This window comes from Bombiscardovia coagulans (assembly GCF_002259585.1).
In the GTDB taxonomy this organism is placed as follows: Bacteria; Actinomycetota; Actinomycetes; order Actinomycetales; family Bifidobacteriaceae; genus Bombiscardovia; species Bombiscardovia coagulans.
The window spans coordinates 460,232-575,574 of record NZ_MWWS01000004.1; the positions used below are offsets into that span (position 1 = coordinate 460,232).

General features: G+C 48.4%; 116 protein-coding genes and 6 tRNA genes (2 of these 122 running past the window's edge). 37 read left to right on the forward strand and 85 right to left on the reverse strand.

All coding sequences use genetic code 11. The features are described from left to right. The 6 genes from ftsH to BOCO_RS03685 form a co-directional block, all read right to left on the reverse strand. Nucleotides 1-1,802, reverse strand: partial view of an ATP-dependent zinc metalloprotease FtsH gene (ftsH, locus tag BOCO_RS03660; RefSeq protein WP_094722719.1) — the 5' portion only. 319 nt of this gene lie to the left of the window's left edge; only the first 1,802 of its 2,121 coding nucleotides appear in the window; it begins with the start codon at nt 1,800-1,802; the stop codon falls past the left edge of the window. After that, nucleotides 1,799-2,374, reverse strand: a complete 576-nt coding sequence (hpt, locus tag BOCO_RS03665; RefSeq protein WP_094722720.1) for a hypoxanthine phosphoribosyltransferase — start codon at nt 2,372-2,374, stop codon at nt 1,799-1,801. Before hpt ends, ftsH begins: the two co-directional genes overlap by 4 nt. Then, nucleotides 2,361-3,470 (reverse strand): tRNA lysidine(34) synthetase TilS, encoded by a 1,110-nt coding sequence (tilS, locus tag BOCO_RS03670; RefSeq protein WP_094722721.1) that lies wholly within the window; start codon nt 3,468-3,470, stop codon nt 2,361-2,363. Before tilS ends, hpt begins: the two co-directional genes overlap by 14 nt. 25 nt (nt 3,471-3,495) lie before the next feature. Beyond that, nucleotides 3,496-4,938: a D-alanyl-D-alanine carboxypeptidase/D-alanyl-D-alanine-endopeptidase gene (locus BOCO_RS03675; RefSeq protein ID WP_094722722.1), complete on the reverse strand. Its 1,443-nt coding sequence runs from the start codon at nt 4,936-4,938 to the stop codon at nt 3,496-3,498. Nucleotides 4,939-5,101: 163 nt separating this feature from the next. Then, complete coding sequence (locus BOCO_RS03680; protein ID WP_094722723.1) at nt 5,102-6,328, reverse strand: glycosyltransferase family 2 protein; 1,227 nt, start codon at nt 6,326-6,328, stop codon at nt 5,102-5,104. Then, on the reverse strand, nt 6,329-7,753 hold the full coding sequence (locus tag BOCO_RS03685; protein ID WP_094722724.1) for an AI-2E family transporter: 1,425 nt from the start codon (nt 7,751-7,753) through the stop codon (nt 6,329-6,331). Between the two features lie 82 nt (nt 7,754-7,835). Between BOCO_RS03685 and BOCO_RS03690 the strand changes: the two genes are divergently transcribed. The 3 genes from BOCO_RS03690 (at nt 7,836) to BOCO_RS03705 (ending at nt 11,080) form a co-directional block, all read left to right on the forward strand. Further along, nucleotides 7,836-8,720, forward strand: coding sequence for a glycosyltransferase family 2 protein (locus BOCO_RS03690; protein ID WP_094722952.1), 885 nt, complete (start codon nt 7,836-7,838; stop codon nt 8,718-8,720). Nucleotides 8,721-9,075: 355 nt separating this feature from the next. Further along, nucleotides 9,076-9,150: transfer RNA gene (locus tag BOCO_RS03700), tRNA-Glu, on the forward strand. Between the two features lie 346 nt (nt 9,151-9,496). Next, nucleotides 9,497-11,080 carry a S10 family peptidase gene (locus tag BOCO_RS03705; protein ID WP_094722726.1) on the forward strand — a complete coding sequence of 528 codons (1,584 nt, stop codon included), beginning with the start codon at nt 9,497-9,499 and terminating at the stop codon, nt 11,078-11,080. Between the two features lie 328 nt (nt 11,081-11,408). Here the strand turns inward: BOCO_RS03705 and lepB are convergent, their stop codons facing one another. After that, on the reverse strand, nt 11,409-12,140 hold the full coding sequence (gene lepB, locus BOCO_RS03710) for a signal peptidase I (RefSeq protein WP_244568724.1): 732 nt from the start codon (nt 12,138-12,140) through the stop codon (nt 11,409-11,411). A 110-nt stretch (nt 12,141-12,250) separates the two neighbouring features. Further along, complete coding sequence (locus tag BOCO_RS03715) at nt 12,251-13,168, reverse strand: prenyltransferase (protein WP_094722727.1); 918 nt, start codon at nt 13,166-13,168, stop codon at nt 12,251-12,253. 105 nt (nt 13,169-13,273) lie between these two features. On the opposite strand from BOCO_RS03715, the gene BOCO_RS03720 reads away from it, so the two are divergent. After that, nucleotides 13,274-13,672 (forward strand): hypothetical protein, encoded by a 399-nt coding sequence (locus tag BOCO_RS03720; RefSeq protein WP_094722728.1) that lies wholly within the window; start codon nt 13,274-13,276, stop codon nt 13,670-13,672. Between the two features lie 42 nt (nt 13,673-13,714). On the opposite strand, the gene trmB is transcribed toward BOCO_RS03720, so the two are convergent. Beyond that, nucleotides 13,715-14,584, reverse strand: a complete 870-nt coding sequence (gene trmB, locus BOCO_RS03725) for a tRNA (guanosine(46)-N7)-methyltransferase TrmB (RefSeq protein ID WP_094722729.1) — start codon at nt 14,582-14,584, stop codon at nt 13,715-13,717. 687 nt (nt 14,585-15,271) lie between these two features. On the opposite strand from trmB, the gene galE reads away from it, so the two are divergent. The 3 genes from galE (at nt 15,272) to BOCO_RS03745 (ending at nt 16,583) form a co-directional block, all read left to right on the forward strand. Then, entirely contained in the window at nt 15,272-16,282 is a 1,011-nt protein-coding gene (gene galE, locus BOCO_RS03735) for a UDP-glucose 4-epimerase GalE (RefSeq protein WP_094722731.1), read from the forward strand. A 106-nt stretch (nt 16,283-16,388) separates the two neighbouring features. Further along, nucleotides 16,389-16,462, forward strand: a tRNA-Asp gene (locus BOCO_RS03740). Between the two features lie 45 nt (nt 16,463-16,507). Continuing rightward, a tRNA-Phe gene (locus BOCO_RS03745) sits at nt 16,508-16,583 on the forward strand. Nucleotides 16,584-16,798: 215 nt separating this feature from the next. On the opposite strand, the gene BOCO_RS03750 is transcribed toward BOCO_RS03745, so the two are convergent. From BOCO_RS03750 to BOCO_RS03760, 3 genes are read right to left on the reverse strand one after another with little or no spacing between them, the layout of a single operon-like run. Further along, nucleotides 16,799-17,323, reverse strand: a complete 525-nt coding sequence (locus BOCO_RS03750) for a low molecular weight protein-tyrosine-phosphatase (protein WP_094722732.1) — start codon at nt 17,321-17,323, stop codon at nt 16,799-16,801. A gap of 10 nt (nt 17,324-17,333) precedes the next feature. Continuing rightward, nucleotides 17,334-18,005, reverse strand: coding sequence for a dihydrofolate reductase (locus tag BOCO_RS03755; RefSeq protein ID WP_094722733.1), 672 nt, complete (start codon nt 18,003-18,005; stop codon nt 17,334-17,336). Between the two features lie 53 nt (nt 18,006-18,058). Further along, complete coding sequence (locus BOCO_RS03760) at nt 18,059-18,934, reverse strand: thymidylate synthase (protein ID WP_094722734.1); 876 nt, start codon at nt 18,932-18,934, stop codon at nt 18,059-18,061. A gap of 182 nt (nt 18,935-19,116) precedes the next feature. Here BOCO_RS03760 and BOCO_RS03765 point away from each other — a divergent pair, with 182 nt between their 5' ends. Next, nucleotides 19,117-19,530 (forward strand): OsmC family protein, encoded by a 414-nt coding sequence (locus BOCO_RS03765; RefSeq protein WP_094722735.1) that lies wholly within the window; start codon nt 19,117-19,119, stop codon nt 19,528-19,530. Between the two features lie 124 nt (nt 19,531-19,654). Here the strand turns inward: BOCO_RS03765 and BOCO_RS03770 are convergent, their stop codons facing one another. The 4 genes from BOCO_RS03770 to manA form a co-directional block, all read right to left on the reverse strand. Further along, nucleotides 19,655-20,710 (reverse strand): universal stress protein, encoded by a 1,056-nt coding sequence (locus BOCO_RS03770; protein ID WP_094722736.1) that lies wholly within the window; start codon nt 20,708-20,710, stop codon nt 19,655-19,657. 174 nt (nt 20,711-20,884) lie between these two features. After that, nucleotides 20,885-21,643 carry a C40 family peptidase gene (locus BOCO_RS03775; RefSeq protein ID WP_244568725.1) on the reverse strand — a complete coding sequence of 253 codons (759 nt, stop codon included), beginning with the start codon at nt 21,641-21,643 and terminating at the stop codon, nt 20,885-20,887. 79 nt (nt 21,644-21,722) lie between these two features. Beyond that, entirely contained in the window at nt 21,723-22,691 is a 969-nt protein-coding gene (locus tag BOCO_RS03780) for a CHAP domain-containing protein (RefSeq protein WP_094722738.1), read from the reverse strand. A gap of 282 nt (nt 22,692-22,973) precedes the next feature. Beyond that, nucleotides 22,974-24,392, reverse strand: coding sequence for a mannose-6-phosphate isomerase, class I (gene manA / locus BOCO_RS03785; protein ID WP_094722739.1), 1,419 nt, complete (start codon nt 24,390-24,392; stop codon nt 22,974-22,976). Between the two features lie 95 nt (nt 24,393-24,487). Here manA and BOCO_RS03790 point away from each other — a divergent pair, with 95 nt between their 5' ends. Next, nucleotides 24,488-24,742 carry a DUF2530 domain-containing protein gene (locus BOCO_RS03790; protein ID WP_094722740.1) on the forward strand — a complete coding sequence of 85 codons (255 nt, stop codon included), beginning with the start codon at nt 24,488-24,490 and terminating at the stop codon, nt 24,740-24,742. 6 nt (nt 24,743-24,748) lie between these two features. On the opposite strand, the gene BOCO_RS03795 is transcribed toward BOCO_RS03790, so the two are convergent. Beyond that, nucleotides 24,749-25,948, reverse strand: a complete 1,200-nt coding sequence (locus BOCO_RS03795; RefSeq protein WP_094722741.1) for a sensor histidine kinase — start codon at nt 25,946-25,948, stop codon at nt 24,749-24,751. A 116-nt stretch (nt 25,949-26,064) separates the two neighbouring features. Between BOCO_RS03795 and phoU the strand changes: the two genes are divergently transcribed. Then, entirely contained in the window at nt 26,065-26,739 is a 675-nt protein-coding gene (gene phoU / locus BOCO_RS03800) for a phosphate signaling complex protein PhoU (RefSeq protein WP_094722742.1), read from the forward strand. Between the two features lie 67 nt (nt 26,740-26,806). Here phoU and BOCO_RS03805 read toward each other — a convergent pair whose 3' ends face one another. Both BOCO_RS03805 and lysS read right to left on the reverse strand, forming a co-directional pair. After that, complete coding sequence (locus BOCO_RS03805; protein ID WP_094722954.1) at nt 26,807-27,547, reverse strand: phosphoglyceromutase; 741 nt, start codon at nt 27,545-27,547, stop codon at nt 26,807-26,809. Nucleotides 27,548-28,020: 473 nt separating this feature from the next. Next, nucleotides 28,021-29,619, reverse strand: coding sequence for a lysine--tRNA ligase (lysS, locus tag BOCO_RS03810; protein ID WP_244568750.1), 1,599 nt, complete (start codon nt 29,617-29,619; stop codon nt 28,021-28,023). Nucleotides 29,620-29,804: 185 nt separating this feature from the next. Between lysS and BOCO_RS03815 the strand changes: the two genes are divergently transcribed. Continuing rightward, nucleotides 29,805-29,881 (forward strand) — tRNA-Pro (locus BOCO_RS03815). A 240-nt stretch (nt 29,882-30,121) separates the two neighbouring features. On the opposite strand, the gene BOCO_RS03820 is transcribed toward BOCO_RS03815, so the two are convergent. Next, entirely contained in the window at nt 30,122-30,703 is a 582-nt protein-coding gene (locus BOCO_RS03820; protein WP_094722744.1) for an LOG family protein, read from the reverse strand. Between the two features lie 358 nt (nt 30,704-31,061). Here BOCO_RS03820 and BOCO_RS03825 point away from each other — a divergent pair, with 358 nt between their 5' ends. The 4 genes from BOCO_RS03825 (at nt 31,062) to BOCO_RS03840 (ending at nt 34,504) form a co-directional block, all read left to right on the forward strand. After that, nucleotides 31,062-31,370 carry a hypothetical protein gene (locus BOCO_RS03825; protein ID WP_094722745.1) on the forward strand — a complete coding sequence of 103 codons (309 nt, stop codon included), beginning with the start codon at nt 31,062-31,064 and terminating at the stop codon, nt 31,368-31,370. After that, nucleotides 31,342-32,289, forward strand: a complete 948-nt coding sequence (locus tag BOCO_RS03830) for a carbohydrate ABC transporter permease (protein ID WP_244568726.1) — start codon at nt 31,342-31,344, stop codon at nt 32,287-32,289. The genes BOCO_RS03825 and BOCO_RS03830 overlap by 29 nt, the downstream gene beginning before the upstream one ends. Then, nucleotides 32,289-33,092, forward strand: coding sequence for a carbohydrate ABC transporter permease (locus BOCO_RS03835; RefSeq protein WP_094722746.1), 804 nt, complete (start codon nt 32,289-32,291; stop codon nt 33,090-33,092). The genes BOCO_RS03830 and BOCO_RS03835 overlap by 1 nt, the downstream gene beginning before the upstream one ends. Before the next feature lie 68 nt (nt 33,093-33,160). Then, nucleotides 33,161-34,504: an ABC transporter substrate-binding protein gene (locus BOCO_RS03840; RefSeq protein WP_094722747.1), complete on the forward strand. Its 1,344-nt coding sequence runs from the start codon at nt 33,161-33,163 to the stop codon at nt 34,502-34,504. A gap of 249 nt (nt 34,505-34,753) precedes the next feature. Here BOCO_RS03840 and BOCO_RS03845 read toward each other — a convergent pair whose 3' ends face one another. Continuing rightward, nucleotides 34,754-35,461, reverse strand: a complete 708-nt coding sequence (locus BOCO_RS03845; RefSeq protein WP_094722748.1) for a DUF4391 domain-containing protein — start codon at nt 35,459-35,461, stop codon at nt 34,754-34,756. Nucleotides 35,462-35,719: 258 nt separating this feature from the next. Here BOCO_RS03845 and BOCO_RS03850 point away from each other — a divergent pair, with 258 nt between their 5' ends. Both BOCO_RS03850 and BOCO_RS03855 read left to right on the forward strand, forming a co-directional pair. Further along, complete coding sequence (locus tag BOCO_RS03850; RefSeq protein WP_094722749.1) at nt 35,720-36,907, forward strand: MFS transporter; 1,188 nt, start codon at nt 35,720-35,722, stop codon at nt 36,905-36,907. 54 nt (nt 36,908-36,961) lie between these two features. Beyond that, on the forward strand, nt 36,962-38,980 hold the full coding sequence (locus BOCO_RS03855) for a DUF4037 domain-containing protein (RefSeq protein ID WP_094722750.1): 2,019 nt from the start codon (nt 36,962-36,964) through the stop codon (nt 38,978-38,980). A 49-nt stretch (nt 38,981-39,029) separates the two neighbouring features. On the opposite strand, the gene BOCO_RS03860 is transcribed toward BOCO_RS03855, so the two are convergent. The 4 genes from BOCO_RS03860 to BOCO_RS03875 all read right to left on the reverse strand — a co-directional run bounded on the left by BOCO_RS03860 (nt 39,030) and on the right by BOCO_RS03875 (nt 41,900). Next, nucleotides 39,030-39,659, reverse strand: coding sequence for an ABC transporter ATP-binding protein (locus BOCO_RS03860; RefSeq protein WP_094722751.1), 630 nt, complete (start codon nt 39,657-39,659; stop codon nt 39,030-39,032). A 33-nt stretch (nt 39,660-39,692) separates the two neighbouring features. Next, the gene (locus BOCO_RS07385; RefSeq protein ID WP_148140052.1) at nt 39,693-40,001 is read right to left on the reverse strand and encodes a hypothetical protein; all 309 of its coding nucleotides are present in this window, start codon (nt 39,999-40,001) and stop codon (nt 39,693-39,695) included. Between the two features lie 356 nt (nt 40,002-40,357). Next, nucleotides 40,358-41,059 (reverse strand): hypothetical protein, encoded by a 702-nt coding sequence (locus BOCO_RS03870; protein WP_094722753.1) that lies wholly within the window; start codon nt 41,057-41,059, stop codon nt 40,358-40,360. Continuing rightward, nucleotides 41,049-41,900, reverse strand: a complete 852-nt coding sequence (locus BOCO_RS03875) for a hypothetical protein (RefSeq protein WP_094722754.1) — start codon at nt 41,898-41,900, stop codon at nt 41,049-41,051. Before BOCO_RS03875 ends, BOCO_RS03870 begins: the two co-directional genes overlap by 11 nt. Before the next feature lie 342 nt (nt 41,901-42,242). On the opposite strand from BOCO_RS03875, the gene BOCO_RS03880 reads away from it, so the two are divergent. Beyond that, on the forward strand, nt 42,243-42,869 hold the full coding sequence (locus BOCO_RS03880) for a DUF4125 family protein (protein ID WP_094722956.1): 627 nt from the start codon (nt 42,243-42,245) through the stop codon (nt 42,867-42,869). Nucleotides 42,870-42,906: 37 nt separating this feature from the next. After that, a complete protein-coding gene (locus BOCO_RS03885; RefSeq protein ID WP_094722755.1) occupies nt 42,907-44,547 on the forward strand; it encodes an alpha/beta hydrolase family protein in 1,641 nt (546 codons plus the stop codon). A 2-nt stretch (nt 44,548-44,549) separates the two neighbouring features. Here the strand turns inward: BOCO_RS03885 and BOCO_RS03890 are convergent, their stop codons facing one another. Both BOCO_RS03890 and BOCO_RS03895 read right to left on the reverse strand, forming a co-directional pair. Next, on the reverse strand, nt 44,550-45,053 hold the full coding sequence (locus tag BOCO_RS03890; RefSeq protein ID WP_148140053.1) for a hypothetical protein: 504 nt from the start codon (nt 45,051-45,053) through the stop codon (nt 44,550-44,552). Next, on the reverse strand, nt 45,046-46,998 hold the full coding sequence (locus tag BOCO_RS03895; protein ID WP_158520408.1) for a PspC domain-containing protein: 1,953 nt from the start codon (nt 46,996-46,998) through the stop codon (nt 45,046-45,048). The genes BOCO_RS03890 and BOCO_RS03895 overlap by 8 nt, the downstream gene beginning before the upstream one ends. Before the next feature lie 299 nt (nt 46,999-47,297). Here BOCO_RS03895 and BOCO_RS03900 point away from each other — a divergent pair, with 299 nt between their 5' ends. Both BOCO_RS03900 and BOCO_RS03905 read left to right on the forward strand, forming a co-directional pair. Continuing rightward, entirely contained in the window at nt 47,298-48,584 is a 1,287-nt protein-coding gene (locus tag BOCO_RS03900) for a PspC domain-containing protein (protein ID WP_094722957.1), read from the forward strand. A 12-nt stretch (nt 48,585-48,596) separates the two neighbouring features. Next, nucleotides 48,597-49,331: a LuxR C-terminal-related transcriptional regulator gene (locus tag BOCO_RS03905; protein ID WP_094722758.1), complete on the forward strand. Its 735-nt coding sequence runs from the start codon at nt 48,597-48,599 to the stop codon at nt 49,329-49,331. Nucleotides 49,332-49,353: 22 nt separating this feature from the next. Here BOCO_RS03905 and BOCO_RS03910 read toward each other — a convergent pair whose 3' ends face one another. Continuing rightward, nucleotides 49,354-49,986, reverse strand: coding sequence for an HAD family hydrolase (locus BOCO_RS03910; protein WP_094722759.1), 633 nt, complete (start codon nt 49,984-49,986; stop codon nt 49,354-49,356). A 553-nt stretch (nt 49,987-50,539) separates the two neighbouring features. On the opposite strand from BOCO_RS03910, the gene BOCO_RS03915 reads away from it, so the two are divergent. Beyond that, on the forward strand, nt 50,540-51,625 hold the full coding sequence (locus BOCO_RS03915; protein ID WP_094722760.1) for a glycerol dehydrogenase: 1,086 nt from the start codon (nt 50,540-50,542) through the stop codon (nt 51,623-51,625). 99 nt (nt 51,626-51,724) lie between these two features. Here the strand turns inward: BOCO_RS03915 and BOCO_RS03920 are convergent, their stop codons facing one another. From BOCO_RS03920 to BOCO_RS03960, 9 genes are all read right to left on the reverse strand, one after another. Continuing rightward, entirely contained in the window at nt 51,725-52,207 is a 483-nt protein-coding gene (locus BOCO_RS03920) for a Fic family protein (RefSeq protein WP_094722761.1), read from the reverse strand. Further along, a complete protein-coding gene (locus BOCO_RS03925) occupies nt 52,200-52,715 on the reverse strand; it encodes a Panacea domain-containing protein (RefSeq protein ID WP_158520409.1) in 516 nt (171 codons plus the stop codon). Before BOCO_RS03925 ends, BOCO_RS03920 begins: the two co-directional genes overlap by 8 nt. Nucleotides 52,716-52,982: 267 nt before the next feature. After that, a tRNA-Ser gene (locus tag BOCO_RS03930) sits at nt 52,983-53,067 on the reverse strand. Between the two features lie 59 nt (nt 53,068-53,126). Further along, nucleotides 53,127-54,635 (reverse strand): ABC transporter ATP-binding protein, encoded by a 1,509-nt coding sequence (locus tag BOCO_RS03935; RefSeq protein ID WP_094722763.1) that lies wholly within the window; start codon nt 54,633-54,635, stop codon nt 53,127-53,129. Then, complete coding sequence (locus tag BOCO_RS03940) at nt 54,628-55,311, reverse strand: energy-coupling factor transporter transmembrane component T family protein (RefSeq protein WP_094722764.1); 684 nt, start codon at nt 55,309-55,311, stop codon at nt 54,628-54,630. Before BOCO_RS03940 ends, BOCO_RS03935 begins: the two co-directional genes overlap by 8 nt. After that, nucleotides 55,308-55,931 carry an MptD family putative ECF transporter S component gene (locus tag BOCO_RS03945; protein ID WP_094722765.1) on the reverse strand — a complete coding sequence of 208 codons (624 nt, stop codon included), beginning with the start codon at nt 55,929-55,931 and terminating at the stop codon, nt 55,308-55,310. Before BOCO_RS03945 ends, BOCO_RS03940 begins: the two co-directional genes overlap by 4 nt. 196 nt (nt 55,932-56,127) lie before the next feature. Then, a complete protein-coding gene (gene serS / locus BOCO_RS03950) occupies nt 56,128-57,414 on the reverse strand; it encodes a serine--tRNA ligase (RefSeq protein ID WP_094722766.1) in 1,287 nt (428 codons plus the stop codon). A gap of 85 nt (nt 57,415-57,499) precedes the next feature. Continuing rightward, nucleotides 57,500-58,375 carry an L-serine ammonia-lyase, iron-sulfur-dependent, subunit alpha gene (gene sdaAA, locus BOCO_RS03955; RefSeq protein WP_094722767.1) on the reverse strand — a complete coding sequence of 292 codons (876 nt, stop codon included), beginning with the start codon at nt 58,373-58,375 and terminating at the stop codon, nt 57,500-57,502. Between the two features lie 29 nt (nt 58,376-58,404). Then, nucleotides 58,405-59,145 carry a serine dehydratase beta chain gene (locus BOCO_RS03960; RefSeq protein ID WP_211278678.1) on the reverse strand — a complete coding sequence of 247 codons (741 nt, stop codon included), beginning with the start codon at nt 59,143-59,145 and terminating at the stop codon, nt 58,405-58,407. Nucleotides 59,146-59,327: 182 nt separating this feature from the next. Between BOCO_RS03960 and BOCO_RS03965 the strand changes: the two genes are divergently transcribed. The 4 genes from BOCO_RS03965 (at nt 59,328) to rpiA (ending at nt 64,171) form a co-directional block, all read left to right on the forward strand. Beyond that, a complete protein-coding gene (locus BOCO_RS03965) occupies nt 59,328-60,431 on the forward strand; it encodes a diacylglycerol/lipid kinase family protein (RefSeq protein ID WP_094722958.1) in 1,104 nt (367 codons plus the stop codon). An 86-nt stretch (nt 60,432-60,517) separates the two neighbouring features. Beyond that, nucleotides 60,518-62,194 (forward strand): phosphoglucomutase (alpha-D-glucose-1,6-bisphosphate-dependent), encoded by a 1,677-nt coding sequence (pgm, locus tag BOCO_RS03970; protein ID WP_094722769.1) that lies wholly within the window; start codon nt 60,518-60,520, stop codon nt 62,192-62,194. A 93-nt stretch (nt 62,195-62,287) separates the two neighbouring features. Beyond that, nucleotides 62,288-63,376 carry a ribonuclease H family protein gene (locus BOCO_RS03975; protein ID WP_094722770.1) on the forward strand — a complete coding sequence of 363 codons (1,089 nt, stop codon included), beginning with the start codon at nt 62,288-62,290 and terminating at the stop codon, nt 63,374-63,376. A 96-nt stretch (nt 63,377-63,472) separates the two neighbouring features. Then, nucleotides 63,473-64,171: a ribose-5-phosphate isomerase RpiA gene (gene rpiA, locus BOCO_RS03980; RefSeq protein ID WP_094722771.1), complete on the forward strand. Its 699-nt coding sequence runs from the start codon at nt 63,473-63,475 to the stop codon at nt 64,169-64,171. A gap of 628 nt (nt 64,172-64,799) precedes the next feature. Here rpiA and BOCO_RS03985 read toward each other — a convergent pair. Together BOCO_RS03985 and BOCO_RS03990 are read right to left on the reverse strand one after the other, a co-directional pair. Beyond that, complete coding sequence (locus BOCO_RS03985) at nt 64,800-64,889, reverse strand: 30S ribosomal protein bS22 (RefSeq protein ID WP_003817716.1); 90 nt, start codon at nt 64,887-64,889, stop codon at nt 64,800-64,802. A gap of 71 nt (nt 64,890-64,960) precedes the next feature. Beyond that, nucleotides 64,961-65,611 (reverse strand): hypothetical protein, encoded by a 651-nt coding sequence (locus tag BOCO_RS03990; RefSeq protein ID WP_211278679.1) that lies wholly within the window; start codon nt 65,609-65,611, stop codon nt 64,961-64,963. A gap of 151 nt (nt 65,612-65,762) precedes the next feature. Here BOCO_RS03990 and radA point away from each other — a divergent pair, with 151 nt between their 5' ends. The 7 genes from radA (at nt 65,763) to BOCO_RS04025 (ending at nt 73,579) form a co-directional block, all read left to right on the forward strand. Next, nucleotides 65,763-67,163, forward strand: coding sequence for a DNA repair protein RadA (radA, locus tag BOCO_RS03995; RefSeq protein ID WP_094722960.1), 1,401 nt, complete (start codon nt 65,763-65,765; stop codon nt 67,161-67,163). Nucleotides 67,164-67,256: 93 nt separating this feature from the next. Further along, nucleotides 67,257-68,768, forward strand: a complete 1,512-nt coding sequence (locus tag BOCO_RS04000) for an adenosylhomocysteinase (protein ID WP_094722772.1) — start codon at nt 67,257-67,259, stop codon at nt 68,766-68,768. A gap of 60 nt (nt 68,769-68,828) precedes the next feature. Further along, complete coding sequence (locus tag BOCO_RS04005; protein ID WP_420835392.1) at nt 68,829-70,241, forward strand: amidohydrolase family protein; 1,413 nt, start codon at nt 68,829-68,831, stop codon at nt 70,239-70,241. A 53-nt stretch (nt 70,242-70,294) separates the two neighbouring features. Further along, nucleotides 70,295-70,774, forward strand: a complete 480-nt coding sequence (locus tag BOCO_RS04010; RefSeq protein ID WP_094722773.1) for a cupin domain-containing protein — start codon at nt 70,295-70,297, stop codon at nt 70,772-70,774. 247 nt (nt 70,775-71,021) lie between these two features. Continuing rightward, a complete protein-coding gene (locus BOCO_RS04015) occupies nt 71,022-71,882 on the forward strand; it encodes an ABC transporter substrate-binding protein (protein WP_094722774.1) in 861 nt (286 codons plus the stop codon). Between the two features lie 39 nt (nt 71,883-71,921). After that, nucleotides 71,922-72,779 carry an amino acid ABC transporter permease gene (locus BOCO_RS04020; RefSeq protein ID WP_094722775.1) on the forward strand — a complete coding sequence of 286 codons (858 nt, stop codon included), beginning with the start codon at nt 71,922-71,924 and terminating at the stop codon, nt 72,777-72,779. A 29-nt stretch (nt 72,780-72,808) separates the two neighbouring features. Next, complete coding sequence (locus tag BOCO_RS04025; protein WP_094722962.1) at nt 72,809-73,579, forward strand: amino acid ABC transporter ATP-binding protein; 771 nt, start codon at nt 72,809-72,811, stop codon at nt 73,577-73,579. 76 nt (nt 73,580-73,655) lie between these two features. Here the strand turns inward: BOCO_RS04025 and ribF are convergent, their stop codons facing one another. From ribF to nusA, 5 genes are all read right to left on the reverse strand, one after another. Continuing rightward, complete coding sequence (gene ribF, locus BOCO_RS04030) at nt 73,656-74,909, reverse strand: bifunctional riboflavin kinase/FMN adenylyltransferase (RefSeq protein WP_094722776.1); 1,254 nt, start codon at nt 74,907-74,909, stop codon at nt 73,656-73,658. Then, entirely contained in the window at nt 74,906-75,964 is a 1,059-nt protein-coding gene (gene truB / locus BOCO_RS04035) for a tRNA pseudouridine(55) synthase TruB (RefSeq protein WP_094722777.1), read from the reverse strand. The genes ribF and truB overlap by 4 nt, the downstream gene beginning before the upstream one ends. 71 nt (nt 75,965-76,035) lie before the next feature. Further along, nucleotides 76,036-76,572: a 30S ribosome-binding factor RbfA gene (gene rbfA / locus BOCO_RS04040; RefSeq protein ID WP_094722778.1), complete on the reverse strand. Its 537-nt coding sequence runs from the start codon at nt 76,570-76,572 to the stop codon at nt 76,036-76,038. A 48-nt stretch (nt 76,573-76,620) separates the two neighbouring features. Then, entirely contained in the window at nt 76,621-79,512 is a 2,892-nt protein-coding gene (gene infB / locus BOCO_RS04045) for a translation initiation factor IF-2 (protein ID WP_094722779.1), read from the reverse strand. 223 nt (nt 79,513-79,735) lie between these two features. Beyond that, nucleotides 79,736-80,884 (reverse strand): transcription termination factor NusA, encoded by a 1,149-nt coding sequence (nusA, locus tag BOCO_RS04050; protein ID WP_094722780.1) that lies wholly within the window; start codon nt 80,882-80,884, stop codon nt 79,736-79,738. 101 nt (nt 80,885-80,985) lie between these two features. Here nusA and BOCO_RS04055 point away from each other — a divergent pair, with 101 nt between their 5' ends. The 3 genes from BOCO_RS04055 to BOCO_RS04065 all read left to right on the forward strand — a co-directional run bounded on the left by BOCO_RS04055 (nt 80,986) and on the right by BOCO_RS04065 (nt 83,532). Further along, nucleotides 80,986-81,867, forward strand: coding sequence for a hypothetical protein (locus tag BOCO_RS04055; protein WP_094722781.1), 882 nt, complete (start codon nt 80,986-80,988; stop codon nt 81,865-81,867). Between the two features lie 329 nt (nt 81,868-82,196). Then, on the forward strand, nt 82,197-83,246 hold the full coding sequence (locus BOCO_RS04060) for an SPFH domain-containing protein (protein WP_094722782.1): 1,050 nt from the start codon (nt 82,197-82,199) through the stop codon (nt 83,244-83,246). 82 nt (nt 83,247-83,328) lie between these two features. Then, a complete protein-coding gene (locus BOCO_RS04065; protein WP_094722783.1) occupies nt 83,329-83,532 on the forward strand; it encodes a type II toxin-antitoxin system antitoxin in 204 nt (67 codons plus the stop codon). Between the two features lie 127 nt (nt 83,533-83,659). On the opposite strand, the gene BOCO_RS04070 is transcribed toward BOCO_RS04065, so the two are convergent. The 6 genes from BOCO_RS04070 to BOCO_RS04095 all read right to left on the reverse strand — a co-directional run bounded on the left by BOCO_RS04070 (nt 83,660) and on the right by BOCO_RS04095 (nt 92,169). Further along, complete coding sequence (locus BOCO_RS04070) at nt 83,660-84,559, reverse strand: ribokinase (protein WP_094722784.1); 900 nt, start codon at nt 84,557-84,559, stop codon at nt 83,660-83,662. A 144-nt stretch (nt 84,560-84,703) separates the two neighbouring features. Then, nucleotides 84,704-85,381, reverse strand: a complete 678-nt coding sequence (gene rpe, locus BOCO_RS04075) for a ribulose-phosphate 3-epimerase (protein WP_094722785.1) — start codon at nt 85,379-85,381, stop codon at nt 84,704-84,706. Next, nucleotides 85,382-86,389 (reverse strand): LacI family DNA-binding transcriptional regulator, encoded by a 1,008-nt coding sequence (locus BOCO_RS04080; protein WP_094722786.1) that lies wholly within the window; start codon nt 86,387-86,389, stop codon nt 85,382-85,384. A gap of 133 nt (nt 86,390-86,522) precedes the next feature. Further along, the gene (locus BOCO_RS04085) at nt 86,523-87,923 is read right to left on the reverse strand and encodes a PTS transporter subunit IIC (protein ID WP_211278680.1); all 1,401 of its coding nucleotides are present in this window, start codon (nt 87,921-87,923) and stop codon (nt 86,523-86,525) included. A gap of 597 nt (nt 87,924-88,520) precedes the next feature. Continuing rightward, nucleotides 88,521-90,761 (reverse strand): exo-alpha-(1->6)-L-arabinopyranosidase, encoded by a 2,241-nt coding sequence (locus tag BOCO_RS04090; RefSeq protein WP_094722787.1) that lies wholly within the window; start codon nt 90,759-90,761, stop codon nt 88,521-88,523. A gap of 88 nt (nt 90,762-90,849) precedes the next feature. Next, a complete protein-coding gene (locus tag BOCO_RS04095) occupies nt 90,850-92,169 on the reverse strand; it encodes an MFS transporter (RefSeq protein ID WP_094722788.1) in 1,320 nt (439 codons plus the stop codon). A 716-nt stretch (nt 92,170-92,885) separates the two neighbouring features. Between BOCO_RS04095 and BOCO_RS04100 the strand changes: the two genes are divergently transcribed. Beyond that, nucleotides 92,886-94,070: an MrcB family domain-containing protein gene (locus BOCO_RS04100; RefSeq protein ID WP_158520410.1), complete on the forward strand. Its 1,185-nt coding sequence runs from the start codon at nt 92,886-92,888 to the stop codon at nt 94,068-94,070. 463 nt (nt 94,071-94,533) lie between these two features. Here BOCO_RS04100 and BOCO_RS04105 read toward each other — a convergent pair. The 35 genes from BOCO_RS04105 to adhE form a co-directional block, all read right to left on the reverse strand. Further along, nucleotides 94,534-94,619: transfer RNA gene (locus tag BOCO_RS04105), tRNA-Ser, on the reverse strand. A 100-nt stretch (nt 94,620-94,719) separates the two neighbouring features. Further along, on the reverse strand, nt 94,720-95,652 hold the full coding sequence (gene truA, locus BOCO_RS04110) for a tRNA pseudouridine(38-40) synthase TruA (protein WP_094722964.1): 933 nt from the start codon (nt 95,650-95,652) through the stop codon (nt 94,720-94,722). A 166-nt stretch (nt 95,653-95,818) separates the two neighbouring features. Then, nucleotides 95,819-96,484, reverse strand: a complete 666-nt coding sequence (rplQ, locus tag BOCO_RS04115) for a 50S ribosomal protein L17 (RefSeq protein ID WP_094722790.1) — start codon at nt 96,482-96,484, stop codon at nt 95,819-95,821. Between the two features lie 131 nt (nt 96,485-96,615). After that, nucleotides 96,616-97,608 carry a DNA-directed RNA polymerase subunit alpha gene (locus BOCO_RS04120; protein ID WP_094722791.1) on the reverse strand — a complete coding sequence of 331 codons (993 nt, stop codon included), beginning with the start codon at nt 97,606-97,608 and terminating at the stop codon, nt 96,616-96,618. Nucleotides 97,609-97,684: 76 nt separating this feature from the next. Then, a complete protein-coding gene (gene rpsK / locus BOCO_RS04125; protein WP_094722792.1) occupies nt 97,685-98,083 on the reverse strand; it encodes a 30S ribosomal protein S11 in 399 nt (132 codons plus the stop codon). Nucleotides 98,084-98,161: 78 nt separating this feature from the next. After that, nucleotides 98,162-98,539 (reverse strand): 30S ribosomal protein S13, encoded by a 378-nt coding sequence (rpsM, locus tag BOCO_RS04130; protein WP_094722793.1) that lies wholly within the window; start codon nt 98,537-98,539, stop codon nt 98,162-98,164. 129 nt (nt 98,540-98,668) lie between these two features. Next, nucleotides 98,669-98,782, reverse strand: coding sequence for a 50S ribosomal protein L36 (rpmJ, locus tag BOCO_RS04135; RefSeq protein ID WP_003814578.1), 114 nt, complete (start codon nt 98,780-98,782; stop codon nt 98,669-98,671). A gap of 23 nt (nt 98,783-98,805) precedes the next feature. Then, nucleotides 98,806-99,024: a translation initiation factor IF-1 gene (infA, locus tag BOCO_RS04140; RefSeq protein WP_004268611.1), complete on the reverse strand. Its 219-nt coding sequence runs from the start codon at nt 99,022-99,024 to the stop codon at nt 98,806-98,808. Nucleotides 99,025-99,230: 206 nt separating this feature from the next. Further along, nucleotides 99,231-99,686 carry an Hsp20/alpha crystallin family protein gene (locus tag BOCO_RS04145; protein WP_094722794.1) on the reverse strand — a complete coding sequence of 152 codons (456 nt, stop codon included), beginning with the start codon at nt 99,684-99,686 and terminating at the stop codon, nt 99,231-99,233. Nucleotides 99,687-99,954: 268 nt separating this feature from the next. Continuing rightward, nucleotides 99,955-100,530: an adenylate kinase gene (locus BOCO_RS04150; protein WP_094722795.1), complete on the reverse strand. Its 576-nt coding sequence runs from the start codon at nt 100,528-100,530 to the stop codon at nt 99,955-99,957. 112 nt (nt 100,531-100,642) lie between these two features. After that, complete coding sequence (locus BOCO_RS04155) at nt 100,643-101,314, reverse strand: ATP-binding cassette domain-containing protein (RefSeq protein WP_244568729.1); 672 nt, start codon at nt 101,312-101,314, stop codon at nt 100,643-100,645. A 15-nt stretch (nt 101,315-101,329) separates the two neighbouring features. Further along, nucleotides 101,330-103,396 (reverse strand): bacteriocin-associated integral membrane family protein, encoded by a 2,067-nt coding sequence (locus tag BOCO_RS04160; RefSeq protein ID WP_158520411.1) that lies wholly within the window; start codon nt 103,394-103,396, stop codon nt 101,330-101,332. Between the two features lie 202 nt (nt 103,397-103,598). After that, the gene (gene secY / locus BOCO_RS04165) at nt 103,599-104,927 is read right to left on the reverse strand and encodes a preprotein translocase subunit SecY (protein ID WP_094722797.1); all 1,329 of its coding nucleotides are present in this window, start codon (nt 104,925-104,927) and stop codon (nt 103,599-103,601) included. Between the two features lie 174 nt (nt 104,928-105,101). Beyond that, nucleotides 105,102-105,578, reverse strand: coding sequence for a 50S ribosomal protein L15 (gene rplO / locus BOCO_RS04170; protein ID WP_094722798.1), 477 nt, complete (start codon nt 105,576-105,578; stop codon nt 105,102-105,104). 2 nt (nt 105,579-105,580) lie between these two features. Beyond that, the gene (gene rpmD / locus BOCO_RS04175) at nt 105,581-105,766 is read right to left on the reverse strand and encodes a 50S ribosomal protein L30 (RefSeq protein WP_094722799.1); all 186 of its coding nucleotides are present in this window, start codon (nt 105,764-105,766) and stop codon (nt 105,581-105,583) included. Beyond that, a complete protein-coding gene (rpsE, locus tag BOCO_RS04180) occupies nt 105,766-106,518 on the reverse strand; it encodes a 30S ribosomal protein S5 (protein ID WP_094722800.1) in 753 nt (250 codons plus the stop codon). The genes rpmD and rpsE overlap by 1 nt, the downstream gene beginning before the upstream one ends. Beyond that, the gene (gene rplR, locus BOCO_RS04185) at nt 106,515-106,886 is read right to left on the reverse strand and encodes a 50S ribosomal protein L18 (RefSeq protein WP_094722801.1); all 372 of its coding nucleotides are present in this window, start codon (nt 106,884-106,886) and stop codon (nt 106,515-106,517) included. The genes rpsE and rplR overlap by 4 nt, the downstream gene beginning before the upstream one ends. A 1-nt stretch (nt 106,887) precedes the next feature. Further along, nucleotides 106,888-107,427 (reverse strand): 50S ribosomal protein L6, encoded by a 540-nt coding sequence (gene rplF / locus BOCO_RS04190; protein WP_094722802.1) that lies wholly within the window; start codon nt 107,425-107,427, stop codon nt 106,888-106,890. Between the two features lie 16 nt (nt 107,428-107,443). Next, on the reverse strand, nt 107,444-107,842 hold the full coding sequence (gene rpsH / locus BOCO_RS04195; protein ID WP_094722803.1) for a 30S ribosomal protein S8: 399 nt from the start codon (nt 107,840-107,842) through the stop codon (nt 107,444-107,446). An 80-nt stretch (nt 107,843-107,922) separates the two neighbouring features. Beyond that, entirely contained in the window at nt 107,923-108,108 is a 186-nt protein-coding gene (locus tag BOCO_RS04200) for a type Z 30S ribosomal protein S14 (protein WP_094722804.1), read from the reverse strand. Between the two features lies 1 nt (nt 108,109). Continuing rightward, nucleotides 108,110-108,682, reverse strand: coding sequence for a 50S ribosomal protein L5 (gene rplE / locus BOCO_RS04205; protein ID WP_094722805.1), 573 nt, complete (start codon nt 108,680-108,682; stop codon nt 108,110-108,112). After that, nucleotides 108,679-109,014, reverse strand: a complete 336-nt coding sequence (rplX, locus tag BOCO_RS04210) for a 50S ribosomal protein L24 (RefSeq protein WP_094722806.1) — start codon at nt 109,012-109,014, stop codon at nt 108,679-108,681. The genes rplE and rplX overlap by 4 nt, the downstream gene beginning before the upstream one ends. A 1-nt stretch (nt 109,015) precedes the next feature. After that, complete coding sequence (gene rplN, locus BOCO_RS04215) at nt 109,016-109,384, reverse strand: 50S ribosomal protein L14 (RefSeq protein WP_094722807.1); 369 nt, start codon at nt 109,382-109,384, stop codon at nt 109,016-109,018. An 83-nt stretch (nt 109,385-109,467) separates the two neighbouring features. Then, entirely contained in the window at nt 109,468-109,734 is a 267-nt protein-coding gene (gene rpsQ / locus BOCO_RS04220) for a 30S ribosomal protein S17 (protein ID WP_094722808.1), read from the reverse strand. A gap of 2 nt (nt 109,735-109,736) precedes the next feature. Then, entirely contained in the window at nt 109,737-110,003 is a 267-nt protein-coding gene (gene rpmC, locus BOCO_RS04225; RefSeq protein WP_094722809.1) for a 50S ribosomal protein L29, read from the reverse strand. Next, on the reverse strand, nt 110,003-110,422 hold the full coding sequence (gene rplP / locus BOCO_RS04230) for a 50S ribosomal protein L16 (RefSeq protein WP_094722810.1): 420 nt from the start codon (nt 110,420-110,422) through the stop codon (nt 110,003-110,005). The genes rpmC and rplP overlap by 1 nt, the downstream gene beginning before the upstream one ends. A gap of 3 nt (nt 110,423-110,425) precedes the next feature. Then, nucleotides 110,426-111,271 carry a 30S ribosomal protein S3 gene (gene rpsC / locus BOCO_RS04235; protein WP_094722811.1) on the reverse strand — a complete coding sequence of 282 codons (846 nt, stop codon included), beginning with the start codon at nt 111,269-111,271 and terminating at the stop codon, nt 110,426-110,428. Further along, nucleotides 111,271-111,630, reverse strand: a complete 360-nt coding sequence (gene rplV / locus BOCO_RS04240; protein ID WP_094722812.1) for a 50S ribosomal protein L22 — start codon at nt 111,628-111,630, stop codon at nt 111,271-111,273. The genes rpsC and rplV overlap by 1 nt, the downstream gene beginning before the upstream one ends. Before the next feature lie 20 nt (nt 111,631-111,650). After that, nucleotides 111,651-111,929 carry a 30S ribosomal protein S19 gene (rpsS, locus tag BOCO_RS04245; protein WP_094722813.1) on the reverse strand — a complete coding sequence of 93 codons (279 nt, stop codon included), beginning with the start codon at nt 111,927-111,929 and terminating at the stop codon, nt 111,651-111,653. Between the two features lie 15 nt (nt 111,930-111,944). Next, the gene (gene rplB / locus BOCO_RS04250; protein ID WP_094722814.1) at nt 111,945-112,775 is read right to left on the reverse strand and encodes a 50S ribosomal protein L2; all 831 of its coding nucleotides are present in this window, start codon (nt 112,773-112,775) and stop codon (nt 111,945-111,947) included. 36 nt (nt 112,776-112,811) lie between these two features. Continuing rightward, nucleotides 112,812-113,108: a 50S ribosomal protein L23 gene (gene rplW, locus BOCO_RS04255; RefSeq protein WP_094722815.1), complete on the reverse strand. Its 297-nt coding sequence runs from the start codon at nt 113,106-113,108 to the stop codon at nt 112,812-112,814. 5 nt (nt 113,109-113,113) lie between these two features. Further along, nucleotides 113,114-113,788 carry a 50S ribosomal protein L4 gene (gene rplD, locus BOCO_RS04260; RefSeq protein ID WP_094722816.1) on the reverse strand — a complete coding sequence of 225 codons (675 nt, stop codon included), beginning with the start codon at nt 113,786-113,788 and terminating at the stop codon, nt 113,114-113,116. Between the two features lie 5 nt (nt 113,789-113,793). Further along, on the reverse strand, nt 113,794-114,447 hold the full coding sequence (gene rplC / locus BOCO_RS04265) for a 50S ribosomal protein L3 (RefSeq protein WP_094722817.1): 654 nt from the start codon (nt 114,445-114,447) through the stop codon (nt 113,794-113,796). A gap of 16 nt (nt 114,448-114,463) precedes the next feature. After that, nucleotides 114,464-114,772 (reverse strand): 30S ribosomal protein S10, encoded by a 309-nt coding sequence (gene rpsJ, locus BOCO_RS04270; protein ID WP_094722818.1) that lies wholly within the window; start codon nt 114,770-114,772, stop codon nt 114,464-114,466. Nucleotides 114,773-115,143: 371 nt separating this feature from the next. Further along, nucleotides 115,144-115,343: the 3' end of a bifunctional acetaldehyde-CoA/alcohol dehydrogenase gene (gene adhE / locus BOCO_RS04275; protein ID WP_094722819.1), read on the reverse strand. It continues 2,542 nt past the right edge of the window; 200 of the gene's 2,742 nt are visible here — the last part of the coding sequence; its start codon lies beyond the right edge, outside the window; it ends in the stop codon at nt 115,144-115,146.

Consider the following 115,343-nt stretch of genomic DNA (forward strand, 5'->3'; position numbering starts at 1 on the left):
TCCATACCCTGATCTTGGTCATTTTCATCTCCCCATTTGATGGCACCTAGCTTCGAGGAGAAGCCAAATTCTAGGACCATCTGCCTGGCGATTTGAGTAGCCTTTTCAATATCATTAGAAGCACCAGTTGTAGGGTCATGGAATACAACTTCTTCTGCAACTCGACCTCCCATTGCATATGCCATTTGGTCTAGCAATTGATTTCGAGTCTGTGAATAACGATCCTCAGTGGGCATCACAGCAGTGTACCCCAGTGCACGACCTCGAGGCAGGATTGTCACCTTAGTGACTGGATCTGTATTGTGCATTGCTGCAGCTACCAAGGCATGTCCACCTTCATGGTATGCAGTATTGCGTAATTCATCTAAAGCCATGCCACGAGTTCGTCGACGAGGTCCTGAAAGAACACGGTCGATGGCCTCATCAATAGCCCGATTGTCAATCAGCTGAGCATTAGAGCGAGCTGTTAACAGTGCTGCTTCATTGAGAACATTAGCTAAGTCTGCACCTGTGAAACCAGGAGTTCGTACGGCAACTGTGTGCAAATCAACGTCCGGAACGAATGGCTTACCTTTCGCATGAACTTTGAGAATTGCTTCTCGGCCCTCAAGATCTGGTGCTTCGACAGCCACTTGCCGATCGAAACGGCCTGGCCTGAGCAAGGCAGGATCTAAAATGTCTGGACGGTTGGTGGCTGCAATAATAATGAGATTGGTGTCATTATCAAAGCCGTCCATCTCCACCAGAAGCTGATTCAGAGTCTGCTCGCGTTCATCGTGACCGCCCATACTTCCTGATCCGCGCTTACCACCCACAGCATCGATCTCGTCGATGAAAATGATAGCGGGCGCATTCTTCTTAGCTTCTTCGAAGAGTTCACGAACTCGGGAGGCGCCTAGACCTACGAACATTTCTACGAAGTCAGAACCAGCCATTGAGTAGAACGGCACGGAAGCTTCGCCTGCAATGGCACGGGCAAGTAAAGTCTTACCAGTTCCGGGAGGACCATACAGCAACACTCCACGGGGTATACGAGCACCCAGTGCCTTGTACTTTGATGGATCTTGGAGGAATTCTTTAATTTCCTCCACCTCTTGTACAGCAGCTTCTTCTCCAGCAACATCCGAGAACTTGGTCTTTGGAGTCTTTCCTTCCAAAAGCTTGCCATTGTTCTTTTTGCCCATACCCAGCATGCCGCCACCGGCCATGCGCGAGAAGAAATACCAGAACACAACCAAAAGCAGGATAATTGGCAAGAAGGAAGAGATGAGGTAGCTCAACATACTGGTTTGCGGAACGACTGAATTGAAGCCCTCATCCAGATGTCCTCGTTCAACGGCCTTAATGACCTGAGGACCTTGATCCTTAACGTAGAAGAACTGCACATTCTTGCCATAGTTCTTCTCACTACGCTTGCCGTTGACTCCGGGAGTCTTCTTGACGAAGTCCTTCTTAAGTTTGAGCTCAACAACCTGCTTACCTTCGGTTATTTCCGCAGACTTAACCATGGCATTAGCTGCATCGTTATCTTTTGGATCAAACTTAGCAAGCAGTTCTAAACCGTCACGGGTATCGATGGTTTGTACGCCCATCTGTGAATTGAAAAAGCCAAAGAGACTCAGCGCAATTAGTAATACCAGGACTCCCCAGAGCCAGGGCGATTGCCAAATCTTGCCGCTTCCGGGTCCTTTCCCATCACCATTCGCGTTAAAATTGAAAGGATTATTGCCCTTCTGTTTACCGCCCTTGCCGGGTCCCCCGTCTCCCATAGGGGGACGTCCAGGTCCTTGCGGATAGGTCATGACTGCTCTCCTTGATCCTCATGCTCATATTCCTGCGGCTTCAATACTGCGATAGAGTCCAGATTCCTGTATTGCTCATCATAGTCAAGTCCAAAGCCGACCACGAATTCATCCGGGATAACATAACCGGGATATTTCACATCTACCTGAACTTCGCGTCTAGACACCTTGTCGAGAAGAGAGAACACTTCTACTGAAGCTGCGCCTCGTCCCTTCAATTCATCAACAAGCCACCGCAGAGTTCGACCTGAGTCAATAATATCTTCCACGATAAGAATGTGCCTGCCGCGAACACTGCAGTCCAAATCTTTACGCACGCGTATTACTCCAGAAGACTGTGTGCCTGAACCGTAACTCGACAAGCTCATAAACTCCATCTGGGCAGGAATACTAATTTCCTGAGACAATGCGGCCAAGGTATTGACAGCACCCTTGAGAACCGCAAGCATCAGCAAATCCTTGCCGGCATAGTCATGGCTGATTTGTCTAGCAGTTTTCTCTATAAGGGTCTCAATTTGTTCCCGGGACACTAGTTCGTGGTCAATGTGAGATTGAATATCAGCGATTCGCATATTCCCTATTTTTGCATACGAGAATGACGTGATGCTGACGAGTAGCTGAATAAAAGCTAGGAAGAGCTACAGGCCCCTGTCCATGCCAAGCTGATACAAGCTCATCAACCTGGTGTATATGACGGCTCGAAACCCCCAATCCTAGGCTTTCTAAGAGTATAGACCACATATGTCTTCGAACTACTGGGTGAGCATCTTGCAGGGTCTTGAGCGTTAAACACACCGGCACAGTTCCACTGACTGCCCTCCCTGTGTGTGGCTGTTGACTCCTAGCGAGAAGATCTTGAGCCTGTTCATCGATATAATTTTGATCCTGCCTGGCAAGATTTGCAGTACGAGCCAGTTGAGTGATTATATCTTTACCGGCGAACTGGTTTAATGCAGGCAAAAGATCGTGCCTTACCCGCGAACGTAGTGGAAAATCAGCAGATAGAGCCTGACCTTGTTGTATGTGATCTCCATTCGTCGGGTCGTCCCACCAAGCTATGCCCAGAGTCTGGCAAACTTGAGTGGTTTCTACCCTACGTAAGCCTAGGAGTGGTCTGAGGAAAAGTACACCTTGTTGGTAAATTTCTTCCTCCATACCAGCTATAGCCCTGAGTCCAGATGAACGTATAAGACCAATTAAAACACCTTCGGCTTGATCGTCTGCCGTATGCGCCAAAAGCACTGCGGAAGCCCCATAGTCTTGTGCAGCTTGAACCAACGCTTGGTATCGAGCTTTTCGGGCATCAGCTTCCTCACCTAAACGAGTATGAGGCACCTGCACCCGATTGCTGATTACTGGGTTAAGACCTATCTGTTTGCAACTGTTCACCACCTGTGCGCTCACAGAAGCCGATGTCTCCTGTAGAGCATGATCGATTGTTATCATGCCGCATCGAATTCCCAAGGTTGGGCAGACAATATGTGCCAAGGCAGCAAGAGCCATCGAGTCGCGTCCACCAGAGCAGGCAACTAGCACTAATGGTGAGTCAGCAGCTGGTTCATGCTTACCATGCATACGCAAATTGGGTTCTAAACTGGCCAGCCCGGCCCCTTCTAGGGACTGCCGCACTATTCCTATGCTTTTTTTCAGCAGGGCCGAATACACCACAGCCTTCACCTTCCCAACTTCTGACTCATAATCGAGGTAGAGCAGACATAAACGTATTAACAGCTTGAATAGCAGTATCCATATTTGTCGGATTGTTAACGATAACAGCAAAAACGAGGACCCCACCGTTGAATCTTGACACGTTGCCTGCCAATGCGGTCACCTGTTCTAAAGTTCCCGTCTTAACTCTTACCAATCCGTCAGGGTCATTCCCCTGACCTCGTTTGGCTGCTGTTCCAACTAAACCAACAACAGATAAACCATCCACTAAGGGAATCAGCTGCTTATGCTTTCCATCGACAGCAGCTCGTTCAATGGCAACGAGCGTTGACACACTGACCAACGAACCAGGAGACAGCCCTGAACAATCTGCCATTCTCACAGCATTGACATCAATTCCTAATGTTTGCAAAGCTTTTAGGACAGCTTGAACAGCACCTCTCGGAGTGTCCTCCTCGCCAGTTGCGTGAGCAAGCAGACGACCGAAAAGCTCAGTCAAGGTATTGTCGGAAGTTCTCAAAGTCAAGGCCAAAATCTCATTCAGCGGAGCAGATTCCACCTGAGCTATGGGCGCTGCCTTGGGCACAAGCTGCTGTTCAGTTGGTGGACCAATCACAGTGATTCCACGCTTGCCTAGCTCTTCTGCAAAAACACGCGCCACTTGCCCTTCAGTATCGTCTGTGTGAGGTACATAAACACCTCCAGCATCAGGGTTTGCTGCCATATCGTGGTCAGAACGTTCTCGACCTTCATCCACCGCCATTGTCGCAGTCGGCGTAAAGTAAATACCAGAGGGATTGTTGGCTCCTATCGACTCTGGCGATCGTACAGGGCCAAAGAAACTCGAATCATAGTTCACATGTACGGAGTTGACAGAGCGTGACCGCAAGTCTTTGACTGTCTTATCAGCTAGAGTAGCCAGTCCTGCTCTTCCATTGACATGAATGGGGTCTCCTTCCCCCTTGCTAAGTAACATATCACCCTCGCCTTTCAAGGTGATATGTGGATTTTGTTCTGCCGCTTCATCAATATAGACAGCAGTACGTATGCGCGAACCCATGTCAAGTACAGAAGCAGCGGCTGCGGCAGTCAGTGTTTTCATGGTGGAAGCTGGTTGCCTCAAAGTGTTGAGTTCATGCTCGGCAGCTATAGTGCCGTCAGCGCCCATAATGACAGCAGAGAAATCGGGACCGACACCTGCCGTTTGAGACAAGTCGTTTATCAGTTTCTGGGCAGCGTCCTTGTCGATTGGCTTGTCATTTTTTACAAGCGGCACTACAGGTGCTGGTTCAACAATGTTACGCACAGGCTGAACAGCTGAATCATTGACAGAATGAAGAGACAAAGGTCCAGGTAAGACATCCACAACATCTGCCCACAGGTATGCTAGGAAAAGAACTAGGACCAACCCTGCAGACAGTCCTACACGCCAATAATTGTGCTGAACCTTATGCTTGTGTGCTCCCACTCTTCCTCCGACGTATTGCTTAAAGTGACCGTTATCAGCTTACACAGGAACTCTCGTGAGACTTTCTCAAGATCAAGCCTATCCTATCCCAGGGCTCAGTGAATCGTCTAACATGATGCCGGTAAACTACATATGAACCATTGGAGCTAGACAATTAACCGACTTACTTACCTCGATGCTCGATTGGCTTCCAGCCAGGATTGGAGAAAATTGCCTGGAAGGAAATCGGAACATACGACAGCATGAAAATCGGGAAAGCCAGACAGTATGCAAAGAGTTCCTTATTCGAGGCTCCAATTTTATTACGTTCAGTAACCACTGTTAGAGCAGCCAACCCCATCATGGCCAGTAAGCCAGCAATACCTAACACAATACCATTGACCAAGGCATTAATTTGACTGGACCAATTCACAAAACCAAAGGCTGCAAAAAGCACACCAAAGAGGAAGCGAACACCAGCAAGAACAGTAAGTGGGCAAACTAAAATAGTTAAATCAACAGCAGAGAAATCTCTTTCCTGTATAGCTCGACGAATCAAAAACGGTCCATAGTAACGGAAAACTTGCAAAAAGCCTTTGCTCCAACGCAAACGTTGCCGCCAAGATTGTTGGAAGGTAACCGGTTGTTCATCGTACAACATGGCAGTACCGCAATAGCCAATACGATCACCGTGAAGGATCGAGTCTATAGTGAATTCCATGTCTTCCGTCAGTAGGTGGAACTTCCAACCGTTGTTGCGCTCCATTACCTCTCGTGAAAACATAAAACCGGTTCCACCTACGTGGCAAGAAGAACCAAATGCCATACGAGAAGAATTCAAGAAACGCGACTCACGAATAAACCACAATGCAGAACCCGAAGAAACCCAATTGTCGGAAAAGTTCACAGAATTGCGGTAAGAGGTCAAAATCTTGAAACCACTTTGGAAAGCCTTGTTCATCTCCTCGATGTAGTGCTTGTCTAAGCGGTTATCAGCATCGAAGACAAAGAAAGCATCGTAGACCTTGCCGTCACCAGAAGAAATAATATGATCTAGTAAGTAGGTCAGGGCATATCCCTTACCAATAAGATCCTTATTATTCCGTTCCACGACATGGCAACCTTTGGATCGAGCAAGCTGTGCCGTATTGTCAGTGCAGTTATCTGCAACCAACCAAATGTCAACTAACTCATAGGGGTAGGTCTGCGACTGTATAGAATCAATGAGGCCTCCAATTACTGCTTCCTCATTGCGGGCAGAAATAAGTACCGCAAAGCGCTTATCAAACGGAACCGTGGGGAAAACCACCGGCTTAGCCACAAAGGAAGTAACAACACAGACTGCTTGATACACAATACCAACTGTTCCCAGCACAATGCTGAGGAGGTCAAGCAAGTTAAGAAAGGCCATCTACTGCCACTCCTTGCGAGGATTGCTCTGACCAGCATCGTCTGAAGATCCTTCTAATACAGGCTTACCTTCGCTGACCTTAACCACGTGCTTGGGAATAGCGACGGTCTCCGAGGTGTCCAACACATCTGAAGTGAGAAGACCGTTCTTGCCGTTTTCCTTACTATCTACTTCTTGGTCGCCCACGACCACCCGCTTGCTTGAACCTTGGGCTGAACGCGGAATGTGGCTAGTTACAGGTTTAATCACATGTTCATTAATGGCTTCTGCGCTTTCTACCACCTTCGACTTCTTAACTGGCTCAGGATCATACATAAGCGGAGAATCAATTAAATCGTAACGACGAGTAGAAGCCTTAAAAATGATCTGGAAAGACGCAGCAACCGGCAAGGCCAAAAAGGCACCAAGTGCACCAAATACAGCACCCAGAGCCAGAACCGAAAGGAAGGCTATGGCTGCGTTCAAATCCATAGTGCGCTGAGATATTTTTGGAGCCAGTATGAGATTCTCAACTTGCTGGTAAAGACAGATGTATATCAACACCGCCAAAGCAATAATTAACCCATTCGATCCCCAAGCAACTACTACAGGTAGGGCACCGCCAATGTAGGTTCCAATAGTAGGCACAAACTGTGATACCAAACCACAGAAGAGAGCCAATGGTAACCAATATGGAACCTTAAGGAAAACCAAGAAAACTGACATACAGGCAGCAGAAATCAGGGCCAAAATTGTGCGGCTAAAGAGGAAGGACGAAATCTGGTCTTGTGCAACGGTCCACACCAACACGAAACGGCTCTGACTGGAAGGACTCATCCATTGACACAAGCTACGACGAAGTTTGGGGCCAGCCGCAGAAATGTAGTAGGTCACTAAGAGCACAGTCATAATGTTCAGCACTGAGCCCAGTACCCCTACCGTAGTTGTAAAAGCCTGACCAGCAAAGTCAGTTACCCACGAAGTTTGAATATTTTTAGCAATCTCTCCACCTAGATCCTGCATAGCAGGAAGTTGCTGATGAGTTTTGTCTTGCACCAACTGAACTATCTGTTCATAGAAGGCTGGCGCTCCCTTAGCCATACCAATGACTTGCTGAACGAACATATTGCCGAACAGGCCCATCAATGCTACTACAACCACAACCAAGCCGATGAGTGCTGCTCCCGCGGCAGCACCGCGCTTCCAGCCGTGCTTGACCAAAGTCACTACCAAGGGTTCCATAGCCAAAGCAACAAACATTGAAATAACAACATCTAAGACTACAAATTCCACCTTAGACCATGAAGAATAGGCAAACCATGCTAAGAAAATAGCGATTGCAGCATAGAAAAGAGCACGTCCGTACCACTCTGGTGGCCGCCGCGGATCGCCCTTTGAGGGGAAGACTGATCCCAAGTCAAAATGTCGATTGTTGTCTGAGCTCATGCCTCCTATTATCCAATCCTTATTGACAAGGAACAAGCTGATAGCTATATAGGTGTATATCGGCTCCAGTATTCTAATGTATATGCTGACCGTATCCGTAGTCATCCCAGCTTGGAATGAAGAAGAACGCATCGCTGACTGCATGCTCAATGCAACCACCCAGTCAGTAGCACCTTTAGAAGTACTCATCGTAGACAATCACTCGACTGACCGTACTGCCCAGATAGTACGTGACTTCATAGAAGCACATCCTGGTACTCCTGTACGCCTTCTGCACCAGGATAAAGAACAGGGTCTCATCCCCACACGCAATTACGGTTTGGACCAAGCAAAAGGTGACATATTAGGCCGAATTGATGCAGATTGCATGCTTAAACCAGACTGGATTGAGGTAGTATCCCATCTTTTCGAAGAGGATCCTGACGCGATGGGGGCTACAGGACCAGTGGCATATTACGATATGCCTGGTAAAGAATTAGGCCTGAAGAGTGACAATAAAGTGCGTAAAACCGTTTACCGCGCGGACGACGGACGATACTTATTATTCGGGTCGAATATGGCACTAAGAGCCAGCGCATGGAAGACCATACGTACGGAAGTATGCCGTGATAAAGCAGATATCATGCATGAAGATGTCGACGTTTCACTCCATCTCATCGACCATAATTTCAAAACGGTATACTGCCAAGATATGAATGCTGGAATCTCAGCAAGGAGAATGGATACCTCCTTCAGCTCATTCCATCACTACATGCAGCGTTTTAAAAATACCTTTGATGCCCATCCTGAGCATAGCCGGGAGCAGAAACCGGAACACACACTCTATGCCATATACCCTATTTTGAGAGCCTTCTACCCTGTATACCAAAAGTACTTAGAATCCGCAGATATCAACCCTGCCGAGCGGATTTGGATCAAAGAGCAAATGGAACTGTTCCATAAGCGAGACACAGAAATCGAATCATAACTTCTTGCTGTAACGAAGATGGGGGCAAATGTACACTTCCCACTAAGTATTTCTAGATGTACTGTTTTGCACTCTCATATGATCCAGCAATTACCAAAGAATCTATGCCAAGCAAGGCATCGGGATACTTACACTCATTACTCAGCGCCATAAACTGTAATGTCAGACAATTACCATAGAGACCGTCCACTAATGATAACTTTACGTAACAGGTCGAAATCGTCATCAGAACAGTTACCTGTTTGGTGAGCAACACACTGTTACCCATCTCAAAACCCACAGAATACCGCCACAACATGGACGACAGACCGTCAGTTTGCCTCATCTCGGGATGTCAGGTAATATAAATTCGTCCGGCCCCGTCGTCTAACGGTTAGGACATCAGACTTTCAATCTGACAACGAGAGTTCGACTCTCTCCGGGGCTACCAAACAACTATAGACTGGCAGAACAAAGCCATTCCCTTCAAAATAACGAAACGGTAGAAGTATGTTCAATCATACCGTTTCAAGCCATTTCAAGAGACAAAGCACTGACTAAAGTGCCCAATAATCCCTGAAGTATCAACATAGCTTCATGTAAAAAATACAGGTACAACCAAAAGACAGCGAAAGCCCTTATCCACGCATCAAGTCCTGGCACATATCAGTGGTGTTTAATTTGGCAGCTCAAGAGACCATTGAAGAGCCTACTGGTCTAAATAATGAGATACATACTATCATCGCTAGCAATTCCCACTATGATAGCTATACCACAACTCAGTTAAAGGAGTCTTCATGAACGAAGAAAGCCTCAATCCCTCACCAAACACAAACCCTGAATCCAGTTCACAGGCCGGCTCAGTAGCGGCACCCCTGCCGACTCCGAGTGAGCATACTAGCCAACATACACTCACTATCAATAACCAGCAGCTGTCGTACGAAGCTACTGTTGGTACTATCAACATTGATACTGACAAGGTCAAGCCTGCTGCTTCTATATTTTACACAGCATGTAACCTTCTTGACAAAACCGGGAAGTCAGATAATACCCGCCCTGTAACTTTCGCGTTTAATGGCGGACCAGGTGCTTCTTCCACTTTCCTCTTAATGGGATCTATCGGTCCTAAACGCATCAATATACCCGATGCAGCACCAGTTCCAGGCTCTCCTTATGAACTGTCAGACAACCCATATTCAATACTGCCGTTTTCCGATATAGTCTTCATCGATGCTGCCGGTGCTGGTTTTTCAAAAATCGTGCCCGCGGCCAAGAAGGAACTCTGGTCAGTTGATGGAGATGTTAAAGGCTTTTCAACTTTCATCCGAGCATACCTGAGCAAGTATCACCGCTGGAACTCCCCTAAATACATACTCGGAGAATCCTACGGCACTACCCGCGGTTCTGCCTTGGCATACCAGCTCCAAGAAGGTGGTATAGCTCTCAATGGGTTAATTCTTCTCTCCAGTATTCTCGACTACGCATACACGTTCGCCACTTCTGACCAGTACTACATTGGTTACTTCCCTACATACGCCGCCATAGGAAAATATCAAGGGAAAGCAGGCGACAACACTTCCATGTCCGACCACCTCCTTGCTGCAAGGGCTTTCGCCAATGGTCCTCTGAGACAAGCATTGTCACAAGGAGACCGTTTGGATGAGGCCACAAGAGAAAAGGTTGCTCAGCAGTATTCTGAACTCACCGGTTTGACGGAGCAATACGTTCTCGATTCCAATTTACGAGTAATAGATCCACGATTCCGCAAGGAATTACTCCGTTCACAAGGCAAAATCGTCGGCCGCTATGACGCTCGTACCACTGGCTATGATTTAGACGTCATAAGTGACGATGAAACATTTGTAGTTGATGACTCTTTCCTGAACCCTGCATATTCATCCCTTTCGTCAGCTTATTTGCGCGATCACTTAGGCTGGGATGGGCAAGACGAGCGTATAGACTTTGCTGACTTCGACTGGAATTCAATGGAACCTGGCAAGGGTTGGACCTGGTGGCACCAACTCCCCGAACACTCCCTGTCATCATGGGGCAGAACACTCCCATTCCCCAAAGTGACTCCTGATTTAGCAGCTACTATCATTCGCCAGCCGACCCTGAAAGTAATGATTTGCAACGGAATCTTTGATCTTGCCACACCATTCGGGCAAACAGAGTATGACATTGACCATATGGGCCTGCCTGAGCCCCTGCAAGCAAACATTGCCTTCACATACTACCCGGCCGGACATATGGTGTACACCAATCCTGAGAGTGCTGAAAAGTTCTCACAGGTATTACAACGTTTCTATTCCTCTTCAGCTGAAGATATGCCAAAGTTGAATGAACGTCCTGAACTGGCCCACGGATACGGTATAAACTGACAAAGAAAGCTGGCAGTTATGGGGGTACCCGGCTCCACTAGACCGGGTATCTCGCAATATCCTCGGCGTTCTTTTTGCATAACTTTCCCAGATGCAAGCCATCTGTGCCTGTTCGTCAGTAGAGAACCAGGTTATATACTGAGATATTCCGCCCCCACCCACATACGTCAGAACAAGTCGTTGCCAGATTTTAAGGTAATCATTTCAAGAAACCGTCGAGTCAGAATCAAGCCTGAGCTCAATTTCGCAGGCTTAAGCAGCAGATGAACCGAATATGCATCAGCAAGATCCACGATACCTGCGATTGTATTCTTCCACTCAAACCCACTTATAAACCATTAAAGACCTGGTCAGGCCGACGTACGAGACCTATTCGGTTCAGTGGCCAGTATTTTACATCTGCTATAGCTTCCACTTTATCCACTGGAACCTGCCCCCCATTCATGTCAGACATATGGAAACGTGAGTCAGCCGAATTAGTGCGATTGTCTCCCATAACAAAGATATAACCTTCTCGTACAAGGACATCGAACTTTTTTTGAGAAGAATCCGATTCGGGCATAATGTACGAAGATTCGTCGATAATTTTCCCATTAATCAAAACAGGCCCTGATCCGTCTGCTTGCACCCTATCACCTGCCACACCAACCACTCTTTTAATGAGATAGTCGTCCTTAGGGCCATTATTCAACCAATGATCAGGATCATGAAAAATAACTATATCTCCCCTATGGATTCCTGAAACTTTTGGTTGCAATTTTGACGCAATAAGTTTATCGCCAACTTGTAAGGTGGGTTCCATTGATTCAGAAGGGATTTCATAGGCACCAAGTATAAAGACTCTCACCAGCACAACGATGATGATACAAATGATAACCCACACAGCCTCCTGCAGTATGGTAAACCAGAGAGGCTGCTTCGGTTCAGATTGACCCTTATGCCGTTTCCTGCGGTTTTCAGTAAACCACAAGGGTACACTAAGGTGAGTTTGATTCTTATGCCGTTTCCGATTATTTTTCAGGTAGAGGCCTAGCACACTGCTCGTTGTATCACTGTCCAAACCCAATTCCTTCCTTCACCCAGCTCGATCGCTAGCGTAAGTCTGCCTGTTCATTCAAGCCGGCGTTTTCCACACCACCAATGACATCAAACCCTTAAGCAGATACGTTGTTATAGCCACACACCTATTGCCAAGAAAATGGTGTACCCCACAAAGTATACGGATGCTGCCTTAACAAGTGGGAAAAACGTACGTTCCTTGTCAGGATTTGCATAAAAAGGACGCATACCCCAAAACATCGGTAGCATAAGTGGAATAGTGATTAGTACCGGCCAAGGAGACACGTTCGAGAGCCAATTAACGAGCGGCCATAACCCCCCTACTACCTGTAAAACGCGCATAAGGAGCAGCGAGTGTGGGCGTCCTAGATAAAAGGCTAGGGTATACCGTCCATTTTTGATGTCCTCATCCAAATCCGCCACATTGTTGGCGAGCTGAAGCGTAAAGGCAATAAGCACTACAGGAAGGCAGACCATAAAAGTCTTACCTGCCAAATCCCAGCTCAATGAGTAGTGCGGTGCTACAGCCGAGCAAACACATACGAGTTGAACCATATAGGTAATACCCACTGACGCTGCAGCCTCACACAGGGGCGTAGCATTGATAGGAAAAGGACCGGCAGCATAAAAAATACCGAGACCGTATCCTACTATTCCTAACGGCAACAGTGACCAACCTGCCCGCCAGAGAAGTATCACGGCAGGGACTAGAGAAAGCAAGTAGAGGCTGAGGCCTAATAGCCAGACACCCCGCAAGGGTAGGTTCAGCCGCCCCATGACATTAGTATGCTTAGCATACCCTTCTCTGTCTTTAGCATGTAAGTAGTCATAGTAATTATCTGTAATATTGACAGCTAGGTCAAAACACACAATATTAATTAAAAATAATCCAATATTGACCCAATTGACCACTTGGTAAAAGTATTGGGCTATACAGGCTCCCATCAACAACCAAGCTAGATTGAGCGGAGCCGTAAAAGCTTCTGTGAGCTCAACAAACGTTGACCACTGTAACCAATGCTTTGTCATAACACCTATCCTATTTATTGAAAATTACTATTGACCTTACAAGTCCAGCCACAAATCGTAATCAAACCCCCATATCCACGCGAAAGCAGCGTATGATGAAGAACTATGGAATTAGGGAGTTGGGCCGAATGGGTCACAGGATTTGCAGAACTATCAGCTGTTGTAACTACGTTATTCTTCTCATTCTATAAAGACTATCAAGACCGTAAAAAAGATACTCAAGCCACACTCAACTTTTTGAGGATGATGTGCGCAGAAGTCATCAGTTCATTTACCCGTATCGAACAGACTGACAATATTCTGACGGACGAGAATAAAGAAACTTCGAAAGCCTACACAACCTTCAGATATTGGGTACAAATCAGAACTCTGATAGCCGAATCAGATAAGCAGCGTATCACTGACACAGCAAATCAAATTCTTGTACTTTTTCAGCAGTGCACAACCGTTGATGAAGTCCTCAAAAGTAGGGTTCAACAGTCCATGCAGAATCTTTCCAAGTAGTTTCATGTTTGCCTACAGAGGTTTCACTGTTCAATCTGCCCCCTACGATTGGTAAGTAAAATCGTGAATTCGCCGGCCAGCACTAATGCCTTTTCGTTCAAAATTAGTAAGCACCCTACCCTCAAAACGTTCGGATTCACAGAAAAGAGCATGAGGAAGCGCATCAGCTCTGTCTGCTGTTCCCTTGCCAACATGCTCTGTCGGTAAGCTGACCTGCAACTGTCCCATATTCCTTAGGAAGGGCAGCGAGTCCAAGACTTCATGAATGTGCAGAGCATAATCCTCGATGTCTGTCGCTAGCCGCCACAAACCTGACGAAACTAGGGCACGAGACAGGTCTGCTGCGAGCATCGGCTGCACCAAACGTCGCTTATGATGTTTCATTTTAGGCCACGGATCCGGGAAGAATGTCCAAACCTCATCAAGGGTGTTGGGGGCTGTAGACGCTATAAATTCGGGAGCGTTCGTGCGGGCAATTTTTAAGTTGCTGAGACCCAGCTTACCTGCCAGCAACATGGTATGTGCCAAACCTGGCTCGTAGACCTCGAGCGCCAGATAATTACGCTCAGGATGCTTCTGAGCAGCTGCTACTATATTTTCTCCCTGCCCACTTCCAATTTCCACAGTAACTGGAGCCTGTCGACCGTAAGCTGCTTCTAAGTAGGCACTATCGATACGCAGTCCTGCTTCTACGCCTAGAGAATCCTCTCGTCCGCCTACCTGCATGAGGTAGGCCGCACTATACTCCCGCCATGCTCTCTCTAAACGAGCGTCTAACTTACCGGACCGTCTGGTAAAAGATACAATGCTGCGCCTCCTAGAGGACGATTGGGCATTGTCTTGGTTCTTATGTGCTCCTGATGTTTCGATTGAGCTCTCGATAGTGCGTATCTGTGTCAGTATTTTTTTCATCACTACTATTTATATCCACAACAAGGTATAAGCCGACAAATGGGCTTCTGACAAGTATTCAGACCATCGCTCTGATGCACCAAGTGTTGACAGTATCTGCTCTGCACGGCTTCCAAGATTCTGTTACAAAAGGCTTTCCAAGAAACGGAAACTATGCCAAGTCTAGAGCACATCCACCGCAAGAACTAGACCAAGCAGACGAAACCTACCTGACCTCCAACCACCTCTGTGGGAACAGTTGCCACCGCAATGACAATACTTTTACTATTAACCAGCACATTTGCCGTGGCCTAGGCAGCATCATAGCCATCAAGGGATATCACACATAATGGAAAGAATGAGAGGTTGATATGGTACACCACAACCGAAAAAGGGGAAGCCAACCCAACAATAGCAGCAATGTGCGCAGTTTCCTCCTGCCTCTGATAGGCTTATACACCCTCACTATTTCCATCTTTACCAGCTACTCTACCTAGCGCATAGTAAGCATAGATAGACACCAATCTAGTACTCCTCCAGCTGCTGATTTCTCATGTATCAGTAAGTAAGTTTGGGTGATGGAACAGCTCACCCTACGGTTTATTGAATCTACACATGCTATGCTTGATATTTAAACAAATAAAAACATATTTTATCAATTTCGAACATTTGAAAGCAAGCTCAAGCAGCATTTGGAAAGGAACCGACATGTCCGTTCTCGTTACAGGTGGATGTGGCTATATCGGCGCTCACGTCGTCCACGCCTTGCACCAAATCGGTCAAGATGTAGTAGTTGTTGACGACTTAAGCTATGGTAAGCCATCCCGCATTGAGGGAGCCCGACTGTATGGAGCAGACATTTCAGCACCAGAGGCTGACCAGCGGATTGCAGAAATTATCCGAGACAATAATGTAGACTCCGTCATACACTTCGCCGCTCGCAAACAAGTAGGCGAATCTGTCGAAAAACCATTGTGGTATTACCAACAGAACCTTGGTTCCATGCTCAACGTTTTACGAGCGATGACTGCAACAGACGCTAAAAAGCTAGTTTTCTCTTCCTCTGCAGCGACATATGGAGAGCCTCCAGTGAGTGTCGTCCCTGAAGATGTAGTTCCCATGCTCCCTATCAACCCATACGGTCAAACAAAACTCATCGGCGAATGGATGGCTCGAGCTTGCGAAGAACCACACGGCATTAAGTTCTGCGGCCTACGCTATTTTAACGTAGCTGGCTGCGGCCCTGTAGAACTGGAAGATCCTGCCACACTCAACCTGATTCCCATGATTTTCGATCGCCTACAACAAAACAAGGCACCAGCAATTTTCGGCAATGACTACCCCACCCAAGATGGAACCTGCATCCGCGATTATATCCACGTCTCAGACCTTGCCGACGCTCACATTGCTGCCCTTGAGTATCTCGATCGCGATGAACGCAAGTTTGATGTCTTCAATGTAGGCACAGGAAAGGGAACTTCAGTGCGCGAAATTGTAGATGAAGTCAAATCAGTTACTGGACTCAATTTCACTGAGGCAATTCACGATCGTCGCCCAGGCGACCCAGCTAAGCTCATAGGATCACCCGAGCGTATCAATAACGAGATGGGCTGGCACGCCAAATACAGCGTTCACGAGATCGTAGAGTCCGCCTGGCAAGCCTGGCAAGCTAACCCCAACCACCACATTGATACCACCAATTGGAAGCAAGCAAACTGACATACACTCGAATTGCACGTAACCTGGTGTTATCGATAAACGACGCGCCGAGTTTGCATCTTCATCAAGTTCGAGTATGATTTATTCTTGGTTGTTTAACAGCCACGGCTCCGTAGCTCAGTTGGTTAGAGCGCCGCCCTGTCACGGCGGAGGTCACCGGTTCAAGTCCGGCCGGAGTCGCTCGGATATCGACAGTAGATAAACGATTGTCCGTTTCAATAATAAGGCTCTGTAGCTCAGTTGGTAGAGCGAGCGACTGAAAATCGCTAGGTCAACGGTTCGATCCCGCTCGGAGCCACCATACATACCAAGATTGCATCCGGCACTCTTGGTTTTTCTTTATTCCCCCTCCTCTGCTGTGAGTCCATGCATTCAGAGAAAACAAAAAGGTTTTGAGTTAGTTGGAATCTATAGACAGTCACATAGGAAATATCAGATTATCTTATAAGTCATCATTCGCAGCAAGAACCATCAAAAGCTCAGGCATAGAAACAGTCCTGAGCCTTGAAACGGTTATTATAACTTTTGCAGAACCCAATCTACGATGTAAGGAGCAGTATGCTCGACTTGGTCAATGGCCACTTCAAATTCTTCCGGTCCACCATACCAAGGATCAGCTAGGTCGATGTCGCTTTCATGCCCAGGTTGAGTCTTGGGCAAACTAGGATCAAATGACCTATAAAGATGGACCGCTGAGTGCTTATCCGCAGGCAAAATGCGCAATAACGAACGCATGTGATCAGCCGTCATCGGTAAAAGTAAGTCCGATCCTTGGGCTTCTTCTCTACTAATACGGTGGGCAAAGTGATCTTGCGGAACTTCATATCCGCGTTCCTTCAATACTTTTTGGGCCCGACGATCGATAGGATTACCGAATTCTTCATCACTGACTCCGCTAGACTCCACCCGAACCTGACTCTCATCAATTCCACGGTCTGCAAAGCACTTACGCAAAATAACTTCCGCCATGGGTGAGCGACAAATATTTCCTGTACATACTGTCATGACCACAAAAGGCTTTTGTTCACCTGTTAATGCCATCTATTCTCTCCTAGTTGACTCTCTCATAGGTGATGTAACGGAAGCGTTCTACACCCCAATCCTTGGGATTCTGAGCTAGTTGCCATTTCCCTAGCTCACTAACTGACCACAACTTTTGCTGAACAAAAGCCTCTATGTCTGGAGCAAAGGTGTCTGCGTCAACCTGGGCATCCAAGTCAGTTATATACGCTCTATCTGCAAGCGGAAGTGCTTCCTCAAATAACTGAGAACCCCCAATAATCCATATCTCCGAACGATCCATACCGTCCGCAGGAATCGCCTCTTGTCGGGCCACATCTACGGCATCCCTCAAGGTCATCGCTACCGTTGCACCTTGGGCTCGAAACTCAGGATTTCGACTTACGACAATATTGTCACGCCCTGGAAGAGGCTTAGACCCCATTGACTCCCATGTGCGACGGCCCATGATAACAGGATGGGATACCGTCAATTCTTTGAACCGACGCATATCTTCAGTCACATGCCATGGCAGACCACCTTCAAAACCTATGGCTGCTGGCTCACCACCCTTGCTACGTGCCTGTGCCCAAATAAGATTGATTGTACAAGGACCAGAGAGCTCATCACCGCTCTCGATTTCAGTGCCCTCATCCCCTAACAGCCCGGCGTTACCGGGCACGGGTTCGTGATAACCGCTGCGGCTACTACTGTCATGCTCCATAGTGTGCGTATGCTCCTCATTAATGGATTTGATACAGTATACTACCGGCTAGTTCAGACCGCCACCGGTGCCTTAAGAGTGCTATGGTGCTGGTAGTTGACGATCTCGAAATCCTCATACTCGTAGCTAAAGATAGAATCAGCTTTACGGATCTGTATTTGTGGGTAGGGATATGGCTTACGGGAGAGCTGTTCCATAACCTGGTCAATATGATTGTCATAAACATGGCAATCACCACCAGTCCATACAAATTCACCTGGCTCTAAGCCTGCCTGTTGGGCCATCATCATAGTCAAAAGTGAATATGATGCAATGTTGAAAGGTACCCCAAGGAACATATCACAGGACCGTTGATAGAGCTGGCAGGAAAGCTTGCCATCAGCGACGTAAAATTGAAAGAGCGCATGACAAGGTGGTAGGGCCATTTGATCTATTTCCGCAGGATTCCATGCGGTGACGATAATCCTACGAGAATCTGGATGATTACGGATTAAATCTAGCGCTTTCTCGATTTGATCGATAGTATGTCCCGGGTCCTCAGCGGTAGGAGCCGGCCAAGACCGCCACTGCACACCATAGACTGGACCTAATTCACCAGTTTGTGGATCAGCCCACTCATCCCATATGTGAACATTATGATCTTGCAGCCAATGAACATTGCTAGAACCCTTTAGGAACCACAGCAACTCATATGCGACACCCTTAAAAAAGACCGTCTTAGTGGTTAAGAGAGGAAAACTTGAGGTTAAGTCAAAACGCATTTGCTGGCCGAAAAGAGAAATTGTGCCTGTACCGGTACGGTCCGACTTCAAAGTTCCTTCCCGGAGAATCTTACGTACTAAATCCTCGTAAGGGGTCGCAACATCCGTCTCGGGACGAGTGGGAATGCGACTGCGAATATCGTTGAGCTGCTGGGTAGTCAAAGCCATGGGTCCCAGTCTAGCAAGACATGTCTTCCTATGCTATCGGCCTTTCGAAAAATCGCTTGTACTCACACCAGCAAATAGCATGTTCGTCTGCCAGCTCATGAGATACCTGGAACACTTCCATTTATACCCTGCCTAGGGTTAGATAGGTAGAAACAAAGAAGGACAAACGATAGGAGGTTCTTATGAGTACAAGAATATGGGTAGAACGGGCTGCGGACGGTTCATGGGAAGGACACAGTGACGAAGGCGCCGTAGTAACCTTCGGTAAAGGAGAGGGCCTATTCTCCCCAGGTGACCTTCTCAAGATTGCTTTAGCAGGCTGTGCTGCTACTTCTTCACAGTTTGCCGTTGAACACACGTTAGGAGAGGGAAAGGGAGCCAAAGTTGTTGTCAGCGCTCAGTATGACGCTGAAGACGATGCATTCCTGAGCTTCGATGAGCAGGTCAGTGTTGATGCTAGCGACGCTGAATTGAGTCAGGAGGATGCCGATAAGCTTGCTGATCGAGTGAAGCGTCACATCGACAAGGCATGCACCATTAAGCACACTCTAATACGGGAAACACCAGTACGTATGAGTGTCACGGTACGGCAGTAAAACAAGTTTGTAACGTACAACTGTTTGCCACCAATCCAGCTATATATACGTCTGCCAGACAACAATCTCAATCATGTTGCCTGGCAGACGTTTTCTGATGATTACAGCAGTAGGCGTTTATATATCAGTCTTTTTCATTACGGAGAGGGTCAATGGTGGATTCGATATCATCTATATGCTCCGCCCTATCAACAGTTATCTTTTCAACACCTGTAATATCCTCCAAAGCTGTAAATTGATCTTGCTCCGTTGAAGATGCAGCTTGCTTGACTCCAGCCTCTGCGGACTCGACGAACTTACGTGGAACCACGTACACAGGTGAGACAGCATGTTGAAGAAGACCCTGACTGGTGGAACCGAGCAGTAAGCCAGTAAATCCACCTCGACCACGAGAACCCACGACGACCACATCATGGTTTTTGCTGGACTGGGTTAAAGCCTCAACGGCTGACCCAGGAACAACTTTCTTGTTAATCTCCAGATCTGGATACCGCTTCTGAAGTGGTTTAATGCGCTCATCCAAGTCTTCTAAATAAGAATCCATAACGGTTTGTTCTTCGGCAGAATCTGAGCCCGTCAGACCGGAAACGTTGGGGACAGCAGAGATAACATCCAAACTAGCTCCCCAAGCATGAGCAAACTGAGCGCTAATTTCCAAGGCTTTCAAGCCCCACTTGGATTCGTCAGAACCAACAGCCACCTTGCTTATCGTGTTGTTCAAGTGCATCATGTTGCCGTCATCATCAGTGTAAGGCACAACTACTATGGGACAATAAGCATAGGCAGGCAGACTGGAAGAAGTTGTACCTAAGAGTCGCTCAGCTAGACCACCCTTACCCCTGTTCCCTATAACAATAAGATCATAATTGCGAGAAAGTTCCACAAACACAGATGACGGGTCACCAGTAACAATCAGCGTTACAGCTTGCACACCCTGTTCGTCAGCAATGGCCTTTGCTTTTGAAAGAATTTGCTGAGCATCTGAATGCGCCGCTACATCGTCTCCCATGGAACTATAGGCAGCATCGAACGAAACAGCAGCATAACTAGGCAGTGAATAGGCACAGACTATCTGCAAGGTTAGTCCTGCGTGCTTTGCATAATTGGCTGCCCACCACGTTGCCTTATAACTAGCATCTGAACCGTCAACACCGACCAAAATTGCCTTGTCGTTAACCATAACGACCTCCTCATGATCAAGAGGTAGAACCGGAAGGCCCCACCGATCTATCTTAAGAATAACTCACTCTCACCCCGCAGTAGTAGTCCCGCAATTCTTACCAGGAGAGAGGTTACACCTATAAGCAAAAGCGCCCCCTCATCAGGGAGCGCTCAGAGACTATCAAAACGGGACTTATAGGAGTCTACGAATGGAGTAGCTTCCAGAAAAAGCTATGGAAATTGGAGTGAGCTGTGTACCCTGCCCTGGAGACAGAGCATTGACAACCAGACCATTTCCTACATAGATTCCAGCATGTCCGCCATTGGCGATGATATCCCCTGGCATAGCTTGGTCAATACTGGGAACTGACCTACCAAGAGTGGCTTGTACACCAGAGGGTGCAGGAGCCGAAATACCGAACTGAGAATAAACGTATTGTACAAACCCAGAGCAATCCCATCCAGATGGAGATTTGCCCCCAGACACGTATGGTACCTGATTGACGAACTGAACCGCATACTGCACTAGCGCTGAAGCCGAAGCACCATTGGGAGGTGCTACAGGTACAGCTTGCTGTGCGTTAGGAATAGCAGTTCGACCAGCTGAACGAGAAACTGTCTGCTGTTGTGCTGCTTGAGCCGCTATCTGAGATGCCCTTTCCTGTGCTTCCTTACGGGCCTGTTCTTCAGCTTTAGCGCGAGCTTCAGCATCCTTTTCTGCTTGGGATTGTGTCTGAGGCACACTAAGGCTCTCCACACCTCCCCAGTTACTGTCCTTATCGACAGTTGTAGCGGTCGACTCAGTCAACAAGTTCTTCCGAACTGTATTACTGGGTGTAAAGCTACGTGAGGATGTAACTACAGCTTCATGCTGGCTATCAGCGTATGCGACAGCTGGAATACCAGCCGCAAAAACTGTGCTAACACATAGAGCCACAATTGTGCTCTTCATATGTTGTCTTTGAATCTTCATCAGAACCTTACATTAGCACACTGCTAAGAAAATAGTGTTATTGAAAACGAAATTACCATCAGTAGTGAATATACTGAAAATCGTGAATGTTGCTGTAAGTGTGAGAATATGTCTTTCCGCTGAAAGCTGCACCACATTCAGAAGTCGTGATCGATCCGTCAGGATTAATCCGTTCTACAATAGCCACATGCCCATAATAGGCATCGGTACCCTCTTGGCCTGCTCGGAAAACAACAATATCACCAACATTACGAGGACTATTGTCTACCCAGTAACCCAGCGCGCGAGCTGAGGAAGCCCACTGATTACCGTTACCCAAGTACGAACCAACAGGCAAACCTAGCTGGTGCCGCCTAGTATAGGCCCACCACGTGCACTGGCTAAATTCATAAGCATTACCTGAATCACCGGTAGCATGATTGGGGTTAAAGTCAGAAGGTAGAACGTCCTTATTCTGATCTATCAGTGCCGCTACGTTAGGGTTATCTGCCAAGGACTTAAACATACTATCTACGTCTAAGCCAAAATTGTCTAGTTCCCACTTACCAGTGTTGCTTGTCTGCTGTTCACGCTGGCCTTCGCGTACTTCCGAGCGAGAAACTTGGGTGGAGTCGGATGCACTCCTTTGCCCATCCAGATAAGAGGCAGTTCTAATTTCAGAGGTATTGTTGCCCGCAGCTAAAGGAGCCTTGACAGGATTTTTAGGAGCTATTACCGCAACAGCACCAGCCGCAGCCCCAACTAAAGCTGCCACTGCAGAACCTGTCATCATATGATTCTTACGGGCTGCTGCTTTAGCGGCCATACGTCGGGAACGTCGAGTTTCTGGTACATGCTGATTGAGTTTCTGCGCCAGAGACTGATCTATAGAATTCTCGTAAGGTAACTGCTCAATCCGCTTTCCGAACTCAGTTGTTACCACAGTCGTGCGTTCGTCGTTGGGGACAGCAGCAGAAATCTCCGTAACACGCTTTTTAGCAATATGCGCGCCCCGAACAGCCCTCGCCTGGTCCGCAGCAAACCTCATATAAATCACTCCTGTATCTGTTCGTGACTACCGTTACACCGTGCATCACAAAAACATCACGTACTGAACTTTACATCACTCTCTAACAAAATGCACGCCCCTGTTATTTGTCCCGCCCTGCGCACTCAACCTTTTCATCCGAAGGACAAATCGTCTGCTAAGACTCGTATTCATGGGATTTAATCTGCAACACTTTTACGTATCAGCCAACTCCATCCTCTTCTTCTGACGGCGTGTCACCTTCCGCGTATCGCGAATTCAGCAGACTTTTATTGAGAACAGTTACACAGGGGTGGATGCCAATAAAAATGAACCATGATCTGACATGTGAAAACTATGCTGCTCAGTCTGCTGTGTAGAGACAATATCAACCTGGCCTTCCGCAGAGGGGATAAACACAGCTTCTCCTTGTTGCAAGATTACTTGGTGATTGCAGCTGCGAACCACGATGCTGCCCTCAGTGCACAGAAGTATGCGCGGACCGCTTTGCGGCATAAGGAGTCGGCGGGGACCAAGCCTCTGGACCAAATCTCCATAACGATGAGCAATCTTACCCATAAGGGGCCAAGCAGTAGAATCTGCTTCTACATGCCCATAAACCAGCATGTACTCGGTAATATGCGGCCGGTAAGTCACCATGTTTTGCATAGCGAGCGTTGCGATCATCGAACTAGAGGGGTCAATAGGAGATGACGGCTGACAATTGAGACTGTGCAACAAGCTCGCAATATCTTTGTGCTTAGGTGTCATACCAGCTCGCAGCACATTATCCGAATTGGTCATAATTTCAGCAGCCGTACCTTGTATATATGCATGGGGGGTTCCAGCAGGAATATAAACCGACTCACCTTCTTCTAAGCAAACCGCATTCATCATGAGCAAACACAGTACAGACGGATCACCAGGAAATGCCTGAGCTGCTTGCAAAGCATTGACTATGGAAGCATGCACTTTACGAGATCCTAGACGACGATCAGCATCTAATAGAGCAGGCGTTATATTATCTCGATCGGTAGGCTCTGCGGTAATCGCGGTGTAAAAAGCTCGAAATACCCTACGACGTGAATCAGGCCAAGCCAAAGAAGAAACAGGCATCATACGATCAGCTGCTGAAAATTCTTCAGGAGGCAAGCCAGGTCGAAAAGTACGGGCCAGCAGGGCACTCACCATCCGTTGTGCCACCGGATGGTCTACTACACGCAAAATTTGCAGCTGTGTAGATATAGGAGCAAACCCAACCGAGGCTGTAAATGGTTCTAAAGCCACTACCATCTCATTCTTGGCTAGCGTATCTTTAAAAGAACGATCAGGCGCATGAAGAGGGACTCCGGCTGCATTCTCTCGGTTAAAACCAGCTCGCGCCTCAAAGTCAAGGGGATGAACCTGTAAAGAAAGAGGAATTCGTGCAGAAATCACCTTAAACAGGTATGGTAAGACAGGTCCAAAGATTTGCGAGTTCTTCTCCCCCACCATCGCCAATGGATCTTTTTGTATAACCTGAGTGAGTTTTTGATAGCTACCATCATCCATCTCAACGAAAGAGGGAGACTGAGGATGGGCAGAAAACCACATTTCAGCAAGTGTTTCGCTTGCTACTCCATCACTGTCTGGAACTGCCCCCGTCGGCAGATGAAACATAGATTGCAAGCGCGAATGAGAGCCCCAGGCATACCTTTTCTGTACAGGCTGAATGGGGTACACAAGCGCTCCTTCCCTAGTACCTATTCTACTGAAGATACTCAGTGACCTAATTTACTCTGTAATACTATGTCAGACTATGTAATAAAGTATGTAGCATGAAACTCGCACCGATTTTCGACCCAGACGCGCGTAGGCCATCTCCCAAACCCGTTCAGGTAGATTTACGCCTCATTTTTTGGGCTGGTACCGGTTTGTGGGCCTTGGCGTTGATTATTTTGGCTGCTCTTACCGTATTTGGCGTAAATACAGTAAAACCAATGATTGTTTGCGCTTCTGGAGTGGTGATAGGGCTACTCATGCTGGTCTGGGAACACTGTAACCGCAGGGATTACCGACGATTAGCTCTCTAGCAGCAACTACTCTTCACGATCGTTCATATTGCTGTCTTCCGTGACTTGCGCCAATGGCAGCGTAAGAGTGAACGTTGAGCCTTGCCCAGGAGCACTCCACAAGGTCAAAGAACCATGATGGGTCAGCGCCACGTGTTTGGCAATTGACAGGCCAAGACCTACTCCCACCTTACTCGACTGTGTCTGGTCTGCGCCCCGATAAAAACGCTCAAATACATGTTCTTGATCTTTTTTGGCAATGCCTTGCCCTCGATCGATTACCTGAATAAGCGCATGATTTCCTTCAGCAGAAGCTTTAACAATGATAGAAACTGTGGAACCCTTAGGGGAATAACGTATGGCATTCTCCACTAATTTACGCACTGCTGCACGGATCTGTTCACTATCACCATGAACCTGCAAGTCAAACTTACCTTGGTAGGACAACTTAACTCCAGCTTCCTCGGCTTTAGTCTGTAGTGAATCTATTACAGTCCTCACTGCCGTATTTACGCTCATCACATTAGCGGAGGATGTGTCAACCTGTTCCTGAGCACGTAGCAAGAGCAAAAGATCGCTTAACATGCGTCGTAGATATGACGAATATGACGTTAACTCTTGAGCATCCTGAGAGATGCTCTCCATTCTTTCCTTTATGGCACCTGCCTCTGCCACAGGCTCTTCTGCTAATGTATTTACTGAAGCTGCCAGTTGTTCTAGAGCACTTACAGGTTTCAGCAGTTGCTGGGAAACATGTTCCACAAAAGCTTGACGTGTCTGCTCAAAACGTTTAGCTTCACTCGTATCGTCAATCAATACGAGCACAAAGTCCGAAGTTATAGCTCCAACTGTGACCTTGAGCCAATTAGGACGAGACGCACCACTGACAGTTTCCTCAGGCTTATCTGGATAAGCACTCACGTCTACAAGGGCATCAGGCGTTTGGGTAATAAGAGAAAAATGCGAAACCTTCTGCGACTGCCATGCCTGAGCGATTGCCTTATTGACTTGAGCATTTTCAATCCTATCTTGGCTCACGATAGAAAATCTGTATGCAGCAGGGCTAGAACGAACCACACGTCCGTCTCTGTCTACTACAACTACCGCTGAGGAAAGTAAGGAAAGCACACGTTGGCTGGTCTGGTCTAAGTCCTCACCCTGGTCTTCAAGCTGCCCCTTCGATCCACCATGCACAAGAGAGCATATGCGCGCATACCAACTAGTCATGAGTTCTCCTCTCATTGTCTATCCGCCCTTATGGGTCATTTTCAGATAGACGTTAACGCCTCACCGTACACTGGTGTCATACTTCTTATTATGGCAGCTAGAGAGAGGCTAGGCATATGCGTGTGATTTTTAATGAAGAAATGCGCCAAGTTGCTGATGACATGGAACAGATGGCAGCGGCAGTCAGTGCAGCCATAACCGGTGCAGGTAAAGCCTTACTCGGCCCAGACTTGGATGCCGCGCAGGCGGTCATTGAGGGAGATCAAGTCATCGACCAACTAGAGTCGTCTGTTATCGACCAATGCGTTCAACTGCTGGCCAAGCAGAGTCCTGTAGCTACTGACCTACGAATCGTCGTTTCCACATTACGACTGGCTGCAACTTTTGAACGCATGGGTGACTTAGCTCGACACATAGCAGAAGCCGTCCGCCGATCCTACCCTGATCCACCGCTTCCCCCCGAAGCTCATGAACTTTTCCAAGACATGCAAGACTTCTTAGATCAGATGGCCAGCAGGCTGGTAACCATGATGGCTGACAGGGACACTAAGGTTGCCGAATGCATCATTGTTGACGATGATAAGCTAGACAAACTTCACCAGCAAACCTTTGATCTTGCTCTTTCTGACAAGTGGGAGGGTTCCAAACAACAAATGATTGACCTAGTTCTCTTGGCAAGATTCATGGAACGCTTAGGTGATCACGGTGTCTCAGCTGCTCGTCGAGTAGTCTATATTGTCTCCGGTTTTGACCCTTCTAAGGACCCGAAAGACCTCGAAGACATCGACTAAAAACGGATGAAAAACGGGTGTCTACAGCACGTCTTCGTGATGTAGACACCCGTTGGTGTATCTGCCCTTACTTCTGTCCTTGGGCTGCTACCGCAGCCGCACCTGCTGCAGCCGCTTCTGGATCGAGATATTCACCGCGGGGCTTAATGGGCTTAAAGTTGTCATCAAGCTCATAGAGCAGTGGAATAGCCGTCGGAATATTAACCTTTGCAATCTCTTCTTCACTCAAACCGTCAAGCATCTTGACAATTGCACGCAGCGAATTACCGTGAGCTGCAATCATAACCGTCTTACCGTTCTTAAGTTCAGGAATGATGTCAGACTCCCAGTATGGAGTTACACGCTCAACCACATTAGCTAATGCTTCGTGACGAGGTACTTCAATGCCTGCATAACGAGGATCGTGTGTCTGCGAATACTCGTCATCAATATCAATCTCAGGCGGTGGAGTGGCGTAAGACCGGCGCCATAGCATGAACTTTTCATCGCCATACTCTTCGCGTATTTGAGCCTTGTTCTTACCCTGAAGGGCACCATAATGACGCTCGTTGAGCCTCCAATCACGCTTGACTGGAATCCATAAACGGTCAGCCACATCAAGAGAAAGGTTAGCCGTGTTGATGGCGCGACGCAGCAATGAGGTAAAGACGATATCAGGAAGCACACCCTTGTCCTTCAACAGCTGACCACCCTTGCGAGCTTCTTCCTCGCCCTGCTCAGTCAGCGGCACGTCTACCCAACCGGTGAATTGATTTGTATTATTCCATGCGCTCTGGCCGTGCCGGAGCAATACTAATTTGTAAGTCATAGCTTCCAGTTTAATCAACCGTTTCGACCGAGATAGGATCTTCTGTAGTTTCCTACAATGAATCAGAAAAGCACTAAAAACATACCTACCTAACGCACTCCCCCACTCAGGTATAAGGCGCAAATGCTTTAGAAAGACTACCCTTAGCAAGGCATCTGCTAATGCAACCAGTCCAGAGAACGGCAAAGGATCACTGCAAGAACGCAATCCAGATTTGCCTGTTGCTCAGTGAACTACTGTCCACAATAGAACCATCAACTAGGCAAGCACTAGCGCAAGCTGTAGCTTAATGAGCACAAGGCTGCTGTAGGGCAGCAGCGGATCCTGCGCAAAATGCTGTTACCGAAGCAAATAACGTTTTGGAGCGATACCGTCACATTCATTGAGTTAAACTCCGACAGCGTACGGTATTAATTAAGAGCCCAAGCGAGTATCTATACTTCATTTGGGCTCTCACGCAAGAATTCAGAGAACTATGCCAGCGGTTTAACCAATGGGAAGGTAATGGTTTCACGAATACTGGCGCCAGTAAGTGCAATGAGAAGACGATCAATGCCCATCCCCATGCCACCTGTAGGAGGCATACCAACACCTAAGGCTTCTAGGAAGTCCTCATCAATGTCTGTGGCCTCAGCATCTCCGGCTGCCGCATCCTTAGCCTGCTGAATGAAACGCTCCCGCTGTACCACAGGGTCATTCAGTTCCGAATACCCGGTAGCCAGCTCAAAGCCGCGGACATAGAGGTCCCACTTTTCCACCATGCCTGGCTTGGTGCGATGCGCTTTAACCAGAGGTGATGTTTCAACAGGGAAATCACGGACAAAAGTAGGTTCGTAGAGCTTATCCTCGTAGAAATGCTCCCATAGGTGCTCAACCAATTTGCCGTGGTTTTCCACGTCATCTCTCTCTACACCCAGCTTGTCAGCAATAGTGCCCAAATGCTTCACACTTGTATCAGGTGTAATTTCCTCCCCTAAGGCTTCGGACAGAGACCCGTACATAGTCATCTGCTTCCACTCACCGCCAAAGTCGTACTCTTCACCATTAATAAGCGTGACCTTAGTTGAACCAAAAGCATCGATTGCAGCCTGCTGAATAAGATTCTTCGTTAAGTCACCTATGGTGTCATAGGTGCCATAGGCCTGGTAGGCTTCCAGCATCGTAAACTCTGGAGCATGAGTGGCATCTACACCCTCATTGCGAAAATCTCTGTTAATCTCAAAAACCCTATCAATACCGCCAACAAGGCAACGTTTCAAAAAGAGCTCTGGAGCGATTCGCAAGAAGAGATCGATGTCAAAGGCATTCATGTGGGTAGTAAAAGGCCGGGCTGCGGCACCACCGTGGACCGTTTGCAGCATAGGGGTCTCAACCTCTAAAAAGTCTTGAGAATCAAAGGTCCTACGCAGGGAAGAAACTACCTTTGAACGCTGGCGAACCATGGTTCGGGTCTTTTCGTCAGCAATCATGGCTATATACGGCTTACGGGTCCTCTGTTCATCAGAAAGCTCTTTGTGGAGGGCCGGAAGTGGTTGTAAAGCCTTGGCAGCAATGGCCCAATCAGTGGCAAAGACTGAAAGTTCACCAGTCTTTGAAGCAATCACCCTGCCGCGTAAATAGAGTTGATCACCGAGATCAACCAACTGCTTAAATGATTTGAGGGATTCTTCCCCTAACTCCTTCTTAGCCAGCATGCCCTGAATACGGGTACCATCACCCGCTGCGAGCTGGACGAAGCACAAGCCACCACCATTACGCATAAAGAGCACGCGACCGGCTATACCTACCATGTCTTCAGTCTCTTGACCAGGTTCCAAGCTGCCCTCATACTTGGCACGCACGTCCTCTATGCGTTCTGTCACGTCCAAGTGAACCGGATAGGGAGCTATGCCCTCCTTAAGCATGAGCGCCCTCTTAGCTACACGCATTTGTACTTGCTCGGGCTGTGCTTGAGGACCAAACTCACGATTACTGGGATCAATGGCGGATTCCAGCTCACTGCCCTCATTAATTCGTTGAGCAATAGCTGTATCTTGATCAAGCAGTAATTGAGCCCGCTCAAGGGCAGTCATACGAGTCTCTGCTTCTGGCACGTCTTCGCCCTGCGTGCCATGTTGTTCAAAGTCAGTCATAGAGAAGAGTGTACGCAAATGTCAGTACTTCCATACAAATATTAGTAATCATCTCATGAGAAGAAAGATGCCGCGCCCCGTATAGCAATTGACTTGCGGTGCGTGTAACATATAGAACGGTGTTGCGGGGTATAGCGCAGCTTGGTAGCGCGCTTCGTTCGGGACGAAGAGGCCGGGGGTTCAAATCCCCCTACCCCGACCATTTCTGCTAGGTCTCACTACTACCGACAGCACTTTACTTTCATTGGTTATCTGTCAATAGGATACCAACTGCATTACTAGCTACACTCGAATTAATAGCTGTATAACGGCAAGCAGAAAATATGAAACTCCTGGTTACAGAAGATGCTGCCAGCACGATATTGGCAGCATCCTATAACCTTCATCTGTCTTCCATACAAACTGGTGGAGTTCACATACTGACCATTGTTTTATAAAGCAACTACGCACCGGCATCAGGATAAGTACGGATGGCAGGCGGAGTGTAGTTAGCTATAACTTGTTCCAGTTCACTGAAGGAATCGGTAAAGAACAACTTGTCACGATCAACCTGTGTCAAGAACCCCTTGGCAACCATGACATCAAACATCTCTCGTACCGGGTCCCAATACCCGTCGATGTTGAAAAATACATTTGGCTTGTCATTAAGACCCAACCTAGCCCAAGAGAACGCTTCAGCCATTTCTTCGAGTGTTCCCGGGCCTCCAGGAATTGCAATAAGCGCATCCCCTAGCTCCATCAAGCGTTTTTTGCGTACATCCATGTTGTCTACAACTTCCATGTGCGTGAGACCTTGATGGCCAGCCCCTCGCTCCACGAGTATTTGAGGCATTACCCCATATACCTCTCCTCCCTCAGCAAGCACGCAGTCAGCAACAACACCCATTAAGCCGACTCTTGCACCGCCGTATACCAAGGCACAGTCAGACCGAGCTATCCACTGTCCAAGTTCTTTCGCTAGCTGCACATAGCGCTCATCCTTGCCTAAAGCTGCTCCGCAATATACCGTAATCCGTTTGTCCATAGCGATAAACGATCCCCTTTGTCCGCAAGTAAACAAGAGTTATACACTATACAACACTTGTTCCACAAAGCTTCATAACCCAGTCAACTCGCTTTAAACACCTGCTAGTAATTAATCTAGTATGGCTTCGGCGGCGCCGTAATACGGTTTTGTCATTTTCAGTGGTATTATTCGGTAGGAACTTTCGACAGCTGCTCATTGAAGCTACGTTACGGCTACCCGCCGGGCGTCACCCAAACAGGGAGGTGCAAGTTGATAGCAGGCACGCATGCCTTGGTATCGACCAACTATTCTCTGAATTGGTGTTTGTGGGGAGTCAGAGGAAGAAGACAACAGTCCCAACCGCAAAGGAGCGGATATGGGCAAGAATAACGTATTGGTTCACAAAATCAGTGACAATCAGGTATTCAACCCCATCATTGAGCACCCCTCTATGCTCTTGAGAGAAGCAATGAGAACCTCTTCGTTGATAAACATTTCTCGATGGAAGGGTTTTGAGCTCAAACATCCACTCCCTGCTTCTAACACTCAGTGGCTTTGGCAAACATATTTGTGCAAACCACCCGTACAAGCTTTACAGATTCATGGTACGAGCGATGACCCTCGGTCGCGTAAAATGATAGGAAGGAGTTGCAATCTTGTCGGTACGCAAGCAATCGTCAGCTAACTCACCTGATAAGGACAGTGCTACCAACTCACATAATCAGTCCACATCAGTACGTCACAACCGCATCACCGGTTCTCTTATGATGCTTCCGGGCCTCGCTCTCTTAGCAGTATTCTCCTTCATACCACTAGCCCGCGTAGTAGTTATGAGTATGCAAGGCACGGATCTGTTTGGCTCACCATCTGGATTCATCGGATTAGAAAACTACATCACTGTGTTCACTGATCCAAGCTTCATCTCGGTACTGGTGCGCACTATCATCTACGCTGTCGTTGTTGTGTTAGGTAGACTCATCCTTGGAACTCTTCTGGCTATCTTCCTTACCCGCCAATTTAAAGGCAACAAAGTATTCCGTATTGCAATGACATCAACTGTTAGCGTCTCTGTAGCAGCAGCTTCCCTAGGTTTTCTTGCAATCTTCAGCCCCACAGGCATCATCAATTCTGCTCTAGAGAAGTTTAATATCAGTCCTGTTGGCTGGCTAACCGATCCTCGTTGGGCCTTCCCCACTATTACTGTCGTAACCATATGGACAGGTCTCGGCTTTACCCTCATTCTTCTTTGCGCAGCCATTGACGCTGTAGATCCTGAAATCCTTGAAGCTGCCCGAATGGATGGTGCTACCGAAGCACGCATCCAGCGATCGATGATACTACCGTTGATCAGCCCCACTTTGTTCTACATAGCTGTTACAGCTTGCATTGAAACCCTGCAAGCTTTTGCTCAAATTAATGTCATGACCAAGGGTGGACCAGGACAGGCAACCACGACAATCACCTACAACATTTACACAGCAGCATTCGGTGCAGGTAGTGCAAACTTTGGCATTGCCTCCGCACTCGGGATTGTCCTGTTCGCCTTCGTATTCATCCTCACGCTCCTGCAATTCAAGCTTATGGATAGGAAGGTCAGCTACTGATGGTCCGTCGCTCTAAACTCTCACAAGGTCTGATGGTCCTATTAGGCATTATTCTCACGGCCATCGTCCTACTTCCGGTTCTCTATATTTTTATAGGTGCTTTGACATTCAATGCCAGTGGAAACGTCAGCAGACCCACCTTCTCCAACTTCACATCGGCAGCTAGATCGATGCCTTTGGTTCGTCAGGTTTGCAACAGCATTGTAGTCACTGTTTGCCAAACTGCAGGTCAGATTATTACAGCTATTTTAGCGGCATATGCTATCGTCTTCTGCAACTTCAAACGCCCGCAACTATGGATGATGGTGTTCTTGCTCAGCCTCATGATACCGGGCGAAACGACGATATTGTCCAACTATCTTAGTGTGACTAGTTGGGGACTGATCGACACCCTCCCAGCTATCTTCCTACCATACTTAGTACAAGGTTTCACCGTATTTCTCTTCCGACAGGCCTTCCGGTCTTTCCCTAGCGAATTAAGGGATGCAGCCTCTATCGACGGAGCTGGACACTTCCGCTTCATGTTCCACGTACTCCTGCCGATCACTCAATCCACTGTTCTTGCAGCTACAATCAATTCTGCAGTCTCAGCCTGGAACGGGTACTTCTGGCCCCTCTTAGTTACGAACTCTCCAGAGAGCCGCACCATCCAGGTCGGCATCACTCAACTTTCTGGAGCCGAATCTTCTCATATGGGCGTCGTACTAGCTGGTTCAGCGATAGCTATTCTCCCGACCCTAATACTCACCTTATGCTTCAACAAATCACTGCGCGGCATGACCGTAGCAGGAGGACTTAAGTGAATCGCAGTAAACAGCAATTCACTACACAGGTTTGCCCCTACGGAGGGGGCGTAATGAAAGGAAGAATCATGCGAAAGCATCGACTCATTACTCTCACCGCAGCAGCCATCATCCCTGTGATGGCCTTATCAGCTTGCGGCGGTGCCAAAAATGAAACTGCTAGTTCAACCCCCCAGGGTGAACAAACAGTGACTTTCTGGTACTCTAGCGCAGGCCATGCAGTACAGACCATCAATGACCTTGTCTCCACATTCAACAAGGAGCATGAGGGCAAGATCAAGGTTAAGGCGTCCTACCAAGGTAGCTATACTGATGCTCAGCAAAAGTTCTCTGCAGCAGTGCAATCCAAGTCCACTCCTTCTATCATGCAGACTGACGGTACTTCCACAGCTTTCATGATCGACAGTAAGCAGGCAACACCTATCTACGAGCTAGCCAAGGGAGACAAGTCCTTCGACGACTCAGTTGTACCTGCGATTGCACGGAAATACTATTCAGATTCCAAGGGCATGCTGTCCCTTCCTATGTCCATCTCAGTCCCCACGATGTATATCAACAAGCAACTGGCGACTCAGGCTGGACTAGACCCCTCCAACCCACCTTTGACCTTCGATGAAGTTGTTCAATGGGCAAACACAATCCATGCCAAGACTGGCGCTTATGGCTATGGTCAGTACATGTCAGATTCGTGGATGCTTGAAGTACTCTCCGCGACTGGTGGCATGAATATCTGCAATCCAGACAATGGACAAAATGGAAAACCTGTCACGGGAATCACCATGAGCTCTGATTTGCAGGTGAAAACCTTCCAGAAGATAGCCGACATGTTCAAGTCAGGTGTAGGTCTCAATACTGGTACTCGGAACACAGACGTGGCTGCTAACTTCTCAGCAAATAAGCTGGGAATTGCACTCAGTTCTTCAGCAGCATACACAGTGATGGGCCCTGCAGACAACGTTGTTGTTGCACAATTCCCCTCCACCTCAAGTTCAAAGAAAGCCGGTCCTCTCATGGGTGGTAACTCCCTGTGGGTCATTAAAGGCAATCACAGTGAAGCAGAGCAAAAAGCTGCCTTTGAGTTTGGCAAGTACTTGATGAGCCCTCATGCTCAAGCATTGTTCTCGAAGTCCACAGGCTACCTTTTTGCCAATAAAGAAGCTGCTAAAGAACCTGAAGGTAAGGCTCTCATGGCTGACCCCAATATGAAGGTCTTCTACAAGCAGCTCGACACCACTCCCCTATCCAGCGTATCGCTAGGATGCCGAACTGGTGCCTTCCCCTTGATCCGCAAGGATGTTATTGCTTCCTTCAACGATGCCCTCAGCGGCAAGGATATGAAAGCATCTATGCAGGATGCAGAAACGAAAGCAGCCACCGACATAGCCAGCTATAACAAAGCTGCTAAGAAGTAGTTTATAGGACAAAAGGGCTCCCCACTGTGGGAGCCTTTTTCTATACCAACTATTGTCATCGCAGCAACACAAACTTCGCAGCAACACAAGTTCCTACTATTTCCCTGCAACCATAACAGCATATTGGTAACAACTCGTCAGCAGCACTGAGCCTTCAACGTACTCAAACCAGATGCCGGTTCTTGCTGATGGACGGACGCACTGCTAGGACACCTTTAGCCAGTTGTTCGTCGCTAGAAGTATACAGGTCTAATCCAAGGCACCCATCTGTCGAAGTCTGGTCCGAATTTTATGGAGTCTGGTATAGATTTCATTGCGTTGAGCTGGATCTTTAGTGCGGGCATGGTCTTTTGATAGCTTGGTCTCTTCGGCCACAAGGCCCACAATCTCCGCATGTCTGGCTATTTGGGCATCCAAATCCCGACCATCTGTGCTGTCAAAAATAACCTGTGCATTGAAGTTGTCCCAAACTTCATCCAGATTCTCTCCTTTGAGGACTAGTTTTGTCTGCTCAAGGGTGCGCCAAGGACCTATGTATACACGGAATTGAGGCAGGTAACCAGGCTTAACAGGTAGCGCACGTCGAGTAGCAAGAGCATACTCTTTGCCTTCTTCATCTGCTTTCCTATGGCAGACGAAAATAATGCCAGAACTTCGCATTTGTGCAATATAGTCAACAACCTCTGAAGGCACTTCCTGACAGGTAAGTTCTAGCCCGATAATCAAAATTTCCTTGACTCGCTCACCATCAGCAATCCCAGTGTTGGCTGATCGTAGCAGAGCCAGCATGACTGCTGAATCTAGGTCTCGAGTAAAACGCTGTTTTAGCTTAGTTGATATAGACCTTTTAGCATAGAACATCTGTTTCGGCAAAGTTCCTTTTTCTGCTGGAATTGCCGTTGTGACAGGTAATCCGAGAGTATGAACCGTACAAGTTCCGCAACTAACAGGTGTCATCTTAGCCCTTTCAGAAGCACCGAGTCAATTCTTCTGTCTTAGCGTATCGACAGCTGTACCTATTATGCCACGTACTTGTTTCTGTAATCTAACAAACAACAGCAACCCACACTTAGAGTACAGGTCAGCGTATTATTTCTCATTGCGTCTGTCGACAAGCCGGCCATACACCAGGTTTCACACCAGAGATGGCACAGCCGCTGTATGTGATTGCTGACAGATATATGTACACCATTACTTCTATGAACAGAGCATGGCATGAAGAAACGTTTGATTGCACTAGCTTCTGGTGCTTTTGCATTGGGAGCTGCTGAATTTGTCATGATGGGTATCTTGCCCCAAACTGCCCAGGCCTTGCATGTCAGTATTCCGCAAGCAGGCAACTTTGTTTCATCCTACGCAATTGGTGTATGCATAGGCACGCTCATGCTAGTTTTTGGCCGGAAAGTACCACCTAAGCGGCTGATTATTCTCTTTTTGTCCCTCATTGTCCTTGGTAATACCTTGTCAGCTATTTCAGTGTCTTCCACCATGCTGATTGTTGCACGTTTTATTGCTGGACTGCCCCACGGTGCCTTCTTTGGTACCGCAGCCTATATTGCCAAATCAACTGCTCAGCCAGGCAAGGAAGCCCGAGCTGTTTCAGTAACCATAACCGGACAAACCCTGGCTAATATGCTTGGTGTACCGGGCGGAACTTTGCTTGCTGAATATGCCAGCTGGCGTCTCTCTTTCACTATTTTGGCAGTCTGGGGTGCAGCTACTATTTTCCTCTCCTTGGCATGGATTCCTGATATTCAGCCGGTTCCAGACTCAGGTATCCGCGGACAGTTCCGCTTCCTCAAGCATCGTGGTCCGTGGGTCATTTTGCTAGCCGTTTTTACAGGCAATGCGGGTATTTTTTGTTGGTGGAGCTACATCTCCCCATGGTTAACTCAGGTTGGAGGCTGGTCAAAAGGCGCAGTTTCTCTACTGATGATGCTCGCTGGATTTGGCATGGTTGTCGGCGGTCTGGCGGGTGGTGCTCTCTCGGATCATTGGAGACATGCTGGCACAGCAGCCCTAGGACAGGGCATTTCCTGCTTAGGACTTACCTTGATTTTCTGTATTCCTGGCTCTCAGCTTTCTACTGCAATACTGACCTTCTGGGTTGCGTTTGGACTCTTCTTTATCTCCACACCCCAGCAAATCCTCATGGTTGAGGCTGGACAGGGAGGTGGTGAACTCATAGCTGGTGCAGCCATACAAGTAGCCTTCAACTTTGGTAACGCAGTCGGATCTTCTCTCGGAGGAAGCGCGCTGACGCTCAGTGGCATGAACTACCACTACCCTGCTTTAGCCGGGGCACCTCTGGCACTGTTAGCTGTCCTACTATTAGTGATCTACTCCTGGAAACTTGAAACCCAAACAGACGCGGCAGAACGTCTCGAAACCGTAACAGTGTAACTCTCTGCCTGACCGAATAAGATAGAAGGATATTGGCTACGCTAAGGAGGCTTTATGCCCAACGACAGCATGGAACAAGCATCCTACTTGCATGAAGACGGTAGTTTTGACAGCTCGGCTTTTATGCAACAATTGGATACCTTCTTCAACTCCGAGCAGGCAAACGAAGACATTGAAACATACCTCCTTCAAGCCCTAGCAGAAGCTGAAAATGCTGGAGATAATGCTGGACTACTCACAGTCCTCAATGAAGTAATGGGCTTCTACCGTTCTCGCGGTCGCCACGAAGACAACATGTGGATGATTCAACGTTCCTTAGAACTAGCAGCAAAAATGCAGCTAGAAGGCACCGAAGCTTGGATAACCACCTTAATAAATGCCGCTACAGGTCTTCGCGCTGCTGGACGTTACGAACAAGCAGAAGACCTATACCAGCAAGCTCTGGCTTCGGCAGAAAAACGCTTGGCTCCTAGCGACCGAAAATTGGCTGCCCTTCACAACAATCTGTCCATGCTTTACAGCGATACTGGACGCCCAGAACAAAGTAGTCGCGAACTCGAAAAGGCATTGGCTATTCTCACTGGCTCTTCACCTAACCCTGAGCAAGATATCGATCTAGCATCCACACACGCCAACCTAGCTCTGTCCATGCTCGCACAAGCAACTCAAGAGGATCAAGTTAACCAAAACATGCTCCTAGATACCGCTAGCGAGCATGCTGCTCAAGCCTTACGGATCTATCAAGCCGGACACTTGGTAAGTCACCCCCACTATGCTTCAGCTTTAGCTAGCTACGCACAAGTAGCTCACGCGCAAGGCGCATATAGCAAAGCCGCTGCCGCTTACCAAGAAGCACTGAACATCATTAGCCTTAACTACGGCCAGTCGAGTGACGCCTACCGCATCACGAGCCAGAATCTCAAGCAGGCCCTGGGGGACGCACAGGCAGCCGGCCAGTCCGTAGAAGCATTAGATACGACAACAACCAAACCAACTAATGGTCCTGCATATCGAGCAGAAAAAGCAATGCATCAAAACCAACAAGCACAGACACAATCTCGAATGACCGGTCTCAAACTGGCTCGTGCTTACTGGGAGCAGTATGGCAAACCCCTGCTTGAAAACAAGTACCCGGAATACGTAGGCAGAATTGCGGCTGGACTAGTTGGGCATGGATCTGAATGCTATGGGTTCGACGATGAATTCTCACAAGACCATGATTATGGTCCAGGTTTTTGCCTCTGGCTTACGCGAGAGGACTATGACATTATCGGCGACGACCTCCAAGCCGATTACAATGCTCTTCCTAGCACCTTCATGGGTTATGGTCCCCGTCAGCATAGCGTGAGAGCTAAGGGTAGCAATAAGCGTGTGGGAGTGTTTGAAATCGGAGATTTCTTTGCCTCAATTACTGGCTTTCAGCAGGCTCCCCCACAAGATGCTCCTCACGAATGGATGCTGGTCGATGAAGCAACCCTAGCGGCTGCTACCAATGGTGAAGTGTTTGCCGACCCTCTAGGAGCCTTCCTCCAGACACAGCAAGGATTTCAGTCAATGCCCGACGACGTCCGTTTTTCCCTTATCTCCCGTCGGTTGGGCATGATGAGTCAGAGTGGACAGTACAACTTCCGTCGTATGATTGATCGAGGAGACGGCCCTGCTGCTTGGCTATCGATAAGCGAATTCACTAAAGCCACTGCCTCTCTCATGTTCCTCATCAATAACCCTCTGACTGTAGGCTACCTACCTTATTACAAGTGGCAATTTGCAGCGCTTAGGGAAATCAGCGGGCGCATAGCTACCCGTCTGAGCCAAGTACCTCAGGAGCTTGAAACCCTCTTACAACTGGCATCAGCAGCCTGCTTTGGAGGCGCAGGCTTTGGCGAAGGTGGCAGGGGTGCTGCACCATCCATTGATCGCATCCAAAACGAAATTGATCTCATCTGCCAGCAAACTATTGAAGAACTCCAGGCAGAAGGCCTCACTACTTCTCATGAAACGTTCTTAGAATGGCAGCGCCCCTACATCGAAGCTCACATCACCAGTAATGCACCAATCCTGCACAGTTTATAATCACTGGAACATGCGTTGAGGGCATTACTGGTGAGGCTCTCATACACTTTCAGTGTTGAAGAATCCCGTCATGCATGCTATAAATCTCGTCTGCAATCTTATGTAATTCGTCACTGTGATGAGTCGCAACAATAATTGTTTTACCTAAATCACGCTGATGGTCCATTTCATTCAGGAACTGTGAGACAGAATCCTGATCCAAACCATTGGTCGGCTCATCTAAGAGTATGAGGTTCTGGTGCTCCATCAGAGCCTGCACTATCGCTAGTTTCTGCCTCATTCCTAGCGAATAAGATTTAACCTTTTTATCACGGTGCTCGTCCAGGCCAAAAACGGTCAGAAGCCGATGGGTTTCCTCTTCATCGAATGCCTGATTAATCCCGGCAAGGTACTTCAGGTTCTGCATGCCTGTCTCTGAGTCCACAAAGCCCGGGGTCTCAATAATGGCACCGACATTTTCCGGCAACTTCCGGTTAAACTCAACGAGCTTCCCATCGATAGTAATGCGCCCTTGAGTTGGTCTAATAAACCCGCATATGGCACGTAGTAGCATGGTCTTACCAGAACCATTCGGACCTACCACACCGTAAATTCGACCTTTATCAAAATCTGCATTCACATCCTGCAGCACCGGCCTATTCTTGATAGTTTTTGAGAGTTCAGATACTTGTACGTACATACTATTTCCTTAGATAGTGACTGATGAGGGTTATCAGATTATTTGTAAACGACTAAAAGCAAACGCGTTAGCAGCAATGAGGACAAGTGCCAAGACACCGTACACTGGTACCCAGTGAGGCAGATAAACCGCATCTTGTATAAGCCAACGCAAGAGCGGATTCAGGCATAACACTAATCCATATAGAACAAGGGCTGAAATGTAACCAGCAGCCCTATTGTCTAGAAGGTAACCGAAGTTGGATACCAGCATGAGCAGGATCAGGGTAAATTGAGCGCACAAGGAAGTGCTTAGAAGGGTCTTTGCATTGCAATCTGGTATGACCAAGAATGCAATCCACACCTGTATGCCTGTATATACTGCCGAATACACGAACAAGATAGCCAGGTAACGACAAAAGTGAGCGGGGCCCCGCCTCCTCCGTATATAGATCAAGCTATCGGGAATGCTTAAATACTCAGAAAATATCTCTAATGGCAGCGCTACTCCACAAACTACGAAGAGTATAGGATACATGTTTTCTACCAGAGGAGGGGTAAACGAATCTACAGCAGGCCGAAATGCACCTACAAAGATACTGGACGGCATTGTTTTAGCATAGTATTGCCACACTAGAATGGCATAAACCGCTAGGAGGAGCAATCTCATTCCGTTATTGCGCCTCATAAGTGCGAATAATTGGTTATATGTCCGCATATCTACACTCCCAAGTGGTCCTTGTGTTCAAAGGCTTCTAAGCTAGCAAATATCAGCAGTAGGCACAGACCGATGAAAGGAATAATTTGTTGGGTAAGAGCAAGCGACCAAGATCTGTCATCTATTGGATACCAGAAGTAAAAAGCAACTCTCACTGCATCTCCTGGTAAAACTGTGAGCACAAAATTAGCTACCACTATTAGACCAATGAGTACTGATGTGGTCAGACCCCAAGGTAGCCCGCAGCAAATAAACAGGAGCTCAATCAAACACATGGTCATTGCCAAAATAAATAATCGCGTCCCAAACAAGAGCAGCATGGAACAATCACTGAGCGATAAACTATGGGAATACACTACATACTCAAGAAAGACAAACACAACGACATTAGCTGCACTACTCAATACAGAAACACAAGGCACAGAACACAGATTGCTGTAGAACTCTGTTCGAGGGTCTCGACGCAGCAAATCAAAGGCTCCATAATGCGTACTCAGCAGGTAGAACAGCATTAAAGCAAACGGAGTAATAGCAACCGGGGCAGACGTCATTATAAATCCACCTGTGTCTTCTTGAACAGACCCCTTTGTGTTAAAGACAACAGTTGCCACACCATACAGAATGCAACACAGAGAAGCAACACCAACCAGCCATTTGCTGACCCGTGAAGATCGTTGGAAGGCTATAACCATGTTAGAGAACATCACGGCTCCTGTCTATGAGCCGGGCCGTAACTGCAATGAGGCCAGCACCCAGAAGTGTCATTACGAAACCCACGATGTTCTGATTCCGCGGTCCACTATCTCCAGTTCCTAATGCAAAATGCAGGTAAAGGTTATGACTCCATTGTTCTGGTATCACCCAATTTGTGAGCGCAGGAACTACCCATACTAGCAAGCTGAGAAGGAAGGGAACAAAAAGCTCAACATATCGATAGCGGGTAAAGAGTGATGCACTCATTGCAATCACCGATAATGCCGCTGAAACAGAGAATACAAGGAGCACTGACACTATGATGAACAGAACTTGATTCTGCTTATACAGGGGGTACAGCCAAGACTCAGGATCAATAAGCATAAAATGATCCGTGCTCAATGATTTAACAGCAGCCTCACCATCGATAAAGGATAAATTGGGGGTTTTCAAGGCAGATAGTAACAGGTTCAGTAGAAGAGGCAGAACCCCACCGAAACCACCAAGAAGGAAGCTGGCCACAGTTAACGTATTGAGCGTTGCGCTTCGTCCTTCGCGCACAAGCACATTTTGCAAACGTCCACTATGACGTTCAACTGCGAGAACACTACCACCCAAAAGCGCAGCCAGAAAGGGCAGTATAAACAGATACAAAGCCGTGCCAGTTCCATCAATACTATAGAGCATCACCCCACGCAAGAATGTAGGAGCACTGTCAGCAATGACATATCCTGCGTGAACAGTGGTCCAATACTGGAGTCCAATCAAGAGAACTGCTACAACAACAATCACCGCCATGCGCAAGCTGAGCACATTTGAGATCAGCTTCCGCCGTAATAACGGCCAATTCATACCATCTCCTTCCTATATCAACTTTGATACAGCAAATGCAATCCAACTACAGTCTCAATCAAACGTTGCCAGAATCACCGTAGATTGATTACCGCATACCCCTTCGATTTGCTGCTATAGGCTTATATCACCGGTAGTCTACCAAACAGCTAACTTGCTTAGCAACAACCCAGCAGGCACATAAGTAAGCACGCTAAGCTAGAAGCAGCAACATTAAAGTCATTACAATATTGAGAAAAGCAACATTCATCATTCAGAATCAACCTAAGTTCAAAACCTTACTAGCACAGGAAAAGAGCAGAGATGACAGCGTCAAGTCTTGACCGCATTCTGAGCATACACATGGACTCTCCTAATGATGACGACCTACGCGAGCAGATTGTCAAACATGAGTGGGCACAGTTCCAGCAGGTCACCAACGAAGGCGGCCGAGCCAACTGCCAGGGGAATTGGCCGACCTTCCACCAGATGCGTTTCAGCCAATTCGCTACCTGGCCCCATAAGTTGTTAGCAAGCTACTCGAATGATCTAGATCAAGCAGATACAGAAGGCCGCAACCTCCTCACAGAGAAGTACGCTCGCATGATGGAGTCCACAGCTCCAGATGAATACCAAAAGCACATAGCACCCTTCATACCTAAGTTAGGCATTGAACGTCAGAGCCAGCAAGAACGCATTATTAACCAGCAGGTAAGGTGGGCACAGGACTTTCGCGACCGCTACCCTACTGTAGGACAAACAATGAGGGTCTTGCGTACAGCAGATGATACACCAGAGGATACTTCGTTTGAAACATACTTACGAGGGGAACTGTCTACATATTCCTCGCAAACCTTCCAGTTATATGATGCGTTTATTGTCCAACTAGCTTCCTTAGACATTAACCTTACAGAGGCTACAGTGCTAGAAACAGTTAGACTCGCAGGGTATGAGAACCTGGACCAGGCAGAGGCGGCCCAAGGTATCTGAGACTATCCAGGGGCACCCCTTGTGTAACAGTTAATTTGTGCACAAAGTAAAGCGTCTAGCTATATTTCTACTAACGTTCACGGTTCTTTTGGCCATTGTTGCTGGTTTGGGTTCAGCAACTACCCCCTCTTGGGAGGTGTCCAAAAATACCGACCATGTCAAGGTTGCAACTGCTGATACCACCATTGCATCACAACTTGGCAGCACCAGTTTAGAAGGCAGCTACCGCACCAAAGAAACCAAAACTACCGTCCGCCTAGCTCCTCATGTTTCTGTTAACGCCATTATTCGCGAACCAGTCAATGCACCTGCCAATCATCCAGCTTGTCTTTTCATACATGGGGCAGGTACAGGTTTATCATCACAAGTATATGGCGACCTGGCTTCTGCCTTAGCTTCAGCAGGAATTACCACATTAGTTCCGGATAAGCGTATGGATACTTATACTACCTTGCACCGCGATTACCAAGGTATGGCTGAAGATTATACGAAGTCGTTAGCTATACTTCGTACATGGCCTGGTGTAGATCCCAGCAAAACCGGTTTGTATGCTGAGTCCGAAGGCACATGGGTTTCTTCTGTCATGACAGCACAAGATCCCAGCATCGCTTTCTCAATTCTGACCTCAGCCCCAATATACCCAGGCCGCAGGCAAATGCCTATGGCCATAACTTCGTACTTAAATCAGATTCACGCTCCTCAGGGTGTACAAGCCATCATTCCAAAATTGCTAGGCATGAATTTTAGTCCCTTGGGACTGGAATACGCTGATTTTAATGCCTTACCGTATTGGAATCAGCTCAAAGTTCCAGCCCTTCTCAACTACGGAACCGAAGATACTTCTATGCCTATTGAGCAAGGGACACTAGAGCTTTTAAAGCGTGCTCGTTCATCGAATAACACTAATGTGACAGTACGGTACTATAACACTAACCATCAGATGCGAGTTGGCAGTCAGCTCCCCCAAGCCAACCTTCCCTTAGACGACCACTACACACATAATTTAGAGGCTTGGATTGGTGCTGTCTGCCAGGGAACGAAGACTTCGGATTGGGCAACTCCACTCATTGCCGGCACCCAGCCCCAGCAGCATTTTAGTGTACCTGCACACCCGCAACCTGGCCTCTTCAAATCTCTAGGAACATTGATCGCTTTGCTGGCTGCCAGCCTCATCTTCAACCTGTTAGCTGTCATCGGTGCTGTGATGATAGCTCTTTGCCGATTATTCAACCGTTCTCAGTCATCCATGAAACGTTATCGTTTTGGTACACATCTTCCACTCCTACTGGCATCACAGGGGTTGGCAAGTTTCCTTATGCTGGTGGCCTGCTCAGCTTACATTGCCCTAGTCATGGTACATGCGTTGACGCTCTCACCATTAAGCGACAACCAGGTTCAACTGTGGGTAATAGTGAAAGCGCTGAGCCTACTTCCCCTTGTCCTTCTTGCAGCACTCATCGAGCATGTACTCAATGCGGCTGTCATGCAAAGAGCTGGTCGCGCGCACCTTGAGGGCAAACATGCGTCAGCAACTTCCGGCATGGGCAACTATGGATTCACTAGCCAAACACCCATCATAGCTAGAGGTTGGGGGCATTGGATCGTCTTTGCTCTTGCAATAGGCGGCAGTCTGGCCTGCCTGTGCTGCTTGTCCTTTTGGGGAATGTATAGCTTTTAGTCCTATTGACGATTTCTACGAGACCTTAACCAGTTGGACAGTCCCCATATCAAGGAGATGAGTAGTAGGAAGACGCCAATAGAGCCACTAGCGAGAGCCACTAAGAATCCTAGATTGACGGCAGAGCCAAGATGTTCAATCCATGGCAACCCAATACCTAATAGCAAGCAGCCTAAACCTACCACAGCTACCGTTATACCCCATATAATAGTTGCTGGACTTGGTCCGAGAGATGGTACTGCTAATACTTGATTACCCGAAGACACTTGATCAGCATATGCAGCTGACGCTACATCGTTTAGTGGTAGCTGAGCATGGTTCTGGCTCGTAGGAATGTCGTGTGAGTTGAGTTGCTGGGTTGTACTGGTATCTTCGGCACTTACATGAGGTGCGGTTTCAGATTGCTGTATTTCTTCCGTTTCAGGAGCAATCAGGTCCTGCGCATCTGTTGCCTTGTTTGTACTACCCTGTCCTATCAGTTGTGTTGGTTCTTCTTGCTCACTCATCATCATCCTGATCCTCGTTTGGTTTTGACCGATAGTCGTCGGAGGTCTTGTCCTTTGAACTGTCAGCGCTCTGGGGCAACGTAGCTTGCCCTTCGTGGACGACCTTACAATCGCTCTGCTGATTTGCTACCAGATATACTTGTAATTCAGGCCAAGCAACATATGACTCGTCACTTTCATCGTCATAGCTCGACCTATTCCAGTCAACAAAGGGCACACCCGAGCGGCTTACACCAAATCTCAGTCCCTCCCCAGGCCAGTACTGCACGCTGTGGGAGTTATACAAATCACGCATAGTTAACGGTGAACCATCCCGCAACCCTAAGGTCCGCGATGAATGTAGTAAGCCATATGAACATCCCCGAGGCAACTTGAGCTCTACTACTACATTTCGGGTAGCTAAGTTCACATCTCCGGTAGGACAGCCAGACCTAGAGTGAGTGCCATCTTCCATTTCAACCCTATGAGAGCCATTGTCATCTTCATACTTACTTAAATCGAGCGTTACATGTGCTGGAGAACCTGGCGAGCCTTCCAGCAGCATACCATCGCGGTATCGCTGCATCTGAGCCGGATCTGAGCCGAAAGTCGTTACCTGACCAGGGGACAGATGGTATGTTTGGTAACCTTCGAGACGTGTACGAATCTCATGAGTTCCAGCAATGTAGCTGAGAGAAGCACCCATCAAACCAACCACCACTACCATGCCGATAATGGCTATTGGAGTGAGACCACCAGAACGACGACCTGCCAATCCCATACCAACGATAAGTAGACCTAAGAGGAGGCATAGCCCTCCACCGACAATCAAGGCTAGCTGCACGTTGGCATCTACTCTGGCATCAGGATGTAAAGCAATCAGGCAAAACACCATAATACTCACGAAGAGAATACCCAAAACAGCTAACACAACAGCAGGCCCTGCACCTTTTCGGCGATGAACTGGCTTTGGCTGGTGACTAGCAACTACTGGACGATAGGTTGGTACATATTGAGCACTGGAAGCAAAATTTGTCTGCTGCCAACCGGAAGCAGTTTGTTCGTTCTCATACTGGCTAGGCTGCGCTACCGGCGATTGCTGGCCTTGGGTGTTGTTTCGGCTCGCCTGATACGGGTACTGCTTGCGCTGAGTTGCTTGCGCAAACGCATCAGCCCCTGCATCAGAGCCGAAAGTAGGATCAAAAGGGCGCGGTTCCTCCTCCCTACTAGTCGGCCCATAACCCCATCCATATCGGCGAGCTTGACTGTGTGACCATGCTAAGAAGCCATAGAGAATAAGGGCAGCCACAATTGGCGAGACAAACCAACTAGAGCACACTGCTGCAATCCAGCAAATAATAATGCCCACCATTGAACCTCGCCACTGACCTGCAAAAAGATCTTCGGCAATAATAGTATTGCGTCTATCTGGAAGGATAAACCAAGCGAAGCCATAGAAGGCTGCGCCAGCACCGAAAAAGAGAACACAAATAAACATAATGGCTCGAACCAAAGCCGTTGACCAGCCTAAGCGTTCGGCCAAACCACCGCAAACACCGCCAATCCAACAATTATCAGAACGGCGCAAGTAGGAACCTCTCACCCAGTTAAAGAAACGAGAAGCAGTCTGCGAACCAACTGGCGGGTATCCCCTCATAGGCCCTTGGCCATGAGGATCACTGTATGGCCCCGATCCCGTAGGACCATATCCCGACTGAGGACCCGCATAATAGCGATCTTCATAAGGACCACCCTGCCAACCAGAGTTCTGCTGCCACTGAGGTGAACCCTGTTCACCAGACGGAGGCTGTGGACCGGGAGCGTATTGTTGCGAGCCAGAATGGAACTGTGGAGAGCCCTGACCTTCTTGTTCTGGCTGCCCAGATGCCTGACCAGCAAAGGTACCAGGCGTTTGCTCAGCACGTGGTCCTTGGGATGGGTCTTGAAAACTATTGAAATTACTCATACCACTATTACAGCAGGATTTCGGTGCACGTGTTATCCGGTGATACCCTGATTCAACCCTGATTTTTGTATAACACACTGGCTCAGGGGAGAAAAACAGGCAATAATAGCGGTATGTCCTATCCATCCTCACACCAGCCATCCAAAGCTAACCCGAACACCCCTCCGGTACAAGCAAGGTACTCAGAGCACACGGCTTACCAGGGATTCACTGGATATGAACCACCGGTGTACCCTGCAAATCCTGGTGCTCAACCAGCTGCTGCACCTCCACCACTCTTCCCAGCCCGACTGCCCCTCATGCGCCCTAAGCATGGTCGGGTTTTTTGTGGAGTATGCCAAGGAATCAGCCTTCACCTAGGTGTGAATGTTCTTTGGATTCGACTGATAATGATTGGACTCACCCCAGCTTGGGGAATTGGTCTCGTAGCCTATATTTTTTTGTGGATTTGCATTCCCTCAGGAGACCCGGTTGCTGCTGCGCAAACAGTGAATCATAACCCCGCATTTGCACCTTTGTCCCGAGGAAATACACCATTTGTCAATGCTGCAATTGAACAAACCCAAGATAATGCCAGCAAAAACAGCGACCAAGATACAGGGCTGACTGAACTGTTTCACAGCGCTTCCAAACCAGCACTCTTAGCCGGCATAGGTACACTACTGCTTACCCTAGCTTTCTTCATACAATTTAATAGTCACTCCGATCGATTACTCCTTCCTGCAATATTTCTCGGAGCTGGCATTGTCTCTGCTTGGCTACGTTTTGGTGGAAACAATCATCACTGGTGGACACTGCCCCTATCTGCCAGTCTCATTCTGGCAGCTTTAGCAGCATATGTTTTCCCATCCTTTCCTTGGACTGAAGCATGGCAAATGATGGCTCTAGCACTGGCAGTATTGGCCGCAGTAGCAGTTATCCTGACCCCTTGGGCTGGGACCTTGCTACAGCGACTCAGCTCAGAAAGAGCAGAGAAAGAGCGTGAAGAGGAACGGGCAGATATAGCCGCCCACCTTCATGATGGTGTCTTGCAGACACTAGCTCTTATTCAGCTTCACGCATCGGAGCCACAAACCGTATTCACCCTAGCCCGAGGACAAGAACGAGACCTACGAGAGTGGCTCTATCAAGAACGTACCCCCTCTGAACGCTCAGTGAGCTCAGGACTCAAACTGATTGCCGCAGATATAGAAGACACATATAGCAAGCCTATAGATATTGTGACCGTGGGTGATGCGCTACCTTCTGCACAGACCGACGCTCTTTTGGACGCTACCCAGCAGGCTCTCATCAATGCAGTCACCCACGGCAGTGAGCCAATCTCCGCATACTGTGAAGCCAGCACCGATAAAGTAGAAATTTTTGTCCGCGATCATGGAGAAGGCTTTGAACTAGAAGACGTTCCGCTAGACCGTTTAGGTATCCGACAGTCCATTATTGGGCGCATTGAACGCAGGGGCGGTACAGTAGAAATAGTTTCTAAGCCTCATTGGGGTACGGAAGTTCGCATGCACATGCCAATATCTGCCTCCTACACTGGGAGTGGGAGCTCTACCAATATATCCCAGCCACAAGGTCAGCACTGAGAGCGAGTACGTATGGGACAGGCACAAAGTGATAGCACAGCACATATCAGGCAGCAAGAGGAAAGCAGGTCTGGTTTAGAAGCTAGTTCCACCTCCATCCGCGTAGGCATTGTTGATGATCACGAGATGTTTCGGGCTGGAGTCATTGCTACCCTCCAACCATTTTTCGACATCATTGGACAGGCAGCCGACGTAGATGCATCAATAGAAATGATCCGCCTAGCTCAACCAGATGTGGTGCTGTTAGATGTTCATGTTCCTGGTGGACAGGGCGGAGGTGGCACTGAAATCCTCACCAGAAGTCAACCGCTCGCTCCCAACACTTCATTTTTAGCCCTTTCCGTCTCGGATTCCCCGCAAGATGTAGGCTCTGTGATACGGGCCGGAGCTCGAGGATATGTAACAAAAACTATTTCGGCAGACGACTTGATTTCCTCTATACACCAAGTCTATGAAGGCTACGCTGTTTTCTCACCTAAACTAGCTGGTTTTGTGTTGTCAGCCTTCCAAGCAAATGGACCTACTGGTTCTGCTCCCATTCACGATGATGAGCTGAACCGGCTCTCTGGCCGCGAACAAGAAGTGATGCGACTCATTGCTCGTGGGTACACATATCGAGAAGTAGCTGCCGAACTCTTCATTTCTATCAAAACCGTGGAAACTCATGTCTCATCCGTGTTACGCAAGCTTCAGCTATCCAACCGTTCAGAGTTAACCCGCTGGGCAGCAGACCGTCGTATCGTCTAGTACAGAAGAGAGCCCAAATCTTCTATATACCAAGTTCATGCAATTGCGTACGGAAGGTCCGTGAATCTCGAAAGACAAAGCTTCGAATTCCTAATTGCTGAGCCGCATTCACGTTTTCTGGACAGTCATCGACAAACACAGTCCGCTCGGGTTCAATCTGAAAACGACGCAACATCACCTGGTACACAAGTTCATCGGGCTTGCGCAGTCCTTCTTGACTAGAAATAACGGTACCTTCTAACAGGCGCATAGGCGCAAACATCTCAAACATGGCATCCACATACTGCTTGGTGGAATTGGTAAGACCCCACAGATGAATACCATTGGACTGTAACTCTTCCAGCAACTCCCCCATACCAGGCATCATGCGTTTGAGTGCCTTGCGATAACCTTCAAAGTATGTGCGGAATACCCAAGCCACAGCTGGACCGTGAGTAGACTCATAATCATCGAGAATCTTGCTTTCACCCCACCCGACATGTGACAGTTCGTTATAACGCCAGAAACCCCATTCATCAGTAGGATCTAAAAACATATCAATGACTCCGTCAGGGTAAGAGCCTTGTAGTGGAAGATGTGGATCCCAGTCAACTAGCACTCCGCCAAAATCAAATACAACGTTCTCAATACTGCAGTTCTTAACTAGTTCATTCATACTGCAAGTTTAAGCCTCTTCAAGAACACCAGTTATAATCGCACCCTCATCACTGTTCACTAGCATGTATTCAAACAAATACACAGAACGATCGGTGTATTTGACTATCGAACCATAGGTGCGTATTGATGGGCCTCGAAGTCGAATGAAACGCGAGCCCCACGTAGACATCCTTTCGTCCACTGGCATAACAGCATTGGAACATCCTGCTGGGGAAACCAATGCAATGCAACCTCCGTTCCAGACCTCACCCCAGCGACCTAAGAGCTCTCAATCACAGCAGAGGCTGGTATACATTCCTTGCAAGAGAGCAGGTTAGAAGAATTATCTGCATCGACAACAACCCTCGATATAGTCTTCCAGCGGACAGGAACACATCAACCTGAGTGTTGAGTATTTTTGCAATTACCCACCCGCATACAGTTTGTTTTTTGTATACGACATACTTTTATTACATACACCTTTGAGTTTCGGCTATGCTTATCAGTAGGCCATGAGAAGGCCAACTGTATGGTCGCCCAATGAAGCGACGACCGTAATGAAAGGAAACTCCATGCGTAAGGTTTTATGCTCTCCAGGTAGTTACATTCAGCAAGAAGGCGCCATAGGGCAACTAGCCCAAGAATATAGCGCAATTGGTTCCAAGGGAGCTCACTTAATCGTTGATCCCACCATCAACAAACTCTATCATGATGCCATTGTGTCTTCTTTTGACAAGGACAATGTTCCTTATGAGTTGATGGAGTTCGGTGGTGAATGCTCTATGGAGGAAATTGACCATCATCGCCAACAACTCGGCTCTGCCGATGTAGTAATAGGAATTGGCGGCGGAAAGACACTGGACACTACGAAAGCAGTAGGGTTCTTTGCACATCTTCCAGTCATCATAGTACCCACCGCTGCATCTTCAGATGCTCCCTGTTCTCGACTCTCGGTGCTGTACACTCCTGATGGCGTTTTTGATAAGTATCTAACACTGCCGTCAAATCCGAATGTCGTCATTATGGATACTGACATCATCGCCAAAGCTCCGGCACGCTTCCTTGTCGCAGGTTTAGGCGACGCTTTTGCCACATATTATGAAGCTGCAGCCTGCGTACAATCCAATGCTATGACAATGACAGGAGGCCATGCTACTAATGCAGCTTTCGCTCTAGCTAAACTCTGCCATGACAACCTCCTGGCAGACGGGGTCAAAGCTGTGGCTGCCGTTAAAGCTGGGGTACGCACTGCTGCCCTAGAGAACATCGTAGAAACGAACACTCTGCTGAGCGGCATCGGCTTTGAATCCTCCGGACTTGCAGCTGCACACGCTATTCACGATGGCATGACAGCCCTAGAAGGCACCCATAAGATGCTCCACGGAGAAAAGGTTGCATACGGCACTCTAGCGCAACTTGTCTTGGAAGACCGCCCCTTAGAGGAAGTCAAGGAAGTATATTCCTTCTTCCGCGAGGTTGGTCTACCAACTTCCCTCAAAGAAATTGGTATTGAAAATGCAAGTGACGCAGACTTACTGAAAGTGGGAGAGCATGCTTGCGGCCCAGATGAAACCATGAGCAATATGCCTTTTGAAGTCACCCCAGTAGAAGTAGCCTCTGCCCTACGCGCTGCTGACGAAATCAACAAGACCTTGTAAACCATAGTTTACGAATGCTAATGCCTGGTTCTATCTTACTGGTAGAACCAGGTTTTTGCTGTTAGAAAGCACCATGAGAGAACTGAGTACCACACCAGATCACAGATGTGCTCGTTCACGCAAATGTGCAGCTAGTCCTTCTTGAGTAAGAGAACCTGCAACCAATGATTCAATCCATCGATAGAGCTCATTTTGCCAGGGATTTGGAGAGTCCCCAATCTCGAGCGTCACATTCCGTAGAGCGATCATTGCCAGAGCTATACGGATAGCAGTGCGCTTATTACCATCTCCAAATGGATGGTCGCGCACGAGATAATATGCGAAAGAAGCTGCCTGGTCGAAGATATCCGAATACCTGTCAGCTGGACTGAGCCCAAAGCTCGTCAGAAACGTTGCAGCTACAACAGATTGAACCCTCGCCTCTTCATCTCCTTTCTCAATAGAGTATCCACCCGAACCAGTCACTTCAGCCATGTGTGCGTCGAGAACTGTTTGCACAAAAGCTAGAAAGTCTGGTTCATTATCCAGTTCTAGAGGTGGAGCCTGCTTCTTCCAACTGCGATCCGCATAGTTATCAAGCATTTTTTAAGATCCTAAACGTGTTTGGCCAAGTTCTATTAACCTGCTCAATGGCTGCGGCCAGAGATCCCTGGCTTTTTGGTTGAACTACGCCATCTGTAGAAGCTAGGATGAGATCTTCCGTAATCTGACTCTCTGCACCCTGCTGGTAGGCCAACTGCCATGCGGAGCCAGGTCGTTGCGTAAAACAGACAAGATCATAAGTAGTCAAAAAACCGTACTTGTCCATGACATCAGCAACCAAGCTAAGTGATAGTTGATCGGAAGCGATCTCACCTCGAGGCAAAACCAAACGTCGCTTGCCGTAACCCTTAAACGCTTGGAATACCTCCAATGCAACAGGACCCATCAGCCAAGCCTCTACATGGTCAGTAAAAACTGGCTTCTGCCAAATTCGGAAAGACTCAACCTGAGCCCAGTACACCAGTGTATTTAATCGAACATTGTTGAGAATGAGATCGTAACCATGAGCCTTGATAAAGAGATTAGCTAATTCCAACGCAGTTGTCACGCTTCCTCCAATCTCGTATGACTTCCAGCACGCTCAATCTGCCCTCCCTGTTCATCCCACTGCAAGCAAGCAGCCGTACGATATGCAGCTAGATGCAGCAGAACAAACATACCCATACTGTTCACTACGAAACTCTCAGCCTCACCAAGCCCCTAATCCCATCCCGCTCAAAGCCAAATAATCTGCTCTTTCGCGCTGTTGAGGCAACCTGGTAAGCAGTAACAGAAAACCCAGAATCACTGGTGTAAGTGATTCTGGGTATATGCGCGGACAGGGCGGGATTCGAACCCGCGGTGACTTGCGCCACAACGGTTTTCAAGACCGTCTCTTTCGACCGCTCAGACACCTGTCCCTAGCACTTTCTCAAGCGCACCTCATATAGTTTAGCGGGAGTACCCTACATCGTAAAACTCAATCTAGCGTTGGCTTGTCGCGCACCACACGCCCCTGATTAAAGGTCACATACCTAGAGCAGGTTTTCAAAAGAAACTCACGATCATGGGAAATAACAAGAACAATCTTTCCTAACCTGTGCAGGTATTCAATAGCTTGGGTCACCTGCTGCATGTGCATCAAATCAAGCCCACTCGTCGGCTCATCCATAATGACTATCCGTTTGCCTGAAAGCACAGCACAACCCACTGCCACCCGCTGTTTTTGACCTCCTGATAAGGTGTTCGGATTGCAATTCAGTAATTCAGTTAAGCCCAAGTGATGAGCCACCTCATCCAGCTGATCTTTGGCCTGTTCTGGTGCCCCCAGCAGGAGTTCTTTACCTACACTCTCAGAAAAAAGCTGATAATTAACATCCTGAAAAACTAAGAACGACTCTCTGGTTACATCATGATCACTCATGGTTTGCTCATTCAGTTGGAAGACCGCCCCAGCCTTGGCCTTCAACAGTCCTGTAAGCACCCTAGCAAAGGTTGATTTTCCAGCACCGTTGCAGCCGACGATTCCAACCACCTCACGATTACTCAGCTCTAAATGTTCCACAGTGAGCGCTGGAGTATGCCCACCCTTGTAGGTGTAGGTGAGATGAGATAGTTGAAGTTTCATTTCAGGAATGGTTGCACTACCACCTATATTGTGCTCTGCTTGCTGATGCGGTCTAGTTGTAGGATGTTCCCCTTCCGACACCACGGAAGAGCTAGGCTTATGCAGCTCTTCCCCCTCTTGGCCGAAAGACAAGGCCCGCAACCCCAACTGCTGTCTTGTGTCCTGACTTAAACTTGCCATCTGTTCAGAACTAAATTCTTGTATAGCTTTGCCCTTGTCCATTACCAAAAAACGGTCAGCCAGGTCACGCAAGTAGTAGAGCCGATGTTCAATAACAACCATAGCTAAGCCCATTACTTTAAGCTTGCCTAGAACTCCAGCCAAAGTCTCAACAGCCTGCGCATCTAAATTAGAAGATGGTTCGTCCAACAACAATAGAGCCGGATTGAGCATATAAGAAGAAGCAATCGCAACCATCTGTTTCTCCCCTCCAGAAAGGGCGAACATGCTCCGATCCAGCAAGTGCGAAATATCAAAAAGCTCCGCCACCTCGGCAATTCTGGAACGGATGCGTTCTCGGTCCACCCCGAGATTTTCTAGAGGGAAAGCAAGCTCACTAGTTACATCCGTGGTAAAGAACTGTGTCTTGGGATTTTGAAAAACAGACCCTACACGTTGTGAAAGTTGATACATAGGCAAAGAAGCAATCTCAGTACCCTCCAGCTGGCAGTTTCCTTCTTTCTGCCCCTCATACAGTTCCGGAATCAGACCATTGATGAACCGGGAGACTGTCGTCTTCCCACAACCAGACTTCCCAGTCAAACACAGTACTTCGCCGGAAGCTAGTTGAAATGAAAGATCAGTCAGGGTTGGCTGGATGTGATCTTCGTACGTAAAGGAAATTCCATTAACCTCAAGCATAAACCAAGCACCCCAGTAACCCTAGCCCGACTACCACCATACCTATATCCACAACTCCAATGGAAACCTCAGTCAACGATGACTTTGTACCTGGGTCAGAAATGCCTCGCGTCAAAGCTGCAGCAGTAAGATCAGCGGCTACATTAGAAGCATTATTGAGCAGCGGAACGTAAATAAGTTCCATACTTCTGAACGGATGCAACAACATACTGGCTCCACTGACAGCTAGCCCTCTGAACTTCATTGCCTCACGTATCTGCCGGTAGTCATATCGAATAGTCGGAAAGAAACGAAACAGCACACTTAAGGGGATAATGATCCATTGGGGAACATGAAGACAACGCAAACCGTACACCAGCTCGGACACACGCGTGGTTGAAAATACTACAACTGCCACAATAACCACTGGCAGAAGCTTGCCAAAGCCTGAGAACAGAAACAGAAGGTAGTGCCCCCAGAAATTATCTGGATACAGTAAAACACAGGCATTACCTACCACAAATATGGCACTTATCAACAGCCATTTCAGTCCCTTTTTGTACTTACGGGTTAGAAATAAGGGTGCACACAAGAAACAGCACAATGCTGCCTGTAACCAGACAGGCATACTAAAAAAGAGCGAAACGTTAGCTAAAATAATGAGGAAAAATGTGGTAAAGATCGAGGCTTGCTTCATCCCCGGCCTGCCCCCGAAGTGAAGTGTTTAGAGACCAGTTTGTCCCCAAAATATGCGCCAACAAGAGCACCTACAAGGGTAACCAGAATGCAGGCAATAAAAGTGGGGAGGGTGATATGTGAAAATAGAACATTGATGTAGTCCTGACTTTTACCCCGCTTAACGAGACTTGCAACGTAAGCGTTTTTCATAAACCACAACGGCAGCACAGGACCTAATGAACCAAAAGTAAAGACAAGGTAACTGCCAATACGCAAACCCTTTTTCTGGGGGTCACCTTGTCCCACTACAGTTTGGATAACATCAGCCAGGAATCCACACACGGCATAGGGAATGAATGCGAACGCAAAGTGCCCAGAAATAAGGAAGAAAAGCCCCATGAGCACCCCCATTATGGTTATCGCCCCAAAACGGGGAACCTTTTGACATAACAGCATGTACACCGGTCCAGCAAGTAATCCCACCATGGCAGGCACAAAAATCGATGTAAAACCAGGAAAGAGCAGGCCTGTTATCAGTGTCGTTAAACCCTCAGCGATACCCATGCAGATAAAATACAAGGCACTGTAAATACCTACATTTATTAAGTCTTTTGTTCTCAGTCCCGTAAATTTGCGCATCATTTTCCCATCATTGAACTCTACTTGGCCACAGGTAATCACCACAACAGCCGGTACATACCTACCAGACTAAAAGACAAAAGACGTCCTGACAAGAGTTAATTTCCACTACAACTCGAGATATACTTCGCCCCACAGGCAGACCTCTAGGCGATAAAGCGCTGAGAGGAGCCTGTGGGGGGCAGAAATACAGAACTTACGCTTCCCACTTTGTAGGTTCGATAACTTCCTTGCCACCCATATATGGTTGCATAGCTTTGGGTACCGTAATTGATCCATCGGCGTTTTGGTGATTTTCCAAGATCGCGACCAACCAGCGGGTAGTTGCTAACGTACCGTTCAAGGTTGCAACCGATCTTGTGCCACCATCACTAGTGCGCTCACGAATATTCAATCGGCGTGCTTGATACTGAGTGCAGTTAGAGGTAGAAGTCAACTCGCGATAACGCTCCTGGGTAGGAACCCAGGCTTCACAATCGAACTTGCGGGCCGCTGAGGAGCCCAAGTCACCAGCAGCGGTGTCAATAATCCGGTAAGGCACATCAACTTTACCCAGCATTTCCTGCTCCATACCGAGAAGCTGCTGATGCTGCGCTTGAGCATCTTCCTGTTTGCAGTACACAAACATCTCCACCTTGTCAAACTGGTGGACACGGATAATGCCCATGGTATCCTTGCCGGCTGCTCCAGCTTCACGGCGGTAACAAGAAGACCATCCACAATAACGCAAGGGACCAGTTTCTAGGTCTAAAATTTCACCCTCATGCATTCCTGCCAAGGCTACCTCAGAAGTACCAACGAGATACTGGTCATCTGGCTCACGCAGACGGTAAATCTCATCGGAATGAGAGTTCAAAAATCCAGTGCCAGCCATCACTTCAGGCCGTACCAGCGTCGGAGTAATTGTAGGAATAAAACCATGGGACATGGCCTGATCTACTGCCATGGTCAGCATAGCTATCTCCATGCGGGCGATGTCTCCGCGCAAGAAGTAAAAACGAGATCCCGAGACCTTAACACCTCGGCGCATGTCGATTCCAGCTACACCTTCACCGAGTTCCAAATGATTTTTGGGTTCAAATCCTTCAGCATGGAAATCTCGAGGTGTACCCACCTTGGTAACGACAACATAATCATCCTCGCCACCTTCAGGTGCCTCTGGTTCAACCACGTTGCTGAACTGCCACATCAACTCAGTATATGCGTCATTTGCCTTGTCTGCTGCTTCTTTACACGACCCCACCTGATCCGAAAGTTCCTTGGTACGGGCCAGCAGTTGCGCTTTCTGATCTCCCTGAGCTTGAGCAATTTGTTTACCTAAACTTTTTTGCTCAGCTCTCGTTGACTCATATGACTGTAAGGCCTGGCGACGTTCAGAATCAGCCTGTAGAACCTGATCCACCAGCTCTACAGACTCGCCGCGCTTACGCTGAGACTCTTTGACAATGTCCGCATGCTCGCGGATGAACTGAATATCTAACATGGCTTTATCGTACTTCCAAAAGAAGACACCTCACCGGCAAGAGCCACCTCGCTTTTGGTAGTGTACAGAAGGCATTGCCGCTCACTCACTGCCCAAAGATTGTCTTACGAAAACCCTGCCCTGTCTTAGTCCCAGCAAGACCTCCGATCCCAGTTTCCCTCAAGGAAGATGGAAGAGCCATTCCGACCTCATGCATGGCTTCAATGACCTCATCGGCAGGAATCTTGTTGCTCCCACCAGCCAAGGCTATATCGGCAGCTATGAGAGCATTTGCAGCACCAATCGCGTTACGCTTGACACACGGTAACTCCACTAAACCTGCCACAGGATCGCACACGAGCCCCAACAGATTACTCATCGCTATAGCGAAAGCTTCAGCACAGGTCGGAGGGTCTCCCCCAGCAGCTTCAACAGCAGCAGCAGCACCCATAGCCGAGGCCGAACCCACCTCAGCCTGACAGCCTCCTGTAGCACCTGCAATCATGGCGTTGTTCGCAGTTACCAACCCGAATGCTCCAGCTGTAAAAAGAAAGCGAATTTGCCCGTCACGATCTAGGTCAATCCTCTTTTTCAGCGCTGCCAGAACACCAGGAAGGGTACCAGAAGAACCCGCTGTAGGGGTGGCACAAATAACACCCATCGAAGCATTGACCTCATTGGTAGCCATCGCTGCTTGGACCGCTGCCAGCATCGTGTCACCAGAAAGACTGACGTGCCTACTCCTGTAATCACGTATGAGAGCGGCTTCTCCACCCGTCAGTCCCGTAGATGAAAAAACTCCTTTACCAGTGGAGCCTTTAAGAACCGCTTTGTCCATAGCATCGAGATTCTGACTCATACGGTGCCAAACTTGCTTGCGGCTTTCGTTGTACCGCTCCATCTCCTGCCTAATCATGATTTCACTGATAGGAAGGTCTTGTTCTTGAGCAATAGACACCAGTTCTTGAATTGAGGCAAACATTCGTAATTTTCTCTTTTCGACCCTCTTAGCTAGTTGATATAAATCATATTGGGAGCATACCGACTAATTTGCTGAAGGAGCTCAGGAAGGAGCGGTTTGTCTAAATCATAGACATGAATACTGCTATTACCATCACCACTTCGATAGGTATTACTTTGTCTGAGAGCACCAGCTGCTCGAATACTGTCAGCAATTCGATCTCCCTTATCTTGCCCATCGTTCGACAAAGACTGATCCATCTCCTCAACCAAGAGCAGGGGCAGCATTCCTTCAGTCTGCAAATCGTAACCCGCCATCTGAATACGACGTATTTCTACAATTCCGCCTCCGATAGAGCACCCGTAAATTGTCATTTTTCGTTGCTGACGCTGCATATGCAAAACGGCAGTATTGGGATGTCCAATTGGACTAGGTCCTTCTTTTTCACAAAATTCAATGTGTACACCCTGATCTCTTGCAATACTAACTGCTTGAGGCACACGGCCGTCGTCAGGAGCATAACCCAACAAGCCGGAAACGATTGCGTAGTCTGTACCATGTCCCAGATGCGTTTGAGCGAACGACTCATAGTAGTCGATGCGTACACTCTGTGGCAGACCTCCAATAAGATGCCTAGCTGCCCGCCCGATGGCCACTGCACCTGCCGTATGAGAACTTGAAGGACCGACCATAACTGGGCCGATAATGTCAAAAACACTCTTGTACTCTCCTGGCACCTTCGACCTCCCCAATCCCCAACTCAACGACAAGGCATCCTTGATAATCCACATAAACCATACAGCAGAAGCAACAAAGAACTATTACGAAAGTGTTTCTTCGCAACCGTATAGATAACCTGTATTGTAACGGAGCAGGTAGGTTTGCTAAACGTCAACCGCTGGAACGTGCAGGATTGGTCAACATATGAGTAAATTTCACCCTTTGGAGCTAGATGACGACACACAATAGGGTCATGCCCTTATCTGCTGTCATTGTCCTCGTTGCGGTAGTATGTGTCATCATCGTGCTGGCCTGTGTAACCCTGTGGGTGCGGGTACGTTCCCGACATGAATTGGAGGAACACCTGAATGCCAGACACGACGATCAGGTTTCCTATGCCTTCATTATCAACCCATCCAAACCGCAGGCTGAACAAATTCGTGAGCGCATCTCGATCTTTTGTCGTAACAAGGGACTTGAAGACGTTCATTTTTACGAGACTCAGCTCAACAAAGATGGCAAGGCCTGCGCACAAGAAGCTTTGAAGCAAGGAGCAGGCATCGTGGTAGCTGTGGGCGGTGACGGCACTGTTCGTACCGTGGCGAGCGCTGTGGCGGGCACAGGTCACACCCTTGGCATTATCCCCATTGGAACTGGCAACCTCTTCGCCCGAAACATGGGTATTCCAGTAGGAGACCCTGAGGCGGCACTCGCTGTGGCCACCTCTCATGGCTCACGGCAAGTAGATGTCGGACGGATGCGAATTCTCGACGGCTCCGACAACCAGACACGACATGCATTTCTCATCATCGCTGGTATCGGTTTTGATGCCCTCATGATTGATGATACAGACCCAAACCTTAAAAAGACGCTCTCCTGGTTAGCTTATTTCATATCCGGAGCCAAACACCTCTTCGCTGATAAATATCAAGGAGACATCACTATCCGCCAGCGCAACGGCAAGACTCATACCAACACCAATGTCGAATTCCGTACATTTATGGCTGGAAATTGTGGGGAAATTCCCGGCTTTTCTCTCATGCCGAATGCCTCATTTGACGACGGCCTGTTGGACTTTGAACTCATTGATACCTCGGGTGGTCTGATTGGTTGGGCCAATCTTTTTGGCGATGTTATGCACCAGACCATTACAGGCAAGGCATCCCAAAGTCCTCTCTCAACTAACTCTTCAATTGTGCAAGTACAAGGAGCCAGCGCTGAAATTACGCTCAAAAAACCTGCTTTAGCCCAGGTTGATGGGGATATTTTAGGGCAAACTCAGCACATAGAACTTACTATTGACCACCAGTCACTAAATGTACGAGTGCCAGTAGATGATTCTCCCTCTGCGAAGTAAACAACAACTGTCAGATGTGAAATATCGTCATTTTACGTTACATTTTACACACATTTCTGTCAGGTCTTTATGCCACTATAAAAGCTATGATTGCACAGAACGCAGGCAAACAAGCTACACCACAAGATCTCATCAACGTTGACGAGGTTTTGAGCAAGTACTACGATATCGCACCGGATCCAAGCCAGCCAAGTCAGCGTGTCTCTTTCGGCACTTCCGGACACAGAGGATCATCGCTCACCATATCCTTCAACGAAGCCCATATCGTAGCCATTACTCAGGCTATAGCGGAGCAACGTATCAAGGAAGGCGTAACAGGTCCCCTCTACCTGGGACGGGACACACATGCGCTTTCGCTACCAGCCTGGAAGACAGCTATTGAAGTACTGGTTGCCAATGGGGTACGCGTACGCATAGATTCCCGTAACGATTACACCCCAACTCCCACTATCTCCCAAGCGATTTTGACGCATAACCGGGCCAGTGATGGTTCACAACGCTTCTCTGGCAACGACATCGCTGACGGTATCGTAGTTACCCCCTCTCACAATCCTCCCACTGACGGAGGATTTAAATACGATCCACCCACAGGAGGCCCTGCCTCTCAGTCAACTACACAGGCCATAGCCGACCGGGCCAATGAACTGCTAGGAGCCTACAAGCATATTAAACGTGTTCCATTCGAGCAGGCCTTAAAGTCTGACCTTATAGAGCACTTTGATTATAGGCAGCATTATGTTGAAGATCTCAGCTCAGTCATTGATTTTGACCTTATCCGTTCTTCTGGTGTCCGCCTTGGCATCGACCCATTAGGAGGGGCTTCTGTCAACTACTGGCCCCTGATCAACGAACAATACGGTCTCGAGATTGGTGTCATCAATCCAGAAGTAGATCCCACCTGGCAGTTTATGACCATAGACCACGATGGCAAAATCCGCATGGATCCTTCCTCACCATATGCGATGAAGGGTTTGGTAGACCGCCTTAATGCAGGCGCATGGGACTCTTTTGACCTGGTCGGAGGCACTGACCCAGATGCAGACCGCCACGGTATTGTGTGCCCTGGCTCTGGAGTTATGGATCCCAACCACTATATAGCAGTATGCGTAGAGTATCTTTTCTCCGGCCATCGTCCAGGCTGGCCCTCCAGTGCAGGAGTCGGTAAAACTCTGGTCTCATCCTCACTCATCGATCGGATAGCAGCTGCTATTGGAGCCAAACTCATCGAAGTACCAGTAGGATTTAAGTGGTTTGTCGATCCCCTGTTCAAGAGACAAGTTGCTTTTGGCGGCGAAGAATCCTCTGGCATGAGCTTCCTGCGCAAGGATGGACATGTATGGACTACCGACAAAGACGGTCTGATACCAGACCTGCTAGCAGCAGAGATTACTGCCAAAATGGGCAAAAACCCAGCTGAACTTCATGCCGACCAGGTAGCCCGCTTCGGCGAAAGCTGGTACCAGCGGGTTGATACCCCTGCCAGCATGGAGGAAAAAGCTCAATTTGCCTCACTGAATCCGCAAGACGTGGAGGCAAGCCAACTCGCTGGTGAAACAATTACCGCTACATTAACGAAAGCTCCCGGTAATGATGCAGCAATCGGAGGCGTCAAGGTAGTGACCCAGAATAACTGGTTCGCAGCCCGTCCTTCCGGGACTGAAAATATATACAAGGTATATGCCGAATCATTCATCTCACCGGAGGCGCTGAAGCAGGTCTTGTCTGACGCTCAGCAAGTAGTTTCCAAAGCCCTCAACAAGTAGGCAATAAGGACCTATAACAGAAACGGTGATTCACTATCCTGGTACGTGCAGTCCTGAGTCTCTTTTTCGATAGAGTCGTTTAGGGTTGTAAATATGAATCAAAGTCAGATCGTAGTTTCTACAGATGGCAGTGCACTAGGCAACCCCAATGGGCCTATGGGCTGGGCATGGGCTGACCACCAAAATGGGAAGTCCGACGCTGGAGGAGCCACCAATGGCACTAATCAGATTGGTGAACTATGCGCAGTTTTGCAGGCACTACGCACTCATCCTGGGGCAGCACCTCTCACCATACAAACTGACTCCCAGTATGCCATCAACTGCTCCACAAAATGGGTCCAGGGCTGGAAGAAAAAAGGCTGGAAAAACGCTGCCGGCAAGCCGGTAAAAAATAGAGAGCTCATTGAGGCTATCGATCATGAAATCCAGCAACGAGAAGGCAAAGTCACATTTTTCTGGGTTAAAGGGCATGCAGGTGATGAGTTTAATGAGAAGGTTGACGACTTGGCTCGTAGCTACGCTGAACATGTACGCTCTGGAAGCAAACGTTCATACCTGCCGTTAGAAGGCTGGCGTTCTTTACTAGCATCTCCTTATACCAAAGGCCTCAAAATCTCTGAGGAAGTACGCTTACAACTCCACGGGCAGGCACCTATCAACGAAGCAGCAAACCAGACACAAATTATTCCACCTGTCGTCTCCGATATACCTGATGAGACTCAAGTGTTGGAACCTATCGATGAAGAATCACCGAACGAAATACTGCCTATAGAAGAAACTCAAGTATTACCAACAACCACGGAACTTCCAACGAAGCAGCCAGCTCCTAGTGATCAAGGAGAAGCTTCTAGCACTGACAAGGAAGAGACAGCGATTACAGACGGTCACAGTGACACTGGTAGTAATCGCTCCGATATGAACCAAACTGATACCGCCAACCAGCAAGATCCCCAGGACCAAGTAACTCGAGGATTGCAGGCAAGCGGCGACGTAGTTATTACCCCTCCCCCTTCGAGAAGCCCCTACTTTGCAGGCAAAGAGCTCCATATAAGCGGTTCGATTTCTTTCGAAGCTGACATCGACCAAGAGGGGCGGGTACATATCAGTTCGGCCCCCTTCCGCTTACATGCAGTCAATGTTCGACAGGATGATAAGCCAACAACAGATGCTTCTGAAAGCTGAAAAGAATCGCATATATACCTAGGGCATACCCCTCGCGTACTATAGATACAATGCATAAAGCGCCCTTTTAATCCGGTGCTCATAAAGGAGATGTTGATGGACAAGTCACAGCAAGATGCTTTAAAAAAAGCCGCTGGTATTGAAGCTGCAAAACTAGTGACAGACGGCATGATAGCTGGATTAGGCACTGGCTCAACCGTGCGCTTCTTAGTCGATGAGTTAGGACGTAGAGTTCAAGAGGAAGGCCTCAACTTTATCGGTGTTACTACATCGCGCCGCACTCAAGAACAAGCCGAAAGCTACGGCATCAAAATTGTAGATGTTGACGACGTTGACCATATTGATGTCACTATTGATGGCGCAGATGAAGTTGATAAGGATTTCAACGGCATTAAAGGTGGTGGCGCTGCCCTACTTTGGGAAAAAATCGTAGCCACGAATTCCAACAAGATTGTATGGATCGTAGATGAATCCAAGGTAGTAGACACCATAGGCAAGTTCCCCTTGCCAGTCGAGGTTATACCATTCGGCGCTGGACATGTCATCAAGCACTTTGAAGACCGCGGCTATCAGCCAGTTCTACGGTTAGATAAAGACGGGAAGCCTGTACGCACAGACGAAAACAACTATGTAGTCGACCTCCATATGGAGCGTATCGAGCATCCTCAGGATCTGGCTGAAGACCTCATCAATACCGTAGGCGTAGTCGAGCACGGTCTTTTCCTGAACATGGTGGACACTGTCATCGTCGGAGACCCCCACGGCCCACGTGTAATGACAAACTCCAACAAGTAACCTACCAACTGTTGCCCTACTGATGCCCTAACACACAACTTTGTGCGTTAGGGCATCAGTATTTATAATCCAAAACAATATCTTGCTTACAGTTGTCTGTTTTGCATCCATAGTCATCCTGACTTCATAGCTGACAAGAAGAATCAGCAGAGCCACTACCAATATGAGGATACATGGCCTAACACTCAAATCTTTCCAGGAGTCAGCAATCAAGCAGCCTATGATCATGACTACAACTGTTACAGCGCAAAAGATTCCAGCAAGCAAGGACGTCCATGCGCACTTACGGTACACATATTCCCAAGTTTTATCTGAGGCCAGTATCTGATCATTGGTCTACCCAGCGAAGACCGTGAGTTTCTGCTTAACGTATCCTACTTAATAAGAACATAGATACGTGTCAATAGAAGGGTATCCGTCCCCCATAATAAGGTTCAGCACAGCAACTGTCGTGCAACACCCTAGACCATGAACTCATCGTGGTTGGCTCAAGACAAAGAAGTAAATAAGTTGTAGCAGGTGAAAGGATTACCATAACAGAGAACCCCTCCTGCTGTCATGGAAGGATGCGCTTCCACGAAAACAGGAGGGGCTCTCGGCTTATTTCAGCCTCAAGTCTGTACTAGGACTACTTGCGCTGGTGACGAGTCTTCCGCAGCATTTTGCGGTGCTTTTTCTTGCTCATACGCTTGCGGCGCTTCTTGATGACAGAACCCATCCGAGCCTCCGTTCCTTCTAGAAAGATAGTAAGTGTGCAACCCGCCTAATAATACACCGCTTACGCGACCTTTACAGAGGAAAGTCCTTATAGAAGCTTTCCACTGCAGCAGTTGGCCCCTCGAGCCGGAAAACCACTGTTGCGTTGCGCCAAAGAATTATAGCTTTTTTAGTATCGGCCGTATCAGTCTTTTCGACATATGATCCTGACTCCTTGCCTGAAACTTTCACCTTACCCGAAGCCAACTCTTTACCTGCAAGCGACGATAGGAGGGAACTGTATTGCTTGTTGGCGTCATCATCTTGACTCCACTGAGCCACATGTAGCGTTACATCCTTAGTAGCGGCACCAGTAGAGTATGACATCGAGTACTCCTCTAAAGGTGAAGAAGCTGTCCAATCTCCAGCCGACTCTAGATTGATACGAACATGAGAACCAACAGTGTCAGGCATAGCTTTCATCAAATCTGTCGCACCCTGAGGCAAAGGTTGTGCCTTAATAGTGGGCTTGGTTGCAGGCCTACTAGGATGTGCACTGCCACCCGATTCTGGTGCTGCCTGTGAAGATACTCCACTCTTGGTTGCCCAGTGCGGCCACACAAAAGCAGAGAAGAGGGTAAGAATCACAACGACGGCTATGGCAATAACCACTGTCAACCGGCGGCGTCGGACGACGACGGACTGACTACTCTGCTCGAAAAGATTCAACTTGTTGTCAGGCATACTTCGATTCTCTCACAAAGGCTGTGAAGTGCCTGCAAAAAGCAGCAGTAAAACTGTAACAACTATAACAATTCACCACATATCGTGCACTGATACTATGAGAACAGACAGCATACTCCTCTTGTCCTTCAAAGCCGATAGCGTCACCAGTATGGCAAAAAGTTCTACGCAGTATGTCTGCACCGAATGTGGTTGGACCGGTGCCAAGTGGTTTGGACGATGCCCTGAATGTGGACAGTGGGGCACTGTTGAAGAGTTCCACCAAGCAAGGCCATCCAAGCGCTCTGCTGGAAGCTCTGGATCAGGCAGAACTCAGCCAAGTCTTCTTTCAGCAGAAGCTCAGGCTCAGCCAATCACGCAAGTTGGCATGGAAACCACAAACCGTCTAAGCACTGGATTTGAAGAATTTGACCGCGTTTTAGGAGGCGGCATAGTTCCAGGATCGGTGATTTTGATAGCAGGAGAACCAGGCATAGGCAAATCCACGCTACTCTTGGAAACTGCTGGCAATATTGCAAAGAACTCTACCAAGAACGTACTCTACATTTCAGGCGAAGAGTCCCAGGCTCAAATACGCATGCGAGCATCCCGGGTAGGAGCAGTTCACGAATCCCTCCTACTAGCTGCAACGACTGACTTAGGAACATGTTTAAGTCTCATTGAAGCAAATAAACCTGAGTTAGCTATCGTAGATTCTGCACAAACTATCACTTCACAAGATGTCGATGGCATATCAGGCGGTTCAACGCAAGTCCGTGAAGTAGCTTCTGCCCTTATTGACGTGGCAAAGACTCACGATATCCCTATCATGTTGGTTGGTCACGTCACTAAAGACGGCGCTATAGCAGGGCCGCGTACCTTAGAACATCTCGTAGATGTAGTCTGCCAATTCGAAGGTGACTCACAGACAGCTTTGCGCATGCTACATGCAGCCAAGAATCGGTTCGGCCCCACAGACGAGATGGGATGTTTCGATATGAGTGGCCAAGGAATAGAAGAAGTCACAAACCCCGCAGGCCTTTTCTTGTCCACCTCCGAAGCGCCAGTAGAAGGCACCTGTGTTACGTTTACTGTAGATGGTCATCGCAGCTTGCCTATAGAGATACAAGCACTCGTAACGAATTCAGTTTTACCAACACCCCGGCGCAATACTAACGGGATTGATGCTAACCGCTTGGCTATGCTAGCTGCGGTCCTCTACCGACACGGGCGAGTTAACCTGCTGACCAAAGATTTATATGTCTCAACCATTGCAGGTGGTTTAGCAAAGGAACCTGGCAGTGATTTGGCTATTGTCGCAGCTTTAGCTTCAGCAGCATCCTCAAAACCGATAGACAAAACGGTCTGTGCGATGGGAGAGATTTCTCTGACTGGACAAGTCCGTCCTGTGCCCCAGCTAGCCCACCGTATGAGCGAGGCAGCGCGCCTAGGGTTCACCCGAGCTGTTGTACCAGCCCACCGTAGTGATCAACGCATTAAGGCTGTGCCCGGTTTAAAAGTAATTGAAGTGTCTTCTCTTGCAAGTGCTTTGGACGCCTTGCAATTGCGTTAGATTTTAATATGCTGCAAAACACTCCATTTGTAAACAGCTCAGTGTATAAACAGGAGTATCACCGGTACATACCACTTCAGGAGGCTGAATGGCATGAGCCAACAGCATATATCTCACAGCGACGCTTCAGCCAATGCCACCTCATGTGACTTCGCAACGTGGGCTCGTGACTACTCGCAGCACACCAATCGTTCCCTAGCAGGATCCCGGTTCATCCTAACCAAAACGCTCAATTCAGGTTCGACAGGCTGTGCTTTCGAACAGGTAGCTCAAGAGTGGGGTATGAATATTGTACAAGCTGACAGCCCTGAAGACCATAACAATTTCACAGCACACGTTGAGTCCACTGCCGTAGAACCTGATTTGCGAACCAGCTCAGGAAAACAAGCTATGGACTTGGCTCAGCAACACATGCCAGTTTTAAAGAAACTTGTAGACCAACTTAGCCACGAGCACGACATGAGGCAGCTAAGGGTGGCCATGTGCCTTATTCTAGAGCCCAAAACCGCAATCCTGGCCCGCCTCCTAGTTCAAGCAGGTGCGCAAGTAGGTATTTATAGCGGACCAGAAACTCTAAATACTCGTGTGGCTCAGCAACTTGAATCAGAGGGTGTTACAGTCTATGCAAATCCTGCTTGGAATCCAGAGGAAGCAAAACAAGCTGCGCTAACGTTACTCGATACCCTCAAGCCGAATCTCATCATCGACGACGGCGCATCGTTTGCCCGCTTAGCTGCCCGTGAGCGCCCAGAATTGGCAGCAACGCTTATTGGGGTTGCAGAAGAGACCACATCTGGTGTACGCGCTTTCGATGCTATGGAAATTGACCAGGTTTTACCTTTTCCTGTAGTAGCAGTTAATGACAGCCTCATGAAAACTGGATTCGACAATGCACACGGTACCGGCGAAACCTGCATCACGACCATACAGCAACTGCTGGGCGCACACTGTTTCCAAGATACAGCTCTAACAGTTATCGGGTTCGGCCCCGTAGGCCGCGGATTTGCCCGGCGAGCACGAACGTTAGGAGCACAAGTAACCATCTGTGACACAGATCCTAGAGCATGCTTACAAGCTGTATTTGAAGGATTTCCAACACGAGACCTCAAGGATACTCTGCCCGCTGCTGACATGGTTATCTCAGCTACCGGTGTGTACCACACTGTCAATCTGACTCATATGCACAGTATGCGCGATGGGACTATCCTTGGCGTCATCGGAGGCATGGCAAATGAGATAGCACTGGATAACATACCTCAAAAATGTTCCCAAATGAACGAACCCGTCAGCGAATTGCATATACCCCACGGCCCTCATCTCACCTTGCTGGCAGGAGGCAATGGCATCAATTACACTGCTGGCGGAGGTAACCCTATCGAGATAATGGACTTGAGTTTTGCTGTACAAGTTGCGGCCCTCAAATGGCTGTTAGAGAACTACCGCACGCTAGACAAGAAAGTCTACCGTCTGCCTGACCTGGTAGATCAACAAATAGCCTTGGCTGCACTCTCATCTCGCGGCTATGAAATAAGCCACAGTGAAGACAACACCAGTAATAACTGGCAAGTTACACGCTTCGACCAACCTAACGGTACACAATACTAAACCGTTCACCGCGAACCAGTAACAGTAATCATTCACAGCACAGGAGGGGCGACATCCAAGATGAGCATGAACACGCAACCTAACCCATCACAACCGACGCTCAACCATGCCGCCCTCACCGATGTCAGCATTTACTCAGCTCGTCTAGTCATTCCCGTAACAGCACCCGTCATCGTTAACGGTTCCGTAGCTGTGAGCGGCAGGCGGGTAATTCACGTAGGAACAAGGAATTGGGTACGGCAAGAACTGTCTGACGAACTGGCCCAGGGCGCTCATGTACGTGAGTATTACTGGGATGGAATCCTCATGCCTGGTTTAGTCAACGCCCACACCCATTTGCAATACACTGGTATGGCAGCTGTCGGGAAAGGCAATTATGACGATTTCCACGCTTGGGAGACAGCTTTCAATGATATATATGATGACGATACTGTCTCTCATGACTGGCAGCACTGGGCAAAACTAGGCGCTAGGCAGATGGTCGAATCTGGTACTACTGCGGCAGCAGATATCGTTACTGACGCAGAAGCAGCCATAGCACTTACTTCCCAGCATCTGCATGGGATTTCATACTGGGAAGTCATGGGATGGAACAACGAAGATTGGGAACACAGGGGATTATCCCAACTTAATGCGGATCTCAACTATCTGAAAAATGAGCATGTGAATGCAATCGGTATCAGCCCCCACGCACCGTACACACTCGACTCTGAACCCTTTGTGGACCTACCAAGCATAGCCAGGATGCTCAATATGCGGTTACACATCCATCTAGCTGAAACTCCATTGGAAGCATCTGCAAATCCTCCCGTACTATCTACATATTCTTCGCCCGAGTGGCAAAACCAGTACTGGACCAGCTATCGTGACTTAAAAAACCAAGGCCGACGGGCTTCAGCCATTCAATTCATGGATTTACTTGGTTCGCTCGGACCTGATGTTCACATCGCTCACGGTGTTTGGGCAAATGAGGAAGACCGCCGTATTTTGCGTCAGCGACAGGTATATGTGGCCCTCTGCCCTCGCTCAAATCGAATCACTAACACCGGTCGCGATGCCCCAGTTCGCGAATATCTCGAAGAAGGCAATGCTTTGTCCATCGGAACTGATTCTCTTTCCAGCTCCCCCAGTTTAGATGTGATGGACGAATGCGTTGCCCTTTACGATCTGGCCCGCTCCCAGGGTTACCAAAGACCCGACCTCTCTCACCGGTTGATTCACATGGCCACCCTAGGAGGAGCGGCGTCTATGGGCATGCATGTAGGAATGAACCGTATCGGCCAGCTTAATTCAGGCGCTCTTGCTGATCTTGCTTTCTTTGACATACCAGTAAAATCGAGGAGCCCACAAGAACTCGAAGAAACGTTCGATAATCTCGTCCGATACGGTGGTGGCACAAATCGAGCTACCGTTATTTCTGGATCACTAGTCTATGGGCAAGATACGCTAGATACTGAAGACAGCATCGCGTGAAGAAATGTTGATACAAGACTTTGTGCCAACCACAGTAACCAAAAGGAGAAAAAATGAGCCTACCTCTTAGCGATATGAGCCCCTTCGCCCAGTCACTGGTGGAACGACTGCACCTAGAGCCCCATCCCGAAGGAGGCTGGTACGATTCAACTTGGCGAAGCAGCCACATTGATCAAGTTTCAGATCGACCACTGGCTTCTCTGATTTACTTCCTGCTGGCCGAAGGCGATGCTAGCGCCTGGCACAAGGTTGATGCAGATGAAATTTGGCTCTGGCACGGACCAGCACCAGTCCTCCTTGAACTGGGCGGCTACGGGGACGCTCCCAGCGAAGATCCCTCCCAGCGCAAACAAATTACCTTAGGCGCCCAACTCACCAATGGTGGCAGCCAGGATGCAGACACGGAGCCTGTGGGACAGCTGTTAGTGCCCAAGGGCTGCTGGCAGCGCACCCTACCAGGTCAGGGCGATGCTTTGGTCTCATGCGTCGTAAGCCCTGGTTTCACTTTTGATGGTTTTACACTTCAAGACTGAGCCACTGAGGGCAGGTACATGCGATGTTGAACGCATCCAAGTACTGCCCTCAATAAAGCACAATTTGTACAAGATGTGTACCTGTCATATGGGATAACCCGGTGACATCTAATTATTTGCACCCTGTTTTACCAAGATTTGTAGCCTACCTCCTTTAAAATAAAAGTGAGTCAGTTATTGGGGCTGATTCATCAACCCATCCATCTTCAACGCATAACATTCAAATAATGCACTAGGAGTTCCGGGTATGACACTCATGAGCAAAAATAACATTATCCGCATGGTTGCAGCATCACTGAGTACACTACTGCTCATAGCAGGGTCTGGATGTGGGTCTTCTGCTACTTCTTCAGAGTCTTCTCAAGCACAGTCCATCACTGAAGAAACACTCGTTCCTGGTACGCTAACTATCGCAACTGGCGAACCGGCATATGCTCCTTATGTTATCGACAACAAGCCTGAAAGCGGCAAAGGCTTCGAATCTGCTGTGGCCTATGCGGTAGCAGAAAAGATGGGATTTACCAAAGATCATGTTAAGTGGACCCGCACCACTTTCGACGCAGCGATTGCGCCGGGCACCAAAGACTATGACATGAACATTCAACAGTTCTCAATTACTCCAGAGCGTAAAAAGGCAGTGGACTTCACCCCTGCATACTATAACTCCACACAATCGGTTCTCATCAAAAGTGATTCAAAGTATGCCAACGCCAAAAGCTTGAATGAAATCAAATCCGGCAGTATTGGCGCCATGGTAGGTTCAACTTCCTATACCTTTGCCAAGAGCAAGATCAAAGATGATATACAGACCTTCAACGATAACGTATCTTTAGCGCAAGCTCTTGATTCCAAACAGGTTGACGCTATTGTTTTTGATACACCGGCAGCTGTTCAAGCTATCCAGTCAGGACAGATCAAGGACGGTAAGATACTCGGTCAGATTGAGGGTTCTACCGATCCTGAAGGTGCAGGCATTGTGCTGCCTAAAGATTCAAAACTCACCAAGGCCGCATCCAAAGCTGTGACGGACTTAACCAAGGACGGCACAATGAAAAAACTTCAAGAGACTTGGCTGAAAGAATACAACGACATCCCCGTACTCAAATAGTCAACTCCACAACCGAATAATGAAAGAGCTTTATTGAGTATGTCGTCAGCAGATCAGATACAAGTCTCGTCCGTACAACGCGAGAGAGAAGCGTATCAGCGCAAACAAAATCTCAAGTCAGTAGCGACATCGGTAATTTCTACAATTGTTTTTGCTTTCCTTGTTGCGGTTGGTTTACAGCTATCGCCAGGCTGGCCCAAGGTAAAGGAATCTTTCTTTTCGGGCCAGTACTTCGTTCAAGCCTTCCCTAAGGTACTTCAAGGACTTTGGCTCAATGTGCAAGTGCTGTTCTTTGCCGTTATTGGCGTGGCAATCTTAGGAACGCTCTTAGCTGTAATTCGCACCAGCAAATCAGCTTTCCTTTTTCCGCTGCGGGTGCTAGCTCAACTTTATACCACAATCATGCGTGGCATACCCATGATTGTGGTATTGTATTTGATCGGTTTTGGCATTCCTGGTTTGGGCATTTTTGGTCGGATTCCAGCCGCTTTCTTAGGCACGGTTGCGGTTATCCTCTCCTACTCAGCCTATATTGCTGAGGTCTTGCGGGCTGGCTTCCAAGACGTGCACCCATCCCAGCGTGCATCAGCACGTTCTCTTGGCTTGACTTCTGGTCAGACGATGCGTCTAGTTGTCATCCCTCAAGCCTTACGTAAAGTGGCACCAGCCCTCATGAACGATTTTATTTCCATGCAAAAAGATGTTGGATTGATTTCAGTTTTGGGTGCGGTAGACGCGGTAAGAGCGGCTCAAATCGTAGTCGCTTCTTCATACAATTTTACCCCGTATGTAGTCGCATCAGTCCTCTTCATTGCCACTTCTGTACCATTCATCTTGCTCAATGACTGGTATTCAGCACGCTTACGTCAGCGCGAGCAGAGCGGAGGTACAGTATGATCCAGCAAGAAACTCAGGAGAAAACGGCCATGAGTGAGTCTAAGCAAGCTGACTCCCAGCAACTACAAACCGTGCTTAGGCTGGATCAGGTACGTAAATCTTATGGTTCGAATGCAGTGTTACGAGGGATCTCTTTTCAAGTACGTGCTCATGAAACAGTTGCCCTTCTGGGACCTTCAGGTTCTGGAAAATCGACATTGATGAAATGTATCAATTTACTTGAAGAAGTCAATGATGGGCAAATATGGTTGGGAGACACAGACATTACGAACCCAACAGTCAATCGTGATCATTGTCGCTCCAGAATTGGGGTTGTTTTCCAGCAGTTTAACCTCTTCCCCCATATGAACGTGTTAAAAAACGTGACTTTGGGCGCTATTAAGGTTCATAACATGCCGAAAGATGAGGCCAATGACAAGGCACTGGAATTACTAGATCGAATTGGAATGAGAGCAAAGGCTAGCTCATACCCCGACCAGCTTTCTGGTGGTCAACAGCAGCGCGTCGCCATCGTACGTGCCCTCATGTGCGATCCAGAGCTTTTACTCCTCGACGAAATAACTTCTGCCTTAGACCCTATGCTGGTCGGCGAAGTCCTTGAAATGGTTGCCGAGTTAAAAACCAAGGGAACCACCATACTCATGGCCACTCACGAAATGTCATTTGCTCATGATGCTGCTGATCGCATAGTCTTGCTTTTAAACGGAAAAATTGCTGAAAATGGCAGCCCCCGAGAAGTAATGGACGAATCTCAGAACCCACAAACGATCGAATTTTTCAGCCATTTCCGCGGCATCTAAATGAGGTATTGTAAGAACCAACCACCCAGCTTATACACAAGTGACATAGTTGAATACGAGATAGCACAGAGGAAGGTCACCCTACAGATTCTTGCGCAATTCGTAAAGAATCAGCTGCATCTTGTGCAAGCTGTTTTACTAACGCATCAGCATCTGGATACTTCTTTTGGGGACGTAAATAGGACAAGAACTCGACCCTGACCCTGTGACCATACAAATCAAGCCAGTTATCTCCTGCTATAGCGTTGACTTCGAGAACCCGTTCGTACTGCTTCCCCTCACTGGCAAACGTTTCTTTAGTACCAATAGATATAGCAGCCGGCCACCGCCACACCGACCCCGAAGCCAGACGTACATCGTGCCCGGGATCAGCAGTCAAGGTCTGTGTATGGTTATCCGATTGAGACTGATTGTCTGAATCACTGTCTTGCCTTGGTTTTCCCAGATCGACGAGCCAACCTGCATACACTCCATCAACCGGCATATAACCTTCATGCTCTTGTGATACGTTAGCTGTTGGGTAGCCGAGTTCTCGCCCTCGCTTCTCACCATGCACGACCTCACCTTCAACCGCGTAAGTATGGCCTAAAACTGCATTGGCAGCATGTATTCGACCACTTGCCAGTAGGTAACGAACGTTGGAGGAGCTCCACATACGAACCTTTTTACAGGCATGAGCTTTAGTCCAAGCCCGCATCTCAGCTTTGCTCATCTCTACAAGAGGATCACTCGGTTCTCCTGGACCATCAGGTACTTGCTGATGAACAATTTGTGGTACCCATGTGTAGCCAGGACCAGCATCATCTACGATATCAAGTGTAAACACCCCAGTAGCTTGTGAAAGTTCCTCAACAGCCTGTACATTACCCGACCGTCCAGCTCCCATGGTTGCATCGCGACCTAGGACCAATGTACGCATGCCAAGCTTACCCACAAGAGTTCCTATGAAATACCGGAATGATTTGGCAGCAAAAGCTAAGTTGTAGCTGATAGACAGTACCCAATCAACCCCCAGTTGCTTCATGAGGCGAATTCTCTCCGAAGCAGCCATTAATTCATCTTCGTGGTTTCTAAGCTCTTGATCTGGCAGCTCAGCACCAGAATGAGACGCAGCATAGGAGTGTACCCTTTTAGGGCTCGGGTCAAACAGAATAACTACAGCAAAATCACCCTGTTGATGAGCTAATTGTACGACACGTTGTATCACTGCTTGATGCCCTCGGTGCATGCCATCGAAAACTCCTACAGTCACTACGCACTTTTTTGTTGTACTGAGGGTGGGCCAGTTCACAATACCACTTGCGTCTGGTTCAAGTCTGCTGATTTTCATCTGCTTCCTATCTGCTTACCACTAGCTTCTTGTATGGGCTTATTATAAGTAGGTTCAAAGGGAAATACTGCTGACGGCTTAGCTGTATCTTTACCACGGGGCTCCACAAGGGCGATAAGATGCTCTTCTTTGTCTTCTAAAGTCAGCACTGCTGCTGCCGGTTCCGTTAGTGGCAGGTTAAGAAATTGACCGTGTTCCAATGCTTGAGCTTGTTCAAGGCTGACAGGCAATGAAGGCATGGCCATCTTAGCCCCTTGAACGAGACTTATAGCACGAGCAAGTATTTGTGCACGGTCTTGATCTAAGATGGCCTTATTTTTGGTTTGATAGAGTCCTTCTCGGTCACGGAATGTGTGTGGCACCACATGTGCTGTAAGCACATGCTGAGACAGTGATACATTGCTTATATCAAAACGCCCTACCCGGGTACGCCGCAGATACGTAAGGTGACCACCAACACCTAGCTCACGGCCTAAGTCTCGACCTAAAGCACGAATATACGTGCCTGATGAGCAAGAAATACGAGCCTGGATATCAATAACTGCCTGACCATTGTCTGCAACGGTCCGTTTGAATCCAAGTAAACTGTATTCGCTAACGTTGATATTACGAGCCTTTAAAGCAACTACTTGCCCTTGTCTAGCCAGCTCATACGCACGCTTACCGTCCACTTTAATAGCTGAATATGCATTAGGTACTTGCTGGATATTCCCGGTGTAGTGGTTGGCGATTATATTCTCTACCTGACTTTGAGTCACTCGTTCTATTCGTTCCACCACTTGTGGAGGCGAAGGCAACACTGTGCCTTCAGCATCATCTGTCTGCGTTGCTTGGCCTAAGCGAATCGTGGTTTCATAAGTCTTGTCGTGGTCCACGATGACATTGAGAAGTCTCGTGGCCTGTCCAAATCCAATGATGAGAGCTCCGGTCGCCATTGGGTCTAAGGTCCCCGCATGCCCTACTTTTCGTATGCCCAGCTGAGCACGTACAGCAGCAACCAAGTCGTGGCTGGTTACTCCTTGAGGCTTGTCAATGACTAATATCCCGCTCTTCATGGATTCCGGTAATCGCTTTCTACAGAACAGGGGCCCGTACCAATATAAACGGTACCAGCCCCTGTTGCGGTTCAGATCAAGGAAGTAGCATCCTCATCAGGAATGTCAAACCTGTCGGCCATATCAAAACTGGTGTCTTGAACTTCACCTGTTTCACTGTCACCTGTTTCGTCTTCATCATGGCGATAAGGATCTGGATCACCTGCATACTGCGCATGAGCACGTGCTTTTTGTAACTCTTCATCGCGCTTTTGCGCCACTGTAAGCACATCTTCGATTTCATTAGCCTGTGATGGAACCTCATCGTAGATGAATCGCAAAGCAGGTGTTAGTCGCAGGCCAGCTTTGGCACCCACAAGTGAACGTAAACGCCCCGTAGCCTGGCGAAGTGCCTGCTGAGCCCGCTTACGTTCACCTTCCTCATGTCCTGGTTTACCGATTTGTGTCCAATACACCTTAGCCAGCTGCATGTCATTGGTAACACGGACTTCGGTAATGGTCACCCCATTAAGGCGTTTATCATGCATGTGGGTTTCAAGGGACGAAGCGATGACCCGCTGAATCAGTGATGCTATTCTCACAGCTCTTGGATTTGTGCCAGAGGCCACCGCTTACTCCTTCTTGTTCTTGTGCATTGCTTGTTCACACGCACTTGCTTACTTGCGTTCAACTTCACGCATTTCAAATGTCTCGATGATATCGCCGAGCTGAATGTCATTGAAGTCACCCAAGTTAATACCTGCCTCGTAGCCCTCAGAGACCTCGGTAACGTCGTCCTTGAAACGACGCAAGGTGGAAATCTCCAGATCGTTGATGGTCACAACACCGTTGCGAGAGATACGAGCCTTGGTGCCGCGCTTGACTGTACCGTCTTGAACCATAACACCTGCGATGTTGCCAAACTTGGAAGAGCGGAAGATCTCGCGAATCTCTGAATGAGAGGTTGTAGTTTCCTCATATTCAGGCTTGAGCATGCCCTTCAAGGCGGCTTCGATGTCCTCGGTGGCCTGGTAGATAACGGAGTAGTACTTGATCTCTACCCCTTCTTTGTCTGCCAGCTCTTGGACCTGCCTGTTGGGTCGTACATTGAAGCCAATGATAACTGCCTTGTCGACGGTTGCTAGGTTGACATCGTTCTGGGTAATGGCGCCCACTCCGCGATGAATAACCTGGATGCCTACTTCGTCGGATACTTCTATCTTCATCAAGGCATCTTCCAGTGCTTCCACAGAACCAGAAGACTCACCCTTGATAACGATATTGAGCATATCCACTTCGGACTTGGCAAACTGCTCTTTGAGGCTTTCCAGAGAGACTATCTTACGACGCTTTGCCAATTGCGCTGCTCGAGCAGTTGCCTCACGCTTCTCAGCAATCTGACGGGCTGTACGATCATCTGGAGCCACTAAGAAGAGGTCACCAGCAGTTGGAACAGAAGTGAGACCAAGCACCTGTACAGGTGTCGATGGACCAGCTTCCTTCATGGCAGTGCCATTTTCGTCTAACATAGCACGAACACGACCGTATGCTGAACCAGCTACGATAGCGTCACCCACATGAAGCGTACCTTGTTGCACAAGGACGGTTGCAATCGCACCCCGCCCCTTATCCAAACGGGCTTCAACTGTGGCTCCACGACTATCCATCTTGGGGTTAGCACGCAAATCCAAATCCGCGTCCGCAGTCAGCAAGACAGCTTCTAGGAGCTTGTCCACATTTGTACCCATCTTGGCAGAAATATCAACGAACATGGTATCGCCGCCGTACTCTTCAGATACCAGGCCAAACTCGGTAAGCTGACCACGTACCTTGTCAGGGTTAGCGCCGTCCACATCAATCTTGTTGACAGCAACCACAATCGGCACATTGGCGGCCTTGGCATGGTTAATAGCTTCGACAGTCTGGGGCATCACACCATCATCCGCAGCCACAACCAAGATAGCCACATCAGTGAGTTCTGCACCTCGAGCACGCATTGCGGTGAACGCCTCGTGACCTGGTGTATCAAGGAAGGTGATCTTTCGTGGTTCACCTTCTAGCTCAACTGTCACTTGATAAGCGCCGATACGCTGAGTGATGCCACCAGCTTCGTGAGCGCTGGTATTGGTCTGACGAATCGTATCAAGCAACCGCGTCTTACCATGATCAACGTGGCCCATGACCGTAACGACAGGAGGTCTCGAGACCAAGTTACTTTCATCCTGATCCGCCTGCTCAGAATCTAGGTCGATGTCGAATTGCTGTAGAAGTTCTCGGTCTTCTTCCTCAGCCGATACGATCTTGATATTCCAACCAATCTCTTGGCCTAGAATCTCGAAAGTGGCCTCATCCAAAGATTGGGTTGCAGTAGCCATCTCTCCTAAATGGAAGAGCACCGTAACTAGGGCGGCAGGGTTGACATTAATCTTCTCTGCTAAATCAGAAAGTGTAGCTCCCTGACGCAATTTGATAGTTTGCCCGTTACCTGAAGGAATACGCACTCCGCCGATAACGGGTGCTTTCATCTCCTCGAATTCTTGCCTCTTGGCCATCCTGTTCTTACGAGCCTTGGAGGATTTACCCCCCTGGCGACCAAAAGCACCTGCGGCCCCACCGCGTCCGCGACCGCGACCTGAAGGACCAGAATTCTGGAAGCTTGCGCCTGTGCCCGCACCTGCACCTGGACCCGCACCAAAGCGATTACCACCGCCTTGACCAGGACGGGCTGAGCCTCCTGCCGGTGCCCCAGAACGGTTGTGTCCCCACTGATTGGGTCTACTGCTGCCTGCACCTGATCCTTGACCTGGGCGCCCGTTACGGAAGTGACCACGTCCGCCGCCATTGCCATTAGAGCCCGACTTCCGACCTTCACCTGCACCTGGCTTAGCCATTGGATGTGGGCGTGGAATATCACTAGGCATTGGGGCATGCATCCCCTGCTTGCGGCTGAATGGATTATTTCCGGGACGAGGAGTGGCAACACTTTTCCGAGCACCAGGCTTTACCGGCGAATGCGATCCTGGTTGAGCACCTGGGGTTGCTGGTTTAGGAGTCGGATTCTGGCGGCGCTGAGTCTGGTCGTTATGAGCACGAGCTGGCGCCGCAGGGCGTCCAGCACCTGGTTTCGCCTTGTTTTCTGACTTATGTTGCCCTGTAGGAACATGAGCCGAAGTTCGTGCTGGTGACTGTGGTGAAGGTTTGCGTGCATTATCGTTTACCTGTACTGTTTCAGGTTCAACTACAGCGCTCACTTCTTGTTTCTTCTGGGACACTGACCTTGCTGGTCCAGGCTTCACAGAACTCTTTTTTGCTGAACCCTTGCTCGGAGAAGCAGCATCTGTAGAGCCGGTTGAAGTGTGTCCAGATTTAGCTGGTTTTTCAGTAGTCCCTTGGCTAGATTCTTGCTGATCAGCCGAGGGAAAAGCAGTTTTTAAACGACGCACTACTGGCGCCTCTACCGTGGAAGAAGCTGACTTAACAAACTCTCCCATTTCTTTGAGCTTATTTAAGACAGTCTTGCTATCTACGCCAAGCTCCTTGGCTAATTCATACACGCGCGCTTTGGGCACTTATTTTCTCCTTACACCGACCGCGCGTATGGAGGCGCAGTCATCCCAGTTTGACGGTGAACATATCCTGTCTCATCGTGCGACCATGATTGTGTTACCTCGTCTCTTTTACAGCACCCGGGCAGCTTCAAGCTACACATGGCAGATGCTCTTTTAAGCATACTCGTCATTGCGGATGTTTCAGTCAGCTGCTTTCTCCCGAAGTGAAGCTTGCTGAAATGTCTTAATCCTGCTTCTCGATATCAGCAGTAGACTCTTGCTCAGAACTGCTTTCACATTCAGCGCTAGCCAGATCCGACTGAGATTGCTCACGTTCCATCCGAACCTGATTTTCAGCTTGCTGAATCTTCTCCTGAGCCTTGAGCTGTGCTTGATGCGTTTCTAACGATTCAATTCCGATTTTCCAACCAGTGAGCTTTGCTGCTAAACGAGCATTTTGTCCCTCCTTGCCTATAGCAAGAGAGAGCTGGGAATCACGAATGTAAGCTACAGCAGTTTGATTGCGTTCCGATACGATCTGCACTTCTCGCACAGCAGCGGGAGAAAGCGCTGCTCCAATGAAAGCAGCTGGATCTTCCGACCAATCAACAATATCAATTTTCTCGTTACCTAAGTTTTCCATGACTGCCCGCACACGAGCCCCATTAGGACCTATGAGAGCCCCCTTAGGATTGACACCTTTAGTGTTTGCCCTCACAGCGATCTTGGTCCGTGCTCCGGCCTCGCGAGCAATGCCCATAATGGAAACCGCTCCAGAATTAAGCTCAGGCACTTCCAATTCAAAGAGACGACGGACTAGCCCAGGATGAGAACGCGAGACCACAATCTCAGGTCCCTTGAAGCCACGAGAGACCGTAACCACGTACACGCGAATGCGCTGCCCGTGCCTATAACGTTCACCAGGCACTTGCTCACGTCTGGGTAATATAGCTTCTACATCTCCGACAGCAACATGTACGTTGCTTAAATCTGAGGCATCCTGCTGTACCACACCAGTAACAAGGTGCTCTTTTTGTCCTGCAAAAGCACCGAAAATACGCTGGTCTTCTGCTTTGCGGAAGAGATCACTAAGAACACCTCTTGCTGTAGATGCCGCTACACGACCAAAATCTTTCGGAGTATCGTCATACTCGGCACCCAGCATAGGACTCGGATGAGGATTATCTGGTGTGGGTTCCTGCGGGATTTCATCCTGAGCCCAGATAGTAAGTGCATTCGCTCGATTATCGAGTTCAACACGTGCATGCCTAGCCGCATGTGGGGTCTTTGAATATGCTAGGCGGAGGGCTTCAGAGAGAGCTTCCTCTAAGGTCTCGGCATCTATTCCTTGCTCTGCTGCTAACTGATGAATTTCAGCCAGATCCAATTCCATGTCAAGGCCCTCCTATGAAGTTATACGACTCAACAAAGCCATTCGGCTTAGGTCTACAATCCAAGCTATCGTAGCCTCTCATGCAGACACTTTTCAGGTTAATGACGCGCAGAAAAAGTCATATCCTAACCCGAACCATTGCTATGCTCCTATTAAGTGCGATAGCAGTATCCTTAGGTGGCTGCTCTCCCCTCATCTCAATTCAAGAAACAGACCCACCACAAGAACACGTCGAACTCAGCCTTTGTGACCAAGCTTGGACCAAAGCTCACAGAGCAGAACAATTCATGGCTGATCCCCTGTTCAGCAGAGCAGCAGGTTCCCGTACCATAGAACCTCTCGCGGCCAGCCATGCTTGGAGCGAGGTCGCCGTCAACTGTCCAACCCGACTTGAAGAGGCAGTCACGCGCTCAGCGTTAGCCTTAACCCAAGCCAATACACGGCAGGCAGTTACACAACCTTACGAAATGACAGCAGATGTCTTACCTAGCTTAGCGTCAACAGCCAGCGTCATGTCTGTTGACGAACTGGTAACAGCAGCTAAAGCTGAAGATGAGGCTGGATTTGCTACGACAGTCCTCGCGGGGCGCAACTCAAGTGCTTCAAATTTTCTTTTACAAACCGCAGATCATCACCATACAGCCGCTCAAACATTCGCATTAACACTCTCAGGGTCAAACGATCCTCGACAAGGAGTGTACTCGGTTGAAGAACTGTTACGAGCTCCCCAGGTAACTGTTGACCCTAGCACTCAGCTTCAGGCGCCCACTCCTGCAATTGTGGAAATCAATTGCGCACGGTCCCTACTAAAGGTTACCAACGATTTTTCCATTTCTCACGCCGCAGCTCATCAGTCCGGAGAAGGTAGGCTAAAAGCCGGACTGACAGCTTTAACACAATTAGCGATCGCACACGTCTATACTGCCTTCTTACTGGGTTATCCGACCTTCGATCAGGCCCTCTTTCAAAGTCTTAACCAGTAGTCAACGCCACCATCAGCCACCGATGTATCACACAATACTGACTGAGTATTTGTCCGACTGAATATTTGACTGACTGGATATTCGTCTATCTTGAGCGCTCATCTCCGAGCACAAGGCACATTGGGATGTTGCAGCAGTCACTCACAGACACAATTACAACTTACATATTCAAACAAAACACTCCTCCTTGAAAACTCGCTCTGATGCTCAGATTGACTAATAGAGACTGGAAGAAATCAATGTGATATCATTTATATATCAATGTAACAACAGTGAACTATGTAAGGACCAACTGCACAGATTACTGGAAAGCAAAGTAAGGAAGAGCAATGTCAGAACAAACAGCATTTACTCACATCAAGCCTCCTACTCAAGAAAAGATCGTTCATGCCGCTCACGGTTGGAAGGTGCTCCCGCTGCTTACACTTGGCTTTGTTGCCTCCATAGCACTCATCATTGCGGGAGGTTTGGTACTCAATAGCAACGAAGAAACTCACAATAGTACGTTCTTCTTAGGCCTGTGTGCGCTACTCCTTGGCATTGTGTGCGTCATTTGCACCTCCATTTCATATCTTGGCTTCTTTACCCTTGAGCCCAACGAAGCACGTGTACTCATCTTATTTGGCGAGTATAAGGGCACTGTACAGGAGACCGGCTTCTACTGGGGCAACCCATTTTATACTCGTTCACCCAAAAGCTCCATACAGGTAAACACCAAGACCACTAAAGATGACCACGAAGAAAACAATACAGAGAGCAACAAGGCAGTCAAATCACTCATCAGCCTAAGAGCTCGCACTCTCAATAGCTCCAAACTCAAAGTGAATGACAAAAACGGTAATCCCATCGAAATCGCGGCAGTCATCGTATGGAGGGTCATAGATACCGCCAAAGCAGTGTTTGATGTCGATGATTACGAACAATACGTACGAACCCAGTCAGAGACAGCACTACGCTATGTAGCTAGCTTATACGCTTACGATCACAATGCCGACAGTGACGATGCAAGCATTGACCAGATCACCTTACGCTCTAATATCAGCGAAATTTCAACGACCCTCAAAAATGAATTGGAAGAACGCCTGTCGGACGCTGGTATTCAGATCGATGATGCCCGCCTCAGTCATTTGGCTTACGCCCCAGAAATAGCTCAAGTCATGCTCCGCCGTCAACAAGCAGAGGCTATTATCGCAGCACGGACCAAGATTGTACAAGGAGCAGTATCTATGGTTGATATGGCTATAAAAGAACTCGAGGCAGACAACGTCGTTGAACTCGATAGCGAGCGCAAAGCCGCTATGGTATCCAACTTGATGGTTGTACTCTGCTCGGAAAACGACGCACAGCCAGTACTCAATACTGGTACTCTCTACAATTAAAATCTGAAGCAGGGGTTAATGGCAAGCACAGTAGACCCCTGCTTACCTAGTTCTATGAGACAGGCAGGCGAAAGGACAGTTGGTGACTGCGCGCAAACAATATCCACTCAGGATTGACCCTTCTTTATGGTCAGCTGTGGAACAATGGGCTGCCGACGATTTGCGCTCCATCAATGCTCAAATGGAATTTATTGTCCGTGACTCATTACGCCGAGCTGGTCGTCTACCCAAATCCAAACCCCCTCAATTTCACGATGATGTATCTCAACGCACACAGCATGAGTAACTGCCTTATAGTGAATGCTAATCCACTATCGCCGCAAACTGAAACGAACCTGTTTTATTGACAATAATAGGGGCATCACAACCACCCCCCCCCATAAGAAGAGTGAGAAGTGAAGCCCCCACCAAACTTAAGCCATGTCCGCTAAGACTGGGAAGGCATCGTGGTTGCCTATTTTACTCACTTTGATGGCCGCAGCCTTATTGGCAAAATTGACCGCATCCAAAAAGTTACCATGCTGTGAGTAATGTACTGCAAGCGCTCCAGCAAACACATCGCCAGCACAGACGCTATCCACAGCTTTTACCTTGACAGAGTCAATCTCGTAAATATCGTCTTCATGCAAGACCACACTGCCTTCACTACCGAGTTTTACAATCACGGTACTCGGCCCCATGTGATGAATAGCCTTTGCTGCTTTGATTGCTTCAACTTTATTAGTCACTTTGATACCAGTAATACGCTCGGTCTCTTGTTGGTTGGGAGTAACACAATCAGCATATGTTAGCGACTCTTCAAAAAACCCATCAGCGGGAGCTGGATCAAGAATAATATACATGCCCTTTTCCCTACCAGTACGTAGGGCAGCCATAACAGAATCTCGGCTTGTCTCCAATTGCATCAGCAACACTGGTGCTTCAATTTCTGAAAGCGAACGTACGACTTGATCTCCTTGTAGCGCAGCATTTGCCCCCAATGTACCGACCATTGTATTTTCTGAAGTCTGATCTATTTGTACAATAAAAGTGCCAGTTCCTTCGTCTGAGCTTTGTTTCACAAACTGTGTATCAACACCCCAAGAGTTCATATCATCCAGAAGCTGCTTACCAGCACCGTCAGCACCGACCATGCCCACCATAGCAACTTTTCCACCTAGTTTGGCAGCAGCGACTGCTTGATTCGAACCCTTGCCACCAGGCAGCATATTGATTCTTTTTGCCAATGCAGTCTGCCCACGTTCAGGATAGTTCAGAACGAGTGCCTTAACATCAAGATTAATAGACCCTAAAACTGCTACGTCATACTTCATTGTTAAATTCCTTATCTTGCATTACAACATAACTACATCCATCTGCCTCAGCCATTGAGGACACCGGATTGATACGGCTGACGATACTTCTTTGGTGACTACGTATTGTGTGTATAACTGCTCATCCAGCAACACACGAATTCATTACGACGCAGGCATGACCTGTGCAAAGAGAGCACGCATATGCTCTACATTGTCAGCAAGTGAAGCGTCAGAGCGAAAAATAGCACTCGTTCCACCAATGAACCGTGTCGCTCCCCTGCGAGCGCATTCTGGAACCGTTTGAGCACCAATATTGCCATCAACCTCAATTGGCGTATCTAAACCACACTCAGTGAGCCTCGTTTTGAGGTTAGATATTTTTCCGTACATCGATTCAATAAAGTGCTGTCCAGCAAATCCTGGATTGACAGTCATCAGTACTATGTAGTCTGTAACATCATAAAGATAATCAAGCACGTCAAGAGATGTTGCCGGACTGATTGCCAAACCTGCCTCTAGGCCTGCTGACCGAATAGCAGAAAGTGTGCCTTGCAGATTCGTCGTTGATTCTGCATGAACGGCAATACGATTAGCTCCGGCATCAGCAAACATCGACACATACCGCTCCGGACTGTTGACCATGAGATGCAGATCAAGAGGTTTTTGCGTAATTCCACGAACCCTCTTAACAATGTCTGGACCTAAGGTGAAGTTGGGAACAAATTCTCCATCCATAACATCAATATGATAAAAATCTACTCCCGCTTGATCGAGCTCTCTAACATCCCGTTCCAAATTGCCGAGGTCAGCGCACATAAGCGAGGGACCAATTTCAAACATTTACACTCCTTCAACGCTCCTTGCCTGAGACGTTTCCCGAATAACAAGGTGCGGTTCAATGACTTTTTTAATGGGTGCTCCGCCCGCGTCTACAGTCTCTTGGAACAAATCCAGAATGATACTTCCTATATCTTCTGGAAGCTGGTTCACTGTACTTAACCGCGGTACGCAGTATTGGCTGAGCTGGATATTGTCGTAGCCAATAATTCGCACATCCTCTGGGACTCTCAATCCAAGGTCAGCGCAAGCCCTTAAGGCCCCTAAGGCAATGGCATCGTCAGCGCAGACAATGCCGTTGACATCCTTGTGCTCCACAAGGTAAGCACTCACAACCTTGTAACCGTCCGCCACCGAAAAAGAAGCGTTCACCTTTGCCACAGCAGTTGCATTATGCTCAGTCACCGCCTGCAAGTATCCCGCATAACGATCAGATGAGCTCTTATCTTGCTCTGGACCGGACACGAATATCAATCTGTCACAATTACCATGTTCGATAAGATAAGCTGTGGCCTTATATGAACCACTCCGGTGGTTTACAGCCATCGCCGAATATGGGTGTGAGAACTGAGCCCTGTCGATAGTGAGTGTGGTAATACCCAACTGGTGCAAGCGATTCAAATCCTCTTCACTCACGAAGAGTGAATTGATAATTGCCCCACGAACCCGAATGCCTTCCATGAACTTTAAGTAGTACTCAACTCTAGAGCGATCATCTTCACTATCACACAAGTAAACGCGATATCCCTGAGCTTGCGCTGCTTGTTCAATGTGCTCAACCAATTCCGCAAAGAAAGGGTTGGTCAAGTTAGGCACTAGCACAGCTATTACATCAGATGACTGTTCTGAAAGAGTTTTTGCCACAAAGTTGGGCTCATATCCCAGATCATTGACTACTTTTTGAACTTTTTTTATGGTTGCATCGCTTGCACCCCCCTTACCGTTGATAATTCGAGAGACCGTAGCAATAGATACACCACTCATTTCAGCGATCTGTCTAATCGTTGTCATCAATCAACTCCATCTGTCAATACAGCTAAACAAGGGTTGCAGCTTTTCGTATTACTGCTTTTTCAGACTAAACCGGAGTAATGATTTGAGTGGATACCTACACGAGACTGCCAGTTATGAGACTTCCTAAGTATCACTGAGCCAAAACAGCACTCGCGCGAAGCTTGCGAACGTACCAAGCAAAAAGACCAATATAAGCCAGTAGAGCAGCAAGAGAAGCAGCTATCAGTTTCAAATCAAGGGTCTTTACAGCTGTACCGATTACCATGGCTAGCATTTTTTCTAGAGGATCAGAATCCACTGCACTGAACATTTCATTCTTCCCCAAGCCAGCAGGAAAGACCCCCATGGTTTTGGAAATCTCGGTCAAGAAAGGAGCAATAAGGCTTGCCGCCCACAAGAACAGAGGAATCATAATAGTACCAATTAGCGTCATGCGCACCACCTTGCCCTTGGTCCCCACTAAGAGGGAAGGAGCAAGCACAGTCAAAATAATCCCCCCTAAAGGTAGGACCGTATTTCCTGGGAGCACCATAGCTATCAGCAGGAGAATGGGAGCAAGAATATTGGCAACCGCCCACAACTCAGCTCTGGATGCCAGAATCGGCCAGTCTATAGCAATAAAGAGCTTACGACCACCCAACCGCCGTTCCATGAACGACGTAACACCTTCTGAGAGTGGACCAATAGCTGGCCCGAACCATCCACCGACGACGCCAAAGAGTTCCAAAGCTACTCCCGACGAAAATGCCAAGGCAAAAATGTGAGCAGCATCTTGACGACCTAGCAGACCTACAAAAACTCCCAAGTATGCCCCAATCGCACCTTTGCTTCCTAAGAAACCTACCTTTTTATTCAGTGTTTCCGCATCGAAATCAAACTTATCAATAAAAGGCAAGACTTTACTGATTATTCGATCAAGCAGCACTACTACAGGCGTTATTAAAAGAGCAGGGTGAGCCGTGGTCGTAATGTTCGTATCATCATATCCCAGAAGTTCATTAATAGTAGGTTTCATAGCATCCGCATTGAAGAGCATCAATGCATAGATAAACACTACAAAGACGGACATCAGGAAGAAGTTACCGCCTGAACTCCAATTGATTAAAAGACCTAAGATAGAAACATTCCAAATATTAAACAAATCTACATTGAGCGTATTAGTTACTTGAAGAGCTAGCATAACTACATTAGTAACAATGCAAATGAAAGCAAAATAAAGGGTGTAGAGAGAACTCCATGTAATGACAGCAATTGGGGCCCAACCGAGATCTGTCACCGAGAGATGCAAACCAGTAAACTCTACAAATGACTTGAGGGCCGGACTAAAAGTATTGGTTAGCAACGATATAACGGCGCTCATACCCGTTAAAGCCATCGCCATTCTTAGACCACCCTCGAAGGCCTTCGAGAGCTTAACACCAACCGCGAGAGAAAGCAGCGTAATGATAATAAACATCATTGCCGCTCCACCCAAACCAATAAACCAGTTAAAACCGTGGTCTAGAGTATCGATAATCGAATGAACGTCCATACTCGGCCTCACCTCCTCGTAAGACTGTACCTATTGTACGTAACCGTTTACGCTTTTATCATAGCAAGCATTCCCATTTTTGCAAGTGCTCGATAGGACTCTATTTACCAAGATTTGTACAAAGCCTGTTATAGCAACCATTTTATGGAAGGTAAACCAGAGACATAGAGGCCATTAGCTCAATACTGCCTCTGTACAATATGCCAATAATCAATACGTAAGTTAAACGGTTACGTTTCTTCCACAGACACCATTCATCTTCTCAACGAACTCGTCGATACAGATGTAACGACAACTAATCTGTGCACAAAACCATCCTTCGTACTGTAATTTGCCAAAACGAACTACAACAAGCACCTACTTCGCTCATCAATCAAGTACAGTTCTTCCCCCACTCCCCAGGCGTGAGTCTCACAACTTATACAAGCAGGGACCACGTTTACATGCGCAGCTATCAGCACTTGCCTCCAACAGCTCAAACCAACATCTGAGTGTAATCATTGCTGCACATACAACAGCACAAAATACAGTAAAGCCCCACCACAGGGTACAACCTTGTGACAGGGCTTTTAAGGAAAGAGACCTTACGAGTAGCTTTTACTTAGACAAGGCAGCCTCGTAAGCATCCAAGAGCTCTTTGGTAACTGTACGTCCGTCAGCACCCGAGAACATAAGAACTGTCCCCAAAGGCATCGTGCGGAAGAGAACCATAGTATTGGGGTTGTCTGGCAGGTGCACTCCTGCTGCCTCCAGCTCCTCAATCTTTTTGCTCATGATAGGACCACCAATGGGATCTTCCTCCCACTCCCCCATGCTGGACTCACTATTCAGACGGAAGTGCTTTCCATCGCCTTCGAGCGTCACGTCGACGCTCTTAACGATGTCACGTGAAGATGTAGCTACTTCGATACCATAAGTACCGGCCTCAACATGCCAATCATTCATTGCCCGAGACCAGTATGCAAAATCACGCTCATTCAGATCCATTGAAACGCTTTGAGATTCGCCAGCCTTCAAAAAGACCTTACTAAACGCTTTCAGCTCGTGGGAAGGTCGACTAACCTTTGCCTTACCTGGAGCCACATAGACCTGCACAGTTTGAGCACCATCTACTTGAGAAGTGTTGGTCACTGTTGCGCTAACACGTACTGCATTCTTACCGGTCTTTTCCACAGACACATCAGTGATCTCGAAACTGGCATATGACAGACCAAAGCCGAATGGGAAGAGTACCGGCTTTTTAAAGGTGTCATAGTACCGATAACCCACATATACACCTTCACCATAGCGAACATGCCCCTCATCACCAGGGAAATTCATGACTGTAGGATCATCATCTAAATGAACTGGTATTGTCTGCGCTAACTTGCCTGAAGGAGTAGACTGCCCCGTCAACAAATCAACAATGGCCAGACCACCAGCTTGCCCCAACAACCAAGTTTCAAGCACAGCCTTGGCCTGTGGCAACCATTCCGTCAAGCTTACAACGGAACCATTGGAAAGCACCACGATAGTATTAGGATTGACTTCGCTAACCTTCTGTAACAGCTCCACCTGCTTGGCAGGAAGGTCCAGACTCGTACGATCAAACCCTTCTGACTCAGCATCCTCAGGCAAGCCCATGAAGAGGATGATCTTATCTGCCTGCTTGGCAACCTGAAGGGCTTCTTGAGTAAGCGCTTCATCTTGCTGAGCTCCATCAAGGGTGAAACCAGGAGCAAAATCAACTTCCATACCCGCATGCTCAAAAGCATCTAAAGCGGTTGTCACCATAGTTGGGGTGATATGAGAAGAACCGCCACCCTGATAGCGTGGAGTACGCGCAAACTCACCGATTACGGCCACCTTCTCCCCCTGTCGCAGCGGTAGAATAGAGTCCTCATTTTTCAAGAGAACTACAGATTCTTGAGCTGCCCGACGGGCTACCTGATTGTGAGCCTCAACATCGTATCGGAAGCCTTCACGTGACATTGCAGGCCTGGCCTTTTCTATAAGGTCGATCATGCCCTGAGCCATCTTGTCAAGCTGTTCTTTGCTTACTTCACCAGCTTTGACCGCTTCAACGATTTCGTTGTCTGTACCGGATGGAGGCATCTCCAAGTTGAGACCTGCGTTAAGAGCTGCTGCACGGTTGTGCACGGCTCCCCAGTCGGACATGACAATACCATCGAAGCCCCATTCATCGCGCAAAATATCGGTGAGGAGTCGCTTGTTTTCAGAACCGAATACACCATTCAAACGGTTATATGCGCACATGAAGGTCCACGGCTTAGCATTCTTGACGATGTATTCAAAAGCTGACAGATAGATTTCACGCAAGGTACGTTCATCAACATCAGAGCTAGCTCGCAAGCGCTCGGTCTCCTGATTATTGGCTGCAAAGTGCTTAACTGAGGTACCGATGCCCTCAGACTGCACACCATTCACCAATTCAGCTGCCTGATGGCCTGTTAGGACCGGATCTTCTGACCAATACTCAAAGTTACGACCACCCAGTGGGCTGCGCTTAATATTTACGCCTGGCCCCAAGATCACAGCAACTTTTTCCTGTATGCATTCTTCACCCATCGCCTGTCCAACCTGGTGAGCCAGCTCAGGATTCCATGAAGAAGCTAGACCTGCCGTGGGCGGGAAACATGTTGCAGGAACGGATCCGTATACATCATTTGAGGCAGAATCCTTCGCCTTACGCAAGCCGTAGGGGCCGTCGGTAATCATGTAACCTTCGAGTCCTTGCTCAGGGACGCCTTGCACATGCCAAGAGTCGGAGCCGGAAGTCAGTGATGCTTCCTCTTCCAAGCTCAAATCACTAGCATTCACATGCGTTTGTTCAGTCATAATTATTCCTTTCTCTGCGCCACAGTGTCCTTCAACTCTGAAAAAGAGAGCAACACGCACCTGTGACGTTCATGTTTGTATATTGTGGTCACTTGACCTTGCGAATAGCCATAATGAAGAAAGTACCAGCAAGCAAGAAGACGATAGCTACTGGGAAGACCATCTTGTATCCACCTGTCATGGCAATTACTTGCGTGGTAAATACAGGCGCCAACACCTGTCCGATTGTATTAGATAAGTTCAAGATTCCCAGATCCTTACCGGCTTCGTCTGGGTTTGGCAGCATGTCAACATTGAGTGCTTGATCAACAGACATGTAGCAACCATTGGCAATACCTGCAAGTGCAGCATAAATGTACATACCAGTAGCAGTAGGGATAAAGAATGGAATTGCCAATCCAACGGCAAACAATACGGTAGACGCTGCGACGATAATTTTACGGCGCTGAAGGAAGTCTGACAGCGGACCAGAAATAGCTGATGCAGCAATCGTAGTAATAACAGTAATCACAGCTATTAACTGCAAAGCTGTCTTAGACGCGTCAAGGCTCAAATGAATGTACTTTTGCAAGATGAACAGCTGGTATCCCGAAATCATGAAGGCACCGATTACGAATACCAGACGACCGCCCAAGGCTAGGTAGAAATCACGGCAGTTCTTTGTTGGAGGAATGAAAGAACGGGCAAGGTCAACGGCCGAAACCTTGGTGTCGTTCGTGGCTGCAGACTTCTCTCGTGGCCAAACCAAAACCACGATAATGCCAGAGAAGAAGAAAATACCCGTACCAATAATGGCACCTGTGTGAACATTAGACAGGAAGAAAGAGCCAACAAAGGTACCTAGCTGCTGTCCCACAATCATACCTGCACCATAGAGGGCAGAGAAAGTACCACGAGTTAGTTCTGGAATTCGGTCAGACAGGACAGCAACAGCAGGAGCAATAATGCAGTTAAGTCCAACTTGAACCACACACCAACCAACAACCACTATTGCCAAGCTATGGGCGTTAAACGAAGTTATATAACCGACAGCAGCAATAAAGCCACCTAACACAATCCAAGGAGTACGCTTGCCTACTTTGAAACGAGACATGTCAGATAAGGCACCAAAAACAATGTTGGCAACCAAGGAGAATATGGAACTGACAGAATTAACTACAGCAATAGCACCTTCCGCCGAAACGCCTTTCATTCCATCGAAAACGTGGGGCAACAATACGCTGGAGCCCATAAAGAACGGGAGCGCCCACAGAATTGATACTAGCGCAAAACCGCAGGCAAAACGGAAGTTCATACTCTTTGTTAATGGTTTACCTGTATCCGGAGCTACATTAGCGCCAGCTTTTACATTCTCGACCGATGAAGCCCCAAACTGCTCACCTGCTTCACCATGCTTTGTACCTACCATTGGTACCTTCCTCTCATATGCTAAGTTTCGTCTACTCCGTTGGAAACTATGGTCAGTATCACTCATTGAATACCCAGTGAGTCGTAGCTCAATCGATCCCCTTATGAGCTGAACCCGAGTTTCATGTAACTACACTTTATAACCATTGTCAACAGCAGTATCGAACCGTGTCGAGTCCACTTGTCGCTAGCTTATTTCGTTCTATAAGAAGCAAGGACAGACGTAGGTATGCTATTCTTGGTCGCATATTGGCATTTGTGTAGAATAAGACAATTTTCCAATATAAGCATCTAAATATGCATTTCTATGTAATAGAAATTCGGATTAACCAGATTCCACCCAACACAGAATCTTACGGCTTCTAATAAGTTTGCACAGACAGATTATTTTTACTTTTAGGCGAAACTTGCATTTTAAGTATTTTACACATGTAAGCCACTCTCATATAAATCAGAATTCATTCATAAGAACTTTCCACCTAGTCGCTGTTATAACGGTAGTCATTCAATTTGCTGAAAACAATATGTGTTCATTTTATTCGTAGTCCTTGCTTAGCAGCTTTGACTCTACCCGGAAAACCTAGCATCCAAAACCTGCCTCATATTTACTGCAAGCTATGGAGGTAATTCTTACCTTGTAACAACTGAGTATCTTATTTTCCCCTATACTGAAAATTAATGTTTGTCCTTTCTCATCAAAACCAGGGAGAAAAACATATGAACATGGAATTAAGAGATGTTTTTTCTGGGGTCCTAAACAGATATTTAGTAGAAAGCCAAACGCGGCAGATCGATAAGGACATTCGTACAGAGTTTTCTGATGTAATTCGATCATATCTTCCCTCTGAGAGGGAATACCTAGTCAAAGGATCCGCTGGTTCCGGAAGCAGAGCGCAAGTACCATGGTTTTGCATATTTGACCAGCGAGTAACTAGCAAAGCCAGTGAGGGCTATTACTTAGTTTACTTATTTAAAACAGATATGACAGGATTTTACCTTTCATTAAATCAGGCATGGACTCCATTCCGCAGCCACGAGGGTATAAAACTAGGACGGAAAAACTGTAGAAAAGTCTCAGAATGGCTCTGGGATATATTACAAAGTAAGAGGTATGTTACTTCTGACTTGCATGAACCTATCGATTTAGCTGGTTTAGGCAGGAGCGGTGATCTTGCTTCAGGTTACGAGGCGGGACATATTTGCGGACTGTATTACAGCAGTGAATCTCTGCCGGATGAAACTAGATTAAAAACAGATTTAGACCGAATGCTAACGGTCTATTCGAGATTGGTGAATCTGCTTATCGGAAGTTCTGATAAAGATCCGCTCAAGTCATATCAGGCAGTCGTTTCCGAAGTTTGTAATTCAGCCGAAAACCTTTCCAAAATGTTTCAAGATATAAAGACCCCACTGCCACCAGTCAGCAAGTTCAGAAAAATTGAGTTTCCCAGAATCAATCAACCATCTTCCAGTGCAAAGAGCAAAAGAAATAACTCCACCAAAGTTAATTACGCGCTGCGTCAGGAGCACAATACACGAGTTGGGTCTAAAGGCGAAACAGCAGCGATTGAATTACTAAAGCAATTATATCCGAAAAGAAAAATAGAACAGGTTTCTTCGAAAGATGACTCTTTAGGATACGACATACAAGTGAGTGGACAGACTCAAGGAGAAGAACTGTACGTAGAAGTCAAAACAACTAGCAGTAAGAGTCAGTACACTCCGTTTTTCATTTCAGCAAGAGAACTTGAACAAGCAAAAACATATGGAAGACGATTTTTACTACTGAGACTGTACGATATCGATAGCAACCATCCGAGTTACTATATGATGACCGGTGATCAACTTGAACAACTTTCTATTACACCGGTCACATATATAGCAGAAGTTCCATACTCATAGTCTTGGAAATATGTAGATCATCGAAACGTAAATTTAGCAATAGTATGTTGCATCTATGCCCTCCACCAAAACCTTTTTTATCGTTAGCAATCTATTCAAAAACTGTAAACCCACACCTGAGAGTTTATGGTTTAGGTATTCTAACAAATTCTAGTAGCCACTAAGTGTCTCTGCTAATGTCAGGTAAGGCTGGTTAATAATCTCTTTTATGCTCCCAGTCCAAGCACTTTTCTTGTACTGAAGCTACTAAAAATGGCACATGTCACCTGGTTTTAGAGGGAGGGTAAGTAGACTGTCTTATAACACGAATTGCGATTTACTCATTTTATAGTTAAACTCCATTTTCGCGAGTAATCTCAAGGTCATCAAACAGAATACAGTATCAACTCAAATCAAAAAACGATTCGTTACTTACTTTTCCAATATAAAAGGGCTCCGAGATGACTCCCGAAACCCTCACTTGCGGATAAGGCGAGATTCGAACTCGCGGAGGGGGTTACCCTCACACGCTTTCGAGGCGTGCTCCTTAGACCGCTCGGACACTTATCCAGTCGCCCGCAGAGAAACCCATTCAGGCAACTGTACTATTATGCCACATGCAACCGACCGAACGTGATATGGGAAGCGATTTTGTCGAGCCCGAACAAACTTACAAGGTACGTTTAGCACGGATAGCCTGTGCTCGTGAAGCCAACTGGTTATCAGGAGGATATGCGACATGCTCAAGGCTCAATCCACATGCTGCAACCGGACCGGTTGAGCCCTCACGAACTGGTTGAGCAACCTTATCCTTGAACCATTCCAGATCCTGTTTTCCTAATCCCACACGCAGGCAGGCGTTAACCAAGGATCGAACCATGTTGTGAGCGAAAGCATCGGCAACAATAGTAAAGCAGACTAGTCCTGACTCGAGAATTGGTGCTTGATAAAATTGCGTTCTCTCAAGCGACGAGCTATTACTAACACGCTCCCAATGAGCATATTTTACCTTGCGTATAGTGGTCCCGCCAGGATTCGCTCGGGCGAAGGATCCGAAATCATGCAATCCAACAATTGATGCCGCAGCAACATTCATAGTTTCAATATCTAGTGGACCGTCAATATTTAACACAAAAGGACGCATACGAGGATCAACCACCGACAGGTTGTCACAAATACGATAGATATAGGTGCGTTCAAGTGCTGAAAATCGAGCGTCAAATCCTTCAGCGGCAACACTTATACGGTGTAGGGCAATATCTCGAGGAAGCACGTGCTGGAGTCTATGTTCTAAGGCTTGAACGGGAGAGCTATTGAGGTGACCCACACACCCTTCTATCGTCTCTCTCGGGATATCTAAATGGCAAACTTGGTGCGCAGCATGGACTCCTGTATCAGTGCGTCCCGCCACGACCAATTGTGGTACCCACGGATACTGAGACATTCCTGCATGTTCGGCAGATATGAAATGGTCTCCAGCAGGTAAGCGCAATACCTGAGTCAGACCAGCTTCTATCTCCCCTTGTACAGTTCTTAGATGACGCTGCTTTGCCCAGCCGTTGAAGTTACTACCATCATAAGCAAGGTCAATCCTGAGCCTCATCAGGTCTTCATTCATTGATACCTCCAAGTGCTTTTACTATCACAGTCCTGTGGAATTTGCTTCAGTGTGGACCAGAACAGTACCTTATACAAAAGTGGACTGGGGCTTGATACCCCAGTCCACTTACGTACAGTCAGTACTGAACATCAGCAGGAAGCGATTATGCTCACTTGCTACTGTCTTCAGCAGCCTCAGCAGCCTCAGCAGCTTCCTCTGCTACATCAGCATCTTCTTCGGCTTGAGCTTCAACTGCCTCATCCTTCTTGGCTTCTTTCTGCAAATCAACAGCAGCCTGATCAGCCGCTGCGACATTCTCGCCAGACTCGTTGGCTTCTACTGCTTGTTTCGTTGCATCTTCAGCCATACCCTCAGTGATAGCAGCTTCTGTAGCTGCTGCCATCTCTGTATCCTCTTCCTTGGCAGCCTGCTTAGTTGCAGCTTCAGCTTCGCGCACAGCGGCCTTCTTGGCCGATAATGGCTCGGTCACCAATTCAATAATTGCCTGTGGGGCATTATCGCCCTTGCGTGGAGCAATGTGGGTAATACGGGTGTAACCACCTTCACGCTGTTCCATCTGCTCGGCAATCTCAGTGAAGAGCTTATGAACGATGGACTTGTCACGAATAACACGCATGACTCGACGACGTGAACTTAAATCACCATGCTTAGCAAAGGTGATAAGACGCTCAGCGAGTGGGCGTAAACGCTTAGCCTTTGGTAGGGTCGTCGTAATACGGCCATGAGCAAACAGGCTGGTGGCCATGTTGGCCAGCATCAAACGCTCATGGGCTGGGCTGGAAGCCAGACGTGGGCCCTTTTTTGGTTGTGGCATAATTTCTCCTTGTAATACTCCCTGCTTAGGTGGGCATTCGCCCAAACATCCAAGTAGGAAGACTTTTATAATAGGGGCGGACGTTGTGCCGTATTACCATCCGCCCCTCAGTTAGACCCGCCTATGAGGTCTTAATCCTCTGGTGAAAAGAAGGTTCCACTCTCTAGGCTTGACGCGTCAAAGCCGAGAGGTGAGGGCTTTAATCCTAGACCCATACCTTCAAGCTTCTCCTTCACTTCGTCTATAGATTTCATTCCGAAGTTCCGAATATCAAGCAGGTCTTGTTCCGTGTGAGCAACAAGTTCGCCGATCGTATGAATGCCTTCACGCTTCAAACAATTGTAAGAACGCTGCGTGAGGTTCAAATCCTCAATAGGAACATTCATCTCAGGGTCGGCTTCTTCTTGCACCGGCTCGGGACCAATCTCTACACCTTCGGCCTGGTCGTTCAAATCACGGCACAGACCGAACAGTTCTACCAACGTAGAGCCTGCAGAGGCAACAGCATCACGAGGTGTGATAGCAGGTTTTGTTTCCACATCTACGATCAGCCTGTCGAAGTCGGTACGCTGCTCAACGCGAGTAGCTTCTACCTTATATGATACTTTCAACACGGGTGAATAGATTGAATCGACAGGAATACGGCCGATTTCGTCAGAATCCTGCTTGTTGAGCTGTGCTTGTACATACCCACGGCCACGCTCAACAGTGAACTCAATCTCAAGTTCACCATCTTCGGCGAGGTTCGCAATATGTAGGTCAGGGTTGGCAACAGTAACTCCAGCGGGAGGAGTAATATCTCCTGCGGTTGCTTCGCCCTTGCCGCTCTTACGCAAATACATGACGACCGGCTCGTCATACTCACTGGTAAGCACGATGTTCTTAACATTGAGCAAGATTTCTGTCACGTCTTCTTCTACACCAGGAAGGGTAGTGAATTCGTGCAGAGCCCCAGTGATACGTACCGATGTAACGGCAGCACCTGGAATCGAGCTCAGCAGGGTACGACGCAAAGAGTTGCCTAGGGTATAGCCAAACCCAGGCTCTAGTGGCTCAATGGTAAACCTTGAACGCTGGGCATTGACAACTTCTTCTGTAAGTGTCGGACGCTGTGCAATAAGCACTGTTCTTATCCTTTCAGCTCAAATCGATGGTGCACTCACCGATCATCGCGGGTGGATGTTAATGGTTTTCTAGTGCTCAGACGCGACGGCGCTTGGGTGGACGGACACCGTTATGTGCCTGTGGGGTTACATCAGAGATGGAACCAACCTCGAGTCCAGCAGACTGCAGGGAACGGATAGCGGTCTCACGACCGGAACCTGGGCCCTTAACAAAGACGTCAACCTTCTTGACGCCATGCTCCATGGCCTTACGTGCTGCCGACTCAGCAGCCATACCAGCTGCGTAAGGGGTTGACTTACGTGAACCCTTGAAGCCGACGTCACCACCTGAAGCCCAAGCGACTACTGCGCCAGATGGGTCAGTAATTGAGACGATAGTGTTGTTGAACGTAGACTTAATATGCGCTTGCCCGACGGGAACCGACTTGCGATCCCTACGACGAGGTTTGCGCGTGGCCTGCTTTGTTGCTGCCATTGATCCTCGTTTCCTTTAACGATTAAGATTACTTATTTGCTGATCGGAGGAGTACTGAAACTCCACCTGTTACGACCCCTACTTGGTCGCCTTCTTCTTTCCGGCGACTGTGCGCTTTGGTCCCTTGCGGGTACGGGCGTTGGTCTTAGTGCGCTGACCACGTACAGGGAGTCCCCTGCGGTGGCGCTGGCCCTGATAGCAATTAATCTGGATCTTCCGGCGAATGTCAGCGTCAATCTCACGACGCAGATCACCCTCGATCTTGTAGTTGCCTTCGAGGTAATCACGCAGCGTTACTAGCTGCTCATCCGTGAGATCCTTGACGCGAATATCTGGGCTGATGCCCGTTGCGGCAAGAGTTTCTTTCGCACGAGTGCGACCCACACCAAAGATGTAGGTGAGAGCTATCTCAATGCGCTTCTCATTGGGGATGTCGACTCCGGCAAGACGTGCCATGCTCGATTCCTTCTGTTTACGCAGGTCGTGCACCAAATCGTCCGAATGCTCGGCCCGGGCCTGCGTGCTCGGGGTTCAGTCTCTCGACTGTGATTTGACGCCTATTGAATTATGCCGATGGAAATCTGCTCAGCCTTGGCGCTGCTTATGACGCGGGTTGGTGCAGATCACCATGACGCGGCCGTGACGACGGATCACGCGGCAGTTCTCGCAGATCCTCTTCACACTAGGGCTGACCTTCATGGTTTTCCTTTGCTTCTTGTACCTTACTTATACCGGTACGTAATACGACCCCGGTTCAAATCATAAGGACTCATTTCAAGAACTACCCTATCCTGTGGCAGAATACGGATGTAATTCTTGCGCATCTTCCCAGATATGGTAGCTAGAACGATGTGCTTATTCTCAAGTTCGACCCGGAACATTGCATTGGGCAACGCTTCCACGACCCGACCTTCAACTTCTATCACACCGTCTTTTGCCATGAGCCTTCAATCCGTCCGTTGGCTGATTACTTAACGTATCTTAAGACACGCCAACTTGCTAGTATAGCACTCTTTTTATTGCATTGCTAGGCGTGTCGTCCTGATCCGTTAAGACCATGTCCTCTACCCGATATCTCATTCCTACTATCAGAAAATGCTGCCGATGAAACAGTGTTCTTCGGCAGCATGTATCGTTAGAACAACAATCAGCCTTCGATTGCAATGGTTTTCTTATTCTCAACAGGCGCAACGGAGTCCTTGGGGACACTTAGGTGCAAGGTGCCATTTTCAAACTTTGCATGAATATCAGTGTCTCTTATATTCCGCCCAACATAGAAACTGCGAGAGCATGAACCTGTGTAGCGCTCACGACGGATCCACTTACCATCATCATCCTGCGATCCCTGCTCACTTTGCTTTTCAGCTGCGACCACCAGATAACCATCTTCGAGATGTACGTTAACATCATCCTTGGTGAAGCCCGGCATATCGATGTCTAACTCGTATTTACCGTCCTTATCGCGAACATCCGTGTTCATCATATGAGAAGGAACCACCCGATTGCTACTAGAGCGGCGGTTATCGCCCCAGTTATTGAAGAAGGGATCCTCGAAGAAATCGTTAAAAATTGAATTGCTCATCAGAGCTGGAAGCATTGCCATAATACTCACTCCTTAGCGTGAAACACTGAACTGCCCTAAGCAAGAAGGTACTTTCATTTCCTTGCCGGTTAGCAAGGCAAAAGTCCTAACCTCTGACTCTCCAGAGGTTTCTTGCTGTTCACCATTTTCAACTCGCGTCGAGAGCTTCTATGCCAGCATTTACCTATGAGTGAAAAACTTGAGCTATACAGACTCAAGTTTTGTTTTTTATTAGTATCGACCACGCAATAGGGCAAGGCAGTCCACGTTGCCTTGCCCTTCATTTGTTTTAGCCACGCTCACTCAGTTGAGCAATGATGGTAGATGATATCTCATCAATTGCGCCCACACCGTCGACCTGTATGAGAAGGCCTCGTTCTTTGTAAATGCTGAGCAAGGGTTCAGTTTCCTTAGCATACACATCTAGCCGCTTAGCTATCACTTCAGGAGTATCGTCAGCTCGTCCCTCAATCTCAGCACGCTTCTTCATGCGTTCCATGAGTACATCCCTATCAGCATTGAGGGCAACAACTGCGGTTAGAGGAGTTTGCAACTGATCAAGCATAACGTCTAACGCTTGCACCTGGGAGGCAGAACGAGGGTAGCCATCCAGAATCCAGCCAGCCTTTGCATCCTCCATGCCTAGCCGGTCAGCAACGATCTTGTTGGTCAGCTCATCTGGAACAAGTTCACCCTTATCGATGTAGCCTTGAGCTTCCTTCCCCAAAGGGGTGCCATTCTTCAAGTTGTAGCGGAAGATGTCTCCAGTCGAGATTGCTGGTATGCCATAGTTGTTAGCCAGCAAAGCTGCCTGAGTTCCCTTTCCTACTCCCTGTGGTCCCATAATCAGCAGTCGTTGTACCATCATCTTCCTTCGCTTATGAAATGTACGGCCCCGGTAGGCCCTTTACCCCTCCTATCATACGACTGCTACTGGAAGGAGCCTACTCATATCTACGAAACCACCAAGAACAGCATTAGGACTTGCTCAAGTGTATGTTGCCTGAACACTGGTCGACAATAGACTGACTGTGAGTTGCCAGTAGAACCAGAGCACCCTGTTCAGCCTCCTGTTTCAGTACCCTCATAACCAAATCAGCATTAGCTTGATCCAAAGCAGATGTGGGTTCATCTGCAAGAATGACTGATGGTTGTTTCAGGATGAGACGGGCCAGGGCAACGCGCTGCTGCTCACCACCCGAAAGTGTGTATACCAGCTTTTTCTCGTAGCCCGCCAGTCCGACTGTTGACAAGACTTGATGGATTCGTGACGCTCTTTCCTGCCTGCTACCAGTCCTTACCTGGAGCGGAACCAGAAGGTTACGGCGTACACTCCAGCGGTCGATAAGCCCATAGTTTTGAAAAAGAAAGCCCAGGACCTGCCGCAAGTACCTTCGTTGTATGCCTGCTTTAACTTTTGGTCCAAACTGCCATTCCCCGTATCTTATGGTACCCGCTTCAAAGGGCTCGAGGAGTCCTAAACAGTTGAGCAAAGTAGTTTTACCAGATCCCGAGTCTCCTGTAATAGCCGTCACCGAACCAGGTGAAGCGGTAAAGGACAGAGAGGACCAGATTGTCCGCTGACCAAAGTGCTTTTTCAAACCAGAGACAGTAAGTTCGGATGCTGTAGTAGGTAATTCTGTCATCATATCAATCCTTGGCTATCAGGGTCGTTTAATGTCTTCGGCACGGAGTGTAGATTCATAACCAGCCACAGCGAGAAGGGTACACAAGCTCCCTAAGACCAACAGTACAGCAGCAAGACCAGCATCACGCGGTCGATTCATGTGCCCCAGCATGGCCGCAATCAGCAAACCTGAAACAGCTAATGCCAGTTCTGTAGAAAAGAAGCTGGCATGTCGGCGCAGGAATCCATAACCGTGAATCATCTCCACGAAAGAGGCTCTTCGGCGCTTTTGGCTGTACACACTAGTACAAACTAAGGTCGACAGCAGCGTTGCAAATGCGCCGACAAGCAGGCCTAATACGTCTCCACGTTGTTCTCTCTTCGTCATCGACAATGTCACTGCCACTGAGTCAGCTGCATTGTCAATCCCTTGATAACCCTCACGTATACCCGCTTGCGTTAAGCGCCGATCAAGACCATCAGCATCAAAGAACAATACCTCAGCTCGTGAGGCATAGGACAAATAGTCTATAGCACCTGGCACTCCAGCAGAGGGAGAGACAACTGCAAGCACTGGATCAGTAACTGTCAAATCTTGCTGGTCTTCAGCTGGCATAAATTGCGTCCCATGGAAGGTTGCTAATGCTTGACCGCTTTTAATCCGGATAACCTTCCCTTGGATAGGCGCACTGGTACAGGCATTCACCGGTGTAGAGCAGATTTGGGTAAAACGGTCAATATATGTATCCTTTAATTCTTGAATATTCCCGTCATATGAATCAGGGACTAATAAAGTAAATGTGCCTTCTGGTTGTTCACCCACATGAAGAGGTTTTCCTGCTGTATCAAGCACCGTTTCGATGCCTAAATACCGCGGATTCACAAGCATGGACCGACTACCGCCTAGTTCGTAGGAAGCACTACTAGACTGACCAGTGACCTGTTGCACTTCCTGCACACTATGGTCAACCAGAAGCACCTGCCCCTGCTTATCCATATCTTGAATAATGCGTAACAGCTTAGGAGCTTCTTCAACATCGTCTGCATGGTGTCTGTGTACTAACAATCTCAAGACATAAGCAGAAGGCAAGCTTGACCAGCGACCAAGCTGGTCCTCAGTATGCCTCACCGCTTCAATCCGATTCAAGGCACCAGAAGCTGTTCCAAACATCACAGCTAGCACCACCACCTGAACTACAGCAGCTAGCACGCCATCACGTATAACAGCACCTTGCCCTTTTATGACCTCCGGAATACTGTCTCTTAAGCTAGCAGCACCTCCCAAGACAAGGAGGCTGAGCACGCAGAAAAGCAGTAAATATCCCTCACCGCCTAGCAGCACACTAAGGAAACGCCCAAGCTGATTACCATGGGTGTACCAGAACAACACAGGTAATCCAAGAAGCGCTAAAGCTATCAGTCCAAATAGGGAAACTGCACCAAAGTCTGTCAATTCACTGCACAAGATAGGAGCTCTACCGTAGCCATGCAGGGTTTTGATAGCGTGAATCTTACGGTTTCGTGATGTATCGTAGCCTATAGCTACTATCAACGTAGCAGCGACGATGACTAACGGTGCCGCCATGCTACCTTGTCCTAAGGAATACACTAAAGCACTCAATAAGGAATTTTCTTCCTGTCTTGTCTGAATGCCAGCAGCCCTGAGACGTGCCCCGATAGACTCCAACTGTGTAGCATTTGCTGAAGCAGCATAGGAGCCGCGCACATCTTCCGTATTAATAGCGCTTGCAGGACGTACTTGTGTTTTCTGATCAGCTGCCGAAAAAGTGGGATAGGCGTATCCCCCGTGCTCGTAAAATGCTGTCACGTCCCCTACAAAAACGAAGAGCACCCTGCTTCGATAAGAATCATGAGCATCTGGTTGTATCTTATAAATGTTGATGTGCAAATCTTCGGCACTACGTTGTATTTCTGCGAGTGCAGCTTTCTTAGAAGCAGCAGTCACTTCTTCTACAGCAAAACTGGTACTTGTTCCTGCTGGTTGCATTTGGTCCAGAGTGATCATGACCTGAAAGGTATAGAGTGCCATGAGAACCATAGATAGCCACACTGTCCAACTGGATATTCGCCGTACAAGAGTCACCGTTAGCCCCTTCGCACATGAGGAGAGGTCTACTGCTTTCAGCCCCTTTGTTGAATATCATTGTATCTACCTATCCGAGGTCTAGCAATTTTACCAACTTTGGACTGACAGGATTTCATAGTCTTCCTGACGACCACAATAAGACAAAAGCTCAGTTAGCTTTTCTACAGCTAACTGAGCCTTTATATGATTACAAAAGTAATCAGCCTTCCTTGTGGTCTCCCTCAAGCAAGAATCCAGTGTATTGGAACTGTTCAGTCTGCGCCTTAGCCTGTCGCAAAGTATCAAGACCCACACCAGCGATGATCAAAATGGTGGTACCACCAAATGGTAGCTTACCGTTCAGATGGAGGATCATAATGAGAACAGTAGGAATCATTGCTACGAATAACAGGTATACAGCACCTACTGTGTTCAACCGGTTCATGACATAACTCAGGTACCGGCTCGTTGCTCGACCTGCTCTGATACCTGGAATGAAGCCACCGTATTCCTTCATGTTATCTGCTGTCTCATCAGGGTTGAAGGTGATGGACGTGTAGAAGAAGCAGAAGAAGACGATCATCAGTGAATACAGGCAGATATACCAGACACTTGTTGTGTTCGCCAAATTCGTGGTGATCCACTTAACCCATGACTGTTCAGGTTTTCCAAACTGGGAAACCAGGGTCGGTATAGCTAAAATCGATGAGGCAAAGATTGGTGGAATAACACCAGACATATTGATCTTCAAGGGCAAATAAGTGGAAGATCCACCGTACATCTTTCGCCCGATCATACGACGTGTGTACTGCACGGGGATACGGCGCTGTGAGAGCTCGATGTAGTTTACGAAGATCAGGATGACCAACAAAACCGCTACGACGATAGCGAACTTCTGCCAATCACCATTCTTGCCGTTCGTTCCCCAACCGATGTTCCAAAGCTGAGGCAGGAAGCCTGAGCAGATAGAAGTAAAGATAAGAACCGACATACCATTGCCGATACCTTTTTCTGTTACCAGCTCTGCCATCCACATAATCAAGCCTGTGCCACCCGTCATGACGAGAATCATAACGATGAAGTTCCACACGGAACCATCAGGAATGACCTGCTGCTGGCAAGCACCATTAAAGAGTGCTCCTGAGCGAGCAGTGACCAAAATCGTCGTTGACTGCAAAATGGCCAAACCGATGGTTAGGTACCGAGTGTACTCAGTCAGTTTTGCTTCACCTGACTGTCCTTCTTTGTGTAAGGCTTCGAATCTCGGAATCACAACCCTCAACAACTGCACGACGATTGAAGCCGTGATGTAAGGCATGATACCTAAAGCAAAGATAGATAGCTGCAACAAGGCTCCACCGGAGAATAAGTTAACCAGCCCAATGAAATCCTCGTTACCAGCAGATGTGATACACTTCTGCACCGCTGGATAATCTACCCCAGGCGTAGGTATAAACGAACCTATGCGATAGATGATAATAATGCCAAAGACGAAGAATATCTTTTTCCTCAACTCTTTGGTTTTGAAGGCCTGGATTAACGTCCTCACCTAGATTCCTCCCTAACAGCGCACTGCTCACCCCATGCCGCGCTAACAACTTCTTGTGCAATCATATCGTACGCACCGGTCAATACACGAACCCCGAAAAAGAATCGGCTCCCGCCCGTAATGACGGGGAGAGCCGATCACTAATACTGAACTACGATATCAGCTCCAGCTGACTCAGTCTTCAGAGACCGATCCGCCTGCTGCCTCAATCTTAGTTTTAGCAGATGCTGAAACCTTAACACCCTTCAGGTTAAAGGCTGCTACAGCGTCTCCTTCTCCCAGTACCTTGACTGGGTAACCGGAGCGCACAGCACCTTTTGCTGAAAGATCCTCAGCAGTAATATCGGCGCCCTTGGGGAAGAGCTCTGAAAGCCTGCCCACATTGACAACCTGATATTCCTTCTTAAAAGGACTCTTGAATCCGCGGAGCTTAGGAAGACGCATGTACAGAGGTAACTGTCCACCTTCGAATCCTGGACGGACCTGGTACCTTGCTTTGGTTCCCTTCATACCGCGACCTGAAGTCTTACCCTTAGAGCCTTCACCACGGCCTACACGAATGCGGTCTTTATTGGCTCCTGGAGCAGGGCGCAGGTCGTGCATGCGCAGAATGCTTGGTTCTTGAGTCTCAGTAGAGTTTTTGGTAGCCATAATTAGTCTGCCTCCTCAACAGTGACCAAGTGACGAACCTTATCAATCATGCCTCGGTACACTGGAGTGTCATCGATGACAACACTCTGGCCTATCTTGCGTAGACCTAGCGACTGGGCATTGACCTTCTGGCGTTGAGTCTGGTTAGCGAATCCCCTGACCAGCGTAACTTTCAGCTGCTTGCTCATCACTCACCATCCTTCTGTTCAGAAGCGGCCTTTTCCTTGGCTTCTTCGCGAGCTTTACGAGCTTCTGCGATGCCGGCAGCACGAGCCTTCAGTAACGAAGCAGGAGCCACCTCTTCCAAGGTAAGACCACGACGTGCAGCAATCTCTTCAGGCTCTTCAAGGGCCTTTAAGCCTGCAACTGTCGCTCGGACCATGTTAACGGCGGTTGCCGATCCCATAGACTTGGTGAGAATGTCGGTAATACCTGCGCACTCTAAGACAGCGCGCACTGGACCACCAGCGATTACACCTGTACCAGGCGCTGCAGGACGCAAAAGCACGGTACCTGCTGCATCATGACCGATCACCGGGTGGGTGATCGTGCCACGAATACGGGGAACAGTGAACATATGCTTTTTGGCATCCAGCTGACCCTTGGCAATAGCCGCTGGGACTTCGCGCGACTTACCATAACCCACACCTACAGTGCCCTTACCATCGCCTACAACTACGAGTGCTGCAAAGCTGAAAGTACGACCACCCTTGTGAACCTTAGAGACTCGGTTGATAGTTACAACCTTGTCTAGTAATTCATCATTGTGGTTATCATCGCGACCACGACGGCCACGGCGCTCACCACGACGGCCTTCACCACGACCACCACGTCGTCCGCGACGCTCGTCATTGTTGTTCCCATTGCTGGACTGATTTGACTGTTCGGTCTGTGTTTGATCAGCCACTTGGGTTTCCTTTGTCGTCTCGTTATCGCTCACAGTGCCAAACCTCCCTCACGGGCGCCTTCTGCAACCGCTGCGACTCGACCGTGATACTTATTACCACCGCGATCAAAGACCACACTGGTAATTCCTGCATCCTTGGCCTTCTTGGCGATGAGTTCGCCAACTTTGCGAGCGGCATCTGTCTTATTGCCTTCAACCTGTGGGAAGTCACCTGCCAGAGTTGAAGCACTGACCAGCGTCAAACCCTTTGTGTCATCCACGATCTGAGCAATCATGTTTCGGTTGCTACGAGTAACAACCAAACGTGGACGCTCAGAGGTTCCTTGAATGCGCTTGCGCAGGCGGGCGTGACGGCGCATACGGGCAACTGTTTTGCCTTTACCGCGAATTGCGACGCTCATATCACTTACCAGCCTTTCCAGCCTTGCGTAGGATGTGCTCATCCTGATACTTGATGCCCTTGCCCTTGTATGGTTCTGGAGCACGAAGCTTGCGGATGTTTGCCGCCGCTTGACCTACAAGTTGCTTGTTAGTACCGTGCACAATTATTTCATTGGCATTCGGCAGTTCGTAGGTAATTCCTTCTGGAGGATTCACCGTAATGGTGTGTGAATACCCTAAGGAGAGTTCTAGACCCTTACCCTTAGCAGCAGCACGATAACCAGTTCCAACAATCATGAGATGCTTGGAGAATCCTTTAGAAACTCCCTCCACGATCGATGCAATGATGGAACGGCTCAGACCGTGATCTGCACGAGTAGGACGTTCATCATTAACTGGCTCGAGTATGATCTCGCTGCCTTCTACTTTGCCATTTATGCACTCAGGAATGGTGTAGGAGTCAGAGCCCTTAGGACCCTTAGCTGAAAACTCCTGCCCCTGAATGGAGACTTCTACTCCCGCCGGTATGGCGACGGGGAGCTTACCAATATGCGATGCCATGTTCAGCTCTCCTTTCTCACCACACGTAGGCGACGATTTCGCCACCAATGCCCCGATCGAGGCATTCCTTCTGAGTCATCAATCCAGAACTTGTGGAAATGATGGCTATACCTAAACCACCTAAAGGCATAGGAAGAGAATCAGACTTTGCGTAACGACGCAAACCCGGCTTTGAAACCCTCTTAATACCTTCAAGGCTACGCTCGCCATGGGAACCATACTTGAGAGTGATCTCAAGTGTTTGTCCGACGCGTGCATCCTTGGCAGCGTAGTCAGCAATGTAACCCTCGCGCTTGAGAATCTTTGCGATTGCTGCTTTAAATTTGGAATACGGCATTTCCACTGTTTCGTGCTTTGCCGCACTCGCGTTGCGCAGACGCGTAAGCATGTCTGCGATGGGATCTGTCATTGTCATGTGGGCTTATGCCCTTCCTCGCCGTGGTTTCCGCTGCCCGACATTTACTTGCCATGACAGCGGACCTTCAGCGTCGATATTTACCAACTTGATTTCGTAACACCAGGCAACTCACCGGCATGAGCCTTATCTCGAAGGCAAATGCGGCATAGGCCAAATTTACGATATACGGAATGAGGACGACCGCAGACCTGGCAGCGTGTATAGCCACGTACCTTGAACTTTGGCTTGCGTGCCGCCTTATTCTTCAGAGCGGTTTTTGCCATTTCAGTTCTCCTTGAAGGGGAAGCCGAGCTGCTTAAGAAGTGCTCTTGCTTCCTCGTCGCTCTTAGTGGTAGTCACCACAGTGATGTCCATACCACGCTGATGGTCGATCTCATCGGGGTCAATCTCATGGAAAACAGACTGCTCAGTGAGGCCGAAGTTGTAGTTACCCTGGCCATCGAACTGCTGGCCACTAATGCCGCGGAAATCACGTATACGCGGCAAAGCCATTGTCAGCAATCGATCCAAAAATTCCCACATACGGGTACCGCGTAAGGTTACATACGCACCGATAGCTTGTCCTTCACGCAGATGGAACTGCGCAACAGACTTCTTAGCTTTAGTTACCTTTGGTTTCTGGCCGGTGATAGCAGTCAGATCCTTAATAGCACCCTCAATGAGTTTAGAATCACGAGCTGCTGCACCTACACCCATGGAAACCACGATCTTCTCGATCTTCGGAACTTCCATAGGATTAGAGAAACTAAATTGCTTCTCTAGCTCTGGCACAATCTGCTCAATATATCTCTGCTTTAAACGAGGGACTGCCGGTGCTTCAACAATTGTATCGCTCATGACAGCTCCTTGCCTGACACCTTGGCAACGCGTGTACGAACTCGCTTAATCTTGCCGTCTCGTGCCTCTTCCTTGACCACTACCCCAACTCTCGTTGGCTTCTTCGTCTCAGGGTCAATCACCATCACATTTGAACGATGAATTGGCGCCTCGACCGAAACAACGCCGGACTGCTGGCCTTGTTGAGTGGCTTTCATGTGCTTCTTGACGATTTGTACACCCTCGACGATCAGACGATCGTTAGGCAAAATCTTGGTAACTTTACCTTCTTTACCACGATCCTTACCGCGGATGACCTTGACCTGGTCGCCTGTCTTAATTTTGGCTACCATCTCAGATCACCTCCGGTGCTAGAGACACGATCTTCATGAAGTGCTTGTCACGCAATTCACGTCCTACCGGTCCGAAGATACGGGTGCCGCGAGGCTCACGCCCATTGCCCAAAAGGACAGCTGCATTCTCGTCGAACTTAATGTAGGAGCCGTCTGGACGACGGTTTTCCTTGACAGTGCGGACAACGACTGCTTTCACAACGTCGCCCTTCTTAACCGACCCGCCTGGAATAGCATCCTTGACGGAGGCGACAATGACATCGCCAATGCCGGCATAGCGTCGCTTCGACCCGCCGAGCACGCGGATAGCTAGGATTTCCTTAGCACCCGTGTTGTCAGCGACACGAAGTCGCGATTCCTGCTGAATCATTGATTCTCCTTAGCCGAGCTGGTTCTCCGCATGCACCATACCCCATACCAGGGACGGTGTCATGCGAAGCCTTGCCGAACTTGTTACTTTGCGCGTTCTACAATTTCTTGTAAACGCCAGCGTTTGGTCTTGCTCAAAGGCCTAGTTTCCATAATAGAAACTAAATCTCCGATGTGAGCTTCATTACGCTCATCATGTGCTTTGACCTTACGATTTGAACGTACAACCTTGCCGTACAGGGGGTGGGTCGAACGCTGCTCGATCTCAACTGTGATGGTCTTATCCATCCCGTCGGACACGACGTAGCCACGACGAACCTTACGGAAGTTGCGCTCCTGCTCTTCAGCCATGCTTACTTCTCCTCAGCTTCGCTCTTGTTCGTGTCTGCACTACCGGGTGCTAGGCTAATGCCAAGTTCACGCTCACGCAAGACGGTGTACATCCTGGCGATATCATGCTTAACTGCCTTAACACGGGAAGTGTTGTCGAGCTGACCAGTTGCAGCTTGGAAGCGCAAGTTGAACAGCTCTTCCTTTGACTTCTTGAGGAAGTCTTCTATTTCTGCATCAGTCTTCTCGTTCAGATTCTTGATTGAATATTCGGCCGTTCCGACTGTCATCAGATGTCACCGCCTTCGCGTGCGATAATCCTGCACTTCATAGGGAGCTTATCGATGGCGCGACGTAAAGCTTCACGCGCGACATCTTCACTCACACCACCGATCTCAAAAAGTACACGGCCAGGGTGAATGTTAGCAACCCAGAACTCAGGAGCACCCTTACCGGATCCCATTCGAGAACCGAGAGCGTGCTTGGTCAAGGGGCGATCTGGAAAGACCGTAATCCACACACGACCACCGCGCTTAATGTAACGAGTCATAGCAATACGAGCGGCCTCAATCTGACGGTTAGTCAAATATGTTGGAGCCATTGCCTGGATGCCGAAATCACCGAAAGCGATTTCATTGCCTCCCTTGGACATGCCCCTACGGGTGGGACGATGCTGCTTGCGGTAGTTAACCCTCTTTGGGATAAGCACAGCTCACTCCTTTGCTTCCGTTGCGACCGACGCCGAAGCTTCAGTCTGTGCGACTTCTGCAGGTGGCGTCGCAACGCCACTGTTCTCGCGCTCCTGAGCCTGACGCTGACGTGTACGGCCATCAGAAGGACGAGTGCCCTTCCGTGGACGACGGTCAGAGCCGCGACGACCGCGGTTACCCTGCTGGGCCTGCTGCTCGTTGAACTCACGCTCTGTCATGTCGCCTTTGTAGATCCACACCTTGACGCCAATACGGCCGTATGTGGTGCGGGCCTCGAAGAAACCGTAGTCAATGAGCGCACGCAATGTTTGCAGTGGCACACGACCTTCACGATAGAACTCAGAACGGCTCATCTCAGCACCACCGAGACGTCCGGAGAGCTTGATGCGGATACCCTTTGCACCGGCACGCATGGCATCTTGTTCTGCCTTACGCATGGCGCGACGGAAGGTAACGCGGTTAGTTAACTGCTCTGCGATACCTTGGGCAACTAACTGAGCGTCGATAGCAGCATTCTTCACTTCGAAGATGTTGAGCTGTACCTGCTTTGAGGTTATCTTCTCTAGCTTGGCGCGTACACGCTCTGCCTCTGCACCACGACGTCCGATAACAATACCTGGACGTGCTGTGTGGATGTCTACGCGAACGCGATCACGAGTACGCTCGATGATGATCTTAGAAACGCCAGCGCGCTCCAGATCCTTGTTCATCTCCTTGCGGATCTTATCGTCCTCAAGAACGTAATCTGAGTAGCGCTCACCCGGCTTGCTCGAGTCAGAGAACCACCGGCTGCGATGGTCTTCAGTGATGCCGAGTCGGTACCCAAACGGGTTAATCTTCTGCCCCATTATCGGGCTCCTTCCTTGTCGGCCACGACAACCGTGATATGGCTGGTGCGCTTGTTGATACGAGCAGCACGACCCTGAGCACGGGGACGGAACCTCTTCATGGTCACGCCTTCGTCTACATAGGTCTCGCTAACCACCAAGTCGTTTTCACGGAAAGGCTCATTAGCCTTGTCCGCCTTAACACGAGCATTGGCGATGGCGCTCTCAAGAACCTTGCGAACCGGAACGGCTGCGTCTTGTGGAGCAAACTTCAAAATAGTCACGGCTTCGGTCGCACGCTTTCCTCGGATGAGGTCGACGACGCGGCGAGCCTTGCGAGGCGTCACGCGTACGTGACGTGCAATTGCTTTAGCTTCCATGTGTCTTTACTCTTCCTGCCTCAGCGGCGTGCTTTCTTGTCATCCTTCACATGTCCCTTAAAGGTACGTGTGGGGGCGAACTCACCGAGCTTGTGTCCTACCATGGCCTCAGTCACAAAGACTGGAACATGCTTACGACCATCATGCACAGCGAAAGTGTGACCAATGAAGTCGGGTGTAATCATTGAACGACGGGACCAAGTCTTAATAACTTCCTTAGTACCCTTTTCGTTCTGCAGGTCGACTTTTTTTTGCAAGTGGGCGTCGACGAATGGGCCCTTCTTGATGCTACGAGTCATCTCTTCGGCACTCCCTTACTTGCGGTTCTTACCATTTGGACGACGACGGACAATCATCTTGTTCGAAGCCTTCTTCGGACGACGAGTACGAACCTCGCCCTTGCCCCATGGAGACACTGGTGGCTTACCACCACGGGTACGTCCACCATGTGGATGGTCAACAGGGTTCATAGACTCACCACGAGTAATGGGCCTACGTCCGAGCCAACGAGCACGTCCTGCCTTACCAAGCTCAATGTTGGCATGCTCAGAATTACCGACTTCACCAACAGTGGCACGGCAGCGGGCATCGACGTTACGAATTTCGCCTGATGGCATACGCAACTGGGCATATGCGCCATCCTTAGCAACCAGCTGAACTCCAGCACCGGCCGAACGTGCAATCTTAGCTCCGCCCTGAGGCTTGAGCTCGATAGCATGTACGACAGTACCTGTAGGAATGTTGCTCAGAGGCAAGTTGTTACCTGGCTTAATATCAGCCTGAGGTCCTGTCTCGATGACATCACCCTGCTTGACTCCTTCAGGAGCGATGATGTACCGCTTCTCACCATCGGCGAAGTGCAGGAGGGCAATACGCGCAGAGCGGTTGGGATCATATTCGATCTCAGCAACCTTTGCTGGCACGCCATCCTTGTCCCAACGACGGAAGTCGATAAGACGGTACTGGCGCTTGTGCCCACCACCACGATGGCGGCTTGTCATACGGCCGTATGAGTTACGACCTCCAGTTTTACTAAGCTTACGAACCAGCGACTTTTCGGGCTTTGAACGCGTAATCTCGGAGAAGTCCGAAACAGAGGCGTTGCGACGGCCCGCAGTCGTCGGCTTATATGTACGGATAGCCATAATATAGTTTCTTCCTTAACTTTTCTCGGCTAGCCTTCAGTTACCGAAGACATCGATCGACTGACCCTCAGCCACCGTAACGATAGCACGCTTCTCGTTCACACGACGGCCGTAACCAGTGCGTGTGCGAGTACGCTTACCCTGGCGGTTCAGCGTATTGACCGAGGTCACCTTGACATTGAAGATCTGCTCAATGGCTTGCTTGATTGCAACCTTATTTGCGTCAGGATTCACCACAAATGTGTACTGGCCGCGATCCGAATTCGCGTAGCTCTTTTCGGATACGACCGGCTTGATGATGATATCGTGAGCAGGCTTATGAATAGCTACCATGTAAATCAGGCCTCCTTCGCAGTCTCAGCTTTGGAGTCACTCTTCGCCTCAAGGAAAGCACTGAAACCATCCTTGGTGAAGACAACATCCTCAGCAGTAACCACATCATAGGTGTTGAGCTGATCAGCGAAGATAGTATGCACTGTAGGGAGATTCCTTACAGAGAGCCACTCGTTGATCTCGTCACGAGAGAAAACAATTGTCGTGAAACGCTCGCCGACCACAGGCATGAGAGCACCTTGGGCACCCTTAGTGGAGGGCTTGTCGCCGATTCCAAAATCGATGACGTGAGTGCGACCAGCATTAGTCCGGTCTGACAGGACATAGCGCAGTGCTGCGGCCTTCATCTTCTTTGGCGTCTTCTGCGAGTAATCACGAGGTACAGGACCGTGAGCTACTGCACCACCGGCCCACTGTGGAGACCTGATGGAACCCTGACGAGCACGTCCAGTGCCCTTCTGCTTCCATGGTTTCCTACCTCCACCAGAGATGTTAGCGCGATTCTTAACGGAATGCGTGCCTTGGCGAGCTGCTGCCAGCTGGCCCAAAACTACCTGATGAATCAGAGGGATGTGATCGTGCACGTCTTCTTCAGAGATGCCAAAGATTTCGACTGGTGCTTCTACAGAGCCAGCTGCTTTACCCTTGGCGTCGGTGATGTTTAAAGTGATGCTTGCCATAAATATCAAGCTCCCTTCACAGACGAGCGAACTACTACAATCGAGCCGCGTGGGCCAGGAATAGCGCCCTTAACAGCAATGATGCCGTTTTCAGTATCTGCGGATACGATTGTGAGGTTCTGCACGGTAGCAGTGACATGACCCATACGGCCAGCCATACGCTTGCCCTTTAAGATACGGCTCGGTGTAGCGCATGCGCCTACTGAACCTGGACGACGCTCGTTTTTATGAGAGCCGTGCGTACGGCGATAGGACTTAAAGCCCCAGCGCTTAATCGTTCCAGCAAATCCCTTGCCCTTGGTTGTGCCAGTGACATCAATCTCGCTACCTTCTGGCAGCAAATCGACTGGTAGTTCCTGACCAGGCTCGTATTTGTCAGCATCCTCGGTACGCACCTCTACGAGATGACGACGAGGAGTGACACCTGCCTTAGCAAAGTGACCTGCCAATGGCTTAGTTACCTTGGTTGGATCGATCTGGCCATAGCCGATCTGAACAGCCTGGTAGCCATCAGTTTCTGTAGTCTTTACTGCAGTAACAACGTTCGTTGAAACATCAACCAACGTTACTGGGACGAAGAAGCCGTTCTCGTCCCAAACCTGCGACATGCCAAGCTTGCGGCCCAACAATGCAGTTGTATTCTTCTGTTCTCGAGTCATGCGGTTCCCTCCTCCCTTACAGCTTGATTTCGATGTTGACATCTGCAGGCAGATCGATGTGCATCAAAGAATCCACAGCCTTTGGAGTGGGATCTACGATGTCAATGAGGCGCTTATGCGTCCGCATCTCGAAGTGCTCGCGTGAGTCCTTGTATTTATGAGGAGAACGGATGACAACATATACGTTCTTCTCTGTCGGCAGCGGAACGGGGCCAACAACTGTTGCGCCCGCGCTCGTCACCGTCTCGACGATTTTCTTCGCCGATTGGTCGATGACCTCATGGTCATAGGACTTAAGCCTGATGCGGATTTTCTGTCCCGCCATTGCCGTCCGCCCTTTCTAGCGATGAGTTAACTGTTTACCAACCTGCTTTTGAGGACATCGGCGCTTATGGCTCGACAGACAATATCTGACAAACCAATCCACATCAATGCGCGGCCACAAAGACAACTGGGGAGAAATCCCTGTACTACGCTCGCTATTTTGATTCCAAAGTGCGAGCCCCAAAAGAGGCAACTTTATAATTAAAGCACGAGGGGTTCCCTAGCATAATCCGGGCGTGTCGCAACAAACTACTACTACAAAGCGGGCAATTCCAAGCTTTTATCGACGTTTTACCATCTGACTTGAAACTGCCCGCAACTATGCCTGCTGGATGATAGAGAAGCCGAGAACCACCTCCCATCAAACAGACATCACTTAGCCCTTTGAGATGCCTCCTCAGTCGCTGTTACTCCCTGACGTGCTATCCGCCTTGCGTGACCTTCAGCTTGAGAAATACCGTAATATGCAGCAATAGCGATATCTTTTATATCCTCAATTTGTGGAATCCGCGGATTAGCAGGAGTGCATTGATCTTCGTAAGCTCGTACACCTATGTGATCAAGGATGCTCC

Bases quoted from the DNA above. Each gene is read 5' to 3' on its own strand.
- hpt (WP_094722720.1), bottom strand. From the start codon at position 2,374: ATGCGAATCGCTGATATTCAATCTCACATTGACCACGAACTAGTGTCC.
- BOCO_RS03680 (WP_094722723.1), bottom strand. From the start codon at position 6,328: ATGGCCTTTCTTAACTTGCTTGACCTCCTCAGCATTGTGCTGGGAACA.
- BOCO_RS03685 (WP_094722724.1), bottom strand. From the start codon at position 7,753: ATGAGCTCAGACAACAATCGACATTTTGACTTGGGATCAGTCTTCCCC.
- BOCO_RS03690 (WP_094722952.1), top strand. From the start codon at position 7,836: ATGCTGACCGTATCCGTAGTCATCCCAGCTTGGAATGAAGAAGAACGC.
- BOCO_RS03705 (WP_094722726.1), top strand. From the start codon at position 9,497: ATGAACGAAGAAAGCCTCAATCCCTCACCAAACACAAACCCTGAATCC.
- BOCO_RS03715 (WP_094722727.1), bottom strand. From the start codon at position 13,168: ATGACAAAGCATTGGTTACAGTGGTCAACGTTTGTTGAGCTCACAGAA.
- BOCO_RS03720 (WP_094722728.1), top strand. From the start codon at position 13,274: ATGGAATTAGGGAGTTGGGCCGAATGGGTCACAGGATTTGCAGAACTA.
- trmB (WP_094722729.1), bottom strand. From the start codon at position 14,584: ATGAAAAAAATACTGACACAGATACGCACTATCGAGAGCTCAATCGAA.
- galE (WP_094722731.1), top strand. From the start codon at position 15,272: ATGTCCGTTCTCGTTACAGGTGGATGTGGCTATATCGGCGCTCACGTC.
- BOCO_RS03750 (WP_094722732.1), bottom strand. From the start codon at position 17,323: ATGGCATTAACAGGTGAACAAAAGCCTTTTGTGGTCATGACAGTATGT.
- BOCO_RS03755 (WP_094722733.1), bottom strand. From the start codon at position 18,005: ATGGAGCATGACAGTAGTAGCCGCAGCGGTTATCACGAACCCGTGCCC.
- BOCO_RS03760 (WP_094722734.1), bottom strand. From the start codon at position 18,934: ATGGCTTTGACTACCCAGCAGCTCAACGATATTCGCAGTCGCATTCCC.
- BOCO_RS03765 (WP_094722735.1), top strand. From the start codon at position 19,117: ATGAGTACAAGAATATGGGTAGAACGGGCTGCGGACGGTTCATGGGAA.
- BOCO_RS03770 (WP_094722736.1), bottom strand. From the start codon at position 20,710: ATGGTTAACGACAAGGCAATTTTGGTCGGTGTTGACGGTTCAGATGCT.
- BOCO_RS03775 (WP_244568725.1), bottom strand. From the start codon at position 21,643: ATGAAGAGCACAATTGTGGCTCTATGTGTTAGCACAGTTTTTGCGGCT.
- BOCO_RS03780 (WP_094722738.1), bottom strand. From the start codon at position 22,691: ATGAGGTTTGCTGCGGACCAGGCGAGGGCTGTTCGGGGCGCGCATATT.
- BOCO_RS03790 (WP_094722740.1), top strand. From the start codon at position 24,488: ATGAAACTCGCACCGATTTTCGACCCAGACGCGCGTAGGCCATCTCCC.
- BOCO_RS03795 (WP_094722741.1), bottom strand. From the start codon at position 25,948: ATGACTAGTTGGTATGCGCGCATATGCTCTCTTGTGCATGGTGGATCG.
- phoU (WP_094722742.1), top strand. From the start codon at position 26,065: ATGCGTGTGATTTTTAATGAAGAAATGCGCCAAGTTGCTGATGACATG.
- BOCO_RS03805 (WP_094722954.1), bottom strand. From the start codon at position 27,547: ATGACTTACAAATTAGTATTGCTCCGGCACGGCCAGAGCGCATGGAAT.
- lysS (WP_244568750.1), bottom strand. From the start codon at position 29,619: ATGACTGCCCTTGAGCGGGCTCAATTACTGCTTGATCAAGATACAGCT.
- BOCO_RS03820 (WP_094722744.1), bottom strand. From the start codon at position 30,703: ATGGACAAACGGATTACGGTATATTGCGGAGCAGCTTTAGGCAAGGAT.
- BOCO_RS03825 (WP_094722745.1), top strand. From the start codon at position 31,062: ATGGGCAAGAATAACGTATTGGTTCACAAAATCAGTGACAATCAGGTA.
- BOCO_RS03835 (WP_094722746.1), top strand. From the start codon at position 32,289: ATGGTCCGTCGCTCTAAACTCTCACAAGGTCTGATGGTCCTATTAGGC.
- BOCO_RS03840 (WP_094722747.1), top strand. From the start codon at position 33,161: ATGCGAAAGCATCGACTCATTACTCTCACCGCAGCAGCCATCATCCCT.
- BOCO_RS03845 (WP_094722748.1), bottom strand. From the start codon at position 35,461: ATGACACCTGTTAGTTGCGGAACTTGTACGGTTCATACTCTCGGATTA.
- BOCO_RS03850 (WP_094722749.1), top strand. From the start codon at position 35,720: ATGAAGAAACGTTTGATTGCACTAGCTTCTGGTGCTTTTGCATTGGGA.
- BOCO_RS03855 (WP_094722750.1), top strand. From the start codon at position 36,962: ATGCCCAACGACAGCATGGAACAAGCATCCTACTTGCATGAAGACGGT.
- BOCO_RS03860 (WP_094722751.1), bottom strand. From the start codon at position 39,659: ATGTACGTACAAGTATCTGAACTCTCAAAAACTATCAAGAATAGGCCG.
- BOCO_RS03870 (WP_094722753.1), bottom strand. From the start codon at position 41,059: ATGTTCTCTAACATGGTTATAGCCTTCCAACGATCTTCACGGGTCAGC.
- BOCO_RS03875 (WP_094722754.1), bottom strand. From the start codon at position 41,900: ATGAATTGGCCGTTATTACGGCGGAAGCTGATCTCAAATGTGCTCAGC.
- BOCO_RS03880 (WP_094722956.1), top strand. From the start codon at position 42,243: ATGGACTCTCCTAATGATGACGACCTACGCGAGCAGATTGTCAAACAT.
- BOCO_RS03890 (WP_148140053.1), bottom strand. From the start codon at position 45,053: ATGAGTGAGCAAGAAGAACCAACACAACTGATAGGACAGGGTAGTACA.
- BOCO_RS03895 (WP_158520408.1), bottom strand. From the start codon at position 46,998: ATGAGTAATTTCAATAGTTTTCAAGACCCATCCCAAGGACCACGTGCT.
- BOCO_RS03900 (WP_094722957.1), top strand. From the start codon at position 47,298: ATGCGCCCTAAGCATGGTCGGGTTTTTTGTGGAGTATGCCAAGGAATC.
- BOCO_RS03905 (WP_094722758.1), top strand. From the start codon at position 48,597: ATGGGACAGGCACAAAGTGATAGCACAGCACATATCAGGCAGCAAGAG.
- BOCO_RS03910 (WP_094722759.1), bottom strand. From the start codon at position 49,986: ATGAATGAACTAGTTAAGAACTGCAGTATTGAGAACGTTGTATTTGAT.
- BOCO_RS03915 (WP_094722760.1), top strand. From the start codon at position 50,540: ATGCGTAAGGTTTTATGCTCTCCAGGTAGTTACATTCAGCAAGAAGGC.
- BOCO_RS03920 (WP_094722761.1), bottom strand. From the start codon at position 52,207: ATGCTTGATAACTATGCGGATCGCAGTTGGAAGAAGCAGGCTCCACCT.
- BOCO_RS03935 (WP_094722763.1), bottom strand. From the start codon at position 54,635: ATGCTTGAGGTTAATGGAATTTCCTTTACGTACGAAGATCACATCCAG.
- BOCO_RS03940 (WP_094722764.1), bottom strand. From the start codon at position 55,311: ATGAAGCAAGCCTCGATCTTTACCACATTTTTCCTCATTATTTTAGCT.
- BOCO_RS03945 (WP_094722765.1), bottom strand. From the start codon at position 55,931: ATGCGCAAATTTACGGGACTGAGAACAAAAGACTTAATAAATGTAGGT.
- serS (WP_094722766.1), bottom strand. From the start codon at position 57,414: ATGTTAGATATTCAGTTCATCCGCGAGCATGCGGACATTGTCAAAGAG.
- sdaAA (WP_094722767.1), bottom strand. From the start codon at position 58,375: ATGTTTGCCTCAATTCAAGAACTGGTGTCTATTGCTCAAGAACAAGAC.
- BOCO_RS03960 (WP_211278678.1), bottom strand. From the start codon at position 59,145: ATGTGGATTATCAAGGATGCCTTGTCGTTGAGTTGGGGATTGGGGAGG.
- BOCO_RS03965 (WP_094722958.1), top strand. From the start codon at position 59,328: ATGCCCTTATCTGCTGTCATTGTCCTCGTTGCGGTAGTATGTGTCATC.
- pgm (WP_094722769.1), top strand. From the start codon at position 60,518: ATGATTGCACAGAACGCAGGCAAACAAGCTACACCACAAGATCTCATC.
- BOCO_RS03975 (WP_094722770.1), top strand. From the start codon at position 62,288: ATGAATCAAAGTCAGATCGTAGTTTCTACAGATGGCAGTGCACTAGGC.
- rpiA (WP_094722771.1), top strand. From the start codon at position 63,473: ATGGACAAGTCACAGCAAGATGCTTTAAAAAAAGCCGCTGGTATTGAA.
- BOCO_RS03985 (WP_003817716.1), bottom strand. From the start codon at position 64,889: ATGGGTTCTGTCATCAAGAAGCGCCGCAAGCGTATGAGCAAGAAAAAG.
- BOCO_RS03990 (WP_211278679.1), bottom strand. From the start codon at position 65,611: ATGCCTGACAACAAGTTGAATCTTTTCGAGCAGAGTAGTCAGTCCGTC.
- radA (WP_094722960.1), top strand. From the start codon at position 65,763: ATGGCAAAAAGTTCTACGCAGTATGTCTGCACCGAATGTGGTTGGACC.
- BOCO_RS04000 (WP_094722772.1), top strand. From the start codon at position 67,257: ATGAGCCAACAGCATATATCTCACAGCGACGCTTCAGCCAATGCCACC.
- BOCO_RS04005 (WP_420835392.1), top strand. From the start codon at position 68,829: ATGAGCATGAACACGCAACCTAACCCATCACAACCGACGCTCAACCAT.
- BOCO_RS04010 (WP_094722773.1), top strand. From the start codon at position 70,295: ATGAGCCTACCTCTTAGCGATATGAGCCCCTTCGCCCAGTCACTGGTG.
- BOCO_RS04015 (WP_094722774.1), top strand. From the start codon at position 71,022: ATGACACTCATGAGCAAAAATAACATTATCCGCATGGTTGCAGCATCA.
- BOCO_RS04020 (WP_094722775.1), top strand. From the start codon at position 71,922: ATGTCGTCAGCAGATCAGATACAAGTCTCGTCCGTACAACGCGAGAGA.
- BOCO_RS04025 (WP_094722962.1), top strand. From the start codon at position 72,809: ATGAGTGAGTCTAAGCAAGCTGACTCCCAGCAACTACAAACCGTGCTT.
- ribF (WP_094722776.1), bottom strand. From the start codon at position 74,909: ATGAAAATCAGCAGACTTGAACCAGACGCAAGTGGTATTGTGAACTGG.
- truB (WP_094722777.1), bottom strand. From the start codon at position 75,964: ATGAAGAGCGGGATATTAGTCATTGACAAGCCTCAAGGAGTAACCAGC.
- nusA (WP_094722780.1), bottom strand. From the start codon at position 80,884: ATGGAATTGGATCTGGCTGAAATTCATCAGTTAGCAGCAGAGCAAGGA.
- BOCO_RS04055 (WP_094722781.1), top strand. From the start codon at position 80,986: ATGACGCGCAGAAAAAGTCATATCCTAACCCGAACCATTGCTATGCTC.
- BOCO_RS04060 (WP_094722782.1), top strand. From the start codon at position 82,197: ATGTCAGAACAAACAGCATTTACTCACATCAAGCCTCCTACTCAAGAA.
- BOCO_RS04070 (WP_094722784.1), bottom strand. From the start codon at position 84,559: ATGAAGTATGACGTAGCAGTTTTAGGGTCTATTAATCTTGATGTTAAG.
- rpe (WP_094722785.1), bottom strand. From the start codon at position 85,381: ATGTTTGAAATTGGTCCCTCGCTTATGTGCGCTGACCTCGGCAATTTG.
- BOCO_RS04080 (WP_094722786.1), bottom strand. From the start codon at position 86,389: ATGACAACGATTAGACAGATCGCTGAAATGAGTGGTGTATCTATTGCT.
- BOCO_RS04085 (WP_211278680.1), bottom strand. From the start codon at position 87,923: ATGGACGTTCATTCGATTATCGATACTCTAGACCACGGTTTTAACTGG.
- BOCO_RS04090 (WP_094722787.1), bottom strand. From the start codon at position 90,761: ATGACTGAACAAACGCATGTGAATGCTAGTGATTTGAGCTTGGAAGAG.
- BOCO_RS04095 (WP_094722788.1), bottom strand. From the start codon at position 92,169: ATGGTAGGTACAAAGCATGGTGAAGCAGGTGAGCAGTTTGGGGCTTCA.
- BOCO_RS04100 (WP_158520410.1), top strand. From the start codon at position 92,886: ATGAACATGGAATTAAGAGATGTTTTTTCTGGGGTCCTAAACAGATAT.
- truA (WP_094722964.1), bottom strand. From the start codon at position 95,652: ATGAGGCTCAGGATTGACCTTGCTTATGATGGTAGTAACTTCAACGGC.
- rplQ (WP_094722790.1), bottom strand. From the start codon at position 96,484: ATGCCACAACCAAAAAAGGGCCCACGTCTGGCTTCCAGCCCAGCCCAT.
- rpsK (WP_094722792.1), bottom strand. From the start codon at position 98,083: ATGGCAGCAACAAAGCAGGCCACGCGCAAACCTCGTCGTAGGGATCGC.
- rpsM (WP_094722793.1), bottom strand. From the start codon at position 98,539: ATGGCACGTCTTGCCGGAGTCGACATCCCCAATGAGAAGCGCATTGAG.
- rpmJ (WP_003814578.1), bottom strand. From the start codon at position 98,782: ATGAAGGTCAGCCCTAGTGTGAAGAGGATCTGCGAGAACTGCCGCGTG.
- infA (WP_004268611.1), bottom strand. From the start codon at position 99,024: ATGGCAAAAGACGGTGTGATAGAAGTTGAAGGTCGGGTCGTGGAAGCG.
- BOCO_RS04145 (WP_094722794.1), bottom strand. From the start codon at position 99,686: ATGGCAATGCTTCCAGCTCTGATGAGCAATTCAATTTTTAACGATTTC.
- BOCO_RS04150 (WP_094722795.1), bottom strand. From the start codon at position 100,530: ATGGTACAACGACTGCTGATTATGGGACCACAGGGAGTAGGAAAGGGA.
- BOCO_RS04155 (WP_244568729.1), bottom strand. From the start codon at position 101,314: ATGATGACAGAATTACCTACTACAGCATCCGAACTTACTGTCTCTGGT.
- rplO (WP_094722798.1), bottom strand. From the start codon at position 105,578: ATGGCTACCAAAAACTCTACTGAGACTCAAGAACCAAGCATTCTGCGC.
- rpmD (WP_094722799.1), bottom strand. From the start codon at position 105,766: ATGAGCAAGCAGCTGAAAGTTACGCTGGTCAGGGGATTCGCTAACCAG.
- rplR (WP_094722801.1), bottom strand. From the start codon at position 106,886: ATGAGCGTCGCAATTCGCGGTAAAGGCAAAACAGTTGCCCGTATGCGC.
- rplF (WP_094722802.1), bottom strand. From the start codon at position 107,427: ATGGCATCGCATATTGGTAAGCTCCCCGTCGCCATACCGGCGGGAGTA.
- rpsH (WP_094722803.1), bottom strand. From the start codon at position 107,842: ATGACAATGACAGATCCCATCGCAGACATGCTTACGCGTCTGCGCAAC.
- BOCO_RS04200 (WP_094722804.1), bottom strand. From the start codon at position 108,108: ATGGCAAAAACCGCTCTGAAGAATAAGGCGGCACGCAAGCCAAAGTTC.
- rplE (WP_094722805.1), bottom strand. From the start codon at position 108,682: ATGAGCGATACAATTGTTGAAGCACCGGCAGTCCCTCGTTTAAAGCAG.
- rplX (WP_094722806.1), bottom strand. From the start codon at position 109,014: ATGGTAGCCAAAATTAAGACAGGCGACCAGGTCAAGGTCATCCGCGGT.
- rplN (WP_094722807.1), bottom strand. From the start codon at position 109,384: ATGATTCAGCAGGAATCGCGACTTCGTGTCGCTGACAACACGGGTGCT.
- rpsQ (WP_094722808.1), bottom strand. From the start codon at position 109,734: ATGGCTGAAGAGCAGGAGCGCAACTTCCGTAAGGTTCGTCGTGGCTAC.
- rpmC (WP_094722809.1), bottom strand. From the start codon at position 110,003: ATGACAGTCGGAACGGCCGAATATTCAATCAAGAATCTGAACGAGAAG.
- rpsC (WP_094722811.1), bottom strand. From the start codon at position 111,271: ATGGGGCAGAAGATTAACCCGTTTGGGTACCGACTCGGCATCACTGAA.
- rplV (WP_094722812.1), bottom strand. From the start codon at position 111,630: ATGGAAGCTAAAGCAATTGCACGTCACGTACGCGTGACGCCTCGCAAG.
- rpsS (WP_094722813.1), bottom strand. From the start codon at position 111,929: ATGACTCGTAGCATCAAGAAGGGCCCATTCGTCGACGCCCACTTGCAA.
- rplB (WP_094722814.1), bottom strand. From the start codon at position 112,775: ATGGCTATCCGTACATATAAGCCGACGACTGCGGGCCGTCGCAACGCC.
- rplW (WP_094722815.1), bottom strand. From the start codon at position 113,108: ATGGTAGCTATTCATAAGCCTGCTCACGATATCATCATCAAGCCGGTC.
- rplD (WP_094722816.1), bottom strand. From the start codon at position 113,788: ATGGCAAGCATCACTTTAAACATCACCGACGCCAAGGGTAAAGCAGCT.
- rplC (WP_094722817.1), bottom strand. From the start codon at position 114,447: ATGACTCGAGAACAGAAGAATACAACTGCATTGTTGGGCCGCAAGCTT.
- rpsJ (WP_094722818.1), bottom strand. From the start codon at position 114,772: ATGGCGGGACAGAAAATCCGCATCAGGCTTAAGTCCTATGACCATGAG.